The organism is Roseobacter sp. SK209-2-6, assembly GCF_000169455.1.
Classification (GTDB): Bacteria; Pseudomonadota; Alphaproteobacteria; order Rhodobacterales; family Rhodobacteraceae; genus Pseudophaeobacter.
The window spans coordinates 1-114933 of the sequence record NZ_AAYC01000012.1 but is presented as its reverse complement, the minus strand read 5'-3'; the positions used below and the strand labels follow the sequence as shown (position 1 = coordinate 114933).

Genomic DNA, 114933 nt, shown 5'->3' with positions numbered 1-114933 from the left:
CGCAGGGGTGGAAACCGAGCCAGAGACCAAACCGATCCGATAGCGAGACTTTCTCCTCCACTGCCTCTGAGGGGTTGATGGCGCTGGAGCGTTCGTTCTCGATCATGTCGCGCGGCATCAGATGGCGACGGTTGGATGTCGCATAAAAGACCACATTCTCTGGACGTCCCTCAATGCCGCCATCCAAAACCGCTTTCAGGCTTTTGTAGTGCTGGTCATCATGACTGAACGATAGGTCATCGCAGAACAGGATGAAGCGGTGTTCAGACCCGCGCAGGTGATTGAGCAGTCGCGCAACCGAAGGCAGGTCCTCACGTTGCAACTCCACCAGTTTGAGATGCGAATACTCTTCCATCAGGGCGCCATGAATAGCCTTGACCAGGCTGGACTTGCCCATCCCACGCGCGCCCCACAGCAAGGCGTTGTTCGCCGCATAGCCTTGGGCAAATCGGCGCGTATTCTCAAGCAGCGTATCCCGCGAACGGTCAATCCCCAGCAAGAGATCCAGATCCACCCTGTTCACACTCTTGACTGCTTCCAACCGTTCGGGTCCCACATGCCAGACAAAGGCAGCCGCTGCGTCGAAATCAGGTACCTCCAGAGGGGCGGGTGACATCCGCTCTAGCGCCTCGGCAATACGGGTCAATGCAATCTCGTCCATGGGCCACCTCCCTTTGTCATTTACAGGGTTTCAAGCATGTTCCGGCAAAGGCGGCAAGAGGTAGCATGCCCCGCGGTATACTCTGCACCTCTGCCCCTTCTGCAGCGTCAAATTAACATCAAGTGCCAATGACGCGGGAATCCTTGCTATAGTTGTCTTGCCAGACAGAAGGAGAAGACGATGCTTTACCCTCTTGCCGCGCTCGAAGCGGAGAAACTCAGCGCAATTCAGGATCTTGAGAAATCCATTGGCGGCCCGGTCGTGGCGCTGGCCGAGGTTGAGGCCCGCACGGCGGATCTGCCCCAGGAGCAGTTGCAAAGACTCAAGGATCTGGAGGAAGAGCTGGGCATCGTTCTGGTCGCCGTGCGGCCGAACTGACGCCAAAGGCTTTCCGGCTAGGCAGCACGCGCTTAGGCCCGGTGGATCAAGAAGAAGAACTCACTTTCTCTAAAGTGCGGTACATACAGACTGCGTGGATAGGTCCGAAAGCACCTCTGACCAGGTCCGGCCCTGCTGCGCCCACGCAGCAAATGACTGTGGCTTCAAGGCTGTGAGAGAGGAACGTCTCCTCTAATTCCGGGCACTGGTTCTCCGTTAATTTGGCAGTTCGAGAAACATCTCTCCTCACTAGGGAGCCAATTCAGCTGTTTTAAACTGCGTCCACTCTTCGCCGTCGTTTCCTGTTGGGCTAAGCTTTGGGTTGAAGGACATTTGAGAAGGAAAACCATTCATGGCCCGCCGCAATCGAGGGACCAAACTGCCCTCTCCTTTTTTGCAAAACCTGTCCATCCTTCCCGAACGGTTCGCTGAGAAATCGGGATATCCCTTTGATCTGCCCTGGCTGGATGAGGGCCGCTTCGAGCTGCGCTTCACAACCCCGGTGACCGTAATTGTTGGAGAAAACGGAACGGGAAAATCCACTTTGATCGAGGCTATCGCGGCCCTGAGCGGCTATGACGAAGCTGGCGGCGGTAAAGGATACCGGCCGGTGGATCATTCCAACGCCATCGACAAGAGTGGCGCTGAGCTTGCAGAGGTCCTAAGAGGCGGCTGGCTGCCCAAAGTCACCAATGGCTGGTTCTTCCGGGCAGAGTCCTTCTTCTCCGTCGCCCGCTACCTTGACGAGGCCGCAAGAGAAGGTGGCGGCCCAGCACCGGATTTCCTATCCTGGAGCCATGGCGAAGGATTTGTTCGTTTTTTCGAAGAACGCATGTCACGCCAGGGCATCTACTTTATGGATGAACCTGAGAGCGCTCTTTCGCCAAAGCGGCAACTTGAGCTGCTCCGGATTTTGAATCACATTCAGGAAACAGAAGTTTCTCAGGTCATTATGGCGACACATTCGCCAATTCTGATGGCTTTGCCACAGGCTCGCGTGCTGGAAGTCACCCGCCATGGCCTTTCGGAGATCAACTACCGGGACACCCAGCACTTCAAAATGTATCAATCCTTTACTGCTGACCCCGAAGATTTCATTTCTGAGGCTCTGCAGGAGGAAGGCGGCGTCCAATTCTGAAGCGCCTTCCCCTTTTCTGTCTGCAGCGAGACTAGCTAGCCACTGCTTCGAAAAGCGCTCATTCTCAGCCGCAGCAGCTGCCGACAGAAGGGCTTGCAGCGCTGCGCGGCGGTTCACTGCTATTGGCACCCCGGCCCAGGAAGCTGCGCTCCGACAGATAGAAATCCGAAAAGCGCTCGGGAAAATCCTCCGGCACCGAGGCGGAATAGAGCCCGGTCGCGGAGAGGGTCTTTTGCCAGGCCTTCACTTTGGGAAACCCGGCAAGAAGGTCGTATCCGGAGTAGGCCTCAACCAATTCCGCCCGGTGCAGCAGAGGTAGCCAGGCCAAATCGGGATTGCCCAGATCCGCGCCGTTGAAATAGGGCCCGTCACCAAGCTGCGCTTCTGCCTTGGCAAAGGCTTTGCGCAGCTTCGTAATGCGCTCTTCCAGGGTTTCACGGTCCACGCTTTGTATTGCAGAACATTGCACTAGATAGTGCTTGCTGGCCTGGTAGCTCCAGGCGCGGTCCAAGGCACGCTGTTCCGGCGTCAGGCCCGGAACCAGCGGCGCTGTCACCTCGTCGAGATATTCAACGATGGCATCGGATTCAAACAGAGCCTCCCCGTCTTCGGTGATCAGCATCGGCACCTGGCCGGTTGGCGAGAGTTCCAAGAACCACTCCGGCTTGTCGCTGAGGCTGATATATTCGATGTCATAAGGCACTTTCTTTGCTTCCAGCATCGCTGTGACGCGCTGAACAAAGGGGCAGATCTTGAAACTCACGATCTTGATCATCGGTCTTTCCTTTCTTTCTGGACCTGTCTGTAAGACGCTGGCTTCAGGAGAAAGACGAAAGAAATCTCAGCAATCAGAGCAGTTCTTTGATTTTTGGCGAAAATCTCTGATATTGCCGCGGCTGTCCAATGGCAGGTGACAGCAGTTTTCAAAGACCGCGCGCAGCGCCAGGCGCCCGGCCTGCACCCTGGATTTCAAGGTTGAGTAGCTTAGCCCATGCTCTGCGGCGTAGGCCTTCTGCGGCTGTCCTTCCAGATCGATCGCCCGCAGCATAGCGGCGGTCTCTTCCGGCAAAGCCGCCAAAAAAGGCTCAACACAGGCCTCCAGCCCGGCCAAGACCTCCGGCTCTTCCGCCTGGTACCACAGATCCTCTGAGGCCAGCCCCTGCCCCCGTCCCCGGCGGCGGTAGAAATCAATGATACTGTTGCGGGCGATCTCGAACAGCCAGGCCTGCAGCTTGGCCGGGTCTTTCAAACTGTCGCGGCTGGTCACTGTCTTCAGCAAGACCTCTTGCAGCAGATCCTCGACATCAGCCGGGTTGGAAAGCTTGCTGCGCATGAAACCCTGAAGCCGCCCGCGGTATTGCTGCCAGATCTCTTCTGTCGTCATTGATGCCCCTCCGCGCAGGTGAAGATGGCAGCGCCGCAACAGAAATCAAGCGAACGACCGCCGAAAAGAGAAACGTCTGCCGATTTTGAGTGTCGTGCACGCGCTGCTTTACAAGACCTATTTTCGATGCTTCCCAGCGATCGGCTACCAGGTGCTTTTACGGTCTGCCGCCAGAACAGTTATTTCCAAGCTATCAAAGTCAACCGATCCCGCGAAGCTTTTCACTATCTGCTTGATAAGGGCATGGTGCCTTTGCCAAAGGTCCTCTCGAGAAAGAAGGTACAGATAGATACCTTCCATGGCCAAGGCCTCTTCACCGACCTCCAAGAAATGGCGTGAGTTTGGCCAGAAATCGTTTTCACATTCGCAAAGCTCCAATAACAATTGAACCTTTTTGCGCCTTCTTACTTCTTGATGCCGGTACCCTAACATAGCGCGCAGATTAGAATGCGGCAAAAACACTAGCAAGTTGCAAACACCAGCTTCACCTGAGATCGCATTTCTTTTTGAGTTACAAGCAACAGTTGAGAAGAGAAAAGCGCGCCAGAATAGGCGCGCTTCACTATATTTTACTGGAAGGCCGGGGCCTACTTGTCCTTGCCTTCCCCTGCTTCGAACTCAGCCGTCATAGCCTCCTCGGGATGGGCCTCCATCTCGTCCTCATCGTCATAGTAGCCTTCAGCGCGCAGCTTGGCTTCGCGCTTGGCCTCCACCCGGCGGACCAGGAAGATCGAAATCTCATAGAGCCCATATACCACAACAAAAAGAATGATCTGGGTAATCACATCCGGTGGAGTCACCAGTGCTGCCAGCACCAGAATCGCTACAACCGCATATTTGCGCACCGAGCCCAAACCATCCGCACTCACCAGCCCGGCCTTGCCCATTAGGGTCAAAAGCACCGGCAACTGGAAACAGAGGCCAAAGGCCACAATGAACTTGATGGTCAGGTTCAGATACTCCTGAGCAGAGCCCTGGAACACAACGCTGAGCCCCTGATTGACCTCTTCGCCGACAACTGCTTCGCCACCAGTTCCAAACTGTTGGAAGCCAAGGAAGAAATCATAGGCCAGCGGGGTGACCACATAAAAGGCAAAGCTGGCACCCAGCAGGAACATGAAGGGTGACGCCACGAGGAAAGGCAGAAAGGCCCCCTTCTCGCTTTTGTAAAGGCCCGGCGCCACGAAGCGCCACATCTGGTAGCCGATGTAGGGAAAGGCCAGCATAAACCCGCCCAGGAAGGAGATCTTGATAGCAACAAAGAAACCTTCTTGTGGACTGATGAAGATCAGCGCGCAATCCTGGCCGCCTTCAGCCAGAACCTGGCAAAGGGGGGCGGTGAGGAAATTAAAGATCGGTGTTGCCACGGTAAAGCAGATCACCATACCCACGATAAAAGCGAGGACAGAGTGAATGAGCCGCGTCCGAAGCTCCGCCAGATGCTCAATCAGCGGCGCCGTTGAATCTTCGATTTCGTCGGTTTGGCTCATGATTTGGTCTCGCTTCCTTCACCAACCTCTGCCGTAGGAGCGGTTTCAACTGCCGCTTCCGCCGCTTCAGCATGGGCCATCGCCTCTTCTGCCTCACGCGCCTTCCGCTCCGCAGCCGCACGCGCGGTTGCAGCCTGGATCTTTTTGGCATCGGCCGCACGTTCTGCCGCCAGTTTGGCGGTTTCCGAACCGGCGTCATATTTGGTTGGATCAATGGAACGCGCCATATCCTGCGCTGCTTCTTTGACACCATCCATGGCCGTGCCAACCGGGTTTGTCGCGGCCTTCAGCCCCTTTGCCACGTCGCGAACACCGCTTTCGTCAGCGGCATCATTCATGGCCTGGCTGAACTCACGAGCCATACCCTTGGCCTTACCGACCAAACGCCCGACACTGCGGAACAGCACCGGCAGATCCTTTGGGCCGACAACAATCAGCGCAACGACGCCAATAACCAGTAGTTCGGTCCAACCAAGATCGAACATATGTGCTTACGCCTTGTCTTTTTCGGAATCGGGCGTCACGTCCTTGGCTTCATCTGCAGCATCCTGCTCCAGCTCTGCTTGGCCTTCGTTGATACCTTTTTTGAAGGAGGTTATGCCCTTGCCCACTTCGCCCATCAGAGAAGAGATTTTGCCCCGTCCAAAGAGGACCAGAACCACAACGGCGATGAGCAGCAGGCCGGGAAGACCGATATTGTTAAGCATGAGTGTTTCTCCTTCTTGATCCAGCACCGCACAGACCGGCGCCAGTGAATATCCTGCTTCGGGTTTAGCCCGTCCCCTCCTCTTAGCAAAAGCCGTAAGGCGCATTTGGCTGGGTACCTCTTCCAGAATTCCTGCCCAATCGCACAGATCGCGAAGACAACTGACAGGTTTATGTCAGTTGCCCTCAGCTATTCACCCCCCATCAACAAGAAGGAGTTTGATATGACCCAGCAAGTTGCTGAAACCGTGACCTTTCACCTCAACGAAGGTGTCAGCACAGATGATTTTCTCAATGCGATCAAAAGTACGGAGGAATTTGTCGCCAATTATCCGGGGTTTGTCTTTCGCCGCCTCAGCAATGGTGAGGATGGAAAATGGACAGATACAGTGATCTGGCAGGACATGGACACCGCGCAAAAAGTGGCGGAGGAGTTCTCAAAACAGGCCTTTATCCCTGCGCTCATGTCAGCAATCAACAGCGAGAGCCTTGCTATTCGGCACGAGACCATTCGTTGGAGCATGGCGCCGTCTTGACCTTGGGGCGGTCAGTGCGTCAAGGGTAGATCCATGCGCCGCACCGACCGCCTCTTTGAGATCATACAGATCCTGCGCGATGGGAAACTCCATCGCGCAATGGATATCGCCGAGCGGCTCGAGGTCTCTACCCGCACGATCTATCGCGATATGGACACGCTTGTGGCCTCGGGCGTGCCGGTCGAGGGCGAGCGTGGTGTTGGCTATATGGTGCGCGACCAGATCACCCTGCCGCCACTGACGCTGACGCCGGAAGAACTGGAGGCGCTGAACCTGGGCATGGCGATCGTGGCAGAAGCCGCTGACCCGGATCTGAAATCCGCAGCCCTCTCACTTGCGGCAAAGCTGGACGCAGTCCTTCCAGAAGAAACCATTGCCGAGGCGGATGCCTGGAAATTTGCGGTCTACCCCTTCGCCGATGCTGCGCGGGGCTTTGCTCAGATGCCTGTGCTGCGTGCCGCCATCAAGGCACGCCAGAAACTCATGATCGATTACCAACGTATTGATGGCACCAAGAGTGAGAGAGTCATTCGCCCCCTGCATATGGAATATTGGGGGCGTGTCTGGACGCTAACCGCCTGGTGTGAAGCACGAGAGGATTTTCGGGTGTTTCGTGTCGACCTGATCCAGAATGCAACCGCGCTGCCAGAACTCTTTGTCGATGAACCCGGCAAGCGCTTTGTCGATTACGACCCTCATCGCAACAAGGATTAGGGCCTAGGCTCCTGCTGCTCGTTCCAAAGGGAAGACATAGCAACGGTTACGTGGCAGGGTCAGCCACATGACACGATCAATTTCGGGCAAAAACACCTTTGGAACAGTGACCTTAACAACTGATCCATCGTGGTCCATCCGAAACTCCACCAGGCTTTCGTGGCCCAGGTAACGCGCCCGCTGAACAGTACCACGTGCCGCCACCCCATCCGTCGGAGTTGGCAATGGTCCCTTGCCTGCCCGATCAAAATCGATCCTCACATGCTGGGGGCGAAAGATGATTTCGACATCCGTGCCATCCGGAATGCCAGGGGCCAAAAACTCTCCAAATGGGGTCTGAGCCAATGCGCCATTCACCTGCGCCTGCACCACATTGACATCGCTGAAGAACGCTACGGCGGCCCGGTCAACCGGTCGAGTATAGACATTATAGGGGGCGCCCTGCTGCACGATCTTTCCCCGGCGCATCAGAGCAATCTCGTCAGCCATGCGCATGGCTTCTTCTGGTTCATGTGTGACCAGAAGAACCGCGGCATCTTCTTCTTTGAGCAGTGTCAGCGTCTCATCACGGATCCCGTCCCGCAGACGATTATCCAGCCCGGAAAAAGGTTCATCCATCAGCATGATCCGAGGCCGTGGTGCCAGGGCGCGCGCCAGTGCCACCCGCTGTTGCTCGCCACCAGAGAGCTGGTGCGGGAACTCATCAATAAAGCGGGTGAGCGAGACTTTCTGCAAAAGCTCCGCGACGCGCTGACGCTTTTCTTCTTTTGATCCCTTGAGACCAAAAGCCACGTTATCTGCAACACTAAGATGCGGAAACAGGGCGAAGTCCTGAAACATGAGGCCAATCTCACGCCGCTCGGGTGGCACGCGAAAAATGGTATCGCAGATCAGCTTACCATCGACGTAGATTTCACCGCTGTCCTGCATCTCTACGCCCGCGATCATCCGCAGCGTGGTCGATTTTCCGCAGCCGGAAGGACCCAAGAGGCAGGTCACCTGCCCGGCCCTGATCTGCAGAGAGACATCGTCCACAACAGGGCGGCCATCAAAGAATCGGTGAAGATTGCGGATCTCCAGCCTCGGCGGGGCGATGGGTTTGATCGTCTCAGCTGGTGCAGTATTCATGAGGTCGTGGGGCTTTTCCGATGAAAACACTAGGGCTCACGCCGGGATAGCAACCCAGCGCTGCCGCCGCAAGCCAAACGCACCACCCCAGTCTGGCTAGCCGATTGTCGGGCAGATAGAAGAACTCCAACCACCACAACAAACCGAAGGAATAGCCGACAACTAGCAGCAGCCCGGCGTTGCCGCCTGCGCATCCAAACCATTGAATGGTGAGTTGCCGCCACAGCCGGCAAATATCCCGTAGTGCGTGGAAAAATCGCCAATGAAGTCAAAATGCAGGGCAAGCCGCGAGTCCTGCAACATCATCCAAGTATTTCCACAGACCGGAAAGACTTTGCCGGTTTCGATCACGTGGTGATCATCCAGCACCAAAGCATGCGGCACATGCGGAATTGTACCCTTGTAGATCACCGCCTGACCGTAGTCCTCACAGGCGCTCTCCAGAGCTGGCAGCTTGAACAATCGATAGGTAGCCGAAAGGAATTTCAACGGGGCCACTCTCGCCTCGAGAACCGGGTTTTCGACAGTCAGCGGGCGGGCCGTCACCATACGGGGATCAAGGAACCCCGCCTCTTTGGCCAAGGTGAGGAAATCATTCCAATAGAGCGCACCTGACAGGCATTCTCCGTAAAGCACTTCATCCTGCGCCATGGCCTCGGGCACCCGCCGGTCGGCATAGACATCAGAGAAATACATCTCACCGCCCTCTTTCAGCAGGTGATGTGCCCCGCGCAGAACTGCCCCCTTGTCGGTGGCCAGATTGATCACGCAGTTGGAAACGATGATGTCAAAGGAGCCCGGTTCCAGACCGAGGTCCTCCAGCTTTTCGATATAGCCATGGTGGAATTCCACATTGCTGCTGTCATAACCAAAGGCTTCGGCATGATAGTCCTGATGCCTCCGGGCCACCTCCAGCTGCGCCTCTGTCATATCGACACCAACGACCCGCCCTTCTGGTCCGACCATAGCAGACAGCGCATAGACATCGCGCCCAGCACCGCAGCCAAGATCCAGGATATTCGCGCCCTCCAGCGCCTCTGGCGCGATCAGGCCGCACCCGTAGTAGCGTGTCAAAACTTCGTCATGAACCTTGGACAGGACCGCCTTTACATGGGCAGGGATTTCATCCGGAGTGCAGCAGGCATTGGTCTGTAGATCTTCACTGCCCTGAAGCGTTTCACCATAATAGGTCTGTACGGATTCGTGCTTCATTTCAGGTCTTCTCCAGGCAGTCAGAATAGATACCCAAGGGGCTACCCCCCACCTTTCCAACTCGCAACCCGGCTGAACCAAAGCTAACGCAAGCGTGACTGCGCGTGTATTCCCATTGAACCACGGTCTACAAACCCGAGCGTTTCAAATCACCAAAACCGACCAGCCTTAAGGTCCGGCTGGCTCAGCAATCAACCCGACCACTTAGCCCGAAACCTGCTCCTTCTAGATGCGCTAAAGACACTCCTAGGCGAGGAGTTCAAAGGCGCTTTCCGCGCGGACCACACCGTTTACCAGCAACTCTATCTTATGGTGCCCAGGGTGTAGTTTAAAGGTTGTGGCATCACCTTTAAGCAAATGCCGCTTTTCCAATGCGAACATTTTTCTCTGAATTATCGCTTTCTTCAACTTGTAAACCTTTTGTGAACTTTTACCCGCAGACCGCTGAAATTCAATAATATAGTCAACAATAACAGGAGTTCTTTCGCTCGCATTCAACTGAACCTCAAACTCCAGGTATTCACCAATTCGGACATTTTTGGATTTCAGCGTCATCTTGGCTTCGACCTGGGCTGAAGGATCATATCCCAGCAAAAGCAAGGCGCCAGCGTGCCCATCTTTTATCAAGCCGCGACAAGCATGGGCGGTCATCCAATCCAGTTCTTTGCCCTCCTGCCTCCGCTCATCCGCCCAGAGGCGAAGCCGCTTCAAAACCAGATCAGGATCTTTCTTTGAAACGTCGTTCAAATGGTTTGCCACCGAACGAGTCACATAGCGCGTGGGGTCGCCATAAAGCCTATCCAAGAGAGGCAAAGCCTCTGCCACGTCCAGCGGAATTGAGGTCCCCCAGGGCAATCGTGGCCTACTTCCTTCGCTGACCAGACGTCGAACATGATAATTTGGATGCTCGGCCCAGGCCTCCATCCGCTTTAGGGTTTGCGCCTTATCCACATGAAAGAAGGCGCGAATAGCCCATTCCATGGAGAAGCGCTGCGTGATTTCTTCGATCAGGTCCAGGGCCAGCGGCATGTGGTCCGGCAGGCCACGTGCCACAACCAACTCCCCCAAAGGCGCAAAGATAAAATCGCCGAAATCATCGTCACGTTTCCCTGGATCCAATGGTTCGGGCAGAGCCTTCAGGAGTATTGGGGCGAGCTCTGGCAATGTCTCGGGCAGATTTCGCCCCAGAACTTCGGCAATCCAAGCCATACGCTCTTTGAGTTCAAGCCCAAGTAGTTTGGACATGACCTCTTCCTCAAATGCTAATGCATCAAAGCTGGCATCAGCCGAGGAGAAAAGATCCGCCAAATAGCGGATCTTTTCTTGGTTAAACAACTGATCTTTGAGTGAGAACCCGCTGGCCATTTCCGCTTCCTCAGAGGGTCATATTTGTTGCACCGCCATCCAAAAGGATGTTCTGACCCACAATGAAACCTGCATGCTGAGAGCACAAAAAGGCACAGGTTGCACCAAATTCTGCAGCTGTTCCATACCGACGGGCCGGAATAGTAGCGGCACGCTGCGCTTGAGCTTCCTCCATGCTGATCCCCTGCTGGCTAGAGACTGCGCTATCCAGTGAAACGGCCCTATCCGTCGCATGAATTCCTGGCAGCAAGTTGTTGATATTAACGCCTCTTTCCGCAACCTGCCGCGCAGTACCGGCAACATAGCCAGTAAGGCCAGCGCGGGCCGAGTTCGACAAACCCAGGACTGCAATAGGGGCCTTCACTGATTGCGAAGTGATATTGACAACACGTCCCCAACCTCGGTCCATCATGCCAGGCAGATATGCCTTCATCAGTGCAATTGGTGCCAACATATTGGCATCCAGAGCCTGAATGAAATCCTCCCGATCCCAATCGGACCACATCCCCGGAGGCGGGCCACCGGCGTTATTTACAAGAATATCAACTTTCTCCGCAGCATTCAGCAGCTTGGCACGCCCTTCTTCTTTAGAGACATCAGCTGCAACGGCAACAACAGAGACCCCATATTCTTTCCGGATGGTTTGGGCGGTGTTCTCCAACGCTTCAGCGCCGCGCGCGTTCAAAACCAGATCCACGCCCGCCTCGGCCAGAGCCTCGGCACAGCCCCGTCCCAGACCCTTGCTGCTGGCACAAACCAACGCGCGCTTCCCCTTGATGCCAAGATCCATTGCACTCACTCCCGGTTTTTCAATCCTTGCGCGGAGAATGCACAGTCAGGCACGGCTTGGCCAGTCCCATCCAGCGCAAAATGAACAAAATAAGAACATTTCAGTAAGTTTTTCTTAGGACAAGGTCTGAAACCATTGATCATCATCAGGAAGATCTAGCTTCAGGTCAGGAATTCAGCCCGGAATCGCCGGGATTGTGCCATATTCATCAGATAGATCTCACTCATAGAACCAGTGGGGCGTATGAGAACCTGCCCCCAGATCAAGCCGAGGCTCTTTCGTGAACAGGACACAGCGCGCCATCCAATCCATACCCGCCTATCCGGCGGAGCAGTTTCTGGTGGAAATGGGGGCCAATATGGGCGATTCTCTTGGGGTTCTTGAGGATTTGATCCTTGATGACATCTACCAACTGTTGCCTCCTGCCCAGCCACAACGCCTAGGTATTAGTTCCGGACCGGATAGCAGCTATTGCACCAGCTCTGATACAGAGCTTGGCACGCCGGGCGCTGAGCTACATCTCGATTGTGCGATTTCCTTAATGCCTGCCTCCGGAAGCAATATCGATGCGCTGATCATGGTGGAGGTCGACGATGAGGGCCTGATCTCGGGTATTTTCCTGCTGCCGATGGCCCCTCTTGTGCCTGAAACCTCATATTCACTGGTACGCGCGGATAGGGAGGGTGCAAGAGAGAAGCTGGCGCAGATGACTTTCGTAGCTTTTTCGCGCGGCACACGGATCACTCTTGCGACGGGTCAACAAAAGCCAATCGAAGATCTTCACCCAGGCGACCGCATTCTCACCAGAGATGACGGCGTGCAAGAGCTGCGTTGGATTGGCCAAAGCACCTCCCGTGCGGTGGGCCGCATGGCCCCGGTCCTAATCAAAAAAGGCGCTATGAACAATTCCGGCGACTTATTGGTCAGCCCCGATCACCGCCTCTTTGTCTACCAACGCCGAGACGAGCTCGGAACAGGGTGCCCGGAGTTGCTAGTCCGTGCCCGTGATCTGGTGAATGGGGAAACGGTTCTGTTGCAAGACGGCGGTTTCGTGGACTACTTCCAGCTTCTGTTCGACCGCCATCATATCATCTATGCCGAGGGCATCGCAGCGGAATCGCTATACCTGGATCCGATGATCCAACCTGCCCTGCCGGATGAAGTGTTGCAAAAAATCACTGAGATGCCCGCTACCCGCCAGCGCCGAGACAGCCACGGCCTGGATGTGGAAAAATCCCTCCTGGACCTGCCCAATGCGGTAGATCTGCTGAGACGATCCTCGCTTCGGTAGCGGCTTCGCCTCCGCATGATGCCTTTCACTAGAGACGCAAAAGGGGTGCAAACGGGCGAAGCTCTGCCCCTTTCGCTTTGATTTTGGCATCTGTTTTCCTTGCCTCGACCGCCGTTTCTGGCTAGAGGCCTGACCATGTTGGATACCGCTGCAAACCGCCCTGAACTGCCGCCCGAAATCGCGCGGCGCCGCACCTTTGCGATCATCTCGCACCCGGATGCCGGCAAGACCACGCTGACCGAGAAGTTTCTACTCTATGGTGGCGCTATCCAGATGGCGGGTCAGGTCCGTGCCAAGGGCGAAGCGCGGCGAACGCGCTCGGACTTTATGCAGATGGAAAAGGACCGGGGTATCTCGGTCTCGGCCTCGGCGATGTCATTTGATTTCAGCGGTTTCCGCTTTAATCTGGTGGATACCCCTGGCCACTCGGACTTCTCCGAAGACACTTACCGCACCCTGACTGCTGTGGATGCAGCTGTTATGGTGATTGACGGTGCAAAAGGGGTCGAGAGCCAAACCCAGAAGCTGTTCGAGGTCTGCCGGTTGCGCGACCTGCCGATCCTGACCTTCTGTAATAAGATGGACCGCGAAAGCCGGGATACCTTTGAGATCATTGATGAGATCCAGGAAAACCTGGCAATTGATGTGACGCCTGCGGCCTGGCCTATCGGGGTGGGGCGCGACTTCATCGGTTGTTATGACATGCTGCGCGACCGGCTGGAGCTGATGGACCGCGCCGACCGTAACAAGGTCGCCGAAAGCATCGCCATAGAAGGTCTGGATGACCCCAAACTGGCTGAACATATTCCCGAGCATCTGCTAGAAAAACTGCTGGAAGAGGTTGAAATGGCGCGCGAATTGCTGCCAGCGCTCGACCCGCAAGCTGTTCTCGAAGGTCACATGACCCCAATCTGGTTTGGCTCTGCTATCAACTCCTTTGGTGTCAAAGAGCTGATGGACGGCATCGGCGCCTATGGGCCCGAGCCCCAGCCTCAGTCGGCGCACCCCCGTGCGGTAGCACCGGAGGAGAAGAAGGTCGCTGGATTTGTCTTTAAGGTTCAGGCCAACATGGACCCCAAGCACCGCGACCGGGTGGCGTTCGTGCGGATGGCGTCGGGCCATTTCAAACGCGGCATGAAACTCACGCATGTGCGCTCGAAAAAACCTATGGCCATCTCCAATCCCGTATTGTTCCTGGCCTCGGACCGGGAGTTGGCCGAAGAGGCCTGGGCCGGTGACATCATCGGTATCCCGAACCACGGTCAGCTGCGCATCGGCGACACGCTGACCGAGGGTGAGGCGCTGCGAGTGACCGGCATTCCCTCCTTTGCGCCAGAGCTCTTGCAAGGCGTGCGTGCAGGCGACCCGATGAAGGCAAAACACCTGGAAAAGGCGCTGATGCAGTTCGCTGAAGAAGGCGCTGCTAAGGTCTTTAAACCCTCCATCGGGTCAGGCTTTATCGTTGGTGTCGTGGGTGCTCTGCAATTTGAGGTGCTCGCCAGCCGGATTGAAATGGAATACGGACTACCTGTACGGTTTGAGGCCAGCCAGTTCACCTCTGCCCGCTGGGTGAGTGGTGACAAAGCGGCGGTCGACAAATTCGTCAACGCCAACAAACAGCACATTGCCCATGACCACGATGGTGACATTGTCTACCTGACGCGATTGCAATGGGACATTGACCGGGTCGAGCGTGACTATCCAGATCTTAAACTGACGTCCACCAAAGAGATGATGGCTTAGCCCCAAGCCAAACACCTCCTGCGGGGAGTAACCAACCTCCTCCCCGCAGAAATCACTGGCTCTGCCTTGGGCGAAATCATCTTGTCCAACACCCAGATCCAAGGTTAGCTTCAACGCTAGTTTAGGGTCAGAAGTACCGCCCTGTGGTATAGGAAAGCGAGCAATACAATGAACCCCGGTTCCACAAATTGGGGCATTGTCAGCACCATCAAAGCTCCAGCCAGAGAAATCCTAGAATTCGCGGCCTTTCACCTGGAGGCCGGAGCGCATCGATTGTTTCTCTATCTGGATGCGCCCTGCCCAGAGGCCCTTCCTTTTCTGCGGGCACATCCTAAAATTCGTGTCTTCAACTGCAATGATGCCTTCTGGGCCAAGCGGAGTAAGAACGGGCGCCCTCAAAAACACCAAGTGCGCCAAACCAAAAATGCCTCAAGAACTTATAACCGGCAAAGCAAGGACCTAGATTGGCTGGCGCATATCGATGTGGATGAGTTCTTGTGGTCCAGCATGCCCATCGCAGATTTGCTCGAAAAGCAATCTCCTGACTGCTACTCCCTGCGGGTACAGGCCTTGGAGGCTCTGGCCGGAGCGGAAGAAGCCTTTAAGGCGCATCTATCTGCTTCAGCCTCTCAAGACGCCATACTAGCCGAAATCTACCCTCGCTTTGCCAGCTATCTGAATGGTGGTTTCCTAAGCCATACACAGGGCAAATTGTTCGTTCGTTGCGGATTGGAACACCTCACCTTCCGCATTCACAACGCCTATTTCTCTGAGATCGAAAACCCCGGTTTGGCAAACCTGCCGGAAGTCGACCTCTGCCATCTGCATGCATCTGACTGGGAAAAATGGTTCGCTCATTATCGGTATCGACTTGAAAAAGGGTCTTATCGTGCGGAACTTGCACCACCTCGTCGCTGGGAAAAGGGCAGCCCGAATCTTCACATGCTCCTGAAAGCACTGGAAGAGAAAGAGGGACAAGCCGGGCTGCGCGCCTTTTTTGCGGAAACTTGCGAAGCGGGCCCTGCGTTGCGGGAACGGCTACAAGAGGTGGATCTTCTCCGAATCCGCCCTCTGGATCTGGTTGCAAAACGCAAGAAACACTTCCCCGATTTCCCCTAAACTGTCCCTTTGTCCCGAACAATGACGTATATTCCTACGGGAAATCAGCCATTAATTGACCCTCAGCCAAGATTTTGCTATGTCCCGCCAAAAGCTGGAAGCTGCACCACCGCGTGACTCGCGGGCCCGGCTTGCCTCTCACACGCGCGGGCGCTGTCACAGTCCGCTAAAACGGATGCATATGACAAAATTTACCGATCTGAACCTGAATCCGAAGGTCCTCAAAGCTATTTATGAGGCCGGGTACGAAACCCCCACACCGATTCAGGCCGGTGCTATTCCACCAGCGCTTGAAGGGCGCGATGTTCTGGGTATCGCGCAGACCGGCACCGGGAAAACGGCATCCTTCACCCTGCCGATGATAACTCTTTTGGCCCGCGGCCGGGCCCGTGCCCGAATGCCGCGCAGCTTGGTGTTGTGTCCCACCCGCGAACTCGCGGCTCAGGTGGCTGAGAATTTTGACACCTATACAAAACACTTGAAGCTCACCAAGGCGTTGCTGATTGGCGGCGTCAGTTTCAAGGAGCAGGATCAGCTGATCGACAAGGGCGTCGATGTCCTGATCGCCACGCCGGGCCGCCTGCTCGACCATTTTGAACGTGGCAAGCTGTTGCTGACCGGTGTGCAGATCATGGTAGTTGACGAAGCGGACCGGATGCTCGACATGGGCTTTATCCCGGATATTGAGCGGATCTTCTCGCTCACGCCTTTCACCCGTCAGACGCTGTTTTTCTCCGCCACCATGGCGCCCGAGATCGAGAGGATAACAAATACCTTCCTCTCCGCCCCTGAGCGGGTGGAGGTGGCGCGCCAAGCCACCACTTCGGAAAACATCGAGCAATCGGTCGTGATGTTCAAAGCCTCCCGCAAAGACCGGGAAGGTAGCGAAAAGCGCCGGGTGCTGCGCACTCTGATCGAGCAGGAAGGTGACAAGCTGACCAATGGGATCATCTTCTGCAACCGCAAAACGGATGTGGATATCGTTGCCAAATCCCTGAAAAAATATGGCTTTGACGCAGCGCCAATCCATGGCGATCTGGACCAGAGCCAGCGGACCAAAACCCTTGATGGTTTCCGTGACGGCTCGCTGCGAATTCTCGTAGCCTCTGACGTCGCCGCGCGCGGGCTCGACGTGCCGAGCGTAAGCCATGTGTTCAACTTTGATGTGCCTGGCCACGCCGAAGACTATGTGCATCGCATTGGCCGGACGGGTCGCGCGGGCCGCGACGGGAAAGCCATTACAATTTGCGCCCCGCGCGATGAAAAGGCCCTGGCTGCGGTTGAGGATCTGGTGAAAAAGGAAATCGCTCGCCTCGAAAACCCGGTGAAGAAGCCAGAGCCCAAGAAGCGCAAGAGCAACAAAGACCAGAAAGACGCAGCCGAGATCGCTGCCGATGCGGTAACCAAGCCCGAACCAGTCGAAAAGAGCGACACCAAAAAACATGTGTCGAAACATTCCGACGAGGCCCCCCAGCCCAAAGGCAACCGAGGCCGTGGCGGCAAGCAAGGCGGGCGCCGCGACGATCGTGTGGTTGTCGGAATGGGCGATCACATGCCGAGCTTTATCGCTCTCTCCTTTGCAGAGCGACGCGCTGGCTAAGACCAAGACTTGACCCTCTCTATCGCCTTGAGCCCTCCGCTTCGCGGAGGGTTTTTTCTTGTCTGCAATGCAGATGCAGCATGGCGGCATTGTCGATTTGTCCGATGTATCCCATCGACCAAGACCATAGGTTCATGCCAACCGATACAGTGAAATTGAACGAGAATTCCTATGTCCCAGCATCATCAGCCTGTTTCCCTCTCTCTTGACGAAATTCATGCCATCGAGGCACGCGCCCATGCTCTGCGTGCACAAGCAATGGCTGAAGGTCTCCGCGCGCTTGGAGGGTTCCTGCGCAGCCTACCCCATCGATTTGCGGTTGCCCTGCATCTTCCGGGCCAAGCCTAAGCACGGCGTTATAAATGCGCTCACCACCACTCATAGAAAGCAAAAAGGGCCCAGGTATTCTCGCCTGGGCCCTTTGTTTCATCTGACACGATTGTTCAGCGCATTCTGCTGATAACGACAGTCACTTCCGGCTTTTTCCCAATTTCGGCCTGCGAGGTCTGTCTGACAATACGGCGCAGCTCATCTTCAAGCTTGCCATCGTCTTTTAGCGTCTTGGCGCCAGCACGCATCAGGAATTGATTGAGGTCCTCTTCCAGGACTTCGATCAGGGCCGCATTTGATGTGCCCGTTTCCGCAAGACCTTTGACATCGCACCAGGGTTCGCCCAGAGGTTCGTCTTCCTCATCCATGATGAGAGTCACAACCACATGGCCATTCAGCGCCATGCGGATGCGATCCCGCACCACACCGTCCAATGCGCCGATCTTGACGGAACCATCAAGATAGGTGCGTCCTGTTTCGATCCATTCGGTCACGCGCGGTGTATCGCCGGTTAGATCCATCATCATGCCATTGACCACCACAGCGCTTGGGATGCCCTTGGCCTCACCCAGGCGCGCGTGCTGGCGCAGGTGGCGGTGCTCGCCATGCATCGGTATCAGCATCTGCGGTTTCAAAAGGTCATGGAGCTCTTCCAAGTCCGGGCCGTTGGCGTGGCCGGAGACGTGATAGAGGCCAGAACTGTCATCCACCACATCAACACCCTTTTCAGAGAACTGGTTGATGATGCGAATGACACCTTTTTCGTTTCCGGGAATGGTCTTGGAGGAAAACAGGAAGAGATCGCCCTCCTTCAGCTCCAGTCCGCGGTATTTGCCACGCGCCATCTGTGCGGTGGCGGCCCGGCGCTCACCCTGGCTGCCGGTGGTGATCAGCATCAAATTCTCGCGCGGGATATCCCGTGCCTCTTCCGGCTGGATCACCTTGGGAAACTTGGTCAGCACCCCGGTTTCAGTCGCAGCTTCGATCATCCGGCGCATGGCACGGCCCAAAAGGACGATGGAGCGTCCTGCCCTGTCGCCAGCCTCTGCCAGGGTTTTTACGCGCGCCACATTGGAGGCAAATGTGGTCGCCGCCACCATGCCCTTGGCCTCGGAAATCAGCTTGGTGATTTCTTCCGGCAGGTCGGATTCAGAACGCCCCGGATGCTGAGAGAAGACATTGGTGGAATCACAGACCAAGGCCTTGACCCCCGGTTTGGCAATTTCTGTCCACATCTCCGGGTCAAAGGGTTCACCCACCAGCGGATCGCGGTCGAGTTTGAAGTCGCCTGTATGAACCACGCGGCCCGCCGGGCTGTCGATCACCAGGCCGCCGCTTTCGGGGATGGAATGGGCCATGGGTGCGACACCTACGGTGAAGGGTCCCAGCTTGGTCACCTCCGGCCAGGCGCCGACCGTATGCACCTGCATCGGGTCATGGCCGCGCTCTTCCATCTTGCGGCGGGCCAGATTAGCTGTGAAGGCGCGGGCATAGACCGGCACGTTCAGCTGCCCGTAGAGATGCGCAACCGCACCAATATGGTCCTCATGCCCATGGGTGATCAGGATCGCTTCCAACTGATCTGCGCGTTCGCGCAGCCAGGTAATGTCGGGCATGATCAGATCCACGCCTGGCGTGCCGTCCATATCGGGGAAGGCCACGCCTAGATCCACCAGAATCAGCCGTTCCTGGCCTTGTTTGCCATAGCCGTAGACATAGGCGTTCATGCCAATTTCACCTGCCCCACCGAGGGGCAGATAGATCAATCGTTCATCAGTGCTCATATAGGAGTACCGTTTTCCTTGTTGTATTTGTGAATGATCTGAAGCCCATGCATCGTGAGGTCATCCTCAAATGCATCAAACAGATCAGCGGATTGCTGGAAAAGCGGCGCCAGCCCGCCTGTTGAGATTACTTTCATTGGTACGCCACGCTCTGCCTTGATTTGAGAGCAGACCTCACGCACCAGGCCTACATAGCCCCAGAATACGCCGGACTGCATACAGGCAACGGTATTGGTTCCAATGACACTATCCGGTTTGGAAATATCTACATGGGGCAAGGCAGCGGCGGCTTGGTGCAGAGCTTCGAGGCTCAGGTTTACACCCGGCGCAATCACGCCCCCCACATAGGCCCCATCCTCGGCTACCACATCGAAGGTTGTCGCGGTGCCGAAATCTACCACAATCAAATTACCACCATGGGTGTCAAAGCCAGAAACGGTATTGACCAGCCGGTCCGGCCCCACTGCGGTGCCCTCATCAACCCGGACGGCGATCGGCAGCAGACAATCAGGCTTGCCCACCACCAGCGGTCGCGTATTGAAATAGCGGTCTGCCAAAACACGCAGATTGAACACAACGCGCGGCACCGTGGAAGAAATGATCATATCAGTGATATCTGCTTCGATGCCCTGCAGCCGCATCAGCGTGTTGAGCCAGACATAGTACTGATCTGCAGTACGCTGCCACTCGGTTGCGGTGCGCCACATGCCAATAAACTGCTCACCATCATAGATGGAAAAGACCGTATTGGTATTACCGCAATCAACAGCCAGAAGCATGGTCGCTCTCCGCCTTAGAAAAAGATGTCCGCAGCCGGGATAGTGATCCGGCCTTTGGCGCTGTTTAGGACAAGGTTGCCCTCCTCGTCCACCGTCTCAAATGTGCCTTCCGTCTCTGAGGAGGCTGTTCGCGCCGTAATCACCTCTCCCAGTTTTGCGGCCCGTGCCAACCAAGCTTTACGAATGGGCTCGAAGCCATAGGTGGTAAATTGCAACTCATAGCGCGCATAGGCGGCCGCCAGTTCCGTTAGGAACCCTTCGGGGGTTACCTGTACACCGGTTTCAGACAAAAGCGACACAGGCCAAACAGCACCGGGCTCCAACCATTCTTTCATGGGCGTCTCGATGAGATTGACGCCAATGCCAACTGCCAAATGCGTGACCCCGGCGCCCTGGCCTGCGCTTTCCAGAAGAATGCCGGAAAGCTTGCCGCCATTCAGCAGCACGTCATTAGGCCATTTGAGCGAGATCCTCGCACTCTGTCCGGTCAAGGCTTCACAGGCATCAGCCACTGCAAGGGCTGCAACAAAGCTACGCAGCGCGACAACATTTGGCGCTTCGCTTGGTCGAAGAACAAGTGCCGCCGCAAAGTTGCCTTTTGGGTCCTTCCAGTCACGCCCTCGGCGGCCACGCCCTTTAGTTTGCCGCTTGGCAAGGATCCACTCAGGCCCTGCAAGTTCCGGCGCAATCCGTGCGGCTTCATCCAGAGTGCTGTCCACCTCTTCCAGAATGCGTTTCCCGTATCCTTCAGGCCAGTCGCTCATAGTGCTTTCCCTTCAAGGCAAAAAGGCCCGGTCCAATGGACCAGGCCTCTGTTCAGAGATGTTGAGCTGGTCAGCGGACCAGCGCCGCGGCTGCAGCTGCGGCTGCACTGTCGACGCCAAACATATTGATGATACCAAAGACCATCACAGCCGCCGATCCCATCAGGAAGACCCAAAGGATCGGAGAGTTGGACCGATCCAGATCTTCGCCCTCGTCACCAAAGTACATGTAGTAGACGATACGCAGATAGTAGAAGGCACCAATGACCGAAGCGACCACACCAGCAATTGCCAGCCAGGCCAGACCGGCCTCATAGGCGGCGCGCAACACATAAAGTTTACCAAAGAAGCCCAACATCGGCGGCACGCCAGCAAGTGAGAACAGCAAAACCAGCATCGCCAGAGCTTTGCCCGGCTCACGACGGGAATACTGATGCAGCGCATCAATCGAGGTGATGGGTTGACCATCCTTTTGCAGCATCAGGATAAATGCAAAGGTGCCGATATTCATCGAGACGTAAATCGCCATATAGACCAGCATCGCCTCAACCCCCATTTGGGTTCCAGAGGCGAGCCCCATCAGCGCATAACCCATATGGGCAATCGAGGAATAGGCCATCAGGCGTTTGATGTCGCGCTGGCCGATTGCGGCAACGGCGCCGACAAACATCGACAGAAGCGACAGCACCGCGACAACCTGGCTCCAATCGCCAATGGCATTGCCGAAGGCGTCATGCATGACCCGGGCAAAGAGGCCCATGGCCGCCATCTTGGGCGCGGAGGCAAAGAAGGCTGTAACCGGCGTCGGCGCGCCCTGGTAGACATCTGGCGTCCACATATGGAAGGGCACGGCAGAGACCTTGAATGCCAGGCCCGAAATCAGGAAGACCAGACCGAACAGGAGGCCGATGGATACTTCCCCGTGCTGCGCCACTTGGATGATGCCCGCGAATTTTGTGGTTCCGGCAAAGCCATAAACCAACGATGCGCCATAGAGCAGCAGCCCCGAGGACAGCGCGCCCAGCACAAAGTACTTGAGCCCGGCCTCGGTGGATTTCACGCTGTCACGCCGCATGGAAGCAATCACATAGAGCGCCAAGGACTGCAGTTCGAGCCCCATGTAAAGCGCCATCAGGTCTCCGGCAGAGACCATCATCATCATGCCAACCGCAGAAAGAGCGACCAGAAGAGGGAACTCAAACCGCAGCATGTTGCGGCGCGCCATGTATTCCAGCCCCATGAGCAGAACCGCAGCAGCGGAGAGCAGGATTGCGACCTTGGCAAAGCGGGCGAAGCCATCATCGATGAACATGCCGCCAAAGGCTTCCTGGGTGCCGCCACCATTGGTGCCGATCCAGATCCCCAGCGCGGCCATCAGCCCTGCTGTAGACCAGACCAGAACAGCGGCCAGTTTATCCTTGCCCGTATAGACCGCAAGCAGCAGCGCGGCCATGGCGTAAACTGCCAGGATGATTTCCGGCAGAATGACGGAGAGATCAGCTTGGATCATCTATCCACGCTCCCTTAGTGCGATGCGACCTGGGTTGCCGAAGAGGTATCGGCAGAGGCCAGGGAATGGTTGAAGTTTTCGATCAGGGCCGCGGTAGAAGGCCCGATGATATCGGTGACCAGCGAAGGGTAAACACCCAGGAGGATGGTCATACCCACGAGTGGCGCAAAGATGAACCGCTCACGCGCGTCCATGTCCTGAATGGTCTTGAGGCTTCCTTTGATCAGGTCGCCAAAGACTACCCGGCGATATAGCCAAAGCGCATATCCAGCCGAGAAAATCACACCGGAGGCTGCAACTGCAGCAACCCAGGTATTCTTCTGGAAGGTGCCCATCAGGGTCAGGAATTCACCGACAAAGCCAGAGGTACCCGGCAGGCCGACATTGCCCATGGTGAAGAACATGAAAACCAGCGCATAGGCAGGCATCCGGATCACCAAGCCGCCATAAGCATCTATGTCGCGGGTGTGCATGCGGTCATAGATTACGCCCACACAGAGGAAGAGCGCGGCAGAAATAAAGCCGTGGCTCAACATCTGGAAGATCGCGCCATCGATGCCTTGCTGGTTTGCGGCAAAGATACCCATGGTGACAAAGCCCATATGCGCAACAGATGAATAAGCGATCAGCTTTTTCATGTCTTCCTGAACCATGGCCACCAGCGAGGTGTAGACCACGGCGATGGCCGACATCCAGAGGATCAGGTCAGTCATAACGTCAGCCCCTACCGGGAACATCGGCAGTGAGAAGCGGAGGAAGCCGTAGCCGCCCATCTTCAAGAGGATTGCCGCCAGCACCACCGAGCCCGCCGTGGGCGCTTGTACGTGGGCATCCGGCAACCAGGTATGAACAGGCCACATCGGCATCTTTACGGCGAAACTGGCAAAGAAGGCCAGGAACATCAGGGTCTGCATCCCGCCGACAACATGAATACCCAGCACATCGAAGCTTCCAGCAGAGAAGCTGTGCTTCAGCAGTGCTTCGATATCGGTGGTGCCTGCATCTGCATACATGGCTACCATGGCCACCAGCATCAGCACCGAGCCAAGGAAGGTATAAAGGAAGAACTTGAAGGAGGCATAGATGCGCTCCTTGCCGCCCCAGATGCCGATGATCAGGAACATCGGGATGAGGCCCGCCTCGAAGAACAGGTAGAAGAGCACCAGGTCCAGCGCCATGAAGACACCCAGCATCAGGGTCTCCAACATCAGGAAGGCGATCATGTATTCCTTGACGCGGGTGGTGACATTCCAGCTGGCTAGAATGGTAAGCGGCATCACAAATGTGGTGAGCAGCACAAAGAGAACCGAGATGCCATCAACACCCATCTTGTACTGCAGGCCAAAGATCCACTCATAGTTTTCGACAAACTGGAAGCCGGTATCGTTGGGATCAAATTGCGCGTAGATCCCAAGGCTCAGCAAGAAGGTGAATGAGGTCGCGATCAGGGCAAGCCATTTGGCATTGCGCTGAGCTGCCGCATCCTCTCCCCGCATCAGCAGGGCCATTACGGCCGCCGCAAGCGCAGGCACAAAGGTGACAATAGAAAGAAGATTGTCCATCAGTGGGCTCCTCCGCCGATTGTCATCCAGGTGACCAGGGCAGCGATGCCCAGCACCATCCAAAAGGCATAGGTGAAGATGAAACCGGACTGCGCGCGGCCGGCAAGTTTGGTGAAGAAGGGCACGATGCCCATGGCGACGCCATTCAGGAAGCCATCGATGGTATTGCCATCGCCGCGTTTCCAGAAGAAGCGGCCAATTGCCAGCGCAGGCTTCACAAAGATCGCATCATAAAGCTCGTCAAAGTACCATTTGTTCTTGAGGAACAGGTAGAGCGGTTGATGAGCGGCAGCCAGACGCTTGGGAAGGCTTGGGTTCACGATGTAGAACCAGAAAGACAGCGCCAGCCCTAGCAGCATCGCGATGAAGGGGGAAACCTTCACCCATTTGGGAGCAGCATGGGCATCGTCCAGCACATGATTGTCTGGCGCAAAGTAAAGCGCTCCCTCGCCCGGCTTGCCAGCAAAGACATAGTGATGCTCAGCCTCTTTGGCCGCGCCGTGATCTTCACCGTCGCCCTCTTCAGCATCATGCAGCAACCCGCCATGAGAGTCAGTTCCAAGCGTTACTTCGCCCTTGGTTGCGGCTTCGGCCACTGGAATGCCGTAGAACTTGCCGACTTTGTCCGCATGGCCAAAAAAGCTGTTGTACCAGAGCATACCGGAGAAGACCGCGCCGAGAGCCAGAACGCCCAGCGGGATCAGCATGACCATCGGGCTTTCATGCGCGTGATCATGGGTGTGCTTGTCGCCGCGCGGCTTGCCATAGAAGGTCAGGAACATCAGGCGCCAGGAGTAGAAAGAGGTCATGAAGGCGGCAATCACCAGCGCCCAGAAGCCAAACATCGACCCGCCAGCAAAGGCACTTTCGATGATCGCATCCTTGGAGAGGAAGCCGGCAAAACCGATATGTGTCAGCGGAATGCCAACGCCGGTGATCGCCAGCGTGCCGATCATCATCGCCCAGAAGGTATAGGGGATCTTTTTGCGCAAGCCACCATAGTTCATCATGTCCTGCTCATGGTGCATCGCGTGGATCACCGAACCAGCACCAAGGAAGAGCATCGCCTTAAAGAATGCATGGGTGAAGAGGTGGAACATCGCGGCGGAGTACATGCCAACGCCAGCAGCCACGAACATATAGCCGAGCTGCGAACAGGTCGAATAGGCGATTACGCGTTTGATGTCAGTCTGAACCAGTCCAACAGTGGCGGCAAAGAAAGCGGTACAGGCGCCGAGCACAGTGATAAAGGCCGCAGCCTCTGGTGCAAACTCGATCAGCGGCGACATGCGGCAGACCAGGAAGACACCGGCGGTCACCATGGTGGCCGCGTGGATCAGAGCCGACACAGGGGTCGGACCTTCCATCGCGTCCGGCAGCCAAGTGTGCAGGATTAGCTGCGCCGATTTACCCATGGCGCCGATGAACAGCAGAACCGCCAACAGATTGGCCGCGTTCCACTCGCCCCACAGGAAAGTGAGCTGGGTTTCAGCCAGAACCGGTGCTGCTTCGAAGATCTCCGACAGGTTGATGCTGTCGGTCAGGAAGAACAGGCCAAAGATCCCCAGCGCAAAGCCGAAGTCACCCACACGGTTGACGATAAAGGCCTTCATCGCCGCAGCATTGGCGCTTGGCTTGCGGTAGTAAAAACCAATCAGCAGGTAAGAGGCAACGCCTACGCCTTCCCAGCCAAAGAACATCTGCACCAGGTTGTCAGAGGTCACCAGCATCAGCATGGCAAAGGTAAAGAAGGACAGATAGGCAAAGAAGCGCGGCTTGTAGCTCTCGCCATCTTTCCACTGCGGATCGTGATCCATGTAGCCAAAGCTGTAGAGGTGCACCAGTGACGACACCGTGGTGATCACGATCAGCATGATCGCGGTCAGCCGGTCCAGACGGATCGCCCAATCGGTGCTGAGTGCGCCGCTTTCGATCCAGCGGAAGATCGTGATGGTCTCTGTCGTGCCGTCAAAGCCCAGGAAGGTGATCCAGGACAACAGCGCCGAGAGGAATAGCAGACCTGTCGCCGTGACCGTTGCGGCTTTTTCGCCGATGAACCTATGGCCAAAGCCGCAGATCACCGCGCCCGCGAGGGGGGCAAAGAGAAGGATTTGTTCCATGAGTTCCTTACCCCTTCATCATGTTGATGTCTTCCACCGCGATCGTGCCGCGGTTACGGAAGAAGCAGACCAGGATCGCCAGGCCAATGGCGGCCTCAGCCGCAGCCACAGTCAGCACAAACAGTGTAAAGACCTGCCCGACCAGATCCCCAAGGAAGCTGGAGAAGGCCACAAGGTTGATGTTCACTGCGAGCAGCATCAATTCGATGCTCATCAGCAGGATGATCACGTTCTTGCGGTTCAGGAAGAGCCCGAAGATGCCGATGACAAAGAGCGTTGCCGCGACAGTGAGATAGTGTTCAAGTCCAATCATAGCCTTACAGCCCCTGCCCCGGTTTGACGTCCTTCAGCTCCATCGCTTTGGCCGGATCGCGGTACATCTGGGCCAGGACATCCTGGCGTTTGACGTCCTGGCGATGGCGCAGGGTCAGCATGATGGCGCCAATCATGGCGACCAGCAGGATGAGCCCCGAGAGCTGGAACAGAAGGAAATATTGATCATAGATGATGAGGCCCAGGGCCTCGGTGTTGTGTTTGTCGGCTGGTGTCGGCTGCGCGAGCAGCTCGGACGCGCCATGCGCGCTCTCCCAAGAACCATAGGCCATGACGAATTGCATCAGGATAACCAGCCCGATCAGGAGAGCCAGAGGCATGTACTGGGCCATCTCCGCCTTCAAAGCGGCGAAATCCACATCCAGCATCATCACAACAAAGAGGAAGAGCACCGCAACCGCGCCCACGTAGACGATCACCAGCAGCATGGCGACGAATTCCGCCCCCAGAAGTACAAACAGCCCGGCCGAGGAAATAAAGGCCAGGATCAGCCATAGCACCGAATGCACCGGCTGGCGGCTGATCACTGTGAACAGCCCGCCGGTGATGGCGCTGATGGCGAAGAGGTAGAAGGCAAAAACGCTCATGTCTCATCGTCCCTTTTGTCGTCCAGAACCTGTTGCGCCAGCTCAAGCGCCCGGTTCATGGCCGGAATGCCGGCAAAGACCGACATCTGTGTGATCGTTTCCACGATCTCTTGTTTCTTGGCGCCCGCCTCCAGGGCATGGCGCACGGTCTGGCGCAGGGCGGTATCCGCCTGAGCGCCTTGGCACGTTAGCCCGGCCAGCGTCAGCAAAAGCCGGGTTTTGGCATCCAGACCATCCTTGTTGACGGTCTTGCCGAACATCATTTCCATGACCTCTTTGGGCATGGTCGGCCACAGGGCCTCAAACCCTTTCATCGCCTCAGTCGGCGAGAAGCTCTCAAGCGACGGGTTGAAGGCCTTGGCCATTTCCTGCGCTTGGGTTTGCATCTGGGCCATCATGGCCTCAAAAGGGTTCTTTGCGTTGCTCATCGGTACGGCGCGTCGATTTCCAGGTTGCGGGCGATCTCGGCTTCCCAGCGCTCGCCGTTCTCCAAGAGCTTTGCCTTGTCGTAGAACAGTTCTTCGCGGGTTTCCGTGGCGAATTCGAAATTCGGGCCTTCGACAATTGCATCCACCGGGCAGGCTTCCTGGCAGAAACCGCAATAGATGCATTTGGTCATGTCGATGTCATAACGTGTGGTGCGGCGGCTGCCGTCCTCGCGCGGTTCCGCATCGATGGTGATCGCCTGTGCCGGGCAGATTGCCTCGCAAAGCTTGCAGGCAATGCAGCGCTCTTCGCCGTTGGGGTAACGGCGCAGCGCGTGTTCACCCCGGAAACGCGGCGACAGAGGTCCCTTTTCATGCGGGTAGTTCAGCGTGGCTTTGGGCGCAAAGAAGTATTTAAGCCCCAGTTTGAAGCCGACCCAGAAATCCTGCAGCAGGAAGTATTTGGCGGCGCGGGTGTAGTCGATCTGAGTCATGATCAGCCTCCTACGGTCCAGCGGGCGAAGAGGCCCCAGAACCAGTCAAATTTTGCAGCAAAGGAGACAAAGACCACCCAGGCCAGCGAGAAGGGCAGGAAGACTTTCCAGCCCAGGCGCATCAGCTGGTCGTAGCGGTAGCGCGGGGTGATCGCCTTTACCATGGCGAAGAGGAAGAAGAAGAAGGCCATCTTGCCAACCATCCACAAGACGCCATCTGGCAGACCCGGGATCGGGGAGAGCCAACCGCCAAAGAACAACAGCGTGGTCAGGGCGCACATCAGGAAGATGGCGATATATTCACCGGCCATGAACAACAGGAAGGGTGTAGCAGAATATTCAACCTGATAGCCCGCAACCAGCTCCGATTCCGCTTCCGGCAGGTCAAAGGGCGGGCGGTTTGTCTCTGCCAAGGCAGAGATGAAGAACAGGAAGACCATCGGGAAATGCGGGATCCAGTACCAGTTCAACAGACCCAGATCGCCATCCTGTGCACGCACGATGTCGCCAAAGTTCATCGAACCGGTGGAGATGATGATGCCGATGATAATGAGGCCGATGGAAACCTCATAAGAGATCATCTGCGCAGCGGACCGCAAGGACCCCAGGAAGGGATACTTCGAGTTCGAAGCCCAGCCGCCCATGATCACGCCGTAGACCTCAAGAGAGGAGACAGCAAAGACGTAAAGGATGGCAACGTTAATGTCGCTCAGAACCCAGCCGTCGTTGAAAGGGATCACCGCCCAGGCGATCATCGCAAGTACGAAAGAGGTGAGCGGCGCCAGGATAAAGACGGTGCGGTCGGCGCCAGCCGGGATCACTACTTCCTTGACCACATATTTCAGCGCATCTGCCACCGATTGCAGCAGGCCATAGACGCCAACCACGTTGGGGCCCCGGCGCATCTGCACCGCAGCCCAGATCTTCCGGTCCCCATAAACGAGGAACAGAAGCGAGATCATCACAAAGGCAACAACGGCAAGCACCTGCGCCAGTATCAGAATGGCGATGCCGCCTGGGGTGTTAAAGAATTCAGCCATAGGTCCTCACACCGTGGGTATTCCGTTTGCCTCGCAATTTGCCACCACGACTTCAGCGTCGATGGTGCGCAGACCGCGCGGGAGAGAGGGCGAGATGGTATAGACCGCGTCGGCAATCTGCCTTCCGCCCTGATGTTTCATTGTCGTGCGCAGATGGCGCGCAAATCCGTAGCCCCGGATCAGGGCATATTGCGCCGCAGCGCATTCCGCATACTCGTCCAGATCCTGAGGCGATTGTGCCTTGGACATGGTGACGTGAAATTGCACCAGATCGCCCTCCAGCAGGCTGGTCTCCACCCCATGATACTGGGGCGGCAAACGCTCACCGGCGGTACCGGGCGCCTGTGCACAGGCTGCCAGCAACAGGGGCGATATGAGTGCGAGGCGGATCACTCGGCTGCCATCTTCGCACTATTGCGCGTCTTGGCACCGGCGGAAAGCTCAGCCATCAGCTCAGAGGCCCGGGCAATCGGGTTGGTCAGATAGAAATCCTTTACCGCAGGCAGGAAGTCCGCCTTGCCCAGCTTGTCCAGTTCCAGCACCTCGCCAGTCTTCTTGATGACTTCGTCGATCTTGGCGAGATGCGGTACTTCAACAACCAGCGCCTGGCGCAGTTGAGCCAGGCTGTCATAGCCGAGTGTTGCGTCCAATTCAGCGCTAAGCGCGCGCAAGATGGCCCAGTTTTCCTTGGCCTCACCTGGGGCAAAGCCCGCGCGCATTGCCAGTTGCGGACGGCCTTCGGTGTTCACGAAGAGACCGTTTTCCTCGGTATAGGCGGCACCCGGCAGGATCACATCAGCGCGATGCGCACCGCGGTCCCCGTGGGAGCCCTGGTAGATTACAAAGGCGCCCTCATCGATCACGACCTCATCGGCGCCGAGGTTGTAGATCACCTCTGCCCCGTCGATGGCGGCGGCCATGCCGCCCTCAGTCGCGGCACCGATGTCCATGGCACCAACGCGGGAGGCCGCGCTGTGCAGAACCAGCAGTTTCGATTCTGTGTCAGCGGCAAATTTCTGTGCATGGGCGAGAACCGCAAGGCCGTCGGCCTCACGCAGAGCGCCCTGCCCCACGATCACCAGAGTCTCTTTACCGATGGCACCGGAATGATCCGCGTCATGCAACGCTTCTAGTGCTGCGCGGTCGGTGCCCAAGTGTGCATAGTCGTAAGTTAGATCAGCCGCCTGCCCCACCAGACCTATATTGGCACCGTTGGCCCAAGCGCGGCGGATACGGGAGTTTAGCACCGGCGCCTCTTCGCGCGGGTTGGTTCCAATGAGCATGATCGCCTTGGCGCTGTCCACATCCTCAATGGTGGCAGTGCCGACGTAGCCAGCGCGGTTGCCGATGGGCAGGCGCGCATTATCGGTACGGCATTCGACTTTGCCACCCAGGCCTTCGACCAGCTGTTTCAAGGCAAAAGCGGCCTCAATCGGGGCCAGATCCCCGATCAGCCCGGCAAGTTTCTTACCCTTCATGGCGGTGGCCGCAGCGGTAAGCGCTTCCGGCCAGCTGGCGGGCTTCAGCTTGCCTTTGACGCGCACATAGGGGCGGTCAAGACGCTGTCGGCGCAGCCCGTCCCAGACAAAGCGGGTCTTATCGGAGATCCACTCTTCGTTCACACCGTCATTGTTGCGCGGCAGGATTCGCATCACTTCGCGGCCCTTGGTGTCGACGCGGATGTTCGATCCCAGCGCGTCCATGACGTCGATGGTTTCAGTCTTTGTCAGCTCCCAGGGGCGGGCGGTAAAGGCATAGGGTTTGGAGGTCAGCGCGCCAACTGGGCAGAGGTCAATGATATTGCCCTGCATATTGCTGTCCAGCGTCTGGTTCAGATAGCTGGTGATCTCTGCATCTTCGCCGCGTCCGGTTTGACCCATCTGGGTGATACCGGCCACCTCTGAGGTGAAGCGCACGCAGCGGGTGCAGCTGATGCAACGGGTCATCGCGGTTGAGACCAGCGGGCCCAGGTCCAGATCATCCACCGCACGCTTGGCTTCCTTGAAGCGGGTGCCTGAAAGACCATACGCCATGGCCTGGTCCTGCAGATCGCATTCGCCGCCCTGGTCGCAGATCGGACAATCCAGTGGGTGGTTGATCAGCATGAATTCCATCACGCCTTCGCGGGCCTTTTTGACCATCGGCGAATTGGTCTTGACCACCGGTGCCTGACCTTCGGGCCCCGGGCGCAGATCGCGCACCTGCATGGCGCAGGAGGCAGCGGGTTTCGGCGGGCCGCCTACGACCTCAACCAGGCACATGCGGCAATTGCCCGCGATCGACAGACGCTCATGATAACAGAAGCGCGGGATTTCCACGCCGGCCTCTTCACAGGCCTGGATCAGGGTCATGGCCCCATCCACCTCGATCTCGGTTCCGTCAATATTGATCTTGCGGAGGTCAGACATGGTCTATTTCGCCCTCAGTAACACGCCGATCGCGCTGTTTTTCTTGATTTCCGTGTGCCCGAACACACAGAAAGTTTCTGGATTTTTGTAAGATACGCCGCGCTGGGAGAAGAGCACCTTGCCTTTGGCTCGCATGCGCGCTTTTTCCTGATCACTTTCCACATAGGCACGGATCTCGGTATCCGAGTAGCCCAGCTCATTGGCGCGGGCCCGCAGGCGCCGCAGCTCGCCCAGACCTTTGAAAAAACGTGCGCCAATGCTGCTACAGTGATCCGCAATTTCCTTTGCGACGGCCACGGCGAACAAGGGTTCCTCAATTTCCGGAACCTCCCGCAGCGAAGGTTTAGCCGAAAGAGGTTGAGGATGGAGCACAGCCCCAAGAACAAAGATCGCGGCAATCCATAGGTGTTTCATTGATCTCTCCTGTATCATGGAGAAGTCAGAAACACGCGCATCTACGGTGCTATTCAATAGCAATGCCGAAACGCGGCAAGGATATGCCGAAAGAGCACTCACGGAGCGCAGGTCCCATGGAAGACAGCAGTGGTGCCATCCAGCGCAAGCGCTGCCTCGGGATCAAAAGGATCGATATCCCAGTCAATCTTGGACGTGCCATAGCCTGCTTCAGTCAAGCAATAGCTGACACCGGAATGATGCGCTGCAAGCCGTGCCCCCTCAAGCGACAGAGGAGCATCGTAGACTTCGACGCGGAAATGAGCGCGGGAGACTTTTTTGTCGACCACCTTGGCCTTGGCTTTGAAAGGGATGCCGTCAAAGCGCAAGCGGTCTTCCTTAGATGGACCACAGGCCGCCAGCAGCCCCGCACAGAGCATTGAAACCGAAAGTATTTTGACCATTGAAGCCATGTTCCGTCCCATAATCCCGTTCCTAGCGCAGCTTACTTCGCTGCGATTGCGCTTTTGCGGCCCGCCTTTTGCGCTTTGATGCGGTCTTCGATTTCCTCGCGGAAGTTGCGAATGAGGCCCTGGATCGGCCAGGCAGCCGCATCCCCCAAAGCACAGATGGTGTGCCCCTCCACCTGCTTGGTCACATCCCAAAGCATGTCGATCTCTTCAAGATCGGCCTCACCTTTGACCAGGCGATCCATAACCCGCATCATCCAGCCGGTGCCTTCGCGGCAAGGCGTACATTGGCCGCAGCTCTCATGTTTATAGAACTTTGAAAGGCGCCAGATTGCCTTGATGATATCCGTCTGCTTGTCCATGACGATCACAGCCGCAGTACCGAGGCCAGAGCCCAGCTCGCCGCGCAGGTAATCGAAATCCATGATCGCGTCGCGCATATTCTCGCCGCGTACGCAAGGGACTGAGGATCCACCGGGGATAACCGCCAAGAGGTTGTCCCATCCGCCACGGATACCGCCACAATGCTTCTCGATCAGCTCTTCAAATGAAATCGACATCGCCTCTTCAACCACGCAGGGGTTGTTGACGTGGCCCGAGATGGCAAAAAGCTTGGTGCCCGCATTGTTAGGACGTCCGAATCCAGCAAACCAATCGGCGCCACGGCGCAGGATGGTGGGAACAACCGCGATGCTCTCGACGTTGTTCACAGTGGTTGGGCACCCATAAAGACCCGCACCCGCCGGGAATGGCGGCTTCATCCGGGGCATACCCTTCTTGCCTTCAAGGCTTTCGATCAGGGCGGTTTCCTCACCACAGATATAGGCCCCTGCCCCGTGATGCAGGAAAACGTCGAAATCCCAACCCGAGCCAGCGGCATTGCGCCCCAGAAGGCCCTTGTCATAGCATTCGTCGATGGCCGCCTGCAGCGCCTCACGCTCGCGGATATATTCGCCGCGCAGGTAGATATAGCAGGTATGGGCATTCATTGCGAAGCTGGCAATCAGCGCGCCCTCGATCAGCGTATGCGGATCATGGCGCATGATTTCCCGGTCCTTGCAGGTACCTGGCTCGGATTCATCCGCGTTGATGACCAGATAAGACGGGCGGCCATCGCTTTCCTTGGGCATGAAAGACCATTTCAGACCGGTGGGGAAGCCCGCACCGCCGCGGCCGCGCAGGCCGGAGTCTTTCATGGTCTGAATGATCCAGTCGCGGCCCTTTTCGATAAGTCCGGCAGTCCCATCCCAATGGCCCCGCGTCTGGGCGCCTTTCAGCGTGCGCTCATGCATACCGTAAAGGTTGGTAAAGATCCGGTCCTGGTCCTTCAGCATATTTGCCTACCCTTGGCTGTTCTGACGCATGCGCCAGAGTTGATAGATGTTGACCATTGCCCAGACAAAAGCCGCAAGAGCGCCAAAGTAAATCAGCATCTCGTAGCGGGCCGGCAGTCCAAGCACATGCACGATCCAAGGCGCGAGGATGGCTGAAAGCCCGCCCCCTGCGATCACCAGTCCGGTGATGCGGCCCTTACGGGCAAATGCCTGATCCTGCTCTTTGCTCATCTGGTCCAAAATCTCCGTGCTGCGGCCTGCGGGGCCGCAACGAGGTTAATCTTCGTCGTCGTAAAGGCCGTCTTTCTTGGCGCGTTTGGCGAATTCGGTATCGTCACCCACCGCCAGGCGCTTGGCCTGTTCGATCCAGCCGTCACGCTCGATGCGGCCTTTGAATTTGAGGCGGCTGTCAACCCAGGCGACCTCTGCCTCAGTCCAGTCCGCGATCTGGTCAAAGTGGAAAAAGCCAAGTGTGTTCAAGGTCTCTTCCAGCTTGGGGCCAACGCCCTTCAGCAGTTTCAGGTCATCAGGCAGACCGCCGCGCGCTTCCTTCAGCGTCTCAGGCTCTGCTTCAGCTGCTTGTTCCTCAACTGCAGGCTTGGCCTCTGCGGTCTTGGCAGGAGCGGCCTTCTTTGCTTCCTCAGCCTGTTTGGCAGCAGGTTTCGGCGCTTCTGGCGCCTTAGGAGGAGCCTCCGCAGCCGCGCGCCCGGCAACCACGCCATCCTTGCCAACCCAAGGGGTCAGAATTGGGACCTCGTCCCCCTGAATACGCTTCACCCCATCGCCGATATCTGATGCCAGCTGGGCAGAGGCGTTATATTGCGTCTTGCCGCTATCGTATTCGGTCAGTGAGGTCAGGCCGGACTTGGGCTCTGCTGCGTAACGACCGTTCTGCGGACCGGGCACAACCTTTTTGCCAGCAGCCAGATCGTCCAACATATGGGCAAAGCCTTCAGCGGTCAGATCCTCATAATAGTCTTTGCCGATCTGCGCCATGGGAGCATTCGTGCAGGCCCCAAGGCACTCCACCTCTTCCCAGGAAAACTTCCCGTCTGCAGACAGGGTATGTGGTTTTTCCGCAATCTTCTCTTTACAGATCGCCACCAGATCCTCGGCGCCGCAGATCATGCAGGAGGTGGTGCCGCAGATCTGCACATGCGCCACGGAGCCAGTCGGCTGCATCTGGAACATGAAATAGAAAGAGGCCACTTCGAGTACGCGAATATAGGCCATACCCAGCATGTCAGCGACATATTCAAGTGCGGGTTTGGAAACCCAGCCCTCTTGCTCTTGGGCGCGCCACAACAGTGGAATCACCGCCGAGGCCTGGCGGCCTTCGGGGTATTTGGTCAGCTGCGCCTCAGCCCATTTCTGGTTGTCGGCGGTGAAAGCAAAGCTTTCGGGTTGTTCGGAATGAAGGCGACGAAGCATTAGCGGTCAATCTCTCCAAATACGACGTCCATGGTGCCGATGATGGCGGCGACGTCGGCCAGCTGGTGGCCTTTTGCAACGTGGTCCATAGCCTGCAGGTGCAGATAGCCCGGCGCGCGGATCTTGCTGCGGTAGGGTTTGTTTGACCCGTCCGCCACCAGATAGACGCCGAATTCACCCTTCGGCGCTTCAACGGCGGCATAGACCTCACCGGCGGGCACGTGGAAGCCTTCTGTATAGAGCTTGAAGTGGTGGATCAGGCTCTCCATCGAGGTTTTCATCTCGCCGCGCTTTGGCGGGGTCAGCTTGCCGCGGGCCAGCACGTCGCCGGTGGCTTCGCGCAGTTTGGCAATTGCTTGGCGGATGATCGAAGTCGACTGCCGCATCTCTTCCATGCGGCAAAGGTAGCGGTCATAACAGTCGCCGTTCTTGCCAACGGGGACCTGGAAGTCGAATTCGTCATAGCATTCATAGGGCTGCGCGCGGCGCAGGTCCCATGCGAGGCCGGAACCACGGACCATGACACCAGAAAAGCCATATTCCAGGATCTCTTCTTCCGTCACCACGCCGATGTCGCAGTTACGCTGCTTGAAGATGCGGTTTTCGGTCAGGAGACCGTCGATGTCATCCAGCACCTTGGGGAATTCAAGCGCCCAGAGGTCGATATCATCCAACAGATCATCAGGCAGATCCTGATGCACACCACCGGGGCGGAAATAGTTGGAGTGCAGACGGGCACCGCAGGCGCGCTCATAAAAGATCATGAGCTTTTCGCGTTCCTCAAAGCCCCAGAGCGGCGGCGTCAGCGCACCTACGTCCATGGCCTGTGTGGTCACGTTCAACAGATGATTGAGCACCCGGCCAATCTCTGAATAGAGAACTCGGATCAGCTGGCCACGGCGAGGCACTTCCACGCCAGTCAGTTTTTCGATGGCCAGACACCAGGCATGTTCCTGGTTCATCGGTGCCACGTAGTCGAGGCGGTCAAAGTATGGCAGGTTTTGCAGGTAGGTGCGGCTTTCCATCAGCTTTTCGGTGCCGCGATGCAAAAGACCGATGTGGGGGTCGCACCGCTCTACGATTTCACCATCCAGTTCAAGAACCAGACGCAACACCCCATGCGCCGCAGGGTGCTGCGGGCCAAAGTTGATGTTGAAATTGCGGATCTTCTGTTCGCCGGTTTGGGCGTCGTCGAATTTGGAGCCGTCCATCATTTACTCCCCCCACCGCGCTTTCGAAACATTCGAACAACTAAGTACACAATGCCCAACAAAACAGCCACTTGAAGCAAAGCGGCTAGCCCTGCCCCCACGTACTGCCCAGTCTGCGCCCAGCTCTCGGAATTTTCCATTTTGAGGCATCCTTATTCGCCTTTCTCATCACCCGGCAGGATGTATTCGGCACCCTCCCAGGGAGACATAAAGTCAAACTGACGGTATTCCTGCACCAGGTTCACCGGCTCATAGACGACGCGCTTTTCGGCCTCGTCATAGCGCACCTCGGTGTAACCAGTGGTCGGGAAATCCTTGCGCAGCGGGTAGCCGCGGAAGCCATAGTCGGTCAGGATGCGGCGCAAATCCGGGTGGCCAGAGAACAGGATACCGAACATATCAAAGACTTCGCGCTCAAACCAATTGGCCGAGGGATGTACATCAACGATCGAGGGCACCATGTCGTCTTCACGGATGGAGACCCGCAGACGAATACGCTGGTTTCGATACATGGACAGGAAGTGATAGACCACATCAAAACGCTTGGCGCGTTCGGGGTAATCAACCGCAGTCACATCTACCAGGCTAGAGAACTTGCAGCTGCTATCGGTCTTCAGGAATTCTACGAATTCCGCGATGTTGGCCGGGGCGACATCGACATTCAACTCGCCAAAAGAAACATCCCAGGACAAAACGCAATCCGGGCGCTTGGCTTCGATCTGGGCCCCAAGTTCGCGCAGGGGTTCTTGCAGTGATTCAGTCATTTTTTCCTCCCGCAAGACGCTTAGCGAACCAGAGTGCCGGTACGGCGGATCTTACGCTGTAGCTGCATCAGCCCGTAGAGCAGGGCCTCTGCTGTCGGTGGGCAACCTGGGACATAGACATCCACCGGAACAACCCGGTCGCAGCCACGCACCACGGAGTAACTATAGTGATAATAACCACCGCCATTTGCGCAGGACCCCATGGAAATCACATAGCGCGGCTCTGGCATCTGGTCGTAGACTTTACGCAGAGCGGGCGCCATTTTGTTGGTCAGGGTTCCGGCCACGATCATCACATCTGACTGGCGTGGAGAGGCGCGTGGTGCAATGCCAAAACGCTCGGCATCGTAGCGCGGCATCGAAGTATGCATCATCTCCACCGCACAACAGGCCAGACCAAAAGTCATCCAGTGCAGCGAACCCGTGCGCGCCCAGTTGATGATATCTTCAGCAGAGGTGAGCAGAAACCCTTTGTCCTGCAGCTCGGCATTGATGGCCTGGGTGACAACTTCCTTGTCCACACCAGCGGTGTTTGCTCCGGTCATCACTCCCATTCCAGAGCTCCCTTTTTCCACTCATAAGCAAAGCCGATTGTCAGCACGGCCAGGAAGACCATCATCGACCAGAATCCTGTGTCGCTCATGTCCTGAAAACCGACGGCCCAGGGAAAGAGGAAAGCAATTTCAAGGTCAAAGATGATAAAAAGAATCGAGACCAGGTAAAAACGGACATCGAACTTCATGCGGGCATCGTCAAATGCGTTGAACCCGCATTCATAGGCGCTGACTTTTTCTGGGTCTGGATTGCGAACGGCAAGGACAACAGCCGCTAAAATAAGGACAATTCCCAAACCAGCGGCGACTGCCAGAAACACGAGGATCGGGAGGTATTCCCGCAACATCTCTTCCACGAGTGGCTCCTTTCCGAGCGCGCAGATTCTCGCGCGCCGTCAATTGGCGTGTTGACTTGGCCCTGTGTCTACTCTTGCGCCCTCTCAGCGTCAACCAAGCCATTACTCAAGAATGTGGCTTTCTGCAAAAGGCGCGACCAAGCGGCATCACTTCGCGGCATTTGCGCAGTGCAGGATTAATTTCCTATTATTTTCATAAAGAAAGGCACCGCATTTTTTCTGCGGCGCCTCACTAAAGATACAAGTAAAATCTTGGTTAATTCAGCCCTGCCAGGCTGGTTTGCGTTTGGCAAAGAAGGCTTCGATTCCTTCGCGGGCCTCCTCCCCTTCCCAACGGTCAACCAGGGCCTGGATCGTCATATCGATTACCGCATCATCCAGCCTGGGCCCAAGGTCCCGGGTCAGTTTCTTCGCAGCCGCGACAGCGCCCGGCGCGCATGACAGGTAAGGAGCAACCTCAGCCTCAACCGCAGCGGCCAGATCCTCTGCTGGAACCGCTTTGGTCAAGAGCCCCAGCTCCACCGCCTCCGCTGCTCCAAACAATCGCGCGGACATAAAGACACGGCGCGCCTTTGCCTCCCCCATGCGGGCCAACACATAGGGGCCAATTGTGGCCGGTATCAAACCCAGCTTGGTTTCAGTCAGCCCCATCTTCAAATGATCAGCCCCGATTGCCACGTCACAGACCGAGGCCATCCCTACGCCACCTCCAAAGGCATTCCCCTGCAGCGCCCCGACAAGGGGCTTCGGCAGAGTATTGAGTAGCATCAAAGCCTCCGCCAGCACCCGGGCCTCGCGCCCACGGGTTTCCGCGTCCGCCGCCATCTGCTGCTGCATCCAGCCCAGATCGCCGCCAGCGCAGAAACTCTTGCCCGCGCCAGTCAGCACCACCACGCGGATGCCATCATCCGCCGCCAGCTGCTCCGCTGCCTGTTTCAGCTCCAAGAGCATGGCGCCGGACATGGCATTGTGCTTCTCCGGCCGGTTCAGCATCAACGTCGCGATCCCGCGCTCATCTGTGGTTACTTCAATCGTTTCAAACACTCTCAGCCTCCCGAGATTTCTCTTCCTGCACCCGAGCGAGTTCCGAAACGGATCTCCGGACGCTCCATTTTGCCGTGTCTATTTCCAAATCGGCAACCACGAAGGGTTCAAATTCCCGCGACTGCACGTCTTGCCAACCAGGTCCGCTCCAGCCTTCCAGATCCACCCGCCGGCCTTCCAACCGCTGGCGGTGAAGCTCCTTGTCCGAACAGAAGACTTCCACATCCAGATGAGCCGCCCCGGCCTCGTGCGAAACCCTCCGCCAGCTCCGCCGGGTCAGCGCTATGGGATTGACGCAATCAGCGATGACATCATAGCCCTGCCGCAAAGCACCCCCAGCCACGGCCTGTGCCGCCGCATAACCGCCATCAGCCAGATCCTCTGTCTGCATATGCGATTGCCGCATCCTGGCCTCGATCTCATCCAGCCAAAGCCATAGCGCGCCGGTTTCTTCCGCGAGCTTCCGGGCGATCGTGGTCTTCCCTGCGCCCGGGAGACCAGACAGGCAAAGTAAAACCGGCAATCAGCCCTCCCGCATAGCCCGCGCCATGGCCGCTGCTTTGGACAGAACGTCGGTGTCCAACCCAGTTTCATAACCAAGCTCTGTCAAACGAACATGCACTGCTTCGGTCGCAACATTGCCAGCTGCACCCGGCGCATAGGGGCAGCCCCCCAGTCCTCCAACCGCCGCATCAAAAACCCGGAGCCCCATGTCCAGCGATGCCTCGATATTCGCCAAAGCCCGGCCAGCCGTATCGTGATAGTGTCCCGCAAGCCTCTCTGTCGGCACCCGTTCCGTTACGGCAGCAAGCATTTTGGTGATGCTCTCTGGTGTCCCCTGCCCGATAGTGTCGCCCAGCGAGATCTCATAACAGCCCAGCTGGTACAGAGTTTCAGCAACCCGGGCCACCTGTCCGGGATCTGTTGCCCCGTCAAAGGGACAGTCCGTCACGCAAGAAACATAGCCCCGTACCGGCAGGTTGATAACCTTGGCTGCTTCCAGAATTGGTTTGAAACGCTCGATACTCTCGGCAACTGTGGCGTTGATATTGGCCTTGGAAAACCCCTCAGAAGCTGATGCAAAGACCGCAATCTCATCAGCCCTTGCCGCAACCGCATCCTCATAGCCTCGCATATTTGGGGTCAGAGCCGCATAGGACACACCGGGCGCTCGGGTAATTCCGGCCAGTACCTCAGCGCTGCCCGCCATCTGCGGCACCCATTTGGGTGAAACAAAACTCGCGACCTCGATGCGGCGGAACCCGGCGCCAGACAGGCAGTCGACCAGGGCAATCTTCTCTTTGACGGGAATTGCGCGCTTCTCATTCTGAAGCCCGTCACGCGGCCCCATCTCAAAGATCTCAACCCTCTGCGTCATGGCGACTGCCCTCTGTTTCATTTTGCCAGAAATACCCAATTTCTAAACGGCGCCCCAAAAGGGCACCGCCTAGGTGGAGCGCTTCAGTCCTCTTCCAGACGCACTAGAGCCGCGCCTGCTTCGACCTGATCACCATCGACCGCCAAGACCTCAGCCACCACACCATCGCGCGCTGCAAGCAGCGAGTGTTCCATCTTCATGGCTTCCAGAATGGCCAGCCGATCGCCCTCTTTCACAGCCAGCCCTGCCTCGGCAAAGACCGCCTTCACCAGCCCAGGCATCGGTGCCTCAATCAGGTTCTTGTCCCCACCGGCAGTCGCGTCACGGTCCAGCGGATCAACCACCTCGAACTGCAATCCATAGCCGTCATAAACCGTGATGACATTATCTGCCTGAGACATCGGCGGCAAAGACAGGCCGTTGAGCACCCAGGCGCCAGCAATCCTGTTGGCGCAGACCTGCTCCTCAGGGGATGCAGGAAACTCCCAGATCTGACGGTCTGCACCATCCACCTCGACTGTGGCCTCGAAAACTTCGCCCTGATAGCTGAGATGCACCGAACGGCGCAGATCGGACCAGAGCGTGAAGCCCGCATGCCAATCCAGATCAACTAGACCCAACGCCTGCATTCCGGCGGCGGCCCTATGCTCGAAACTGACCTCTGGCGCCTGCGTCAGCCGGTCCAGATCCCGTGCGATAAGCCCCGTGTCCACATCGCCCGCAGCAAAGCCGTCATGTGCAGCCAAAGCGCCCAAGAAGGCCAGGTTGGTAACAGTCCCGCCCACCTCGGTCGCCGCCAAAGCCTGCGAGAGGCGGGACAGCGCGACCTCTCGAGTGGGGCCATGGACAATAACCTTGGAGATCATCGGATCATACCAGGGGCTGATGGTATCGCCCGCGCGAACGCCGCTATCAGCGCGGCAGTTGGGCGGAAACTCCAGATGGGTCAGCGTGCCAGTTGCTGGCAGAAACCCCTTTGGCACGTCTTCCGCATAAAGACGCGCTTCAAAAGCATGGCCGCTGATGGACAGCTCTCCCTGCTGCGCCGGCAGGGTCTCACCCGAAGCCACGCGGAGCTGCCATTCCACCAAATCAATGCCAGTGATGGCTTCGGTGACCGGGTGCTCCACCTGAAGGCGGGTGTTCATTTCCATGAACCAGAACCCGTCGGGGCGCAGACCCTCTGATCCATCGACGATAAACTCAACCGTCCCTGCGCCCTTGTAGCCAATGGCCTCAGCCGCACGCACGCCCGCATGGCCCATGGCTTCGCGCATCTCTGCAGTCATGCCCGGCGCGGGCGCTTCTTCGATCACTTTCTGATGGCGGCGCTGCAACGAACAGTCGCGCTCGAACAGATGCACCGTATGGGTGCCGTCACCAAAGACCTGCACTTCGATGTGGCGTGGCTGTTGAATGTATTTCTCGATCAGCACATCCGGGTTGCCAAAGGCCGTGGTCGCTTCCCCTTGCGCACTTCGCAGCGCATCTTCGAACTCCGCTGACTTTTCGACCAGTCGCATCCCCTTGCCGCCGCCGCCGGCAACTGCCTTGATCAGCACCGGGTAGCCGATTTTTCCGGCTTCCTCCGCCAGAAAACCTGCATCCTGGTTGGCGCCGTGATAGCCCGGCACCACCGGCACCCCGGCCTCCTCCATCAGCGCCTTGGCCGCATCTTTCAGGCCCATTTTGCGGATCGCATCCGCCGAAGGTCCAATAAAGGTAAGGCCCGCCGCCTCTACCGCGTCCACAAATTCAGGGTTTTCCGAAAGAAAGCCATAGCCTGGGTGGATGGCCTGTGCACCGGTCGCCTTGGCCATGGCAATGATCTCGTCTCTCAGCAGATAGCTGTCGGCAGGAGCCGGGCCATGCCCAATGTGGCAAGCTTCATCCGCCATGGCGACGTGTTTTGCCTCGCGGTCCGCATCAGAATAGACCGCAACGGTTTTCACACCCATTGTGCGGGCAGTTTCCATCACACGGCAAGCGATCTCGCCCCGGTTGGCTATCAGGATTTTATCGAACATTTTGGAGAGCCTCCACAAACGTCAAGCCGCTGGGTGCAGCGGTTTCAAGTGACCAGGAAGAGGCCGTGCACTCAAAGGCCTCATCCCTGAAATAAAACAGGAAATTTCGAGCAGGGGTCGCTTCAGCTTGAACCATGGTCCAAGCCGATTGATCTTCAAGTTCTAAAATGTCGCCTGCAACTTCGTACAACTCGCCCCAAACCGGGGCCAATTTGCTGAAACGGCATTGACCCAGGTACCAGCCATGATCGTTTACGGCCGTAAAGCGATACCGCTGACAATCCCCGAAGCAGAGATACAAGTATCCGGAAGCCAATCGGGATGGGTTGGAGAAGGAATTGGGATGAAACCGCAGCCAAAGGCTCCTCCCCTGAACTGTCGCAGCGGGCATCGGTGCATTGGGGTCAGCGTTCCAGCCCGTACTAAGTATTTCAAACGAAGTTGACATTTCGCCCTCACATCCGGAACACGCCAAAGCGTGTGTCTTCGATTGGAGCATTCAGGGCAGCACTGAGCGAGAGCGCCAGAACATCGCGGCTCTTGCGCGGGTCGATGATGCCGTCGTCCCACAGGCGCGCGGATGCATAGAGCGGGTGGCTCTGCTCTTCGAACATATCGATGGTTGGCTGCTTGAAGTCCGTCTCTTCCTCGGCACTCCAGCTGCCGCCCTGACGTTCGATGGCATCCCGTTTCACCGTCGCTAGCACACCTGCCGCCTGCTCTCCGCCCATCACCGAGATGCGCGAGTTCGGCCAGGTCCACAAGAAACGTGGAGAATAGGCCCGGCCCGACATTCCGTAGTTGCCCGCCCCGAAGGAACCGCCAACCAACATGGTTACCTTTGGCACATTGGTGGTGGCCACCGCCGTCACCATCTTGGCGCCGTGGCGGGCAATGCCTTCGTTTTCGTATTTCCGCCCCACCATAAAACCGGTGATATTCTGTAAGAACACCAGCGGAATCTTGCGCTGGCTACACAGTTCCACGAAATGCGCGCCTTTCTGGGCCGCTTCCGAAAACAGTACGCCATTGTTGGCGATGATCCCCACCGGACAGCCTTTCACATGGGCAAAGCCGGTAACCAGCGTCTCGCCAAAGCGTGGCTTGAACTCGTCAAAACGCGAGCCATCTACCAGCCGCGCGATCACTTCGCGGATGTCATAGGGCGTGCGCAGGTCGCCGGGCACCACGCCCAGGATTTCTTCCGGATCATAGGCCGGTTCCTCAGGGCTGGCCCAATTCACCGTCAGCGGCTTGGTGATATTCAGCGACTGCACCGCGCACCGCGCCAGCGCCAGGGCATGGGTGTCATCCTCGGCCAGATAATCCGCCACGCCCGACAGACGGGTATGCACATCGCCCCCGCCCAGATCCTCGGCGCTCACAACCTCGCCCGTGGCGGCCTTGACCAGCGGCGGGCCAGCCAGGAAGATCGTGCCCTGTTCCTTCACGATGATTGTGACATCGGACATCGCGGGCACATAAGCGCCGCCCGCGGTACAGGACCCCATGACAACGGCGATTTGCGCGATCCCCTTAGCCGACATCCGCGCCTGATTGTAGAAGATGCGGCCAAAGTGATCACGGTCAGGGAAGACCTCATCTTGGTTCGGCAAGTTGGCACCGCCGGAGTCGACCAGGTAGATGCATGGGAGGCGGTTTTCCTCAGCAATCTCCTGTGCGCGCAGATGTTTCTTGACCGTCATCGGATAGTAGGTGCCGCCCTTCACGGTGGCGTCGTTGCAGACCACCATGACCTCTTGCCCGTGCACCCGGCCAATGCCCGCAATCACGCCTGCCGAGGGTGCTGCACCCTCATACATCGCATGGGCCGCAGTCGCTCCGATCTCCAGGAACGGAGATCCCGGATCCAAGAGGTTCGCCACCCGCCGACGCGGCAGCATCTTGCCCCGACTCTCGTGACGGGCCCGCGACTTCTCGCCGCCGCCCAAGCGCGCAGCCTCCGCCGCTGCACTGATCTGCGCCAGCGCTTCAATGTGCGCCTCGCGGTTCTGCTTGAAGCCCTCGGAGGAAGGCATTGCCTTAGATTGAAGTTTCATCTGTACGTCCTTCTCACCTGGTGTGGTTTGATTGATTGAGTTCAACCACGCGGAGCTTGAACCATGTCGAAAGCGCCGTTTGATAGCCGCAGATTTCTTTGGGGGTCAGGCCAATATCCTGTGAAGAAGTTTGCGTATCTGAGCAATCTGTCTGCATTGCAGCCCTTGGCAGAAGGTCAGATGCAGCAGAGGAAGCCTTAACCGTGTCGAGAGCCCCAGGATATGCCTGTTCAATGCGCAGGCTGTCTTGTTCCAACCAGACTGTAACATCAGTCAAACAGCCTCCCAGGCCCTGCTCCCCAAGGCTCAAATTGCACAGCTTTGTCGCGGTCGAGACACACAGCTGAAGCATAGGGACTTGCATGGCCACATCAGGAATACGGGTGCTACAGGCCTCCAGGTAACCATGAATATCAAATGCTGGAGATTGGGAAACTTCCGCTGAACCCGAAGTCGGCGCCATGGCGAGCAACAGGACAGAAATCTTAAAACCGTTGGCACTCACGTCTCTCCCTCCTTCGCTGCCCGCGCCTTCAGCCCCTTGCGGATCACCTTTCCGGTCACCGTCATCGGCAGTTCCTTCAAGAACTCCACCTCACGCGGATAGGAGTAATGCGCCAGGCGCTCTTTGACATAGTCCTGCAATTCCCGCTCAGAAGCCTCTACCTCCGGCTTCAACACCACATAGGCCTTGACGATCTCTGTCCGTAAGGCATCCGGCTTCCCAACTACGCCCACAGTCGCCACCGCTGGATGGGTCATCAGACAATCTTCGATTTCCGCCGGTCCGATGCGATAGCCTCCGGAGGTGATCACATCATCCTCGCGGCCCACAAATCGCAGATAGTCACCCTCCCAGATGCCACGATCGCCTGTCACCAGCCAGTTGCCGCGGAACTTGGCTGCCGTCTCTTCCGGCCGGTTCCAATACTCGATCAGCATAGAGGCCGAGCCACGGCGCAGAGCAACATCGCCCTCTTCAGCTGTGGGGTTGCCCGTCGCATCGATCACCGCCAATTCATGCCCCGGCACCGCTTTACCGATGCAGCCTGGACGCGGGTCAAAATCAGCCCCGCAAGAAGAGGCCACCATATTACATTCGGTTTGGCCATAGAACTCGTTGATTGTAACGCCCAGCTCGCGCCGGCCCCAAGCGAGCATCTCTGCGCCCAGGGGCTCTCCGCCAGAGGCAACCGAACGCAAACCCTCGAGCCCCTGCCCCGCTGCCTTCAGCATCCTGAGCGCGGTTGGCGGGAAGAAGACATTACGTACCCCTGCCGCCTTGATCAGATCAGCGCAAGCTTCAGGCGTGAATTTGTCCAGCCTTGCGGCCACGACCGGCACGCCCAGCGCGAGGCCCGGCATGAGCACGTCGAACAGCCCACCGATCCAGGCCCAATCGGCTGGCGTCCAAAGGCAGTCACCCTCCTGCCCCAAGTGGTCATGGCTGATCGCAACGCCCGGCAGATGGCCGGTCAGCACACGATGCGCATGCAGCGCGCCCTTGGGGCTGCCGGTAGTGCCGGAGGTGTAAATCAGCACCGCAGGTGTTTCCGGCGTGGTTTCCGCAAAGGGCACCGCAGCGCCATCACGGCCCGCGGTCTCAACCATCACAGCCTCAGCCAGGTCCCCCAGCAGCTCCGCCCCCTCGGTATCGGTAAAGACAAAGCGCACTTCGGCATCACCCGCGCGGGCGGCCAGAGCGTCGCGCTTGAACAGTTTGAACAGCGGCACCGAAATGCCGCCCGCCTTCCAGACCGCCAGATGTGCTGCCGCGCACCAGGGCGACTGGCTAAGCAGCACTCCCACCCGGTCGCCCGGTGCGATACGGCTGAGAAGATAGCGCGCAAGGCGATCCACCATATCTGCAAGGCCACCAAAGGTGAGGTCTTGGCGCGCAGGGCCGGTCATGTCGATCAGCGCCAGCTTGTCAGCCGGATGAGACAGGCATTGCTCGGCCATGTTCAGCCGCTCTGGCAGGTCCCAAGCGCCATCAGCCCTGAGACCCGGGAGTGTCAGACCATCTGCCATTTTCCTAAGACCTCCTGCTGTGGAAACGCGCCGGATAATGGATCACATCGTGCCCATCAGCTCGCGGCCGATCAGCATCCGCCGGATCTCGCTGGTGCCGGCACCAATCTCCATCAGCTTGGCATCGCGGAATATCCGCCCAACCGGATTGTCAGACAGGTAGCCCGCGCCGCCAAAGGCCTGGACCGCCTGATGCGCCTGGGTCATCGCCACCTCCGAAGCATAGAGACAGCAAGCCGCAGCATCCTGACGCGTGACCGTGCCTTTGTCGCAGGCCTTGGCCACCTCATAGACATAGGCACGCGCGGAGTTCATCGCCGTGTACATATCTGCGATCTTGGCCTGCATCAGCTGGAAGTTCCCGATCGGCTGACCGAACTGCTTGCGCTCTTTCAAATAGGGCATCATTTCGTCCATACAGGCCGCCATAATGCCAGTTCCGATGCCCGCCAGCACCACGCGCTCGTAGTCCAGACCCGACATCAGGACACGCACGCCTCTGCCCTCTTCGCCCAGCACGTTTTCAAAGGGCACTTCGCAGTCTTCAAAGATCAGCTCTGCCGTATTGGAGCCGCGCATGCCCAGCTTATCGAAGTGGGGCGAGGTCGAAAAACCTTTGAAGTCTTTTTCCACGATAAAGGCTGTGATCCCCTTGGAACCCGCCTCCGGGTCGGTCTTTGCATAGACCACCAGGGTATCTGCATCCGGGCCATTGGTGATCCAGTACTTATTGCCATTGAGACGATAGTGATCGTTGCGCTTTTCTGCCCGCAATGACATCGAGACCACATCGGAACCGGCGCCCGCTTCGGACATCGCCAGGGCGCCGACATGTTCGCCGGAAATGAGGCCTGGCAGGAATTTCCTCTTCTGCTCTTCACTGGCGTTAAGCTTGATTTGGTTCACGCAAAGGTTTGAATGCGCGCCATATGACAATGAGACCGAGGCGCTGGCGCGGGCGATTTCCTCAACCGCCACCGTATGCGCCAAATAGGACATTCCTGCCCCGCCGAACTCTTCCGGCACGGTAATGCCCAACAGGCCCAGCTCACCCATTTCCCGCCAGAGATCCGCAGGAAATTCATTTGTCTGGTCGACCTCCTGCGCCAGCGGCTTAACCCGATCCTGGGCCCAGCGGTGGATCATGTCACGCAGGGCATTCACATCTTCGCCGAGATCAAAAGTCATGCTGGCGTTAAACATCGGGGCACCTTCCTGGCATCTGATACAGATTTATTTGAACACTTGTTCATTTACTAATCTCAAATCACGATTCGCGTCAACAGAAGATCCGCGAAAAGAAAATGGGAGGGCAAATGCCCTCCCATGAATACCGGTCTTTTTGGCCAGGTAGATACCGACCTATTTGCCTATCAACCCACTGTCAGTTGGCCTGAAAAACTGCGGCGACCTCGCTGCGGATGATCCGAGCGATGAGATCACAATCCTCAAGGCTGAAGGTCAGCGGCACGCGCATATCGACAATGCCCGCAAGGATGCGGTCACTCTTTGGCAGGCTCTGCGCCTTTGCATAGCGCCAGCTGTCATAGCGGGAGGTAAATCCAGCAGGCTCAGCCCCACCGAACCACTTCAGCTCTACGCCACGTTTACCGCAACGGGTTATCACTTCAGCCACGGCTTCCGCACTCCAATCGAGTAGCAGGAACTGGATGGAAGATCCGACATAGCTCTCCGCCTCCGAGCGCTCCACAATGGTCAGGCCAGGTGTATCGCGCAGTCCTTCTTCGATCCTTTGATAGCGTTCATTCCAGCGCGCCACCTGCTGATCCAGATCCCGCAACTGCGGGCGCAGGATGGCTGCACGCAGATTATCCATCCGGCCGGAAATATTGGGGGTCACATACTTGACCCGCTCAAACACCTCCGGGTCCGGCGAGGCTAGGTGGCGTTCATAGAGCATATAAGAGCCAGACAATATGATGGCCCGCGCGGCGATCTCTTCGTCATCGGTGACAAACAGTCCACCCTCGCCGGAATTCACATGTTTGTAGGTCTGACAGGAGTAGCAGCCGATAGCGCCTTGCCGCCCTGAAGGCACGCCATTCCAGGTCGCCCCCATGGTATGGGCGCAGTCTTCGATCACCGTGATCCCAGCCGCATCACAAATCTGCATCAAGCGGTCCATATCACAAAGGTGGCCGCGCATATGGCTGAGCATCAGCACCTTTGCCTGATCGGCCTTGGTAGCCAGATCCCCTAAATCGATGGTCAGACCCTCGGTGACGCCAACAAAGACAGGCTGTGCGCCTACCGCAGCAATACTGCCCGGCACAGGCGCCAGCGTGAAGGCATTAGTCAGGACCTTGTCGCCAGGCACCACGCCAACCGCACGCAAAGCGGTCGCCATCGCATAGCCGCCAGAGGCTACTGCTAGACAGTATTTTGCCCCCACCTGTGCGGCAAACTCTTGCTCTAGCAGCGCAGTTTCACCTGCCTCGCCCTCTGCCAGGTTGTAGCGGTGCAAACGACCATGGCGCAGAACTGCCATTGCAGCCTCGATGGCCTCTTCAGGCAGTGTTTCCTGCTGGGTGAAGGATCCGGTAAATATCTCGCTCATGCGTCGATTTCTGCGCCTTGGCCAGGTTCGGGTCAAGCGCCAAACGCAACAGTTGGAATTTCCGAAACAAAGATGCGGGTTCAGCCAATCAAACGCGCTACGATGCCAGGCAGGTCCTCGTAGCGATGCAACAGTGCCTCTGGCTTTAGTGCCGCCATGTCACCGCCCGCTGGACCAAAGGTAACAAGAACAGACGGAACCCCTGCCGCCGCCGAAGTATTTCGGTCTGTATCGCTATCTCCGATCAGAATAGTCTTGCCAGGATCGCCTCCAGCCCTGCGCGCAGCTTCAAACAGGGGCTCGGGGTCCGGTTTGCGAACAGGCAGGGTATCTGCCCCAACCAACGAAGCAAAATTATCCCGCACCCCAAGAGCCTGCATCAGCTGTTCGGCCAAGGCTTCGGGCTTGTTCGTGCAGATGCCGACACCATATCCCGCAACCCGAAGGGCCTCTACCGCCTCCATGGCGCCGGGATATAGATAGCTGTGGTGATCGATCGCATTTCGATAGGCTTCAAGCAGCACTGGGTAATATTCATCCACCACTGCGTCCTCAAAACACCCGGCACGCTTTAACCCAGCAGTCAACATCATCCTGCCGCCGCGCAGTGCTGTTGCTGCATCCTCCGGATGGGTCAGCATATCCCCAAGCCCCATCTGGCGAAAACACGCATTGGCAGCAGCCAAAAGATCTCCGGAGGTATCCGCCAATGTTCCATCCAGATCGAAAATCACTGTTCGCATTTTGGCCCTTTCGGCGCTTTCCCGCCCGTTGTTGTTGCAAGTCGCAACCTAGTTTGAAGCTGCAAAGCCTTGCGTCCCCAATGTTAGCGGATAAAACGGGGGCAAAAGAAATCAAAGAGAAAAGTTATTATGGCTACTGCCCTCGTGATCCTTGCCGCAGGCAAAGGCACCAGAATGAATTCGGATCTGCCCAAGGTACTGCATCCGATCGCCCATGCCTCCTTGCTGGAGCACGCTTTGATTGCTGGCCGCGCACTGGATCCGGAACGCGTGATCGTTGTGGCTGGGCACGGGGCTGACGCTGTTCGCGCCGCTGTCAGCGAGATTGACGAGACTGCAGAAGTTGCCTTGCAAGAAGAACAACTGGGTACTGCTCATGCTGTTGACCAGGCCCGTGAAGCACTGCAGGATTTCGCAGGCGACGTTGTCGTTCTTTATGGTGACACCCCCTTTGTCAGCGCAGAAACGCTGGAGCGCATGGTCGCCGCCCGCGAAGGTGCCGATCTCGTCATCCTGGGGTTTGAGGCGGCGGATCCTGCACGCTATGGCAGGCTGGTCATGGATGGCACCAGCTTGGAGCGTATCGTAGAATTCAAAGATGCGTCAGCGCAAGAGCGTGAGATTTCCTTCTGCAACTCTGGTTTGATGGCTTGTGATGCTGGGCAAATGTTCGACCTGATCTCTAAGATCGGCAATGAAAACGCCTCAGGTGAGTATTATCTAACGGATCTCGTCGAGCTTGCCCGTGCGGAAGGCAGATCTGTCACGGCTGTCGCCTGCGATGAAAGCGAAACGCTTGGGGTAAATTCGCGCCTCGACCTTGCTGGCGCAGATGCAACCTTTCAGGCCAAGGCCCGCAAGTCTCTGATGGAATTGGGTGTCACGCTTATGGCGCCGGAAACGGTCTACCTCGCTTTTGATACGGTTATTGGCCGGGATACGGTGATTGAACCTAACGTTGTGTTTGGACCGGGCGTCACTGTTGAAAGCGGCGCGCTGATCCGCGCCTTTTCGCACCTGGAAGGCTGTCATGTCAGCCGCGGTGCCAAGATCGGCCCCTACGCCCGCCTGCGCCCTGGCGCTGAACTCGCTGAAGACACTCACGTAGGCAACTTCGTAGAAATCAAAAACGCTGAGATCGCGGCGGGCGCTAAGGTCAATCATTTGAGCTATATTGGTGATGCCTCGGTCGGGGAGAAAACCAATATTGGTGCGGGTACAATCACCTGCAACTATGATGGCGTAATGAAACACCGCACCGAGATTGGCGCACGTAGCTTCATCGGCTCTAACACGCTTCTGGTGGCTCCGATCTCTGTCGGAGATGAAGCGATGACCGCAACCGGCACTGTAGTGACGCGGACGGTTGAGGACGGAGATCTGGCAATTGGACGCACCCGCCAGGAAAACAAACCTGGTCGCGCACGCAAATTGATGGACATCCTAAGGGCCAAGAAGGTCAAGATTTCAAAAGAGGCGAAGTAAGTTTATGTGCGGAATTGTTGGAGTTTTAGGAAACCATGAAGCGGCCCCACTGCTGGTCGAGGCGCTGAAGCGTCTGGAGTACCGCGGCTATGACAGCGCTGGCATCGCCACTGTCAACAAAGGGGTTCTTGACCGCCGTCGCGCTGTAGGCAAACTGGTCAACCTCAGCGACTTGCTGGTTCATGAGCCTCTGGCTGGCCGGTCAGGAATTGGCCATACACGCTGGGCCACCCATGGCGCACCCTCTGTTGGAAATGCCCACCCACATCGTGCCGGAGCGGTCGCCGTTGTTCACAACGGGATCATCGAGAACTATCGAGAGCTCCGCGCCTCTTTGGCAGAAACAGGAATTGAATTCAAAACTGAAACGGATACTGAAACCATCGCCTTGATGACGCAGAAGTTCCTCCTGGAAGGCGCAACTCCGGTTGAGGCTGCGAACAAGACATTGGACCTCCTGGATGGGGCCTTTGCCCTCGCCTTTCTTTTTGACGGCGAAGAGGATCTCCTGATCGCCGCGCGCAAAGGCTCCCCCCTGGCGATCGGCCACGGCGATGGTGAGATGTTTGTCGGCAGCGATGCCATCGCTCTTGCCCCGATGACCGATCAGATCACCTATCTGGAAGAGGGCGACCGCGCAGTTCTGACCCGCAACAGCCTCGAGATCCGCGATGCCCAGGGTGAGCTGGCCAATCGCAAGGTGAGCACCATCAGGATTGATGTAAGCCAAGTCGATAAAGCGGGCCACAAACACTATATGTCTAAGGAAATCGCGGAACAGCCAACCGTGATTGCTGAGGCGATCCGCCACTATCTTCCCGTGGGTGAGGATCAGGTTATCCTGCCCGGAGAAGGCATAGATTTCTCCAAGATCGAACGCCTGACCATGGTAGCCTGTGGTACTGCCTTTTACGCCTGTCTGACCGCGAAGTACTGGTTTGAGCAGATCGCCCGTCTGCCGGTTGAGGTCGATATCGCCTCTGAGTTCCGCTACCGCGAACCTCCGATCCCAGGAAAAACAGCCGCTCTCTTTGTTTCACAGTCCGGCGAAACCGCAGATACACTTGCTGCCCTTCGCTATTGTGAGGGTAAGGCGGAGAAGATCCTCTCGGTGGTCAACGTTCCGGAAAGCTCCATCGCGCGCGAAAGCGATCTGGCGTTGCCCATTCACGCTGGCGTCGAAATCGGTGTTGCCTCAACCAAAGCCTTCACCTGCCAACTGAGCGTGCTCTTGATGCTTGCGCTCAAAGCCGCCAGTGATCGGGGGGAAATCGTCGCGGATGATCTGCAGGCGCATATTGATGCTCTGCGCGGGTTGCCGAATGTTCTTGCAGCCGGACTTGAGCAGAATGCCGATCTGGAACGGGTCGCAAAAAAGCTGAGCGAGGCAAGAGACGTTCTCTTCCTGGGCCGTGGCTTGATGTATCCGCTCGCACTGGAAGGTGCGCTGAAGCTCAAAGAGATCAGCTATATCCATGCCGAAGCCTATGCCAGCGGCGAGTTGAAACATGGGCCCATCGCCTTGATCGACAAGCAAATGCCGGTGGTTGTCTTTGCACCCTGCGATAGCGTTTTCGACAAGTCAATTTCCAACATGCAAGAGGTCATGGCCCGCGCGGGTAAGGTCATGCTGATCTCTGACAGCGAAGGGCTGGCCACAGCAGGTGAGGAGGTTTGGGACAGCGTGCGGATGCCTCGGATCCACCCCAACCTGGCCCCCATCCTCTATGCCCTGCCCGCACAGATGCTCGCCTATCACACAGCAGTGGCCAAAGGCACCGATGTGGATCAGCCGCGTAACCTGGCTAAATCCGTGACGGTGGAATAGCAACAAGGACAGCAGTAATGGCCAAGCAGTTTAGCAGCATCGAAGCACCGCATCAGAAATTCATCGAAGAACAGCATATGTTCTTCACTGGATCTGCGGCCCCCGAAGGGCGCGTGAATATATCACCCAAGGGGATGGATTCGTTGCGTGTGCTTGGCCCAAACCGCATTGTTTGGATGAACCTCACCGGCAGCGGCAATGAAACTGCGGGGCATTTGAAAGCCGCCAATCGCATGACGTTGATGTGGTGCTCTTTCACAACGCGTCCACTGATCCTGCGGTGCTATGGCCTCGCCCAGACGCTTCACCGCGGCGACACTGGGTGGGACGAACTCTCTGACTTGTTCCCGGCCCATCGCAGCGCCCGACAGATTTTTGATGTCTCTATCGATCTGGTTCAGACCTCTTGCGGATATGCAGTTCCCTTCATGGAATACCAATCCGAGCGGGATACCATGCAAAAATGGGTCGACGGAAAAACCGACGACGATATCCGCGACTACTGGGTCGAGAAGAATCAAAAAACCATCGATGACCTGCCGACTGATGTCCCTTTGACAGCCAGAGAGAGCTGATCTAAATGCGCAATCCCACTCTAGACCAACTGACATCCCTGGCAGAGCCTGGGCGTGCAGAACAGATGGCGGCCTATCACAAGCAAAAGCGCAGCGTGATCGGCATCAGCAATCCTGTGCTGAACGATCTGGCCAAGGAGTGGCGGCAGACTTTATCGTTGGAAGAAAGAGTGACGCTGGCGCGAGAGCTTTGGCAAAGCGATGTTTTTGAGGCTCGCATCGTCGCGAGCAAGGTGCTGACCCAAGCCAGGATAAAGGAAGACGGTACCGTTTGGGATCTTCTGCAATCCTGGGTTCTAGAGTTTGACAGCTGGGCTATTGCGGACCATGCCTGTACCGCCATCCAGAAACGCCTCTTGGCAGAACCTGAGCGCCTGGACCAAGTTGCATCTTGGACGCAATCAGACCACATGTGGACCCGCCGAGCTGCCCTGGTATCCACTTTGCCCTGGGCCAAGATGAACAACCTCAAACCAGCGGATCAAGAGAGGCGCAACCGGATCTTGGGCTGGGCCGCCACCTATGTGCCGGATCGAAATTGGTTCATTCAAAAGGCGATTGCCTGGTGGCTGCGTGATCTGAGCAAACACGACGCACAGGCTACCCAGCGCTTTCTTGAAGAGCACGGCGAAGCAATGAAGCCATTTGCCCGCAAGGAAGCGGGTAAATACTTAAACCGCGGCTGAGCGTTTGTGCCCCTCTGAGGCTCTAGCCAGGAAGAGCATACTGATACTGCGGTCGCGATATGCGTAGTGCATCTTGGGGTTAATCTGGATCCAGCACCTAGCTCAATTGGCGCACAGTCTAACTGGCTGGCAGAACCTGAATCTCCACCAACTCGGTCAAAGGCACACCCAGGACCCGCATGGCGCTGATCGATAGACGACTGCTGCTGGCAGCATCCCCACCCGAAGGTTTCAGCAACACTGTCACCTCAGCACCGGCAGCACTCCGCACCCGCCCCACCAGCTCTTCGCCGACCAGTGGCGTTTCCAACCAGAGACCGGGAACAGTTGGATCCCCAAGTGATGCAACCGTCTGCCCTTGCCCGGTAAAGGCAGGCTTCCCTTCAAGTGAGCCGGTGAAAACCTGCCCATCCAGCCCGGTGCCAACTTCGCTAACAGGAACATCATCTCCCGGAATGGCCGACAAGGGCGCGCCAGGATCGGTTTCGGAGGGCACAGAAGCGTCAGCAGGCGCTGATGGTCCGCTGAGAATCGTGGAATTGAGCTGCGGCAGATTGCAGGCAGAGGTTAAGAGCATGGCGCTCAGACAGGGAACAATCATCTTCATGCCCCAAACCTAGCCCGCAGGCCTTGGCTTTGCCAGTTGGAAATTGCATGCTGGACTTGCTCTAGGCAAATCTGCGCCTTACGTAGGATCCCATGACTGTTTCTCAGACCGCCCCGCTCATCGACCCGTTCGCCCGCGCAATTACATATCTGCGTGTTTCGGTCACTGACCGATGCGATTTTCGCTGTGTCTATTGCATGTCTGAGCATATGACGTTTCTGCCCAAGAAAGAACTTCTGACACTTGAGGAGCTGGACCGGCTCTGTACCGCATTTATCGACATGGGTGTCGAAAAGCTGCGCATCACCGGTGGTGAACCTCTGGTGCGCCGCGACATCATCACCTTTTTCCAGGCGATGAGCCGTCATCTGGACTCCGGCTCTCTAAAGGAACTCACCCTGACCACCAATGGCTCGCAGCTAGAGAAATACGCAGAGGCACTCTATGCGGCGGGTGTTCGGCGGGTGAATATCTCGCTTGATACGCTGAATGAGGAAAAATTCGCTCGCGTCACGCGCTGGGGACGGCTACCGCAGGTGCTGCGTGGCATTGATGCGGCGCAAAAGGCAGGTCTTCGGGTCAAGATCAATGCGGTAGCACTCAAAGGCTTCAATGAGGAAGAATTGCCAGCAATCACCCGCTGGTGCGCGGAACGTAACCTCGACCTCACCTGGATTGAGGTGATGCCCATGGGGGAGGATATCGATCCAGCCAATCGCATCGGCCAGTACTGGTCGCTGAAGGACGTGCGCGCCGAATATGAAAACCACTACACGGTCACCGATCTGGCCGAGCGCAGCGGTGGCCCGGCGCGTTATGTACGCCTGGAGGAGAGCGGCCAGAAGATTGGCTTCATCACCCCGCTCAGCCACAACTTCTGTGAAAGCTGTAATCGCGTTCGGGTGACCTGTACCGGTGAAATCTACACCTGTCTGGGTCAGGAAGGCTCGGCTGATTTGCGGGCTCCGCTACGCGCCAGCAGCGATGGTGCTGGTCTGTTAAAGGATGCAATCCGAGCAGCGATTGGCGACAAACCCAAAGGTCATGACTTTGACTATTCGCGTCAGGAAGTCGGCGGACAAATGACCCGCCATATGAGCCATACCGGAGGCTGAGCGCCAAAAAGATGTCACAAGACCCGTCTGGCGCCAGGCCAACGCTGCTCTATCATACCTATCGTTTGGTGTCGGGGCTGCTGCTTTCCTTTGCCTTTCGAAAGGTAGCAAACAAGCTTGCAGCCCACGGCGTTGAAGAAATTCGCCAGCGAGAGCGTCTTGGCCATGCCACAGCGCAACGACCGGAGCTGCGGGCAAAAGCGCCTATGATCTGGTTCCATGGCGCTTCGGTAGGCGAAAGCCAGGCGGCGCTAACCCTGATTTCCCAGTTGTCGCTAAGGCTGCCCCAGGCCCGTTTTCTCTTGACCTCCGGCACCGCGACCTCTGCCGTGCTGGCTGCAAAGCGCCTGCCGGAGTGTTGCCAACACCAATTTGCACCCTTGGATGCCCCAGCTGCTGTTGATCGTTTTCTGAAACATTGGCGACCGGATGCTGGGATCTTTGTGGATAGTGAGCTCTGGCCTGTCACCTTGGCCACAGCAGCAAAGCACGGGGTAAAGCTGGCTCTGGTCAACGCCCGCTTGTCAGAGCGGTCTTTGGCACGCTGGCGTAGCCGTCTGCCAACCGCGCGTTTCGTATTCAGCCGGTTTTCCCTCATCCTGACACAGAACGATAGAGTGGCTGAGGAGCTCTTATCTCTTGGTGTTGACCCACAGCGCCTTCAGGCTGGTGGGAACCTCAAGGCGGCAGCCCCGCCCCTTCCGGCGGATGAAAATCTGATCCATCGCAGCCAGGCGCTTTTGCAAGGTCGCCCGATCTGGGTGGCCAGTTCGACCCACCTCGGTGAAGAAGAGACCATACTGGATGCCCATGCGCAGCTACGCCAGCGCCACCCTCATCTTAGCCTGATCCTAGTCCCGCGCCACCCAGAGCGTGGCCATGACGTTGAACAATTGATAACAGCCAGGGGGCTGACCTGCGCTAGGCGTTCAAAAGGGGAAGAGCCTAACTCCGAGACCTCTGTCTACCTTGCAGATACATTGGGCGAACTCGGAAGTTGGTATCGCCTCTCCCCAATCGTGTTTTTGGGCGGCTCCCTCAAGCCAATCGGGGGACACAACCCGTTTGAGGTCGCAACTGCAGGGGCTACAGTGCTGACTGGGCCTGAGACATTCAATTTCGCTGAGAGTTTCCCCCCAATGATCGCTGCCGGCGGCGCCAAGCAGGTGACTAATACGCAAGAACTGGCGCAAGCCGTTGATGGCTGGCTCATCCAACCGGATGAATTGGACAAGGCGAAAAACGCCGCGCGTTTATTCGCCACAGAACAGGCGGCCAAGCTCGAACACCTAATGGAGCTACTTATCCAGGGTCTAAACCTGGAGGCGAAAAGTGACTGAGCTGTTTGTGACAAATTTCAATCGCAACTTCACTGGCGTTTCTGCAACCTGTGCCAATGTCCTGCGCCAGCAGGTAAAATCCTATGATCTGCAACTTGTGGGCCAGGCCCTGCCCCATTGTCCCACGCCGATCAGCATCGCCGAGGCCAGGCGCCGCAGCCCCTCCGCTTTGCCAAAGCGACCCTTTGCGATTTGGCACGTCCGTCGCAATACAGAGATGCGCGCGGCAATTTGGGCACGGGATGTGATGCGATTGCCAATCCGCACGGTCTTCACCTCTGCAGCCCAGCGGCGTCATTCCGCGTTTCCGCGTTGGCTCATCTCTCGTATGGACGCCATAGTCGCAACTACAGAGGCGGCCGCTTCATTTGTGCCCAATGTACGGGCTGTCGTGCCCCACGGGGTGGACACCGCGCTGTTTTCACCGGCCGAGGATCCTGCCCGGTCTTGGACTGCGCTTGGCTATGGTGGCACGTTGGGCATTGCAACAATTGGGCGCATTCGTCCGGAAAAGGGCACTGATCTCTTTGTGGATAGCATGCTGCGCCTGCTGCCAAGGCTGCCCGGTGCAACCGCATTGGTCCTGGGCAAGGCAACGCGAGAGCATCAGGCTTTCTTAGATGCCCAAAAGGCTAAGATTACCACCGCCGGTCTTGCGGATCGCATCCTGTTCCCTGGTGAGGTCAAGGCTGCCGAGCTTCCCGCACTGGTGCGAAGCCTTTCGATGATTGTGCAATTGCCGCGCTATGAGGGCTACGGCATGGCTCCCTTGGAGGGCATGGCCAGCGGCGTTCCCTTTGTCGGTAGCAGAACCGGATACTATCAATCTTTTGCCTGCCAGGGCAAAACCGGCGAGATCGTCCCATTGGAAGCCGCAGAACAAGCTGCAGAAATAGCCCATTCCATTCTCACGGATGATCAACGGCATCGCCAGATGTGTCGTGACGCGCGCGAAGTTGCGGTTTCAAGCTTTAGCTCAGCAAGTGAGGCGGAGGGCTACAGCAGGGTCTATGAAGAACTGTGGGCGCAGGGAACATAGGCGCAGGCTTGGCTCGCGCTTCCCTCTTGGCAGAACTTCTATTGCTCCTCAGGTTTTCCGATTTCATCTTGCGGCCTCATGCCAACAAAAAGGGGTGGCAGAAGCTGCCACCCCCAGGTCTTTCCAGTCAGGCCAGTTTTAGTTTGCAGTCGGCATGCGCTGCTCAACAATCTCTGCCCACCAGCTGCAACCAGCCGGGATCGCTTCATCGTTGAAATTATACTCTGGGTGATGCACCGACGCGCTGTCACCGTTGCCAACGAGAATATAGGCGCCTGGACGTTCCTCTAGCATATAGGCGAAATCTTCGCCGCCCATGACCAGTGGCGCCTCATCGCATGAGCCAGAGACCTTCTTGGCTACATCTGCCGCAAACTCGGTTTGGGCGTCATGGTTCGCCATCACCGGATACCCACGATTATAGGTCACATCTGCGGTGCCGCCAAAGGTTGCTGAGATCCCGTTGCAGATCTCTTTGATCCGTGTCTCAGCCAGATCGCGCATCTCTTTCGACATTGTGCGCACGGTGCCTTTGATCTGCACCCGCTGCGGGATCACATTGAAGGCCTTGGAAGAGGTCTCAAATGAAGTAACGGAGACGACGATCTGCTGGACAGGGTCTGCGTTACGGGCTGCAATGGTCTGTAGCGCCAGAACCGCCTGCGCAGCCATGACTGTGGTATCCACGGTTTCTTGTGGCTTGGCTGCATGGCCGCCACGGCCCTCAAAAGTGATGTCAAAGGTGTCAGTTGCCGCAAAGAAGGCGCCAGAACGGATGGCAAAAGAGCCGATTGGCCGACCAGGCCAATTGTGCATGCCATAGACTTCCTGGATACCCCAACGCTCCATCATTCCGTCGTCGCACATTTCCTTACCGCCGCCGCCGCCTTCTTCGGCGGGCTGGAAGATCACCACAACGGTGCCATCAAAGTTACGCGTCTCAGAGAGAAACTTAGCCGCACCGAGCAGCATAGCCGTGTGGCCGTCGTGACCACAGGCATGCATGGCATTGGGCGTCTTGGAGGCATAGTCCAGCCCGGTGGCCTCATGAATGGGCAGCGCGTCCATATCAGCCCGTAGCCCGATCACTTTACCAGAAGCGCTGCTTTTGCCTTTGATCACGCCTACAACGCCGGTGCGACCAATTCCGGTCACGATCTCGTCGCAGCCAAATTCCTGCAACTTTTCCGCCACCATTGCACTGGTGCGATGGGTCTCAAAAAGGATTTCTGGGTTTTCGTGGATATCCCGGCGCCATGCGGTGATTTCATCCTGCAGTTCTGCGAAACGGTTCTTGACCGGCATTGATACACTCCTTGTTTGAAAACTGCCGATCAGCAACCGACCAGCAAATCTATCTGTTCTCAGCCTATGGCAGTCACTCTGCTGGCATACGCTGTTCAATCATCTCGGCGAACCAGCTGATGCCGGCCGGAATTGCTTCATCGTTGAAATCATATTCCGGATGATGCAGCCCCGCCGATGGGCCATTGCCCAACCGGATCATGGCTCCTGGACGTTCCTCCAGCATGAACGAGAAATCTTCTCCTCCCATCGCCAAAGGCACCTCGACGCAGCCCGCTTCACCTGCAACGCTTTCAGCTGCACGGCGTGCATGCTCAGTTGCCACTGCATCATTGATGGTAACAGGAACGCCGAGATGAAAGGACAGATCTGCGCTGCCACCAAAGGTGCTGGTGATCCCTTCCACAATTTCTTGCAGACGTTCCGGGATCATCTTGCGCACTTCTGGGCTATGGGTACGGATGGTGCCGCGCACCTCTGCCCTGTCGGGGATTACATTGAAGGCCTTAGAGGAAGTCTCTGCCGAGGTTATAGACAAAACCCCTTGCAGCACCGGATCCATGTTGCGCGCAACAACGGTTTGCAGCGCACAGATGAGATGCGCCATCAAGACAGTTGTATCCACTGTCTCCTGCGGCTTGGCCGCATGCCCGCCACGTCCCTGTAGCTGAATGGTGAACTCATCCACCGAAGCCAGGATCGGGCCAGGGCGCAGGGCAAACTTTCCAATTTCCAACCCCGGAGAGTTGTGAATGGCATAGACCTCATCAATGCCAAATCGCTCCATCATGCCATCTTTGCACATGGCCTCAGCGCCATTTCCACCTTCTTCTGCCGGCTGAAAGATCACTACAGCGGTGCCATCAAAGTTTCGGGTCTCGGCCAGGTATTTTGCAGCCCCCAAGAGCATCGCCGTGTGCCCGTCGTGGCCACAGGCATGCATTGCACCAGGGATCTTTGAGGCATGGGGGATATCCCCCTGCTCCTGCATCGGCAGAGCATCCATGTCGGCGCGCAATCCAATTGCCTTGCCTCGCGTGTCACTCTTGCCGCGAATGACCGCCACCACACCGGTGCGACCGATGCCCGTCACCACCTCATCGCAGCCAAAGCCCTTCAGTTTGTCGGCAACCAGGGCACTGGTGCGATGGGTCTCATAAAGGATTTCTGGGTTTTCGTGGATGTCGCGGCGCCAGGCGGCCACTTCCTCGTGCAGATCAGCAATTCTGTTTTTGACTGGCATCGCGCGTTTCCTCGTTTACTTGGCTGGCATTCGTCGTTCCACCAGCTCTGCAAACCAGCTGCAGCCTAGTGGAATGGCTTCGTCATCAAAGACATAAGCCGGATGATGGCACATGGCGGTATCGCCATTGCCCAGGAAGATATAGGCGCCAGGGCGCTCTTCCAGCATGTAGGAGAAGTCCTCGGAGGGCATGATTGGCGGGGTGTCCGCATCAACTGAGATGCCAACGGCCTCTGCCGCTTCGACGGCATAACCAGTTTCAGTCTCGGAATTGATAGTAACCGGATAGCTTGATGACCAGTTGACCTCAGCACTCGCGCCAAAGGCTTCGGCGGTGTTTTCCACCACGCGGCGCACCCAGGTTTCGGCCTGGGTCCGGTACTCTGGGTCCAGCGTCCGGACAGTGCCTTGCAGACGTGCTTGATGCGCAATCACATTCGATGCGGTACTATCGGTTTCAAAGGTTCCAACGGTCAGCACCACCCGCTTGATGGGGTCCACATTGCGCGACACGATTGAATGCAACGAGACCACAATCTGTGAGGCCACTAGGGTGGTGTCGATGGAATCATGCGGTGCTGCCGCATGGCCGCCCTTACCAGTGACAATGATTTCAAACTCATCGGAGGAGGCCATCAGAGGGCCCGGCCGGATTGCAAACTCTCCAACCGGCAGACCTGGCATGTTGTGCAAACCATAGACCTCTTGGATGCCCCAACGCTCCATCATTCCATCGTCGCACATGGCCTTGCCACCGGCGCCGCCCTCTTCTGCGGGCTGGAAGATCAGAACCGCTTTGCCGTCAAAGTTCCGTGTCTCCGCCAAGTATTTGGCCGCCCCCAAGAGGATTGCAGTATGGCCATCGTGGCCACAAGCATGCATGACACCGGGTGTTTTTGAGGCATAGTCAACGCCAGAAGCTTCGTGGATCGGCAAGGCATCCATATCCGCGCGCAGCCCGATGACCCGACCAGATGTATTGGTCTTGCCTTCAATCACGGCAACAACACCGGTTTTGCCAATACCCGGTGTTACATCAGTCACACCAAAGCTCTTGAGCTGCTCTTGCACAAATGCGGCGGTCTGATGGACTTCGTACATGAGCTCCGGATTTTCATGCAGATGACGCCGCCAGGCGGTGACCTCGCCCTGCATTTCAGCAAATCGGTTTTTGATCGGCATAACCGAAACTCCTCTCATTTGAGATGATTGGTACAAAAGTTAAATATGCTTGTCCATGCCCGTGCTCAGCTTTCCTCTGCTATCGGACTTTCTGCGGACAAAAACGTGATGAGATTGCTTTGCAATTGTTCTACCTGGCCGTGGGTCAACCTGCCCTGCACTTCTTTACGCAGTTCTGCCAAGCGTGCTTTGACTTCCAGAATATAGCCTGTACCAGCCTCGGTGAGGCTAAGATGCACGGTGCGCCGATCCTTTTCACTACGCTGGCGCAGAACAAGGCCCCGTTCTTCCAGCTTATCCACATAGCGCCCCAGGGTGGCATCATTGATCGCCAAAATGGAGCCATAGACATTCTGTATCAGGTTCGGCTTACGGTAGATCATGCCCAAAAGACTCAAATGCCCTGCTGACAATCGCTCTTCCTTACCAATGGCTTCGACATACTGCGCAATCATCCGGCCCGCGATCTGAATAAGTACGGCAAAGTCCAGATCCTCGTAGACACCTGCTGGCAATGATCGCGGGGTGCCATTTGAGTGCTGTGATGCAGCCTGATCCGGGGCAATGGTTTCCGACATGGGCACATTCCTTTAAGTAACATACCCTTCGACCCTTAGCTGAGACGTGCCACCAGTTCCATCATGAAGCGATGTCCAGCCTCAAATTGCGCCTTTGAAATGAATTCATTGGGCTGATGTGCCTGAGCAATATCACCAGGGCCGCAGATCACGGCAGAATAACCCGCCTCCTGAAATTGTCCTGCTTCCGTGCCGTAACTCACCACATGTGTGCCATTGTCACCGGTCAGGGCACGCACCAGCATCTCTGCTTCGCCGTCCTCTTCCGGGACCAAGCCTGGTACATTGAAACCCTTACCCACCTCGATCCGGGCCTCGGGGTGGATGGCCTGCATCTCGACCTCAATCTCTTTGACCTTGGCCAGATAGGCAGCTTCCCAATCTTTGGCCTGTTCACCCGGCACCACCCGAAAGTCCATCATGAACTCACAATCCTTGGCAGTGATGTTATGGGCAGTACCACCAGAGATCATACCAACATGGCAGGTGGTAAAGGGCGGATCAAAGAGCGCCTGCATCGAGCCTGGCTCTCGCGCCATATTCTCGATGTTCTTTTGATTGGCCCAGTCGATCAGTTTAGCACCCTGCATGATGGCATTGACGCCGGTATGCATGATCGAACTATGCACTTCAAAACCAATCAGATGGGTGGCATAGCCAATGCCCCCCTTGTGGCCAGTCACCGCTTGCATCATCGAGGGTTCGCCCACGATCACGGCAGTTCCCTTGGGCAGCACGGGTTGCATGGCTTCAATCATCGGTGGCGCGCCAGTACAGCCGATCTCTTCGTCAAAGCTCAGCGCCAGTTGCAAAGGACGGGAAACGCCTTTGTGATGCGCTTCGACCAGGGCCCAGATTGCCAGGGCATCAAAACCCTTCATATCGCAGGTTCCACGGCCAAAATACTTGCCGTCTCGCTCTGTCACTGTAAAGGGATCACTATCCCAGGGCTGACCGTCAACCGGCACCACATCTGTGTGCCCAGATAGTACAACTGCCCCCTCTTCCATAGGCCCTACATGAGCAAAAACAGCCGCCTTATGCGGTTGCTCCGGATCCACCCAACGGTGGCTCTCTATCCCATGGGAACTAAGGTAGTCTTGAACCCAATCGACCAAAGGCAGATTGGTATCGCGGCTGACCGTTGGGAAAGAGATCAGCTTGGTCATGATCTCTAGCGGGGACAGGATTTGTGCCATTTTCGCCCTCAGTATCCGCTATCAGTCGTCAGAACAAAATGCCCTGGTTCCACCTCAAGATACTCCGAGGGCTGCGGATTGTAGTCCAGCCCGTGAATCGGTGATGGGATCGGTTTGAAGTTCAGATCCTTCTCGCTCTTGCGCTTATGCGGATCGGCGATGGGCACCGCTTTCATCAAGGCCTGGGTATAGGCATGCTGCGGGTTTTCGAATACCCGATCGCGCGGCCCCAGCTCAACAATGCGACCCAGATACATGACGCCAACCTGATGGCTGACCCGTTCCACAACTGCCATGTCATGGCTAATAAAGAGGAAAGACAGCCCAAGGTCCGCCTGCAACTCCATCATCAGGTTCAGGACCTGCGCCTGTACCGACACATCCAGAGCAGAGACGGCCTCATCCGCGACAATGAGTTTCGGGTTCAGAGCCAACGCGCGGGCGATCGCAATCCGCTGACGCTGCCCACCGGACATCTCATGGGGATAGCGGCGCATGAAGCTGCGCGGCAGCTGCACCCGGTCAAAGAGGTTGGCGACACGATCCTGCAACTCGCTGCCCGAGGCCAAACCATAGTTGCGCAGCGGTTCCGCAACTTGATCCATCAGCTGCATCTGCGGGTTGAGCGAGGCAAAAGGGTCCTGGAAAATCATTTGCATATCCAGGCGCGCCTTGTGCATTTCCGAGGCATTTAGATCCAACAGGTTATTTCCCTCGAACATCACCTTGCCGGACATTGGCTCAACCAAGCGCAGGATAGAACGCCCTGCGCTGGATTTACCGCAACCGGATTCGCCCACCAAGGACAGGGTCTGACCCTTGTAGACCTTAAAAGAGACATCCTCGACCGCGTGCACATTGGAAATGGTACGCCGCAGCAAACCACCTTTGACTGGGAAGCGCGTTGTCAGATTCTGCACGTCCAGCAAGACTTCATCGGTCCCAACAATCGGTTCGATGCGTTGATTTTCGACACCCATCAGCTTCATCGGCTCTGGATAGGCCTTGCCGCGCATCTCACCAAGCTTGGGCACTGCTGCCAGCAGCGCCTTCGTGTAATCATGCTGCGGGTTTTCAAAGATCTCCTGGACCGTGCCCTCTTCAACCTTGTTGCCACGGAACATGACAACCACACGATCCGCCATCTGCGCCACAACCGCCATGTCATGTGTAATAAACATAACGGCTGTTCCGGTCTCCCGCTTCAGGCGATCCATCAAAGCAAGGATCTCTGCCTGGATGGTCACATCCAGTGCTGTAGTGGGTTCATCGGCGATAAGGAGGCGCGGTTCGCAGGCCATGGCCATAGCGATCACCACGCGCTGCCGCATACCACCAGACAATTCGTGCGGGTATTGCTTCAAGCGTCGTTCCGGTTCGGGGATTCGCACCTGACGCAGCAATTCCAAAGCACGTTCTTCTGCTTCACCTTTATTCATGTTCTTGTGGATCCGCAGACCTTCGGTCAGTTGGCGACCCACGGTAAAGACAGGATTGAGGGCGGTCATCGGCTCTTGAAAAATCATGCCGATTTCGTTTCCGCGAATCTGTTTCATCAGATCCCCGGGTGCTTTTGCCAGGTCTTGGTCGCCACCATCCTTGCGGTCAAAAACCAACTGTCCCCCGGCAATTTCGCCGCCACCGAACTCCACCAGTCGCATCAAAGACAGCGAAGAAACAGACTTGCCTGAGCCAGATTCTCCAACAATACAAACGGTTTCGCCCGGATGCACATCAAAGGAGACATCCTCGACACCGACAACTGGCCCGTCCTTGGTTTGAAACTCCACGCGCAAGTTCTTAATGGACGCAATCGCGTTGTCCAACATGGCCGCTCCCCTGCTTTCAGCACAACAAAGCCCTCTGGATGAGGGCACATTGAGCAGGAGGTTAAACGCATTTCTCTCAAAAATGCTCATGCAAATATTGCATAGGCAAATCCGAAATAGGAATTTGCAATTTGTTGAAAACTGGTTTTCGATTGCCATGATCGTGGGAGAAAACCTGCGGCCTGTGCTTCGCGAGCAACGCCTCATGGGGAACAGACCGCCAAAAACCCTTCTCTCTCGAGGGCCATTTGACGCCAAAAAGATCAATAATTGCGCGCCCTATGCGTGCACAACAAGGAGAGTGTAATGAAATTGAAGACGCTTTTGCTGGGGGCAATTGCTTCTACAGCTCTGGCACCTGCAGCCTTCGCCGAGCGCGGCTCGGATGGCCAGGTGAACATCATCTATTGGCAAGCGCCATCGATCCTTAACCCCTTCCTGTCCGGCGGTACCAAAGACATCGATGCCTCCGCACTCGTAATTGAGCCACTTGCGCGCTACGACCCAAATGGGAAAATGATTCCTTATCTGGCGTCCGAAATCCCTACCGTTGAAAACGGCGGCGTCTCGGCAGATCTGACCTCCATCACCTGGAAAATCGCACCGGGAATCAAATGGTCCGATGGCAGCGCATTCACTGCAAAGGATGTTAAGTTCACTGCCGACTACTGCATGCATCCTGAAGGCGGCTGCGCACAGCTGACCAAATTCGAAGGCGTGACCGCTGTTGAAGCGCTGGATGACATGACCATCAAGGTGACTTTCGACAAGCCCACCCCATTCCCGTATGGCCCCTTTGTTGGTGGTGAGAGCCCCATCATTCAGGCTGCTCAGTTCGCCAACTGCATGGGCGCCAAGGCACCTGAGTGCACCGAGGCAAACTTTGGCCCAATCGGCACCGGTCCGTTTGTTGTGGAAGAGTTCAAGCCCAACGACGTGATCACCATGTCCGCGAACCAGAACTATCGCGATCCGGCTAAGCCTGCCTTTGCCAAGGTTCTTTTCAAAGGTGGCGGCGACGCAACTGCTGCGGGTCGTGCGGTTATGGAAACCGGTGAATTCGACTATGCTTGGAATCTGCAGTTGGCACCTGATGTCATCGCTCAGATGGAAGCAGGCGGCAAGGGCACTCCGGTGGCAGGCTTCGGCCCGCTGGTTGAACGCATCATGCTGAACAACACCGACCCGACCCCTTCTTTGGGCGCGGATGAGCGTTCGGTCAAGCGTGGTCACCCCTTCCTGAATGACCCAGCCGTCTACAAGGCGATGTCGCTGGCCATCGACCGTCCTCTGCTGGTTGAAATCGGCTACGGTAAAGCGGGTAAAGTAACCTGTAACTGGGTTCCTGCTCCTGCGGCCTTCAACTCCGACAGCTTCCAGTGCGACAAGCAGGATATTGCTGCTGCAAATGCAATGCTGGATGAAGCAGGCTACAAGGACACCAATGGCGACGGCATCCGCGAAACCGCAGATGGTACGCCTATGAAGATCCTGTACCAGACCTCAACCAACGCCGTGCGTCAGGATTTCCAGGCTCTGATCAAACAGTGGTGGAGCGAAATCGGTATCGAAACCGAGCTGCGTAACATCAACGCATCTGTCTTCTTCGGTGGTGACCCAGGTTCGCCTGACACCTTCCAGAAGTTCTATGCGGACGTTGAAATGTACGCCAATACCTTCAACGGTACCGACCCGCAGTCTTATCTGGCTGCAGGCCTCTGCGACAAGGCTCCAAGCCCCGCGTCCCAGTGGCAGGGTGAGAACATCTCCCGCTTCTGTGACTCCGAGTATGACGCCCTGCACGCAGAGCTGACCAAAACCGCAGGAATTGAGGCCCGCGCCGAAATCGGCAAACGCCTGAATGACATCATGGTTTCCAAAGGCGGTATGATCCCGCTTGTACACCGTGGCCGTCTCTCCGCGCATGCCAATACCCTGGGTGGTGTTGAGCTGAACGTTTGGGATAGCGAAATGTGGAATGCCGCCAACTGGCACCGCACCAAGTAAGAGGCACTAGCCCTAAGGAGGCTCCGGCAAACTGCCGGGGCCTCTCACCATGAGTGAAGCGCAGGTATACTCCCTTTTACTCTGGTTCTGCGGCGGCCCTGTTTGACCGATACTTACCCTCACATTGCAAAAGGCCACACCTTATGCTGACCTTTACGATCAGGCGGCTGATCCTGTCAGTCCCGACTTTGCTGTTTATCAGCCTGATGATCTTCCTGCTGCTAGAGCTGGCACCTGGCGACCCTATGGCGCAGGTCCCGCTCACCGTTCCACCTGAAGTCAAAGAAAAGATGCGCGAGGCCCTGGGCCTTGGCGAACCGATGCACATCCGTTTCTGGAAATGGATTGTACAGTTCTTCTGGATCGAACCACAGGTTCTGATCGACCATTACTTTGGAACAACCTTCTCTGAAGGCTCGCTGCGCGTCATTTCCTGGCAGACCCGTTCGCCGGTTATGGATATCGTGATCCAGCGTATGCCGCAGACCCTCTGGGTTGTTGGCACTGCCTATGTGGTTGCCATCCTGATCGCCCTGCCGATCGGCATCTACTCCGCCTACCGCCAGTACAGCTGGTTCGACCAGCTCGGGACTTTTGTTTCCATGGTTGGCTTCTCGGTTCCCCCCTTCTTCTCCGGTGTCTTGGTCATTGTGATTTTCTCGGTGCAGCTCGGCTGGTTCCCCTCGATTTATGACACCACCCATGTGGTCGACAGCTGGGAGAGCTTTGTGAAGCAGCTGCAGCAGATGATCATGCCGGTCATGGTGCTGGCGCTTCAGATCACCGCCCAGCTGAGCCGCTTCATGCGCGCCTCGATGCTGGACAACCTCAACCAGGATTACGTCCGCACCGCCCGCGCCAAGGGCCTCAGCGAATATGTTGTGGTCATGGTGCATGTGCTGCGGAACTCCATGATCCCGGTTGTCACCGTAATCGCTCTGGGTATCCCATCGATCTTCGGCGGCGCCATCATCACCGAGCAGGTCTTCAAGGTGAACGGCATCGGCCAGCTCCTGATTGGCGCGATCCAGGCGAATGACCTTCCGATGGTGCAGACCCTGACCTTTATCTTTGCCGTCCTGATCGTGCTCTTCAATCTGATTGCAGACGTGCTCTATGGCATTCTTGACCCGAGGATCCGCTATGACTGAGTTGAGCAATCCTATCCCGACCCAGCCACCGCGGAGCCAATGGCTGGATGTCTGGGACCAGTTCAAATCCCACCGTGGCGCCCTGATGGGCGGAATCCTCTTCTTGCTCATCGTTGCCACAGTTTATCTTGGCCCGTTTGTCTGGGACATTGAGGCGACCCATATCGATATCCGGTCGCGCAATCAGGGGCCCAGCTGGGCACACCCCTTCGGCACGGACCAGCTGGGACGCGATATGCTTGCCCGGATGATGGCAGGCGGAGCAACCTCGGTTTCAGTGGGTCTCACAGCGATGCTGCTGGCCCTGTTCCTGGGCAGTTTCATTGGGGTCCTCGCAGGTTTCTTCAAACGCCTGGACGGGCCGCTGATGCGCCTTACTGATCTGTTCCTCGCACTGCCGCTGCTGCCTTTGTTGCTGGTGATGATGCTCCTGTTCCGCGAACCACTGAACGCAACATTTGGACCCGAGCAGGGCATCTTTATCCTGATTGTGGCCTCCATCGGCATCACCTCTTGGATGCCAACCGCGCGGATCGTGCGGGGGGATGTGCTGGCGATCAAAGAGCGGGAATTCGTTATGGCTGCCCGTTCCATCGGCACGCCCGACAGTAAGCTGATCTCCCGGCATATCCTGCCCAATGTGCTGTCACCAATCATGGTCTCGGCAACGCTTGGCATTGCAACAGCGATCATCACCGAAAGCTCGCTCTCTTTCCTGGGTCTCGGCTTCCCGCCGGATTTCCCGACCTGGGGCCGCCTGCTCTTTGATGCGACCGACTACCTGCAACAGTACCCCGAACGTGTCTTCTGGCCCGGTATGGCGATTTCTCTGACTGTGCTCAGCGTCAACTATCTGGGTGATGGATTGCGCGACGCGCTTGATCCCCGCATCCGGGGACGCTGATCAGAACCCAGAAACCAAACAAAGCCGCGCCCTCAATAGCGCGGCTTTTCCTTTCCCGCCCGTCTTCATCTTTCCCAAAAATACTCCGGGGGAGGCGCAGGCCGGGGGCAGCGCCCCTCCCCGCCCTGACCAATCAATGCAGCTTGCGCTTCACCCGCCGCAGCCCCAGCCAGACTAGCCCGACAACGGGCAGGGTCAGCATGGAAATCATCATGCCCTTGCTCAGCCCCAGTGCAGCGGCCAGCGGGTAGAACAGATAGCCCGCTAGCGAGACCGCATAGTAGCTGATCGCCACCACTGAAAGCCCCTCGACCGTGTGCTGCAGCCGCAGCGCCAGGTCGGCGCGCCGGTCCATGCTGGCCAAAAGCGCCTGATTATGGGCGCTGCGTTCCACATCCACCCGGGTTCGAAGCAGCTCCCCGCCGCGCCGCGCCCTGTTCGCCAGGGTCGCCACCCGTTTCTCGGTGGATTTAACCGTTCGCATAGCCGGTTCATAGCGGCGCAGCATAAATTCGGAAAAAGTCTGATAGCCCGCATGGCGCTCCTCCCGCAAAAGCTTGATTCGCTGATTGACTAGAGCTTCATAGGCACCGGTGGCGCCAAAACGAAAAGCGGACTGTGCGGCCATGGCCTCCAACTGCGCCGAAACAGACAGCAGCCGCGTCAGGGTCTGATCCGCCGGGATGGTATCCGAAGTCATCTCGGCCATCATCTCGCTCAGCTGCGTATCCAGCGAGCCAATAATGGGCGAAAGTTCCCGGGCGCGCGAAAATCCCAGCATCGACATGGCGCGGTATGTTTCGACCTCACAGAGGCGCTGCACGATGCGGCCAATACGCTGGGTGCCGGTGCTCTCATTGGCAAAGAGTGCAAACCGCATGTGGCCGGCCGGATCGATCCGAAAGTCCCCCGCGACCACGGCACTGTCATCCAAGACCTGGGCCACCGCCAGGCTTTCGGGCACGAAACACTCGCTGAGCTGGGCCTTGATCTTGCTGTCCTTGGGCCTGGGCAGAATTCGTATCATCAGCGAGGTCACCCGCTGTCCCGGCGCTTCTGCCAGCCAATCTGCCGGGAAGACATCAAAATCGGCAGGATCAAAGGCTCTTTCAGCAACCCCATCGCAATAGAGAGTATAGCTGACAAACTCTGTATGCTGCTCCCATTTCAGCGTGTGACGCCCCAGCTGCGCTGAATGGTGCGTCGCGCCTGGCTGAGGGTGCACCGCACCATGGCGGTCGAGCAGCGCCATGAGGTGCCGCAGATCCAGGCTGCGATCACGGTGCGCCGCTTCCCTCGGCTGCTTTACCGCCAGATAAACCACCGTGCTGGGGCTCACCATTGCCGGGAACGGACGGGCATGCAGCTCATTGGCTAACTGATAGCGGAGCGGGTGATCTTCGATCGGCGGCATCTCTTTGGTCTCCACAGAAGTACGCCGGACCATATCCCCCTAGGGGAAACCTGTACAGAAGTGTTTTTTTTCAACAAGTTACATGAATACATAGGTATACAATGGGTGAAATCCGAGCCTTAGGGGTCGAACTCGCCACTCGCTAGAAAATTGCTGAGCGCTTTCACGCCTCCTAGCGGACTTGTTTCACGTGCTGAAAGGCGCGGATCGGAAACAAAGCCCCAGCTGGATCACATATGGCACAACGAAAAAACGCGCCGGAAATCCGGCGCGTTTTCAAACCTTAATGAGGGAGCCTTTACTGGATCAGCGTCAGCAGCTGATCAAGAGAGGCCTTGGCGTCACCATAGAACATGCGGGTGTTCTCCTTGAAGAACAGCGGGTTCTCGATGCCGGAATAGCCGGTGCCCTGGCCGCGTTTTGAGACGAAGACCTGCTTGGCTTTCCAGCATTCCAGAACTGGCATCCCGGCGATGGGCGAGTTCGGGTCTTCCTGGGCCGCCGGGTTGACGATGTCATTGGAGCCAATGACAATCGCCACATCCGTTTCCGGGAAATCCTCGTTGATTTCATCCATCTCCATGACGATATCATAGGGCACCTTGGCCTCAGCCAGGAGCACATTCATGTGGCCTGGCAGGCGGCCTGCGACCGGGTGGATCGCAAAGCGCACCTCTTTGCCCTTGGCCCGCAGCCGGCGTGTCAACTCTGCCACATTCTGCTGCGCCTGGGCCACCGCCATGCCGTAGCCGGGGATGATGATGACGCTGTCCGCTTCTTCCAGCGCAGTAGCAACGCCATCGGCATCGATGGCCACCTGCTCGCCCTCGACCTCCATCGCAGGCCCGGTGCTGCCACCAAAGCCGCCCAAGATCACGCTGACGAACGAGCGGTTCATTGCCTTACACATGATGTAACTGAGGATCGCCCCCGAGGAGCCCACCAGGGCGCCCACCACGATCAGGAGATCATTGCCCAGGGAGAAGCCGATCGCCGCCGCCGCCCAGCCGGAATAGCTGTTCAGCATCGAAACAACCACTGGCATGTCAGCTCCGCCGATACCCATGATCAGATGATAGCCGATAAACAGCGCTGCCAGTGTCATCAGGAACAGCGGGAAGAAGCCGCCGGTGTTAAAGTACCAGATCAGCGTGATCAACGAGAGACCCGCCGCACCAGCATTCAGCATATGGCCGCCCGGCAGCTTGGTCGCCGCCGAAGTCACTTTGCCTGCCAGCTTGCCATAGGCAATGACCGAGCCTGTGAAGGTCACAGCACCGATAAAGATGCCGAGGAACAGCTCAACCCGCAGGATTGAGACCTCGGTCGCGGTTTTCTTGGCCAGAAGCTTGGCAAAACCGTCGAGCGCCTGCTTCTCCTCTGCCCCCATGGCGAGTACCCGGCCCAGTTCCACATGGGCGATCAGGCCGACAAAGACCGCAGCCAGCCCGACCAGCGAGTGCATGGCAGCCACCAGCTCTGGCATCTGCGTCATCTGCACCCGATTGGCCAGCTGATAGCCGATGGCACCGCCACCCGCGATCAGAAGGAGCGACAGGAGCCAAAGGCCGGAACCCGGTCCGATCAGAGTGGCAAAGACCGCAATGCCCATGCCAACGATCCCGTACCAGACGGCGCGTTTTGCGCTTTCCTGTCCCGAAAGTCCGCCCAGCGACAGAATGAAGAGAACAGCCGCAACTACATAGGCGGCAGTGGTAAATCCGTATTCCATTGTTTCCGCCTCGCTTTAGGATTTCTGGAACATGGCGAGCATGCGCCGGGTGACGAGGAATCCGCCAAATATATTGATCCCCGCCATAAAGACGCTCAGCGCCGCGAGGAGGATCACAAGGAAGCTGCCTGATCCGATTTGCATCAACGCCCCCAGGATGATGATCGAGGAGATCGCATTGGTCACCGCCATCAAGGGTGTGTGCAGCGAATGGGCCACATTCCAGATCACCTGGAAGCCGACAAAACACGCCAGAACAAAGACGATGAAGTGCTGCATGAAACTGACCGGCGCAAAAAGGCCGACCAACAGCATCAAGGCACCACCTACCCCAAGCAGGGTCACCTGCTGCTTGGTGGCAGCTTTGAAGTCTGCAACTTCCTTGGCGCGGATCTCTTCCGGGGTGAGTTCTTTCACTTCCGGCTTCTTCTGCGCCGCAATGGCCTGCACTTTGGGAGGTGGCGGTGGGAAAGTAATCTCACCCGCATGAGTAACGGTGGAGCCGCGAATGACGTCATCTTCCATGTCATGCACCACCTGACCGTCCTTTTCAGGCGTCAGGTCCGTCATCATGTGGCGGATATTGGTGGCATAAAGGCTGGAGGACTGCGCTGCCATCCGGCTGGGGAAATCGGTATAGCCGATAATAGTGACACCGTTTTCCGTGACGACCTTTTCATCCGCAACAGTGAGCTTACAATTGCCGCCCTTCTCCGCTGCCAAATCGACGATAACAGAGCCCGGCTTCATAGCCGCAACCATGTCCTCGGTCCAAAGCTCTGGCGCTTCGCGGTTCGGGATAAGCGCTGTAGTGATGACGATATCCACCTCAGGCGCCAGCTCGCGGAACTTGGCCAGCTGGGCCTCACGGAACTCTGGTGACGAGACGGAAGCGTAGCCACCAGAAGAAGCACCGTCCGCCTGTTCTTCCTCGAAATCGAGGTAAACAAACTCTGCGCCCATCGACTCGACCTGTTCTGCCACTTCTGGGCGCACGTCAAAGGCCAATGTAATTGCACCAAGGCTGGTCGAGGTGCCAATCGCCGCCAGACCGGCCACACCAGCGCCCACCACCAGAACCTTAGCCGGCGGTACCTTGCCCGCCGCTGTGATCTGTCCGGTGAAGAAGCGGCCAAAGTTGTTGCCAGCCTCAATCACAGCGCGATAGCCCGCGATATTGGCCATGGAGGACAGCGCGTCCATCTTTTGCGCGCGAGAGATCCGCGGCACCATTTCCATCGCAACGACGCTGGCACCTTTGGATTTCGCCAGTTCCATGCCCTCTTCGTTGCCTGCCGGGTTGAAGAAGGAGATCAACGTCTTCTTCGAGTTCAACCGCTTCAGCTCTGTCTCATTGGGCTGGCGTACCTTGGCAATGATGTCAGAGGCCTTCCAGAGCGCAGCTGCTGTTTTGATAATCTCAACACCAGCTTCTTCATAGAGCGCGTCCGAAAAGCCGGCCGCTTCGCCTGCGCCAGTTTCAATGGCACATTCATGTCCCAGTTTCTGCAGTTGACGCGCGGAATCCGGCGTCATCGCCACCCGCGCTTCACCCGTTGTCACCTCTTTGGGTGTTCCGATTTTCACCTTCTTGGTCCCCCTCGTCTTGCCCATGCCAGCAATGGCAAGGTACAGATCGCAAATATTTCCACTACCTCACGCAAGATACTTGCGCAAGCATTTCGCCGCGTCGCCGCATTCTCTTGCCGCGATGCCGCATTTGCGCATCACTCAACGAAAATACGCTGAGATTTGCAACCACGACCGCCGTATCACCGCAAAAACTACGGTCTTTTGGTCACAGCCACCGACGCACCTTTTTCTCGTATCGCGCCCAGTCCTGGCGGAATGTGAAGCGCAATCGTTTTTCTTCGACCTCGATAAATCGCTTCTCTAGGATCCAAGCGAAAACGGGAATCAAGGGGAGCGAAAGCACCGCATCAAACCTAAGGATCAGGCCCGCAAGCAGCAGCAGGTCCCCCAAATAGATCGGATTGCGGCTACGCGAGAAGATGCCAGACTGTACCAATTGGCTTGGCTGCCCATGAGGGTGAATGCTGGTGCGAAAGCGCCGCATTTCAATGAGGGCAAGCACCATCAGTAGGATCCCCCCGCCCACCAGCAAGCCGCCCAGCAGCCCCCCTACCACGGCACCAAAACCCAACCCAAGGGGGAGATAGTAGCTCTGTGCCCAAGCCAAGAGAACTGCACCCAGCAGCCAAATGGGCGGTACATTGATGTGCTTCATAGCCTCGATCACCTCTCTCAGGCGCTCTTTCCACTCAGGTCTGAAAGGCCTCATGCCGCGAAACAAACCCCTATCCCGCAGCAAGGTCCAGCCCCGTTTGAACGCTGAAAAAAGAAAAGGACAGGATACCTCTTTAGCCGAGAAGAAACACATTCGCGTTCTCACTTGCAACGGCAAATCAGGACACTGCGACAAAAGGGGCAGCACTTCAAGAACAGCTGCAAAGCCCTATTTTTGTGCACTATTGTACGCAACAACTGCCTGGTCAAAACTGAGAGAAGCCGATCCCCCTGTCAATTTGCGGCATGGCAAGGAACCAAAGGTCAGCGCGACAATCGCCCTGCCTCTTGCCATGGGGTAGAGTGACGGAACGGCGCGCTTGCCCCTCCCCCGCTCAAGACTAGTCTGAAACCAGACAGGAGGAACGAGCGATGGAACACACTAAAGATCTTGCAGGGAAGCACGCCTTAGTCACCGGCGGTGGCACGGGGATTGGCCTTGCGATTGCACAGGCCTTGGCTGGCCGGGGGGCTCAGGTCACCATTACCGGCCGCAGGCTGGAAGTTCTGGAAGAGGTCGCAGGTACAGACCTCACTGCGATGGCTATGGACGTTCGGGACGAAGCAGATGTAATCCGAAAAACTGAAGCCGCTGTTGCCGCACATGGCCCAATCCAGATCTGCGTCGCCAATGCGGGCATCGCTGAGGGCAAAACCCTACATAAAACTTCGATGGAATTCTGGCGCAATATGATGGCCACCAATCTTGATGGGGCCTTCTTGACCCTGCGTGAGAGCCTCAAATCCATGCAGGGCACAGATTGGGGACGGGTAATTACTGTGGCTTCCATCGCGGGGCTGCGAGGCCTCAAGGGTGGCGCCTGCTACAGTGCAACCAAACATGGCATGATCGGCCTGACCCGCGCCCTGAGTGAGGATTTCATGGGGTCACAGATCACAGTGAACGCTCTCTGCCCTGGCTATGTAGACACGCCCATTGTGGATCGAAACATCACTTCCATCGCGCAGCGCGCCGGGATCAGCGAGGACGAAGCCCTAAAGGTGATGATCAATGCAAACCGCCATCAACGCCTGATCGAACCCGAAGAGGTGGCAGCTGCCGCCCTATGGCTGTGCGGGCCAGGATCGCAATCTATCAATGGTCAATGCATTGAAATCGCGGGTGGCCAAACCTGAAGTCCCCTTGGCGTAGCAGCTTCAAGTTTGGCTGCTACATCAAACCTAAAAGCTGCGCCTCAGCGCAAACTCAAGATCAAATAGGCCCCGCGGCTGCCCCCGACACCAATGGGCTGTGCGTTACCCTCGGCAAAACTTCTGGACAGGTTTGACATGATCGGATACGAAATACGAAAAGCTTTAAGCTTGAAATATTATGCCGCTCAATGAGGACACCATGTCAGATTTTTCCGCAACCAAAGCGATGTTCGATCTCCCAGAGGGGATGATCTATCTGGATGGCAACTCTCTTGGCCCCCTCCCCAAAACCGCAGCAAACCATGTTGAAAACATGATCCGCAAGGAATGGGGCGAGATGCTAATTACCGGCTGGAACAAGGCTGGCTGGATGCAGAAACCCACTGCAATCGGCGATCGCATTGGACGGCTTATCGGCGCCGAGCCAGGTCATGTGGTCATGGGCGACACCCTGTCGATCAAAGTTTACCAGGCCGTGGCCTCAGCTCTGGAGCTGAACCCGGACCGCAAGGTTGTGCTTTCGGACAGTGGCAACTTCCCCTCCGATCTTTATATCGTGCAGGGCCTGCTGAAATCGCTGGGCCCGGGTTATGAGCTGCGCGTGGTGGATCCCGAAGAGGTGGAGGCCAATATCACCGAGGACCTGGCGGTCCTGATGCTGACCGAAGTGGATTACCGTTCCGGTCGCATGCACGACATGAAGACGCTGACCGCACGCGCCCATGAAAAGGGCGTCGTGACAGTCTGGGATCTGGCGCATTCGGCGGGTGCAGTACCGGTGGATCTGGCGGGCTGCAATGCTGATTTTGCCGTTGGCTGCAGCTATAAATACCTCAACAGCGGCCCTGGCGGCCCGGCATTCATCTATGTCGCACCGCGTCACGCGGAGACTGCCCGCCCCGCCCTGTCCGGCTGGCTGGGTCATGAGGCGCCTTTTGCCTTTGATTTGGACTACCGGCCCGGACGCGGCATCGAACGCATGCGGGTTGGCACGCCGCCGGTGATCCAGCTCACAGCGCTGGAAGCCTCGATGGATATCTGGGATATGGTGGAGATGGCGGATGTGCGCGCCAAATCCATTGCGCTCTGTGATCGTTTCATTGCCGGGGTTGAAGCTAGCTGCCCGCAATTGACTCTGGCCTCGCCACGGGATGGCACTGCGCGCGGCAGCCAGGTTTCCTTTGCTTTTGAGGAAGGTTATGCGGCGATGCAGGCACTGATCGCGCGTGGTGTTATCGGCGACTTCCGCGCCCCCAACATCATGCGCTTTGGCTTTACCCCGCTCTATATCGACGAAGGCGACGTGGACGGCGCCGTTGAGATCCTCGCAGAGATCATGAAAAAGCGCATCTGGGACCAGCCGGAATATAAAGTCCGCGCCGCTGTGACCTGATGCATTTCCGCCGCTCCATATCCCTACCTCTATGCAGACCAGCGGGCTGGGTGGCGCTTTGGCGCCGCCTGGCGCAATGCGGCACATTGAACAGGAGGACCCCGGCCTTTCCCTGAGCTATAACTATGACTAGGAAAAGGAGGGATCCCATGAGCGGCCCCGAAACCAAACCCCAAACCTGCCCCTTTGACCCCGCCGAGGATGGCGCCCAGATGGATTTCGACGGGCGCATGTCCTATGGCGACTACCTGTCGCTGGACGTGCTGCTGAATGCCCAGAAAACCTGGAGCGATACCCATGATGAGATGCTTTTCATCATCCAGCATCAGACTTCAGAGCTATGGATGCGCCTGGCCATCCATGAGCTACAGGCGGCCCGAAGCCGCCTGCTGAACGGCGAAGCGCGGCAGGCCTTCAAGATGCTGGCGCGGGTGGCGCGTATTTTTGAGCAGCTTAATTCCGCCTGGGATGTGCTGCGCACCATGACGCCCTCGGATTATACCGCCTTCCGGGATGCCCTGGGGCAGAGCTCTGGTTTTCAGTCGCATCAGTACCGGCTGATCGAATTCATGCTGGGCAACCGTAACAAGGCGATGCTGCGGCCCCATGCCCACCGGCCTGACACGCTGAAACTGCTGGAAGAGGAACTGGCGCAGCCCTCACTCTATGATGTGGCGCTACGCGCCCTGCATCAGAGTTTTGCCTTGCCGGATGAGGTGGTGAATCGCGAGCTTTCTGCAGCCTATCAGCCCAGCGAAGCGGTGGAGAAGGCCTGGAGCGAAGTCTACCGCGCGCCGGAAGTGCATTGGGAGCTTTACGAGTTGGCGGAAAAGCTGGTGGATTTTGAAGATTACTTCCGCCGCTGGCGTTTCAACCACGTAACCACGGTGGAACGGGTCATCGGCTTCAAGCGCGGCACCGGCGGCACCGGCGGCGTGAATTACCTTAAACGCATGCTGGAGGTGGAGCTGTTCCCGGAGCTCTGGCACCTGCGCACTACGCTCTGAGGCCAGGCCCTCAGCATAGTCCATAAGGCAGGCGAGGGCTCCCGCCCGTCTCGGGCCAATCAAAGATTGCCCCTCCCCCGTTGGGCCCGGCGCCGCGCTGCCGCGCGGCGTGCACCGCCTTGTCAGGGCCTCAGCGCCTCTGCGCAGAGGATAGCATAGTTGGAGACCCCTTGCCGGTACTCCGGATAGCTGCCGGAGGTATGTTTGATCCCTTTCAGTCCGGCACAAAAAAGCTGCGCCAAGTCTTCGGGAGCAGCGGAGGGCCTGACATTGCCCTCCTCAGCCGCCTTCGCTAGCCAATCCGTATAGATCCGGCGCAGCCCGGCCTCGCCGGCCTCGATCACTTCGCCCGCATGACTCATGCTCGCCTCCAAAAGCTCCATGCCATGGGCGGAGGCCATCATCGCCTCCATGGTTTCGCCGCCATGGGCCGCGAAGGCTGTTGAGAGCTTCTGCTTCAGCCCGCCTTCTGCCTGCAGGGCAGCCGTGATCTCTGAACTGGCCCGCAGGTAAAAGGCCTCAACAAGAGCGCGGAAGATCGCCTCCTTGTTCTTGAACCGTAAATAGAGCGCCGGGCGGGACATCCCGGCGCCGCGCGCTATGTCGTCCATCGAGGTCTTGCGGAACCCGTAGGCGGAAAAACCGTCCCAGGCGGCCTGCAGAATGCTTTGGGTTTTATCATCGGGCATCGGAATGTTCATGTTTTCGCTTCTGACATTCCTTGTAAAAAATGTCAATTGACACCCTGACACAATGAGTGCATTTTGTCAGAAACTCACGAAGCCAGCTAGAGAGGCCAGTCCTATGTCACGAACTCTGCGCATCAATGGAAAAGCTCATGAGGTTGATCTGCCTGGCGATGTGCCACTGCTGTGGGTTTTGCGCGATGAAGTGGGCCTGACCGGCACCAAATTCGGCTGCGGTGTCGCTGCCTGCGGCGCCTGCACGGTTCATGTGGATGGGGTTGCCCAGCGCTCCTGCCAGCTTGCTCTGGAAGATGTCGAGGGCGAGGTGACCACTATCGAAGGCATCGGCACCCCAGACAACATGGCCAAGATCCAGGCCGCCTGGGTTGAGCATCAAGTGGCGCAATGCGGCTATTGCCAGTCAGGCCAGATCATGCAGGCCGCCAGCCTGCTGGCCGAAAACCCAAAGCCAAGCGATGCAGAGATAGACGAGGCCATGCAGGGCAACCTCTGCCGCTGCGGCACCTACCCGCGGATCCGCGCCGCCATCCATACCGCAGCCAAGATGATCGAGGAGGCCTGAGCCATGGCAAGCATCGGTAAAATCGCCCGCCGCACCTTCCTCATCGGCTCTGCCGCCATCGTGGGCGGGGTTGCATTTGGCGCCTATTACGTCTCGCGCCCCGCACCCAACCCGCTGAAGCCCGGCGAGGGAGAGGCAGCGCTCAACCCCTTTGTGCTGATCGACGGGAATGGCATCACACTATTTGCGCCGCGCGCTGAGATGGGCCAGGGGGTCAAAACCAGCTGGGCCGCGCTGATCGCCGAAGAACTGGACGTGGAGCTGGACCAGGTCCGGGTGCTGCATGGCCCTGCCGCCAAGGCCTATTACAATTCAGCCTTCATGCTCGATGCACTGCCCGGCAAGGGCTATGACAGCGGCAACTTCAAACACTCCATCGGCGAGGCTCTGGGCCATCTGGGCAAGGTGCTGAACCTGCATGGAACCGGCGGCTCCACCTCCATGAAAGACGGCTATGAGCGTATGCGTCTTGCCGGCGCTTCGGCGCGCGAAACCTTGAAAGAGGCCGCTGCCGGGAAACTTGGCCTGAAGCGTAGCCAGCTCTCTACCGCCAAAGGCATGGTCATCGCTCCAGACGGGCGCGAAGTCTCCTATGTCGATCTGGCACAAGATGCGGCCAAGCTGAGCGCCATCGAGGCGGGTCTACGCCCCAGCAGCACCTGGCGTTTGATCGGAAAACCGCAGCCGCGTATCGACATGGCGGAAAAAGCCACCGGCACCGCGGAATTCGGCATCGACGTGCGCCTGCCGGGCATGAAGTTCGCCTCTGTCCGGATGAACCCGCGCCAGGGCGGCAGCATGAAGAGCTTTGATGCCTCTGCTGCACAAAACATGCCCGGCGTTGAAAAAGTCATCAACATGGGCGCAGGCGTGGCCGTTGTTGCTAGCAATACCTGGCTGGCGATGCAGGCGCTGGAAGCAATTGAGGTGGACTGGGAGGAAGCTCCCTACCCGTCTGAAACCGATCAGGTCTTTGCCAAGATCGCTGAGGCATTCGATGATGCGCCGAACTCCGTCATGCGGGACGACGGCGATGCAGATGCCCTGCCCACAGGCGCCACAGAATTGAGCGCGGAGTATCAGGTGCCCTATCTGGCCCATGCCACCATGGAGCCGATGAATGCCACTGCGCTGCTGGAAGAGGGCAAACTTACCGTCTGGAGCGGCAATCAGATGCCCACATTTGTTCAATCCAAATGCGCTGCGGAAGCGGGCCTTGAAAGCGAGCAGGTGGATGTGCGCACCACCTATCTAGGCGGTGGATTCGGGCGCCGGGTAGAATTTGACTATGCGGTTCAGGCTACCCGCATTGCAAAGGAGATGCCCGGAATTCCGGTGCAGCTGACCTGGAGCCGCGAGGAGGACATGCGTCACGATATGTACCGTCCCGGTGCGATTGCCAGGATGCGGGGGGCCGTGAAGGACGGCGCCGCTGTGCTGATGGACGGGCAGCTCGCAGCAGCCTCCCCCACCCATCAGGCCATGATGCGGCTGGCGGATTTCCAGCCAGCTGGGCCGGACAAGGTGCATGTGGAGGGCTTCTTCAATTCCCCCTATGCCATTCCGAACTACCGCATGGCCGGGCATATCTCGGATATCAAGATCCCGGTGGGCTTCTGGCGCTCGGTCGGCAACAGCTTCAACGGCTTCTTTATTGAGAGCTTCATCGACGAGATGGCGCATGCCGCCGGAGCCGATCCGATGGAATTCCGGCTGAGCCTGGCGCGGCCCGAATGGGCACCTGCTGCTGGCGTCTTGGAGGCAGTCAAGGAAATGGCTGGCTGGACCGGAAACACACCCGCAGGCGTGGGGCGCGGTGTGGCCATGTGCTACAGCTTTGGCACCCCGGTCGCGGAAGTCATCGAGGTGATCGAAGAGGATGGCAGCATCCGCATCGCCAATGCTTGGATCGCCTGCGATATGGGCCGCGCCATTGATCCGGAAACCGTGAAGGCGCAGATGTTCGGCGGCATGGCCTATGGCCTCTCTGCCGCCTGTTTTGGTGAGATTACATTTGCAGATGGCGCCGCGGAGCAAGGGAACTTCCCAGACTACGACGCTATGCGCATGCATACCATGCCGCGCACCGAGGTGCGGGTGCTGGAAACCCAGGCTCATCTCGGCGGCGCCGGGGAGCCTGGCACGCCGCCCGCCGCCCCTGCCCTGGCCAATGCGATCTTTGACCTCACCGGCAAGCGGCCCCGCCGCCTGCCCCTGATGCATGATTTTGATCTGCTGATCTGACCTGAAGGAGGGCGGTGCTCCGCCCTTTCCCCATACATATTTGCCTGCTGCATCCCCCGTCTCCATGGCGTTTTTGGGACTCAGGGAATTTTACCGAAGAGGACCACAAACAATGTCAAAAACGGTGCTGATCACCGGTACCTCTTCGGGCCTGGGGTTGGAGACTGCCCTTGCGGCCTCTCATGCCGGGCACCGGGTCTACGCCACCATGCGCGATCCAGGCAAAAGCTCTGCTTTGCGCGCCGCAGCTGAGGCCAGCGGCCTGGGGCTGGAGATCCTGCAACTTGACGTGCAGGACCCGGAAAGCATCAAAACTACCGTGGCGGAGGTACTGCGCCGTGAGGGGCATATCGACACTCTGATCAACAACGCGGGCGCCGGTTACCTGCGCAATATCGAGCAGGCCAGCGACGAGGACATCAACCAGGTGATGGACGTGAACTTCATGGGCGTGCTGCGCTGCACCCGCGCGGTGCTGCCGCATATGCGGGCGCGCAAATCCGGCCATATCATCAATATCTCTTCAGTTGGCGGATTGGTCGGCCAGCCCTTCAACGAGGTCTATTGCGCTGCAAAATTTGCTGTGGAAGGCCTGACCGAAAGCCTGGCGAGCTATGTTACCCCTGGCTTCGGCGTACATTTTACCAGCATCCAGCCCGGCGGCATCACCTCCGAATTCGCCAATAGCGTCCTGAAACAGGTTGAGGCCACAGGCGGCATGCTGGAGGATGATTATCTGCCGCTGCTGCAGCGCTATATCGGCAATGCTCGCGCCCGCATGGGCGGCGATGCCTATCAGAGCAGTGCTGAAGCAGCCGCAGTTGTCCTCGCTTGCCTGGAACAGGAGGATCCGCCGCTGCGGCTGCGCACCTCCGCCTGGTCAGAGGGCTTCTGCGCCTTCAAGACCGCAGCGGATCCGGACGGGCGCAAACAGAATGAGGCCACCATTGCGGCCACCCTGGGGTTATAGAGAAATCGAAGACTGCTTGGTCCTAGGCGGGCTGTGCCTGGTGTACCCCCGCCGCCCAGTCATGCACCGCCTTGCCAAAGGCCTGGAACAGCGGGCGGCTGACCGGATCATTGGCGGCATCCCATTCCGGATGCCATTGTACTGAAAGGGTGAAACCGGGCGCGTCCTTCACATAGATCGCTTCTGGAGTGCCATCAGGAGCCGCACCATCAATGACGATGCGCTGCCCCGGCGTCTTGATCCCCTGCCCGTGCAGGGTATTGGTCATGACCTCCTCAGCCCCGAAGAGCTGATTGAACACGCCCCCGGCCGACATTTTCACCAGGTGACGCAGGGCAAATTTCTCTTCCAGCGTCCCATCGGGCGGCATCCGGTGGTTCATCCGCCCCGGCAGGTCGCGGATCTCCGGATAAAGCGTGCCACCCATGGCCACATTCACCTCCTGAAAGCCGCGGCAAATGCCCAGAAAAGGTTGACCGCGCTCTACGCAGGCCCGCACCAGCGGCAATACAATTGCGTCCCTCGCGCGGTCAAATGCACCATGGGCAGCGGTCTCTGCTTCACCATATTCATTTGGGTGCACATTGGGGCGCCCACCGGTCAACAGGAACCCATCAAAGGTCTCCAGCAGTTCCTCAACCGAAAGAAAACGCGGATCCGACGGGATCAGGAGCGGCATACAGCCGGCAACCTCGGCTATGGCCTCGGAGTTCATCGTACCTCCGGCGTGGGCAGGATATTGATCATTGAGCAGATAGGAGTTGCCGATAATGCCTACTTTTGGACGCGCCATGAGAACTCCGTTTGGAACTGAATGCAACAAAACTAAGCTGTTGCGACCATAGCCGCAACAGCTCCGCTCTTGTATCAGGGCGCATTCAGCTGTTCAAAGACGCACAAATGCAAAGCCAGCCCAAAGACTAAGCAGCTTCACTCATCCAGGAGGCCTAGATCTCACCCTCTAAGCCTGCTGCCTTGATCCCGGCAAGCCCCGCAAGCGCATCATTGTCAGAGATATCGCCCGTCACTCCTATAGCACCAATCACAGCACCGGTTTCATCACGGATAAGAACACCACCTGGAACCGGAATGACCTGCCCGCCATAGACGCCGTTGACCGCAGCCATAAAGTAAGCCTGATTTTCCGCCCTCGCCATCTGGGCCGTGCCCGCCATGCCAAGCATCACGGCGCCATAGGCTTTGCCGTGGGCGATTGCAAAACGCCCAGGAGCGGCCTGGTCCTCACGCTCAAAGGCCTGCACATGCCCACCCGCATCCAGCACCACAACCGAAAGCGGCTTGAGCCCCATCTCTCGGCCAGTTTCGAGCGTCACGCGGATGATCTTGCGCGCTTGGTCCAGAGTAACTGCTGTCATTGGGTTTTCCTCCTGTTCGCCAATTGAAAACGGCATCAGAGAAGGCAATTCTACCTTCTCTGACTATCTGCCATTTTGGCGAAACTGCTTCAGGTGGTCAGTTTGCCGCAGTCAGTGCCTTTAGTTCCAACCTGCGCGCATGCAGAACCGGCTCAGTATAACCAGAGGGCTGGATCCGCCCCTTGAAGACCAGATCACAAGCTGCCTGGAACGCGATACCATCAAAACCCGGCGCCATCGGCGAATAGCTGGGGTCAGCGGCATTCTGTCCATCAACCACCTGCGCCATCTTCTGCAAAGAGGCCATGACCTCTTGCTCGCTCACCACCTCGTGATGCAACCAGTTGGCGATATGCTGGGCTGAAATCCGGCAGGTCGCGCGATCTTCCATTAGGCCCACATCATTGATGTCTGGCACTTTTGAACAGCCAACACCCTGATCAACCCAACGCACCACATAGCCAAGAATCCCCTGGGCATTGTTGTCCACCTCACGCGCGATCTGCTCGGGTGACCATTTGCGGTAGGTGGCCAGCGGAATCTCTAGGATTCCATCCACATGGGCACGGCGGCCACCGGATTTGAGTCTTGACTGAACCGCCAGAACATCCACCCTATGGTAGTGCAGCGCATGCAATGTGGCAGCGGTTGGGCTTGGTACCCAGGCGCAATTGGCGCCGGATTTGGGGTGCTCAACCTTCTGCTCCAGCATCGCCGCCATCATGTCGGGCATCGCCCACATGCCCTTGCCGATCTGGGCTTTGCCGCTCAGCCCGCACTCCAAGCCGATGTCTACATTCAGGTTCTCATAGGCACCAATCCAACCCTTGCGCTTGATGAAATCCTTGCGGGAGAATGGCCCGGCCTCCATCGAGGTATGGATCTCATCACCGGTGCGATCCAGGAAACCGGTATTGATAAAGGCCACCCGATGCTTGGCCGCTCGGATACATTCCTTGAGGTTCACCGAAGTGCGGCGCTCTTCATCCATGATGCCAATCTTGACCGTATGACGCGGCAGGCCCAGGATATCTTCGACCTTGTCAAAAATCCGGTTGGTAAAACTGACCTCTTCGGGTCCGTGCATCTTGGGCTTCACCACATAGACCGACCCATGGGCTGAGTTTCCGCCCTCACGCGCGAGGTCATGCATGGCGATCATAACCGTGATCATCGCATCCAGAAGACCCTCAAAGGCTTCACCACCCTCGCGGTCCAGCACCGCCGGGTTGGTCATCAGATGTCCTACGTTGCGCACCCAAAGCAACGCCCGCCCTTTAAGGGAGAGTGCCGTGCCGTCCGGACCGGTATAGCCACGATCCGGGTTCAGACGACGGATGAAGCTCTTGCCCTCTTTGGAGACCTTTTCCTCCAGATCGCCCTTCATCAGACCCAGCCAGTTGGAATAGGCCTGCACCTTGTCCGTAGCATCGACACATGCGACCGAGTCCTCACAGTCCATGATGGCGGACATTGCACTCTCCAGCCGAACATCGGCCAGACCGGCCTGATCGCGCGCACCAATGGCATGGGCGCGATCAAAGACCAGTTCTACATGCAGGCCGTTATTGCGCAACAGCACCGCTTCTGGTGCTTTGGGGTTGCCGCGATAGCCCGCGAATTTCTCTGGCTGCGCCAAAGGTAGATCGTCAATCAGCAATTGACCTTCCTGCACATGATAGCGACGCACATCCGCATGACTGGCTCCGGCAATTGGAAAGGCCTCATCCAGGAACACGCGTGCGCGCGCCACAACCCGTGCACCATGACCTTTGTCATATCCGCCCTTGGGTGCCGGGCTACCCATTGCATCGGTGCCGTAAAAGCCATCATATAGGCTACCCCAGCGAGCATTCGCCGCGTTCAGTGCATAGCGCGCATTGGTGATTGGAACCACCAGCTGCGGCCCCGGAACTGTTGCGATTTCCGGATCCACATTCTGGGTTTCAATTTCAAAGGTCTCCCCCTCGGGCAGAAGATAGCCGATCTCACCCAGGAACGTTTTGTAGCCTTCGTGGTCATGCGGCTTGTTACGGTTGGCAATATGCCAGGCGTCGATCCTGCCCTGGATCTCGTCGCGTTTTTCCAGCAGGGTCCGGTTTTCAGGGCCCAAGTCGTGGACCAGGTCGGACAGTCCCGCCCAGAAGGCATCAGCCTCAACCCCGGTGCCCGGCAGGGCCTGGTTTTCGATAAAATCTGCAAGCTCGGCTGCCACTTGCAGCCCTTGTTTCTCGACCCGAATTGTCATGGCTCTCTCCGCCGGTACACGATGGTATGCTAACCTTACCCCTAAGAGAAATGTTTCTTGTCGGCAACACAACAGCCCCCCTGCGAAACAAAATTCAACTTCTTGTTTTTCAAGAAAGTGCTGCAAGAGTAGCAAAAAAGAGGATTTTACAGGAACTCTCTTTTAAAGATGCTTGCTTTGCCAATATTTCGCCCGCTCGCCATAGGAATAGTCCTGCTGTTCCTTCCAATCCAAGCCGCAGCGTTTGAATGCATTTGCTACCTTTGCTTGTTTGGCAATCACCATATGTGGAAGATGACAGGCGAAGCTATGGCTCCAGCCCTGGACAGCAATGCCTGTAAGGCAGCACGCCTTCTAGACCCGAAAGCAGAACCGCCTGTTCACGGCGATGTCGTTGTTTTCAAACACCCCGTGAAACTGGATACGCCTATGGTATTCCGGGTCATCGCTCTCGGAGGAGACACGGTTCAGATGGTCCAGGGAAAAATCCTACTGAATGGCCAGGCACTTCCGCAGTCACCTATTGCCCCGCTTCACCGCAATGTCCTTGCCAACCCGCACCACCGTTGCGGACGGACTGCCGATCGAGACGGCTCTTGCCTGGTTGACCGCTACGTCGAAACACTTCCCAATGGCCGGGCATACGAGATCCTGGATCTTGGCTGGGAGAGCTTGGACAATACCGCCTCCCTCGAAGTGCCTATGAACCACTTGTTCGTATTGGGTGATCACCGTGACAATTCGGCCGACAGTCGGCTTCCTCATAGTTCTGGCGGTCTTGGCTTCGTTCCTATCGGGAACGTGACTGCCATCTTCGATGATCTTTAAACTTGCCGCCACAACAGAGCTTGCAGTCGCGCCTGGTTCCTCTACATCTGAGGGAAACTGAGCAGAGGAGCGCCCGATGGCCGAAGAGACAGCCCAGACCTTTTACCTGAAAGACTATACGCCTTTTGGATTTGATGTGGAAAATGTCGCGCTGACCTTTCGCCTCGCGCCCAGCGCCACCCGCGTTCTAAGCAAGATTCACTTTGCACCCAAACCGGATGCCGCAGACCAGAGGTTCTTTCTTCATGGAGAACAGCTAAAGCTGATCTCAGCAAAGATAGACGGCGTCGAAATCACCCCAGAACTCAGCGATGCAGGTCTCAGCTGCACTGTCCCGAACAAGCCATTTGTGTGGGAAGCCGAGGTTGAGATTGATCCGGCAGGCAACACTGCATTGGAAGGGCTATATATGTCCAATGGCATGTATTGCACCCAATGTGAGGCTGAGGGCTTTCGCAAGATCACCTATTACCCGGATCGTCCCGATGTCATGAGCACCTTTTCGGTGCGTATCGAGGGCGATGAAGAAGTGCTCTTGTCCAATGGGAACCCCAAGTCACAGGGCGAAGGTTGGGCCGAATGGCATGATCCCTGGCCCAAACCGGCTTATCTCTTTGCGCTGGTTGCCGGTGATTTGGTCAACTACCCGGACAAATTCACCACCCAATCCGGCAAGGAGGTCGAGCTCAACATTTGGGTCCGCCCCGGCGACGAGGGCAAGTGTTTCTTTGGCATGGAGGCGCTGAAGCAATCGATGAAATGGGACGAGGATGTCTATGGTCTGGAATATGACCTCGATATCTTCAACATTGTCGCGGTTGATGACTTCAACATGGGTGCGATGGAGAACAAGGGGTTGAATATCTTCAACTCCTCCTGCGTTCTGGCCTCGCCCGAAACCTCGACAGATGCCAATTTCGAACGTATCGAGGCGATCATCGCCCATGAGTATTTCCACAACTGGACCGGCAACCGCATAACCTGCCGCGACTGGTTCCAGCTTTGCCTAAAAGAGGGGCTGACGGTGTTCCGCGACGCCCAGTTCACCTCGGATATGCGGTCGGAGCCGGTAAAACGTATCGAGGATGTGATTGCCCTGCGTGCGCGTCAGTTCTCCGAGGATATGGGACCACTCTCCCATCCGGTACGACCTGAAGAATTCCAGGAGATCAACAACTTCTATACCGCCACGGTCTATGAGAAGGGCGCCGAAGTCATTGGTATGCTCAAACGCTTGGTTGGGGATGCAGACTACTACAAGGCGCTAAAACTCTATTTTGAACGCCATGACGGCCAGGCCTGCACCATTGAGGATTGGCTAAAGGTGTTTGAGGATACAACTGACCGTGACCTGTCGCAGTTCAAACGTTGGTATTCACAGGCGGGAACGCCACGGCTCACGATGGATGAAGCCTATGCGGATGGCACCTATACGCTGACCTTTTCCCAGAAGACCGCGCCAACGCCAGGTCAGGACCAGAAAGATCCGCGCGTCATTCCGATCGCAGTTGGCCTGTTGAATGACAATGGCGACGAGCTCTTGCCAACCCAGGTTCTGGAAATGACTGAGGCCAAACAGAGTTTCAGTTTCGATGGCCTCTCGGGTAGGCCAACGGCCTCTGTGCTGCGTGAGTTTTCAGCCCCTGTGATCCTGGAACGTGAAAGTAGCAAAGCGGAACGGGCCTTCCTGCTGGCCCATGACACAGACCCATTCAATCGCTGGGAGGCAGGCAACAGCCTAGCCCGGGAAGCCCGCATCGCTATGGTCACCGAGGGCAGTGCGCCCGACCCCGCCTATCTGGATGCCTTACAGAAACTGCTGCGCGACGACAGCCAGGATCCGGCCTTTCGCGCATTGGTCCTGCAACCACCCAGCCAGTCCGACATCGCCCAGGCCCTGTTTGAACAAGGTATCACCCCGGATCCACAGAGAATCTATGACGCTGCAGAGACCTTTGCCCAGACCCTGGCCGAACAGCTGACGGACAGCCTACCGCGTCTCTATGCTGATACAACGCTGGAATACGGCTACCGCCCGGATGCCGACAGCTGCGGCAAACGCGCCCTTAATTTCCGCATCCTCTCTCTGTTGTCACGCCTTGATGGCGGAGAGCAGGCGTCCCGCCAGTATTATGCGGCTGACAATATGACCCAGCAAAGTGCTGCCCTCACCTGCCTGCTATCCATCGACAAAGGAGAAAAGCAATCCAAGGCCTTTTTTACGCAGTGGAAAGAAGACCGTCTGGTCATGGACAAGTGGTTTGCCCTGCAGGTCGCCTGTGCCGCTCCTGACAAGGCCGCTGGCGTGGCCAAGGATCTGACCCGGCATGAGCTGTTCACCCTGAAGAACCCAAACCGGTTCCGCGCCGTTATGGGTGCGCTCAGCGGTAATCACGCGGGCTTCCATCACGAAAGCGGTGCGGGCTACCGCCTGTTGGCTGACAATCTGATCGCGCTTGACCGGCTGAACCCGCAGACCACCGCGCGCATGTGCACCGCCTTCCAGAGTTTGAAACGCTATGACGCAGCACGACAGAACCAGATCAGGCAGGAGCTACAGCGTATCGCGGCGCAAGAAGGTCTAAGCCGTGACACCAATGAGATGATCAGCCGCATCTTGGAAGCCTGATGTCAGAGAGCGCCCACCCCGCCCCATATCACTTTGAGCGTCAGGCCCGCAGCCTGGCGCTCTTTGTTGTTCTTTTGGCATGGGGCCTTGGGCTGTGCCTGATGTGGATCATTTTTCAAGCCGCCTGGTTCTTTCTTGTGCTTTTCGCCCTTCCTCTGGGTCCTGCACTCTGGGATCTCTGGCGCAATCCACATTCCGGGCTGTCCATCGCAGATGGCAATTTCCAATGGCACCATGGCGGATCAGAAAACCAGCTACCACTTTCAGAAATTGAAAAGCTACGCCTGGACCGACGTTGGGATTTCTCCTTTCGCGCCACGCTTATCCTTCGCAATGGTCAAAAATTGCGACTCCCCCAGCCTGCCCTGCCGAAAGCAGAAGAACTAGAAAACGCGCTGTCTTTGATTGGGATTCCAAGCGAAAGGCACCATTTCTCTGTCTTTTAGCCCCTGATCGCACGACTATCAGCCGGTTTTCTAAAATTCAAATTACTTCAGGCGACCTGCCCTTTCATTTCCTCAATACCGACGGCAATCTCCCTGAGCCTGCCACGATTGCGCCGCATTGACCCGCCAATTTGCTCTCATCGGTCAAGCTGCCAAACCGCAGGAAATGTGAATGCCAAAATCACCCCGACAGGCGATCCGTCTGTTCTCCCAAATTCGCGCAGATCTCACCTCTCGCTTCCTTTTCAAGGATACGAATGTGACAGCTGATGCGCCTAGGGAAGTTGCTTCTGCCACAGCAACACCCCCAACGAAGGAGGCGAACTGCCAGCCTCTCGAGGAGCAGTTGCAAATCCCTGTGAGGACAGATTCACCAGAAGGAGATTTGAGGCAATCCCTTCAAAACCAGGGACAATTTCTGGCGCGGCAGGAACGTTGGGGCGAACTGTCAGAGACTTTGCTTCAGGCAGACAGCGCCCAAAATCAATGGCCAGGAAGCGCCAATCGGGCCGAAGACCTCGCATTTGGCGCACGGGCGGATGTTGTCTTTGCGGTTGAACATGCCTTGAACGAACAAAGTCAGGCAGAGAATGAGTTTCCCGAAAACAAGGTTCTGACATCAGGGGTGATGGCGCTTGAGGCCCTCCGCAAAGAACACGCGGACGATCCCTATCTGACGGCTGTTATCGCCCTCGCTCATATCGACATTGCTTGGCTTTGGCGAAGCAGCATGGGTGCAGTCCAGGCATCTGAGGGTGCTCTTCGTCGAGCTGCGGCACATTTTGACCGCGCTTCAACCCTTCTGCTGCCTCTGCAAGAGAAACAGAAAAACAGCCCCTTTTTGTCAGCGGCAATCTGCGCACTCTATGCAGGGCGGAGCAGCGACACTATGCAAGTGGCAGATGCCTATGCAGAGCTGATCGATCTGTCCCCCTTCAACTATCGCCACATGCGTGCCTTGGGCCTACAGATGTTGCCCCGCGCAAATGGCTCTTACGCGGCATTGGAACTCGAAGCACGTCGCACAGCTGCGCGCACCCAGGAGCACTGGGGCGCTGGGGGGTATACTTGGACATATTTTGATGCCATCGCTGCTGATGAGCAGGCCTGTGCCAGGGTCGATCCGCAGTATTTCCTCGACGGGATCGAGGATATCCTTTGCACCGATCCAAGCCAGGAAATGATCAACCTTCTGACCGCTTATTGTACAGTGACCCTGCAAGCTGGCCTGGGGCAGAGTGCGCCAGCAGACAAAACCCGTCTGGAAATCGCCAAGACTGCGCGCTGGCTTGCCCGTAACCATCTACATGAACTTCACCCATTGATCTGGGCACATGCGGCCAAGGGGTTTGACAATAATGCCCGCGTATCGTCTCTGAGCCGCTTTGCCGCGCATGGCAAGGCCCAGGGACTTGAAACACTGGCAAGTATTTTCCGTGAGGAAATTGCCAGCGGCCATCGGATTTCCTTTTCTGAAAAGGGCTTTGACCTGATGTCGGTGTGAGGAGCACCGGGTGGTGTGCCAGTCAGGAACCAGCACCTAGAGAGTTTACTCTTTCTTCCCCTAGAAAGAAAAAGAACGGGCCGGAAAACCGGCCCGTTCTTTTTTAGTTTTTCTTGAAGGCATCCATCAGCGCGGCTCCCAGCGCCCCGTTTTCCTGGGGTTTCGCGCCCTTACCCCCTTTGGGACCTGCCGACATTTTCCCCTTCTTTGGTTGCGTGCCTCGACCACTCGGTTGGCGACCAGTGCGGCCGGTGCCTGGTTTGCCACGAAAGTCTCGCTCCTCACGGGCGGAAGCGCCACCATCCTTGCGCATCGTCAGCCCAATCCGCTTACGCGCAACGTCTACCTCAGTGACCGTTACCTTCACCACCTGGCCGGTTTTGACCACTTCATGCGGATCTTTGACAAAGCGATCTGCAAGCTGGCTCACATGAACCAAGCCGTCCTGATGCACGCCAATGTCGACGAAAGCCCCAAAAGCCGCGACATTGGTTACGGTCCCTTCCAGCACCATGCCTGGTTTGAGGTCGGTAATCGCCTCTACCCCTTCGGTGAAGGACGCGGTCACAAAGGAAGGTCGCGGGTCACGACCTGGTTTCTCCAGCTCTGCAAAGATATCCCGGACGGTTGGCAAGCCAACGCCACCCGCGACAAATTCCTCCGCCCGCAGATGCTTCAATGCACCATCATCGCCCATGATTTGGCGAATCTCTCTACCGCAAGCCGCAACAATTTTACGCGCGACATCATAGCTTTCAGGGTGCACGGATGAGGCATCCAGAGGTTCTTTACCCTCGCGGATCCGCAAAAAACCCGCGCATTGTTCAAACGCTTTTGGTCCTAGGCGCGCGACTTTCAGCAATTCCTTGCGACTGGTGAATGCCCCATTTGCATCACGGTGGGCGACGATGGCTTCTGCCAATCCAGGCCCCAAGCCAGAGACATGCGCCAGCAAGGGTGCCGAGGCCATGTTGAGGTCCACACCCACCGCGTTCACTACATCCTCGATCACCGCTTCCAGCGATTTAGAGAGTTTATGCTGGTCCACATCATGCTGATACTGTCCCACGCCGATACTCTTGGGCTCGATCTTCACCAGTTCGGCCAGCGGGTCCTGCAGACGGCGCGCGATCGAAACTGCGCCCCGCAACGACACATCCAGCTCCGGGAACTCCCGCGCCGCCAGTTCGGAAGCGGAATAGACAGAAGCGCCTGCCTCGGAAACCACAACCTTGGTTGGCTTTTTCACTTTAGCGGGCAGGTTCTGGATCACCTCTGCCACCATGCGTTCGGTTTCGCGACTGGCGGTGCCATTGCCAATAGCGATCAGTTCCACCCCGTGTTCTGCTACCAGTTTCAGGATCGAAATCTGCGCGCCCCGCAGGTCATTTTTCGGCTGAAATGGGTACAGGGTTTCTGTTGCCACCAATTTCCCGGTCGCATCAACCACTGCCGCCTTTACGCCGGTGCGAATGCCCGGGTCCAACCCTAGGGTCGGTCGCGCACCGGCCGGAGCCGCAAACAAGAGGTCCTTCAGATTGCGGGCAAAGACATTGATCGCCTCATCCTGAGAGCGTCCGCGCAGATCGCTCATCAGCTCAAGCATCATCGAAAGTGACAGTTTCACCCGCCAGCACCAGCCCGCGACCTTGCGTAGCCACTTGTCACCCGGCCCTTGCCCCGCCGCCCCCAATTCCGCAGCCACCATGCTTTCGGCGCGGGCGACACCTTCTTCCGGTTCCGGACCAATATCCAGGGTCAAGATCCCTTCGTTTGATCCGCGCAGCATCGCCAGCGCCCGATGCGAGGGCACATCGGCCCAGCGCTCTACGTGCTCGAAGTAGTCGGAGAACTTCGCCCCTTCCTGCTCCTTGCCCTCAACAACCTTGGCGGTCAGCCGCGCCTCGGCCTGCAAAAACGTCCGCAGCCGACCCAGAAGAGCTGCATTCTCGGTCATCCGCTCGACCAGAATATCGCGAGCTCCATTAAGCGCATCCTTGGTAGTGGCAACCACCTCGCTCAGATAGGCCCCAGCCAGGGTTTCCGGCTCTGCGCCCCGATCGGACAAAATAGCATCCGCCAAAGGCTCCAGCCCGTTTTCTCGCGCAATCATCGCCTTGGTGCGACGCTTGGGCTTATAGGGCAGATAGATATCCTCTAGCTGTGCCTTGGTTTCTGCCCTAGCAATAGAGGCCGCAAGATCGTCGGTGAGCTTGTCCTGCGATTTGATCGTGTCGAAAATCGTTGCACGCCGCGCTTCCAGCTCTCGCAGATACTCCAACCTTTCGGCCAGGGTCCGCAATTGGCTGTCATCCAGTCCCCCTGTGACCTCTTTGCGGTAACGCGCCACAAAAGGCACGGTTGCGCCTTCGTCCAGCAGCGTCACCGCGGCTGCTACCTGTTTTGCACTGGCGCTAATTTCATCTGCGATTGTTATGCTGATACGGGTGGTTACGTCCACAAGCGGCGTCCTTCTAGGCGGATTCTCGGGCGCTCAATTTCACACATCCGAACAAGCGCGCCAAGATCTCAATTCCTATTGGTTTTTGGCTCCACCCCCGACGGCATGAACAATGCCAGAGGATTGTTTCCAGGCTTTTTTGTTACAATTTGCAATTGTCTGTATTTGATTTAGTGTATTTTCTCGGAAGTTTTTTCTTGGGGAACCACATGTTTAATCTTGTACACAAACTTTCCGAAGCAACCCGACGTCTATCGGTTGGCTTTGCGACACTCGCCATTCTGGCCTTCAGCACATCGACTGCGTCTTCAACGACACTTTCCACCGGACTGACACCAAATAACAATCATAATGGGGTTATGTTTGATATTCAGGTTGGGTCAAGCGACCTGTCCCTTACGGATATTGCCGCCAACTTTATGTCGTCCAGCGCAGACTATGAGCTTTATTATATCGCTGGCGGTATAGGCAGCAATTTGAACAACCCGGGCAGTTGGACTTTGCACGACTCCATTAGCTCTCTTGCTGGTGGCAGCGGCTTGTCTGTTTGGAACATTGCTGACCTCCTCTTGTCTGCAAATACCATGTATGGCTTGTACCTCACTTCAACGGGCGGCTCAGACTACATTGGATATAGGAATGGCTCTAGCGTCGGCGACGTCATAGCTTCCGATAGCAATCTATCGATCCTCTCCGGATATGGCCGTTCGCACCCCTTCGGCGGTACTTTTTCTCCCCGCTCTTTCGCTGGATCCCTTAGCTACGATATTGCAGCAGTACCTCTGCCTGCTGCAGGATTTCTGCTGCTCGGCGCTCTCGGTGGAGCCGCAGCATTACGCCGCCGCAAAAAAATCAACTAAGCCCACCTTTAGTTCTACCCGACAGCCAGTAAGATCTCCTTGCGGGCTGTTCGTATTTCAAAGCACGGCCTGGCGCAGGCCTGGCTTTATCTGAACAGGAATTTTGATACAGCCTTTCCCCCTTGCCCCTCTGTCCACAGCTGCCTAAAACACCTACCAACATCAGACATTCGGATACGGCGGAAAACAATGCTCGACCTGACATATGAACTCCCCAAGCCCAAGGTGATCGCGGGCGCCAAACATGACTGGGAACTGGTCATCGGCATGGAGGTGCATGCCCAGGTCAGCTCCAAAGCCAAGCTGTTCTCCGGCGCCTCGACCAAATTCGGCAATGAGCCCAACTCCAACGTCTCCTTCGTGGATGCGGCCATGCCCGGCATGCTGCCGGTGATCAACGAGTACTGCGTTGAGCAGGCGGTGCGCACCGGACTTGGCCTCAAGGCCGAAATCAATCTCTGGTCCGCTTTTGACAGAAAGAACTACTTCTACCCGGATCTGCCGCAGGGCTATCAGATCTCGCAGCTTTACCACCCTATCGTGGGCGAAGGTGAGGTGCTGGTGGAACTGGGCGACGGCACTGCGCGCAATGTGCGTGTTGAGCGCATCCACATGGAGCAGGACGCAGGCAAATCGATCCATGACATGGACCCCAACATGTCCTTTGTCGACCTCAACCGCACCGGCGTCTGCCTGATGGAGATCGTCTCCCGCCCTGACATTCGTGGCCCCGAAGAGGCCGCCGCCTATATCGCCAAACTGCGCCAGATCATGCGCTATCTGGGCACTTGCGATGGCAATATGCAAAACGGCAACCTGCGCGCCGACGTCAACGTCTCGATCTGCCTGCCCGGCGCCTATGAGAAATACCAGGAAACCCAGGATTTCTCCCATCTCGGCACCCGCTGCGAGATCAAGAACATGAACTCTATGCGCTTTATCCAGCAGGCCATCGAGGTTGAGGCACGGCGCCAGATCGCCATCGTCGAAGGTGGCGGCAAGGTCGATCAGGAAACCCGCCTCTACGACCCCGACAAGGGCGAAACGCGCTCCATGCGTTCCAAGGAAGAGGCGCATGATTACCGTTACTTCCCAGATCCCGACCTCCTGCCGCTGGAGATCGAGCAGGACTGGGTCGATGGCATTGCTGCCTCCCTGCCCGAGCTGCCGGACGAAAAGAAAGCCCGTTTTATCGGCGATTTTGGCCTCTCCGACTATGACGCCTCGGTGTTGACCGCCGATGTGGAATCGGCCGCTTACTTCGAGGCCGTGGCCGAGGGCCGCAACGGCAAGCTGGCGGCAAACTGGGTGATCAACGAGCTCTTTGGCCGCCTGAAGAAGGACGAGGACAAGACCATCACCGACAGCCCGGTCTCGCCCGTGCAGCTGGGCGGCATTATTGACCTGATTTCCTCCGACGCCATTTCCGGCAAGATCGCCAAAGACCTGTTTGAGATCGTCTACACCGAAGGTGGCGACCCGGCAGAGATCGTCGAAGCGCGCGGCATGAAGCAGGTGACGGATACCGGCGCCATCGAGACCGCCCTGGACGAAATCATCGCCGCTAACCCGGCGCAGGTGGAGAAGGCCAAGGTGAATCCGAAGCTGGCAGGCTGGTTTGTCGGCCAAGTGATGAAAGCCACCGGCGGCAAGGCCAACCCCAAAGCAGTGAACGAGCTGGTCGCCAAGAAACTGGGCGGCTGATCTTACCCGGACAACGGATACCAAAAGGGCGCCCCATGCGGCGCCTTTTTTTTGCGCCTGAAACGAGGGTGCCCTGCGTGCACCCGCTGTCCCCTCCTGAGCACCGGGCACCCCCATTGGCGGGGCCTATGCCCCAACCCGCAGCCGGATGCTGCCTTTATTCACCTTCAGCGGATTCACCGGAAACAATTCTGGTGGCCTTCACCGCTTTGGCCCCTTGCTCTAGATACTTCGCGCCAAAGACCATTCCGCCAACGGCTGTGCCCGCCAGTGCCGGAGCTCCAAAGAGCGCAAATACCCCAGCAGAAACGCCAATCAAACCGAGCCGCCAAGTCGCATCGGAAAGTTCATCTTCCTTCCCGTCAGGCCAGGACCTCAAACTTCGCCAATACTTGGACAGGAGGCCCTTGGCCTGCTCTGCATCCTCTTGGGCTGGCTCCTCGGCCAGGGCTTCCGTCTGTTTCTTCAAAGTCTGAATAGCTTCGGCCATGGCCAAAAGACGCCGGACCAAGTCACGTGCTTCGTCTTGCGCTTCAGGAGACGGCCAGTGATTGATCCCCTGCAAGCGGCGAATCTCCAACTCCAGATGCCCATAAACGGCTTCAAGCGTGGGCGGCAAGGTGAGGCGATTGACCTTTAGTGCTGCCTGGACCTTAGTGGTGTCGATTTGGAGTGGCTCAAGCTTGGCAACAGGCTGCGGTTTTGCCGGCTGGTACTTCGCTTCAATCTCCGCAATCAACTCGGCGATATGCTCCGCCCCTTTCTCCCAGTCTTCATCGGGAAGCAGAGCGATTTCTTCCAGCATTTTCCTGTGGCTGAGCCAGTCCCCTGTCAGCGGTTTGCCGACAAGGATAGCCGAGTACCATCGCAGCCAGAACTCATGATAGGGTTCGGCCTCCAGCCAGGCGCGTGCCCGCTGCCAGAACTCATAAGCAGCATCCGGCATTCCATCTAGCCATAGCGGAAGTTGCTGAAGCTCTTCCTCATGCTCAAGCGCCGATGCATCAATCTGCAACGCAAACCAGATATCTGAAGCGATTGATTGAGGGACGGCCCTATTTGCGTAATCTATTGCATACGAAGAGCGTAGTGCCGCTTTTCGGCCCGAACGGGCCACTGCAACTGCGGTTGAAGCGACCGCTTCAACCGAATAGGCTAAAGCGCGAAAGTCACTCCCCTGAGAAGAAAAAACCATTGAAGCAAGTTTAGTTGCCGCGCTTGATGCAAAACTCGCATTCGTCTTCGTCGCCATTTCCGGATGAGCACTTGTAATTTCTGAAACTAGCGAGCACCTAAGAACTGGCAACGTTGCGAAATCACGCCCTAGTCCCCCTCTTGCCAGGGCTTCAAACCAGACCAAAACCGTTCTCAGGGCAGAGCGAGATGCCAATGCTATCGAACTTTGATATACTTGATCATCTGAAAGCTCGCTTATCCGATCAAAGTAACTCTCCCGATCAACAATCTTTTCTACCGCTACCACGCGCGAAACCCTTCAAACCCAATGGCAGAACTGTGCCGCAGGCTCCCCGCTTGAACAACCCCGCGCTTGACCCCCGGCCCTTATCCGCTAAACCTGCCGGTTAAGTCAGGAGACCGCGATGCAAGCGTTTGAGTATAAAGTTGTTCCCGCCCCCCATAAGGGCACTAAGGCCAAGGGTGTCAAAGGGCCAGAGGGGCGTTTTGCCAATTCGATTGAGATCATCCTCAATGAGATGGCCGCCGAGGGCTGGGAATATCAGCGCGCGGAGCTGCTCCCCTCGGACGAACGTACCGGCCTCACGGGAACCACCACGAATTGGCGCAATGTCCTGATCTTTCGCCGGATCTTACCCCCAGAAGAACCCCATCTGACAGAGGAGCAGGTCGAGGAAGCGCTGGCCCCTGCATCCTTTGACGAAGAGCCGACATCAAATCCAGCGGCGGTCGCGGTCAACGTACCTGCCCCACAGCAGGCGCCTGAACCCGTTCCGCTAACCGCAACAGCTGGCGACCCCGAGGCCCCTGCTGGTGCGCAGCCCATACCAGGTCCGGGTGCGGCCAAGATGGTCTCTGACGACGGGGTCGAAGAACTGAGCCCGGTCTCTGGCATAACTGCCGCCTTGAAAACACGGGCCAAACAAAAGAGTGAAAGCGGGGAGTAGGACGCCCCGCTTTCACTCTTTGCGGTGCGCGCTCAGGCGCCAATATCCAAGCCAAGCGCATGAATACGCGGCACAATGTCGCCCAATGCCTTGTGCAAGGTGCGATGCTGCTGCACCCGGTTCAACCCTTCAAAAGCCTCTGCCCGGATGCGAATGGCAAAATGACTCTCGCCTGAACCATCATCCCCTGCATGGCCTGCGTGCTTGTAGCTCTCATTCTCAACTTCCAGCTCGCGTGGCTGAAAGGTGGCCTCCAGCCGAGTAATCATCTCATCACGAATGCTCATTTTCCGCTCATCCTCATATTTTTTCGTCTCGCCCTCTTCAATCTGGCGCTCCTTAGACTAAACTGCTGCCTCCGAGTCGAATAGATGCGTCGAGAAGGTGCACACCATGAGCAAATCAGATCCTTTCGGTTTCGATATGTCCGTCAGCTCTGCTAAAAAGAAAAATCCACGCGGTCGCAGGGCCGCGTCAGGCGCCTCCGAGACCTCGGTGCGCCAATGTGACAAGGAAGGCTGCCAGGAAGCAGGCAAATTTCGCGCACCCAAAGCGCCAGATGTGCTGGATGATTTCTACTGGTTTTGCCAGGAGCACGTGCGCGAATACAACAATGAGTGGAACTTCTTCCAGGGCACTACAGAGGCTGAGCTGAATGCGCAGCGCTCCAAGGACAAGGTCTGGGAGCGTGAGACAAAGCCCATGGGCGACCCCGAGGCTCGCGCCTGGGCGCGCTTGGGCATTGAGGATCCGCATCAGGTTCTGGGTGCCAATGCCACCCAAAATCCGGGCCGTGCCGCCAAGGCCGGTCGTCGCCTGCCCCCGACTGAGCGCCGCGCCATTGAGATCCTGGAAGCCAAGGATGATTGGTCCAAGGCTGAAATTCGCAAATCCTATAAGAAGCTGATCAAGGTTCTGCACCCCGATATGAATGGTGGCGACCGCAGTCAGGAAGATCAGCTGCAGGAAGTCCGCTGGGCCTGGGATCAGATCAAGGACAGCCGCAGTTTTAAGTAGATCGGTTCGCCATGGCGAAATCGAGGGAGGTGACCAGGAATGGCCGCCTCCCTCTTTGCGTATTGGATGTAGAAACTGACGCAATTGGCAGTACTGCTCCACAAAATAAGTCCAGTTCCTGCAGCAACATCACGTTATTTGGTTTCGACCTTATCGCCCCCCTTGCCCTTACTCAGAAGATCGGGCACCAATCCCCGGATTGACCCGCGCGCGCGGCAGAGGAAGAAGGATCGACGAAGATGAGCGACGGTATGCTGGACATGAATGCAAAACCGATGGAGGCCGTTTCGGTCCGCGATGTATTCGGGATCGATACGGACATGACCGTCAAAGGCTTTGCTGAAGCCTCGAACCGGGTGCCTGCGATGGACCCGACCTACAAGTTCGACCCGGACACCACGCTAGCCATTCTGGCAGGTTTCTCTCACAACCGCCGGGTGATGATCCAGGGTTATCACGGCACCGGGAAATCGACCCATATCGAACAGGTCGCAGCGCGTCTGAACTGGCCTTCGGTGCGGGTGAACCTCGACAGCCATATCAGCCGGATCGACCTCATCGGTAAGGATGCTATCAAACTGCTTGACGGTAAGCAGGTCACCGAATTCCACGAGGGCATTCTGCCTTGGGCCCTGCGCAACCCGGTTGCCATCGTCTTTGACGAATATGACGCGGGCCGCGCCGATGTGATGTTCGTGATCCAGCGCGTGCTTGAACATGACGGCAAACTGACCCTCTTGGATCAGAACGAGATCATCACCCCGAATCCGAACTTCCGCCTCTTTGCCACCGCCAACACCGTTGGTCTGGGTGACACCACCGGGCTGTACCATGGCACCCAGCAGATCAACCAGGCGCAGATGGACCGCTGGTCCCTGGTCGCGACGCTGAACTACCTCAGCCATGATGCGGAGACTGCGATCGTCCTGTCCAAGGCGCCGCATTACAACACTGCCGAGGGCCGCAAGAACATCAGCCAGATGGTGACTGTTGCGGATCTGACCCGGACCGCCTTCATGAATGGTGATCTGTCGACCGTGATGTCCCCCCGGACCGTGATCAACTGGGCGCAAAACGCTGAGATCTTCCGCGATGTGGGCTATGCCTTCCGCCTCAGCTTCCTGAACAAATGCGACGAGCTGGAGCGCCAGACCGTTGCCGAGTTCTACCAGCGCTGCTTTGACGAAGAGCTGCCGGAAAGTGCTGCCAGCGTGAGCTTGGGGTAATGTCTAAGGCTTCCGCCCCAATCAGTGGGTCGATCGCGAGTAAACTGCTCTCGACCTTTTCTGTTGACGGAAGCCTTCGCGATATTCTTGTTCCGGATACCATACTGACGGATTGGAAAGTGTTATTGTCCAGCCTCAAACAGGCTGGGTACAAGCTGAAAATTTCGGAACCGTTTGACCTAACGCAAAACCTAAACATCGCAGAAGTCTTTCGACACTCAAATGAGAATTCGCCGGTCAAACTAGAAGTGGCGTTGTCGCCTACAAATCTCGTCCACTGTCACTTTTTCACATTGGACGAAATAGAATGCGACGTTGACCCACGTGCTATTGACGACGAATCTGAAGTCGAACGAATTCTCGGATTCATGAAATTTGTCGGTGACGCATTGAACAAGAATGTGCTTCTGACAGAGGAAGACACCCGAGAGGTTTGCCTCGCGACATATAGGCCCGATACCGGGGAGTTTTTGACGATATGAAAAAGCCAAACGACAATCCAGCGGATCCGTTCAAAAAGGCCTTGGCCGAGGCCACCAAGGTCATGGCCGATGATCCGGAGCTGAGCGTTTCCTATACTGTCGACCCTTCGGGAGTCTCCGGCGACAATATGCGCCTGCCGCAGGTCTCGCGCCGGATGACCCGCGAAGAGGTTCTGCTGGCACGCGGCACCGCGGATGCTCTGGCGCTGCGCCGCAAGTTCCACAATGAAGCTACCCATGCGCGATATGCGCCCCCGGGCGATCTTGCACGTGATCTCTATGAGGCGATGGAAACTGCCCGCTGCGAGGCCATGGGCGCGCGGCATATGCCAGGTACCGCCTCCAACATCGACGTCAAGATCCGCAACGAGTCGATCCGGCGCGGCTATGACCAAATGAAAAGCTCTTCCGAGGCACCGCTGGCGGCCTCGGCTGGCTATCTGATCCGTCACCTTGCCACCGGTCGCCCCCTGCCTGAGGGCGCTGCCAATGTGATGGAGCTCTGGCGCGGGTTTATTGAATCCCAAGCCGGCGGCACATTGGAAGGCCTGCAAGAGAAGCTGGAAGATCAGGCGGAATTTGCCAAATTCACCCGCCAGATCATCACCGACCTGGGCTACGGCGACCAGCTGGGCGATGACCCGGATGAGTTGGATGACCAGCAGGACGACGAGGCCGAGGAGAACGCAGAAGAGCAACCGGATCCCGACAGCTCTGGTCAGGACGATTCCGAAGACGAGCAGGCCGAAGCGGACGCCGAACAAGCGCAGGAACAGCAGCAGGACGAGAGTCAGGCCCAGATCTCCATGGATGAGATGGCCGATGAAGAGCTGGCAGAAGATGTGGAAATGCCCGATGGCGAGGCGCCGCTGGAGCCCCCCGCTCCACCGCCCGCCTCTGAGGCCGATCCGGATTACAAGGTCTTCCTGGATACGCATGACGAGGAAATCGCCGCTGAAGAACTGGCCGAGCCGGCAGAGCTGGAACGCCTGCGCGCCTATCTCGACCAGCAGCTGGAGCCCCTGAAAGGCGCGGTCTCACGCCTGGCCAACAAGCTGCAGCGCCGCCTACAGGCGCAGCAGAACCGCTCTTGGGAGTTTGACCTGGAAGAAGGCACGCTGGATGCCGGCCGTCTGGCCCGCGTAGTTGCCAATCCCACGACGCCGCTCTCCTTCAAGCGGGAAAAGGACACCGAATTCCGCGACACCGTGGTGACGCTCTTGCTGGATAACTCTGGCTCGATGCGGGGGCGTCCGATTTCGATCGCTGCAATCTGCGCCGATGTTCTGGCCCGCACCTTGGAGCGCTGCAACGTGAAGGTTGAGATCCTCGGCTTTACCACCCGCGCCTGGAAGGGCGGGCTGGCGCGCGAGGCCTGGCTCAACGACGGGCGCCCGCAGATGCCCGGACGTCTGAACGACCTACGCCACATCGTCTATAAATCAGCTGACGCCCCCTGGCGCCGTGTGCGCCCCAACCTGGGGCTGATGATGAAAGAGGGCCTCTTGAAGGAAAACATCGACGGTGAAGCGCTGGAATGGGCGCACCGCCGCATGATCGGCCGCCAGGAAGCGCGCAAGATCCTGATGGTGATTTCCGATGGCGCCCCGGTGGATGACAGCACTCTTTCGGTGAACCCGGCCAACTATCTGGAAAAGCACCTGCGCGATGTCATCGCCATGGTCGAGCGCCGCAAGATGGTGGAGCTTTTGGCCATTGGCATTGGCCATGATGTGACCCGTTACTACGACCGCGCCGTCACCATTACCGATGTGGAGCAGCTGGCCGGCGCCATGACTGAGCAATTGGCTGCCCTTTTCGACAGCGACCCGCGTGCGCGCGCGCGCGTTATGGGTATGAAGAAAGTCGGATAAACTTCTGAGGTCATAGCATGCCGCATAAGATCGAGTATTTCTACTCCACCCATTCTGCCTATGCCTACCTTGGCTCCAAGCGGTTGATGGAGATCTGCGCGGCCCATGATTGCCAACTTGTTCACCGGCCTTTCAATCTGTCCCCCGTGGTCGAACATTCCGGGGGGCAACCCTTTGCGGGTCGTTCACAAGCCCATGTGGACTATTTCTTTGGGCGGGAGATCGAACGCTGGGCCGCCTTTCGGGACGTCCCCATCATCGACTACCGCCCAACCTATCACGACAATCCCTTGCAGCTTTCAAGCGGCGTGGTGATAGCCGCAGACCATCTGGGACTAGACACGAATCGCATCGCGCAGGCATTGCTACAGGCTCATTGGCGCGATGATATTGACCTGGCTGACAGTGCACATCTCTCCAAAACGATCCGCGAGATCGGCTTTGATCCAGCCCCCTTGCTACAGGCCGCTTTGACCCCAGAGGTTCAGGCTGTCTTTGCCAAAAACACCAAGACCGCGCTCGACCTTAACCTCTTTGGCTCCCCCACCTATATTTTGAATGGTGACCCCTATTATGGGCAGGACCATCTGGAATTGCTAGAATACGCCCTGCAAAAGCCCTTTCCCCTATACCAGTTCAAAAACCCAGCGGTTGATAGCGCCTAAATCTCCGCTTGCACCTTCCTGCGCTTCGCGTTTCTCTGGCGCGGCTGAATTCAGCCAAAGCAGGAGAGGCACATGTATCAAACCTTTGACGTCACCGCGCGCCCTGAGCAAGGCCCACCCCGCTTGGCCGCCCTGCGGGCAGAGATCAATTCCGCCGGTCTGGATGGGTTTCTGGTTCCCCGCGCCGATGCACATCAAGGTGAATATGTTGCCCCAAGGGATGAGCGCCTCTCCTGGCTTACGGGCTTTACCGGTTCTGCCGGTTTCTGTGCGGTGCTAAAAGACAAGGCCGGTATCTTTATTGATGGACGCTATCGCACCCAGGTCAAACGCCAGGTAGCCGAGGAATTTACCCCCGTCCCCTGGCCCGAGGTCCAACTTGGAGCCTGGCTCAAAGCGCAGCTCCCCTCTGGCGGACGCATCGGCTTTGATCCCTGGCTGCACTCACTGTCCCAAATCGAAGAGCTGAGCCGCGCGCTTGAAGGGTCCGGAATCGAATTGCAGCAAACCAGCAACCTGGTTGATGCAATCTGGCCAGATCAACCGGAACCTCCGATGGAGCGAGTACAACTTCATTCGCTGGAATATGCAGGCGAGACTGCGGACGAGAAAGCAGAACGACTGGCGGCAGAACTGCGCGACGCTTCACGATCCGCTGCAGTCATCACCCTACCCGATAGCATCATGTGGCTGCTGAACATCCGAGGTGGCGACATTCCCCGCAATCCTGTTGCGCACGGATTTGCTATTCTCCACGATGACGCCCGCATCGACCTTTTCATGGCAGGAGAGAAACTGGCCGAGGTCGAGGGTTCTCTGCCCTCGATAGTCACACGACGCGAGCCAGAGGGCTTCTTGCAGGCGATTTCCGCAATCAAGGGTAAGGTGTCCGTTGATGCAGGCAGTCTGCCGCAAATCCTCTCAGATGCGCTGGGGGACCGTCTGGTCAAATCGGGGGACCCCTGCGCCCTGCCCAAGGCCCGAAAAAACACAGCTGAGATCGAAGGCTCTGCCGCGGCGCATCTGCGAGACGGTGCCGCCGTCATCGAATTGCTAGCATGGCTCGATCAGCAAGCCCCAGGTTCGGTGACTGAAATCCAGGTTGCTCAGCGCCTGGAGGAGCTACGCCGACGTGACCCCGCGCTACGCGACATCAGTTTTGAAACCATTGCAGGGACCGGGGAAAACGGTGCGGTCATGCATTACCGTGTGACCGAAGAAACCGACACCATGCTTGAGGACGGGCATCTCCTGGTGCTGGATAGCGGCGGGCAATATCTGGACGGTACCACCGATATCACCCGCACCATCGCTATTGGCAGCCCAGGGCAAGAAGAATGCGAGGCCTTTACACGGGTTTTGCAGGGCATGATTGCCATGTCCCGTCTGCGCTGGCCAAAGGGTCTCGCTGGTCGCGATATCGAAGCGATAGGCCGTATGCCTCTTTGGCTTGCGGGGCAGGATTTCAATCATGGGCTGGGCCACGGGGTTGGCGCCTTTCTCAGCGTGCATGAGGGGCCGCAACGCCTAAGTCGCGTTTCAACCGTACCGCTTGAAGAAGGTATGATTCTATCAAATGAACCCGGTTACTATCGAGAAGGCGCCTTTGGCATTCGGATCGAAAACCTATTGGTGGTGCAGCAAGCCCCTGCTTTGAACAGCAGCGATCCGGAGCGAGAGATGCTAGATTGGCGCACTCTTACCTTTGCACCCATCGACAGGCGGCTTATAGTCACCGCAATGCTGAGCGCAGATGAACGCGCATGGCTGAATAACTATCATGCCCAGATAGCCCAGAAACTGCGCGACCGCGTCAGTTCTGCCGCTCAGGCTTGGCTTAATGACGCAACCAGGCCGATCTGATAGGAAATCGTTACATAAGCTAGGCATATGAAATGCCGATGATCACCGAGGGGGAAGAAGATGAGCAGTATCCGTATTCGCAAAGCACCTGGCACCTGGAGCGTACGTTCTGGTGGTGCGGTCCTAGGCGAAAGCAGCAATGCGCTTGAACTGGAAGAAAGCGGACATGAGCCTGTCGTTTACTTCCCCCGTTCTGATATCGCTATGGCTTTCTTGGACCCAAGCGAAAAAACCAGCCATTGCCCGTTAAAAGGCACCGCCACATATTACTCCATCGTGAATAAATCCTCGGTCACCAAGGATGCGGTCTGGAGCTACGAAGACCCTGTAGAAGGTGCTTCTGCGATTGAGGGATACCTTGCATTCGTTCTGAGTGACTCTGTCAAAGTGGAACAAATTTGATAGGGGATATACACGCCCCGATAGCAAAATCGACAGAAATATACCTGAGATAGAAAAGAATTTTCTTTTTTCTGATAGTTTCACGAAACTCTTTTCGCGGCGCAATCTCTATTAGCGGCAGCTTCTGCTGCCGTTTTTTTTGATCAAAACACCATTGTTTTCATCGCTACCATGGGCTCGTTTCAACATTTCACCGCGATAGCTGTGCCATAAAGATCGCGAGCCGATCAGCACGCTTTCATTAGCAAGGTATTAAAATGAACGCGGAGTAGAGATCAAAGCGCCGCTGCACAGCAAGATGACTTGACCAGTCTTGCAGAAGGCCCAGTTAGCGGAAGCGGGTTCGGATTTGGTCTGTGATCAGGTCTTTCAGAACCTGCGATCACATAAGCCCGACACCGGGGCCACGCACTGCAAAACCGGAAATGGCGTGCACATCCAGTTGTCACAAAAACAAAATTCCAGGGGAAAACAAAAGAGATTACAAGGAAACCCCTCAGATCCATGGACCCAAGCGATGGTTCAAAACTACTGTGTAAGAAGAGGTTTTCTTCTTACAACACTGCCTTGCAAAGATGCTGGCGTGCGTTTTCCAAACGTTCGTCAGCGGCAAAAAGCTTACCATCCATTGCGCATTCGATAGCGTAATCGATCAAGGCTTCCAAGGCCGCTTTCTCATTGTCCTGCTCACTCAACTTTTCATTTACCTCAGCCTCTGATGGGCCGAATTCAAAAGTACGCATATTCATCCTTCCGCACTTTAGTAACTATGGTTACTGTAAGTGTATCTTTCACCATCTTGTGACCAGGAATCAATAGAAAGAAAAAATTAACCTATGCGTGATGTCGATACATCGCAAATCAGTGGTCGCCTTTTAAAGGTGTTCATTACTGTGTTTGATGAAATGTCAGTGAGTAAGGCCGCTGAACAGCTAGAAAGTAGCCAATCTACTATCAGCCACAATATCGAACGACTGCGTAGTATTCTGGGTGATCCGCTTTTTCTACAAGCTGGACGAGGGATTGTTCCTAGCGAAAGAGCGGAATTCCTGGCACCGAAAATCAGGCACCTTCTGACAGATCTCGAAAGTCTGGCTGACAATGATGGATATGATCCACTGGTTGACACTACCCCGGTCAGGATCGCCTCAAATGGCAGCACGGTTGCACCGCAACTTGATAGGCTTCGCACGCAACTCTGGTCCAAGGTCCCTGGTCGTCAGCTAATTTTTCGCGAACTGGGCTCCAGGGACAACCTAGAGAGCGTGTTACATCGAGGGGCTGCAGACCTGGCTATTGCCGCGCGCCCCATAAGATACCCCGAGTTGCTTCAATGTCGCCCCTTGTTCGCAACCCATTCTGTCATTTTCTACGACCCCGCTGAGCGGGGCCCAATTGAGAGCATTGAGGATTACTGCACCGCACCACATGCCACATTGGATTTTGGCGGGTCGATCAAGAGTGTTGTTGAAACCGCCCTGGAATCATTGGGACTTTCGCGCAACATTGCTATCTCAGTGCCAAATGTCTGGTTTCTTGCCCAGGTGCTGAAGGGAACTAATCTAATCACCACGCTCCCTGGATTGCTAGCAAACACGGCCTTTTCCGAGTTCAGCCAATGCAAATTCCCGATAAGTCTTCCGCCTATCGATTTTGATCTGGTCTGGCATCGCCGAAACCAGAATTCCCCCAGGCATATCTGGCTCCGAAGGGAGGCCGCATCAGCCCTTCAGCAATCCATAGCTGATCCGGAGCCCCTACCAGAGACGCCGAAGGCGATACGGAAGCCTGTGACGGATAGTGCAGTCTAGCTGTGTTCTTCGGCGGCAACCGCCACCAGAGCGCGGTTATAGGCCTTCAGAACATCCACATGGTAGATCGCTCCGATCACACGTTCTTCATCCTCTTCTTGGGCCACAACCGACAGAAAGGGAGTATCCGCACGGTCGAACACTGGAAGCAATGCCTCCAGTGAGGCGCCGCTGCGCACAAACAATCCTTCGGCACGTTTAGCCTCACATTCCTCAATGGAAGCACAGCGTGCGTTTCCAATATGGCGAATGATTGCGTCGGCCTTCAACAGAGCCAAGAGATAGGCCTGTGGCCCGGCCGCGCAGCGAATGTTCCGTCTCTCAAGCTGTGTAAGGAAGAAGGAGCGATCAACCAGGCGGGAGGCCAGAGCCGTAGAAATTGAGACGGAAACCATGACCGCCAAACCAATCTGCCAATCTCCGGTGAGCTCGAAAACAATCAAGGTCGTCGAAATGGGCGCCCCCAACACAGCAGCAGCCACTGCCCCCATGCCAGCAAAGGCATAAAGTGTATGCGTTCCAGAGACATCAGGCAAAATGGAGGTCGCAACCAAACCAAAGGCCAAGCCAGTCATGGCGCCGATCATCAGGGAAGGCGAAAAGACCCCCCCACCCATGCGGCCCCCAACGGTGATCGCCACTGCTGCTGTTTTCACCGCAACGAACAGCACAGCCTGCGAAAGTACCAGCCCACCTGTCAGGGCCAGTTCCGTGGTCTCATAACCTACACCGATGATATGCGGATACCAAATCGCAATAACGCCCAAAATCGCGCCTGAGACGGTGGGACGTAGCCAACGTGGCATGGAGAATTTATTTTGAACGGTTTCGCTGACCTGCTCTGCAAGGAAAATACTGCGCATCATCGCAACTGCGACCAGACCACAAATCAAGCCAAGCATAAGGAAGGCTGGTAGCTCGACATAAAACTGCAAGGCACCGGGCGTGTTCAACGCAAACTCGGTGACGTCACCATATTCCAGCCGGTTGATTACAGTTCCTGCGACAGCGGCAATAACAATTGGCGCAAAGGCGTGAACGGCAAAATGGCGAAGAACAACCTCCATCGCAAAGAGCGCCCCAGCAATCGGAGCGTTGAAACTCGCCGAAACCGCAGCGGCCACCGCACACCCCAACAGATCGCGACCGGTAATACCATCAGCTTTTATGCGATCACTTACCCAGCTTGAGATGACACTAGCCAAATGCACCACAGGCCCCTCACGGCCTGAGGATCCACCTGTCGAAAGAGTGATAAAAGACGCCAAAGCCGAGGCTATCCCGGCTTTGATCTCAACACGCCCCTCCTTGAGAGCTGCCCCTTCGATCACATCCGCGACCGAACGCACCCGCGCATCAGGAGTGAAACGATCCAGGATCAAACCCACGATGAGTCCACCCAAAGTGGCGATCAAGATCAACATGTACCAGGGCAGCGTCTCGGCAAAACTATGCAGGTAATTTGCGTCCTCTGCCCCGTAAACCCAGGCCTGCAACGCAGAGATGCCTTTACGGAAGAAAAGTGCTGCAAATCCCGCTGCGACACCGATCACAAGCGCGAGCAGCCAATAGCTCAGTTGCCCTGGCGCACGGTGCATCAAAATCCGACCAGTATCCCGTCCGGCAGAGCTCATCTGAGCCAACCGGGCTGAAAGAAGCGTGCGCATGGAATGCAGCATAGTTTTCTCTTTGGTTTTCAAGTCTCTCGTCAATCAGCCAGAGAAATTAGAACAGAAGGTAAATTACCTCCCTAAAACTGGGCGAAAGGTGCAGAAAAGGTAGAACTTTCCAACCTAAGCCAGCAAGAGCGCTTTCGCCGCAGCGCGAGCTTCTTGTGTGATCGTGTCTCCAGCGACCATGCGCGCAATCTCGTCTACGCGTTCGCTTTGATCCAAGGGCACCACTTCCGAGAGCGTCAAACCTTCGCTAACCCGCTTTTGGACACGCCAATGGTGACCGCCTTGGGCCGCAACCTGGGGCGAATGTGTCACGACCAAAACCTGACCGCTCCCTGCGAGGGTTTTCAGCCGTCGTCCAACCGCGTCCGCTGTTGCACCGCCGACACCGCGGTCGATTTCGTCAAAGATCAGTGTCTTGGATTGATCGCTGCCACGCAGACAAACCTTCAAAGCGAGCAAAAAGCGGCTAAGTTCACCGCCAGAGGCGATCTTGTTCAGAGGTCCTGAAGGCGCGCCTGGGTTGGTTGCTACGGTGAATGCCACCTCGTCATGCCCTTCAGGGCCCGCAGCTGTCGGTCCAAACCGGGTTTCAAAGACTGCGCGTTCCATTTTCAAAGGTGCCAACTCAGCCATAACGGCCTGATCCAGAAGGGCCGCCTGCTCCTTGCGCGCGGCACTCAATTGTTCAGCCGCCTTCTGATAGGTTGTTTCTGCGGCCTTCAATGCAGTTTCCTGCTCTAGCAAATTGCCCTCACCTGCGTCGAGCGTCGCAAGCTTTTCGCGTAGGCTATCCGCATGGGTAGCCAGATCGTCTGGCAGGACACCGTATTTGCGTGCCAAGGCCCGGATCTCGAAAAGGCGCGCCTCGCACTCTTCCAGCTCACCCGGGTCAAAATCCAAACCATCGAGGATTCTGGAAACCCCATCCTGCGCATCGCCCAGTTCGATCATCGCGCGTCCCAGAGCCGAGAGGGGCTCGTTCAAGCCAGCCTCCTCAGCGCCATTTGCAACACCTTCAAGCCAACGCTGCGCCTCACCCAGTGCGGTTTCCGCGCCTTCGCTCAACAGGGTATGTGCTCGTAGAATATCACCACGGATCCGTTCAGCAGACTGCATCTGGCGGCGGCGTTGATCCAGCGCCTCATCTTCACCCGTTTCCGGGTTCAGACGATCAAGTTCTGAAACCGAATGACGCAGGAACTCCTCCTCAGACCGAACAGATTCCAGTGCATTGCGCGTTGCCTCAACCGCTTTTCGGGCAAGGCTCATATTTGACCAGGCGCTGCGTGTTGCGCTCAACAGCTCCGAAAGGTTGGCAAAACTATCTAGCAATGTCCGGTGTCCACGCGGATTTAGCAATCCACGATCATCATGCTGGCCATGTAGCTCGACCAGTGTTTCCGACAGTCTCCGCAGAACTTCACCAGAGCAGCGCCGGTCGTTCACCCATGCGGTTTTACGACCCTCTGCCGTATTGACCCGGCGCAGGATCAGTTCCTCCCCGCCAGGCAATCCTGCCTCTTCCAGGACAGCATGCGCAGGATGATCGGAGGCAAGGCTGAACTCTGCAATGACTTCCCCCTGGGCAGCCCCTTGGCGCACCAGTTCTGCCCGGCCACGCCAGCCCAGAACAAAACCAAGCGAATCCAAGAGAATGGATTTCCCGGCCCCGGTCTCACCGGTCAGGACATTCAACCCAGGCTGAAAGTTCAGCTCCAGATGATCAATGATCAGCAGATCTCGAATATCAAGTGCGCGCAGCATAGTTCCGTTCCAGAGCCCCTGGTACCAAGAGGGTTACAGCCAGCGCCCTTTGATCGACTGGCGGTAGATCTGGCTGAGCCAGTTGTTGCCCCGGTCTCTCAGCTTCAACCCTTTCGAGGTCAGCAGACGATAGCTGTCCTCGTACCATTCGCTTGACTGGTAGTTGTGACCAAGGATAGCGCCAGCTGTTTGCGCTTCATCCGTTAGACCAAGGGAAAGATAGGCTTCGACCAAGCGATGCAGCGCTTCTGGTGTATGGGTGGTGGTCTGATACTCCTCCACCACGACGCGGAAACGGTTGATCGCGGAAGTGAAATGCCCCCGGCGCAGGTAATAGCGACCGATTTCCATTTCCTTGCCCGCAAGGTGATCAAAGGCCAGATCAAATTTGAGAATCGCCGCATTGGCATATTCACTGTCTGGATAGACCTCAATCACAGTCAGCAGCGATTGTAGTGCCTGAAAGGTCAGTCCCTGATCGCGACCGACCTCATCGATCTGATCATAATAGCTCAGCGCAAGCAGATACTGCGCATAGGCGGCGTCTTCATCCGTCGGATAGAAATCGATAAACCGTTGAGCGGCGCCACGGCTGTTCTCGTAGTCCTTGGACTGATGATAAGCAAAGGCCTGCATGATCAGGGCTTGCTTTGCATATTCAGAATAGGGGTAAAGGCGTTCAATCTCAGAGAAGTAATAGGCCGCGTCCTTGGTACGCGAACGCGCCAGCTCAAACTCTCCACGCTCGAAGATCTGTTCGGGCGTATATGTTTCTAGCGGAATAGAGCGTTCCTTGCCGGCTCCGCCATCTCCACCGCATCCGGACAGCGCTGCCACCAGAATAGCCGCGCCAACAAATTTGGCCCCTGCCTTGATGCCGATCATTTTCGCCTAACCTCACCGTCTTTGACTTTCGGGTGTCGCCCCCCCGGGTTCAGCCCGGTTTAGCACATTCGTTTGACATGCAAAACGTCTTATCCCCGTTTCTGTGCACTTGGCAGACATTGTGAAGCAGGGTCAAGTCAACCCCAATTAAGGGCAGCTGACCGGCAGGGCTTAGCCGATCACAACATCGCCCGCATTGCCTTGCTAAAGCAGCACAAAGCTCTCGCAGTGCTCCTCCGTTGCGGGTGAGTTTTTACAAAGGAACTAAGGAAGCTTTAGGCGACGCGGCGATGTTCTGCAGGCACCTCTGCCCAGACCAAGCCTTGACCGGGCAGTCGCGCGGTCATTGCAGCATCGCAACGCACGCGGCGCACAGCACCAGGGGTCGCAAAAAGTTCACGCAGCAGGGTATTTGTCAGGGAATGGCCGGCACGATCACCGACATAGCGGCCCAGCAGCGGCCCACCAGCCAGCGCCAGATCGCCCAGAGCATCCAGCATCTTATGACGCACGGGTTCATCACTGTGGCGAAGCCCTTCACCGCTTTCGATGCGAGCGCCATCAAAAACGATCGCATTCTTCCCAGGTACACCACCCAGCGCCAGTCCGTTGGCTTGCATGTTCTCTACATCGATACGACGACAGAAGGTGCGGCTATCACAAAGCTCCCGCACAAATGCACCATTGCGCAGATCCAGAACCCGGCTCTGGCGTCCGATCCCCTTCTCGGCAAAATCGATATGGAATTCGATCATCAAACGATCACAGGGAAGCAAGGTGGCACTGGCACCATCTTTTGTCACGGTAACCGGGCGGAGAACCTCCCAGGCTTCGACCGGGCTGGACAGGCGCTGCACGCCGCGCGCCATGATACCACGCACAAAAGGTGCGGAAGAGCCATCCAGAATAGGGACTTCCGGCCCATCGATTTCGACCAGTGCATTATGAACACCGCAGCCAGCCAAGGCTGCCATAATATGTTCAACAGTAGAAACAGAAACACCCGCCTCATTGACCAGGCGGGTGCAAAGTGCTGTGCGCTCAACACGATCCCATAGAGCAGGTACAATCGTGTTACCCAAAGAAATATCAGTGCGTTTGAAAGTGATCCCATGTCCCGCATCAGCAGGTTTCAGAACCATTTTCGCGGATTTCCCAGAATGAAGGCCGCGCCCTTCAAATGCCACCGATGCTTTGAGCGTATTCTGCACCTTGTGCTCCTGTAGTCCATGTCCGGCGTCATGCGCCGTGTTGGGAGAAACTCGTAATGTTTTCGCTCACAGGCCTCAACTCAATCTTTGTAACGGAATGAAACATCCCGGAAACATATAGGCAAAAGGCTGCTCAGAAAGGCACAATCGTATGAATTTAAAAAGAAAAAGGCCGCCCAAAGGCGGCCTCTTTTAGGGAATTAGTGAGGGCTCAATTGGCCTGACGACGCAAGAATGCAGGAATTTCGATACGATCCTGATCCGCATCCGCCTGGGTCTGTGCCGCAGGTTGCTGCTGTGGAACGGCCGCTTGCTGTTGAACCGGAGGCTGTTGACGCAGCTGCTGAGGCTTTGGCTGTTGCTGCCCTTCTGCTGCGCTGCCGGTCATACGGTGGATCAGCGAGTTCAGCCCAAAGCGACGCTGTTCAGCCTGAGGCTCTACAGCCTCCTGCTGAGCGACATTGCTTGGCTGCTGCTGTGGCATAGCTTGTTGCGGCTGCTGCATTGGTTGTTGCCCTTGCGCACG

Annotated in this window: 106 protein-coding genes and 1 pseudogene (1 of these 107 only partly in view); 40 read left to right on the top strand and 67 right to left on the bottom strand. The window is 57.1% G+C overall.

Going from position 1 to position 114933, the window contains the following annotated elements; genetic code table 11:
* Window positions 1–661 carry the 5' portion of an ATP-binding protein gene (locus tag RSK20926_RS17185; RefSeq protein ID WP_008208661.1) on the bottom strand. It extends 188 nt beyond the left edge of the window, so only the first 661 of its 849 coding nucleotides appear in the window; its start codon is at window positions 659–661; its stop codon lies beyond the left edge, outside the window.
* 180 nt (window positions 662–841) lie between these two features.
* Between RSK20926_RS17185 and RSK20926_RS17180 the strand changes: the two genes are divergently transcribed.
* Together RSK20926_RS17180 and RSK20926_RS17175 are read left to right on the top strand one after the other, a co-directional pair.
* Window positions 842–1039 carry a lipocalin/fatty-acid binding family protein gene (locus RSK20926_RS17180; protein ID WP_008208660.1) on the top strand — a complete coding sequence of 66 codons (198 nt, stop codon included), beginning with the start codon at window positions 842–844 and terminating at the stop codon, window positions 1037–1039.
* Between the two features lie 352 nt (window positions 1040–1391).
* A complete protein-coding gene (locus RSK20926_RS17175; protein ID WP_008208658.1) occupies window positions 1392–2177 on the top strand; it encodes an AAA family ATPase in 786 nt (261 codons plus the stop codon).
* A gap of 64 nt (window positions 2178–2241) precedes the next feature.
* Here the strand turns inward: RSK20926_RS17175 and RSK20926_RS17170 are convergent, their stop codons facing one another.
* A complete protein-coding gene (locus RSK20926_RS17170) occupies window positions 2242–2952 on the bottom strand; it encodes a glutathione S-transferase family protein (RefSeq protein ID WP_008208657.1) in 711 nt (236 codons plus the stop codon).
* A gap of 66 nt (window positions 2953–3018) precedes the next feature.
* Window positions 3019–3561, bottom strand: coding sequence for an RNA polymerase sigma factor SigZ (gene sigZ, locus RSK20926_RS17165; RefSeq protein WP_008208656.1), 543 nt, complete (start codon window positions 3559–3561; stop codon window positions 3019–3021).
* 24 nt (window positions 3562–3585) lie between these two features.
* Here sigZ and RSK20926_RS22910 point away from each other — a divergent pair, with 24 nt between their 5' ends.
* Window positions 3586–3900, top strand: a complete 315-nt coding sequence (locus tag RSK20926_RS22910) for a hypothetical protein (protein ID WP_157133166.1) — start codon at window positions 3586–3588, stop codon at window positions 3898–3900.
* 248 nt (window positions 3901–4148) lie between these two features.
* On the opposite strand, the gene tatC is transcribed toward RSK20926_RS22910, so the two are convergent.
* The 3 genes from tatC to RSK20926_RS17145 are packed head-to-tail and all read right to left on the bottom strand — an operon-like array spanning window position 4149 to window position 5758.
* Complete coding sequence (gene tatC / locus RSK20926_RS17155) at window positions 4149–5051, bottom strand: twin-arginine translocase subunit TatC (RefSeq protein WP_008208654.1); 903 nt, start codon at window positions 5049–5051, stop codon at window positions 4149–4151.
* On the bottom strand, window positions 5048–5536 hold the full coding sequence (gene tatB, locus RSK20926_RS17150) for a Sec-independent protein translocase protein TatB (protein ID WP_008208653.1): 489 nt from the start codon (window positions 5534–5536) through the stop codon (window positions 5048–5050). Before tatB ends, tatC begins: the two co-directional genes overlap by 4 nt.
* A gap of 6 nt (window positions 5537–5542) precedes the next feature.
* Window positions 5543–5758 carry a twin-arginine translocase TatA/TatE family subunit gene (locus tag RSK20926_RS17145; protein ID WP_037255556.1) on the bottom strand — a complete coding sequence of 72 codons (216 nt, stop codon included), beginning with the start codon at window positions 5756–5758 and terminating at the stop codon, window positions 5543–5545.
* A gap of 222 nt (window positions 5759–5980) precedes the next feature.
* On the opposite strand from RSK20926_RS17145, the gene RSK20926_RS17140 reads away from it, so the two are divergent.
* On the top strand, window positions 5981–6292 hold the full coding sequence (locus RSK20926_RS17140) for a hypothetical protein (protein ID WP_037255602.1): 312 nt from the start codon (window positions 5981–5983) through the stop codon (window positions 6290–6292).
* 33 nt (window positions 6293–6325) lie between these two features.
* Window positions 6326–7006: a helix-turn-helix transcriptional regulator gene (locus RSK20926_RS17135; protein ID WP_008208649.1), complete on the top strand. Its 681-nt coding sequence runs from the start codon at window positions 6326–6328 to the stop codon at window positions 7004–7006.
* Window positions 7007–7009: 3 nt separating this feature from the next.
* On the opposite strand, the gene RSK20926_RS17130 is transcribed toward RSK20926_RS17135, so the two are convergent.
* From RSK20926_RS17130 to RSK20926_RS17115, 4 genes are all read right to left on the bottom strand, one after another.
* The gene (locus RSK20926_RS17130; RefSeq protein ID WP_008208648.1) at window positions 7010–8134 is read right to left on the bottom strand and encodes an ABC transporter ATP-binding protein; all 1125 of its coding nucleotides are present in this window, start codon (window positions 8132–8134) and stop codon (window positions 7010–7012) included.
* 162 nt (window positions 8135–8296) lie between these two features.
* Window positions 8297–9346 (bottom strand): methyltransferase domain-containing protein, encoded by a 1050-nt coding sequence (locus RSK20926_RS17125; protein WP_008208647.1) that lies wholly within the window; start codon window positions 9344–9346, stop codon window positions 8297–8299.
* Window positions 9347–9592: 246 nt separating this feature from the next.
* The gene (locus RSK20926_RS17120) at window positions 9593–10711 is read right to left on the bottom strand and encodes a DNA alkylation repair protein (RefSeq protein WP_008208646.1); all 1119 of its coding nucleotides are present in this window, start codon (window positions 10709–10711) and stop codon (window positions 9593–9595) included.
* A 10-nt stretch (window positions 10712–10721) separates the two neighbouring features.
* Window positions 10722–11501 (bottom strand): SDR family oxidoreductase, encoded by a 780-nt coding sequence (locus RSK20926_RS17115; RefSeq protein WP_008208645.1) that lies wholly within the window; start codon window positions 11499–11501, stop codon window positions 10722–10724.
* Window positions 11502–11781: 280 nt separating this feature from the next.
* Here RSK20926_RS17115 and RSK20926_RS17110 point away from each other — a divergent pair, with 280 nt between their 5' ends.
* From RSK20926_RS17110 to RSK20926_RS23050, 5 genes are all read left to right on the top strand, one after another.
* The gene (locus RSK20926_RS17110; protein WP_008208644.1) at window positions 11782–12792 is read left to right on the top strand and encodes a Hint domain-containing protein; all 1011 of its coding nucleotides are present in this window, start codon (window positions 11782–11784) and stop codon (window positions 12790–12792) included.
* Window positions 12793–12927: 135 nt separating this feature from the next.
* Window positions 12928–14535, top strand: coding sequence for a peptide chain release factor 3 (locus RSK20926_RS17105; protein WP_008208643.1), 1608 nt, complete (start codon window positions 12928–12930; stop codon window positions 14533–14535).
* A gap of 168 nt (window positions 14536–14703) precedes the next feature.
* Window positions 14704–15654: a glycosyltransferase family 2 protein gene (locus RSK20926_RS17100; protein ID WP_008208642.1), complete on the top strand. Its 951-nt coding sequence runs from the start codon at window positions 14704–14706 to the stop codon at window positions 15652–15654.
* A 181-nt stretch (window positions 15655–15835) separates the two neighbouring features.
* Window positions 15836–17254, top strand: a complete 1419-nt coding sequence (locus RSK20926_RS17095) for a DEAD/DEAH box helicase (RefSeq protein ID WP_037255600.1) — start codon at window positions 15836–15838, stop codon at window positions 17252–17254.
* Between the two features lie 171 nt (window positions 17255–17425).
* Window positions 17426–17602: an RSP_7527 family protein gene (locus tag RSK20926_RS23050; RefSeq protein WP_008208639.1), complete on the top strand. Its 177-nt coding sequence runs from the start codon at window positions 17426–17428 to the stop codon at window positions 17600–17602.
* A 95-nt stretch (window positions 17603–17697) separates the two neighbouring features.
* Here RSK20926_RS23050 and RSK20926_RS17090 read toward each other — a convergent pair whose 3' ends face one another.
* From RSK20926_RS17090 to RSK20926_RS16930, 32 genes are all read right to left on the bottom strand, one after another.
* A complete protein-coding gene (locus tag RSK20926_RS17090; RefSeq protein ID WP_008208638.1) occupies window positions 17698–19368 on the bottom strand; it encodes a ribonuclease J in 1671 nt (556 codons plus the stop codon).
* A complete protein-coding gene (locus RSK20926_RS17085) occupies window positions 19365–20147 on the bottom strand; it encodes a type III pantothenate kinase (RefSeq protein WP_008208637.1) in 783 nt (260 codons plus the stop codon). The genes RSK20926_RS17090 and RSK20926_RS17085 overlap by 4 nt, the downstream gene beginning before the upstream one ends.
* A gap of 14 nt (window positions 20148–20161) precedes the next feature.
* The gene (locus RSK20926_RS17080; protein WP_008208636.1) at window positions 20162–20911 is read right to left on the bottom strand and encodes a biotin--[acetyl-CoA-carboxylase] ligase; all 750 of its coding nucleotides are present in this window, start codon (window positions 20909–20911) and stop codon (window positions 20162–20164) included.
* A 70-nt stretch (window positions 20912–20981) separates the two neighbouring features.
* Complete coding sequence (gene nuoN, locus RSK20926_RS17075; RefSeq protein WP_008208635.1) at window positions 20982–22421, bottom strand: NADH-quinone oxidoreductase subunit NuoN; 1440 nt, start codon at window positions 22419–22421, stop codon at window positions 20982–20984.
* Window positions 22422–22435: 14 nt separating this feature from the next.
* Window positions 22436–23983, bottom strand: coding sequence for an NADH-quinone oxidoreductase subunit M (locus RSK20926_RS17070; RefSeq protein ID WP_008208634.1), 1548 nt, complete (start codon window positions 23981–23983; stop codon window positions 22436–22438).
* Window positions 23983–26103 (bottom strand): NADH-quinone oxidoreductase subunit L, encoded by a 2121-nt coding sequence (nuoL, locus tag RSK20926_RS17065; RefSeq protein WP_008208632.1) that lies wholly within the window; start codon window positions 26101–26103, stop codon window positions 23983–23985. The genes RSK20926_RS17070 and nuoL overlap by 1 nt, the downstream gene beginning before the upstream one ends.
* Before the next feature lie 7 nt (window positions 26104–26110).
* Window positions 26111–26416 carry an NADH-quinone oxidoreductase subunit NuoK gene (gene nuoK, locus RSK20926_RS17060; protein ID WP_008208630.1) on the bottom strand — a complete coding sequence of 102 codons (306 nt, stop codon included), beginning with the start codon at window positions 26414–26416 and terminating at the stop codon, window positions 26111–26113.
* A 4-nt stretch (window positions 26417–26420) separates the two neighbouring features.
* Window positions 26421–27023, bottom strand: coding sequence for an NADH-quinone oxidoreductase subunit J (locus tag RSK20926_RS17055; RefSeq protein WP_008208628.1), 603 nt, complete (start codon window positions 27021–27023; stop codon window positions 26421–26423).
* Window positions 27020–27451, bottom strand: a complete 432-nt coding sequence (locus tag RSK20926_RS17050; RefSeq protein WP_008208627.1) for a carboxymuconolactone decarboxylase family protein — start codon at window positions 27449–27451, stop codon at window positions 27020–27022. The genes RSK20926_RS17055 and RSK20926_RS17050 overlap by 4 nt, the downstream gene beginning before the upstream one ends.
* Entirely contained in the window at window positions 27448–27942 is a 495-nt protein-coding gene (gene nuoI, locus RSK20926_RS17045; RefSeq protein WP_008208626.1) for an NADH-quinone oxidoreductase subunit NuoI, read from the bottom strand. The genes RSK20926_RS17050 and nuoI overlap by 4 nt, the downstream gene beginning before the upstream one ends.
* A 2-nt stretch (window positions 27943–27944) precedes the next feature.
* The gene (gene nuoH / locus RSK20926_RS17040; protein ID WP_008208625.1) at window positions 27945–28982 is read right to left on the bottom strand and encodes an NADH-quinone oxidoreductase subunit NuoH; all 1038 of its coding nucleotides are present in this window, start codon (window positions 28980–28982) and stop codon (window positions 27945–27947) included.
* A 6-nt stretch (window positions 28983–28988) separates the two neighbouring features.
* On the bottom strand, window positions 28989–29375 hold the full coding sequence (locus RSK20926_RS17035) for a hypothetical protein (protein ID WP_008208624.1): 387 nt from the start codon (window positions 29373–29375) through the stop codon (window positions 28989–28991).
* The gene (gene nuoG / locus RSK20926_RS17030; RefSeq protein ID WP_008208623.1) at window positions 29372–31390 is read right to left on the bottom strand and encodes an NADH-quinone oxidoreductase subunit NuoG; all 2019 of its coding nucleotides are present in this window, start codon (window positions 31388–31390) and stop codon (window positions 29372–29374) included. Before nuoG ends, RSK20926_RS17035 begins: the two co-directional genes overlap by 4 nt.
* 3 nt (window positions 31391–31393) lie before the next feature.
* Window positions 31394–31804: a DUF5333 domain-containing protein gene (locus RSK20926_RS17025; protein WP_008208622.1), complete on the bottom strand. Its 411-nt coding sequence runs from the start codon at window positions 31802–31804 to the stop codon at window positions 31394–31396.
* A 98-nt stretch (window positions 31805–31902) separates the two neighbouring features.
* On the bottom strand, window positions 31903–32268 hold the full coding sequence (locus tag RSK20926_RS17020; RefSeq protein WP_232281922.1) for a hypothetical protein: 366 nt from the start codon (window positions 32266–32268) through the stop codon (window positions 31903–31905).
* A gap of 20 nt (window positions 32269–32288) precedes the next feature.
* A complete protein-coding gene (gene nuoF, locus RSK20926_RS17015) occupies window positions 32289–33587 on the bottom strand; it encodes an NADH-quinone oxidoreductase subunit NuoF (RefSeq protein WP_008208620.1) in 1299 nt (432 codons plus the stop codon).
* Between the two features lie 6 nt (window positions 33588–33593).
* Complete coding sequence (locus RSK20926_RS17010) at window positions 33594–33818, bottom strand: DUF5337 domain-containing protein (protein WP_008208618.1); 225 nt, start codon at window positions 33816–33818, stop codon at window positions 33594–33596.
* Window positions 33819–33863: 45 nt separating this feature from the next.
* Window positions 33864–35018: an NADH-quinone oxidoreductase subunit E gene (locus RSK20926_RS17005; RefSeq protein WP_008208616.1), complete on the bottom strand. Its 1155-nt coding sequence runs from the start codon at window positions 35016–35018 to the stop codon at window positions 33864–33866.
* Window positions 35018–36229 carry an NADH-quinone oxidoreductase subunit D gene (locus tag RSK20926_RS17000; protein WP_198136594.1) on the bottom strand — a complete coding sequence of 404 codons (1212 nt, stop codon included), beginning with the start codon at window positions 36227–36229 and terminating at the stop codon, window positions 35018–35020. Before RSK20926_RS17000 ends, RSK20926_RS17005 begins: the two co-directional genes overlap by 1 nt.
* 152 nt (window positions 36230–36381) lie before the next feature.
* Window positions 36382–36981 carry an NADH-quinone oxidoreductase subunit C gene (locus tag RSK20926_RS16995; protein ID WP_037255593.1) on the bottom strand — a complete coding sequence of 200 codons (600 nt, stop codon included), beginning with the start codon at window positions 36979–36981 and terminating at the stop codon, window positions 36382–36384.
* A gap of 32 nt (window positions 36982–37013) precedes the next feature.
* A complete protein-coding gene (locus RSK20926_RS16990; protein ID WP_037255550.1) occupies window positions 37014–37547 on the bottom strand; it encodes a NuoB/complex I 20 kDa subunit family protein in 534 nt (177 codons plus the stop codon).
* Window positions 37538–37903, bottom strand: a complete 366-nt coding sequence (locus RSK20926_RS16985) for an NADH-quinone oxidoreductase subunit A (RefSeq protein WP_037255548.1) — start codon at window positions 37901–37903, stop codon at window positions 37538–37540. The genes RSK20926_RS16990 and RSK20926_RS16985 overlap by 10 nt, the downstream gene beginning before the upstream one ends.
* A gap of 261 nt (window positions 37904–38164) precedes the next feature.
* A complete protein-coding gene (locus RSK20926_RS16980) occupies window positions 38165–38947 on the bottom strand; it encodes a crotonase/enoyl-CoA hydratase family protein (protein WP_008208609.1) in 783 nt (260 codons plus the stop codon).
* Window positions 38940–39470 (bottom strand): AAA family ATPase, encoded by a 531-nt coding sequence (locus RSK20926_RS16975; protein ID WP_008208608.1) that lies wholly within the window; start codon window positions 39468–39470, stop codon window positions 38940–38942. The genes RSK20926_RS16980 and RSK20926_RS16975 overlap by 8 nt, the downstream gene beginning before the upstream one ends.
* Window positions 39471–40325, bottom strand: a complete 855-nt coding sequence (locus tag RSK20926_RS16970) for a hydroxymethylglutaryl-CoA lyase (RefSeq protein ID WP_037255544.1) — start codon at window positions 40323–40325, stop codon at window positions 39471–39473.
* Between the two features lie 83 nt (window positions 40326–40408).
* Window positions 40409–42352 (bottom strand): acetyl/propionyl/methylcrotonyl-CoA carboxylase subunit alpha, encoded by a 1944-nt coding sequence (locus tag RSK20926_RS16965; protein WP_008208606.1) that lies wholly within the window; start codon window positions 42350–42352, stop codon window positions 40409–40411.
* A gap of 455 nt (window positions 42353–42807) precedes the next feature.
* A complete protein-coding gene (locus RSK20926_RS16955) occupies window positions 42808–44412 on the bottom strand; it encodes a carboxyl transferase domain-containing protein (protein WP_037255540.1) in 1605 nt (534 codons plus the stop codon).
* A gap of 13 nt (window positions 44413–44425) precedes the next feature.
* On the bottom strand, window positions 44426–44917 hold the full coding sequence (locus tag RSK20926_RS16950; protein ID WP_037255537.1) for a hypothetical protein: 492 nt from the start codon (window positions 44915–44917) through the stop codon (window positions 44426–44428).
* Window positions 44914–46443 (bottom strand): AMP-binding protein, encoded by a 1530-nt coding sequence (locus tag RSK20926_RS16945; protein ID WP_008208602.1) that lies wholly within the window; start codon window positions 46441–46443, stop codon window positions 44914–44916. Before RSK20926_RS16945 ends, RSK20926_RS16950 begins: the two co-directional genes overlap by 4 nt.
* A 42-nt stretch (window positions 46444–46485) precedes the next feature.
* Window positions 46486–47646: an isovaleryl-CoA dehydrogenase gene (locus RSK20926_RS16940; protein WP_008208601.1), complete on the bottom strand. Its 1161-nt coding sequence runs from the start codon at window positions 47644–47646 to the stop codon at window positions 46486–46488.
* A gap of 181 nt (window positions 47647–47827) precedes the next feature.
* Window positions 47828–49021, bottom strand: coding sequence for a DegT/DnrJ/EryC1/StrS family aminotransferase (locus RSK20926_RS16935; RefSeq protein ID WP_008208599.1), 1194 nt, complete (start codon window positions 49019–49021; stop codon window positions 47828–47830).
* Window positions 49022–49101: 80 nt separating this feature from the next.
* Window positions 49102–49764 (bottom strand): HAD-IA family hydrolase, encoded by a 663-nt coding sequence (locus RSK20926_RS16930; protein WP_008208597.1) that lies wholly within the window; start codon window positions 49762–49764, stop codon window positions 49102–49104.
* Between the two features lie 129 nt (window positions 49765–49893).
* Between RSK20926_RS16930 and glmU the strand changes: the two genes are divergently transcribed.
* Genes glmU through RSK20926_RS16910 form a run of 4 tightly spaced genes read left to right on the top strand, consistent with a single transcriptional unit; the run spans window position 49894 to window position 54338 of the window.
* On the top strand, window positions 49894–51249 hold the full coding sequence (glmU, locus tag RSK20926_RS16925) for a bifunctional UDP-N-acetylglucosamine diphosphorylase/glucosamine-1-phosphate N-acetyltransferase GlmU (RefSeq protein WP_008208596.1): 1356 nt from the start codon (window positions 49894–49896) through the stop codon (window positions 51247–51249).
* A gap of 4 nt (window positions 51250–51253) precedes the next feature.
* Window positions 51254–53077, top strand: a complete 1824-nt coding sequence (gene glmS, locus RSK20926_RS16920) for a glutamine--fructose-6-phosphate transaminase (isomerizing) (protein WP_008208595.1) — start codon at window positions 51254–51256, stop codon at window positions 53075–53077.
* A 17-nt stretch (window positions 53078–53094) separates the two neighbouring features.
* Window positions 53095–53652, top strand: coding sequence for a pyridoxamine 5'-phosphate oxidase family protein (locus tag RSK20926_RS16915; protein WP_008208593.1), 558 nt, complete (start codon window positions 53095–53097; stop codon window positions 53650–53652).
* 5 nt (window positions 53653–53657) lie between these two features.
* Window positions 53658–54338, top strand: coding sequence for a DNA alkylation repair protein (locus RSK20926_RS16910; RefSeq protein ID WP_008208592.1), 681 nt, complete (start codon window positions 53658–53660; stop codon window positions 54336–54338).
* Window positions 54339–54456: 118 nt separating this feature from the next.
* Here RSK20926_RS16910 and RSK20926_RS16905 read toward each other — a convergent pair whose 3' ends face one another.
* Complete coding sequence (locus tag RSK20926_RS16905; RefSeq protein ID WP_008208591.1) at window positions 54457–54945, bottom strand: hypothetical protein; 489 nt, start codon at window positions 54943–54945, stop codon at window positions 54457–54459.
* 92 nt (window positions 54946–55037) lie between these two features.
* On the opposite strand from RSK20926_RS16905, the gene moaA reads away from it, so the two are divergent.
* Genes moaA through RSK20926_RS16890 form a run of 3 tightly spaced genes read left to right on the top strand, consistent with a single transcriptional unit; the run spans window position 55038 to window position 58439 of the window.
* Window positions 55038–56060 carry a GTP 3',8-cyclase MoaA gene (gene moaA / locus RSK20926_RS16900; protein ID WP_008208590.1) on the top strand — a complete coding sequence of 341 codons (1023 nt, stop codon included), beginning with the start codon at window positions 55038–55040 and terminating at the stop codon, window positions 56058–56060.
* An 11-nt stretch (window positions 56061–56071) separates the two neighbouring features.
* A complete protein-coding gene (locus RSK20926_RS16895; protein WP_008208588.1) occupies window positions 56072–57400 on the top strand; it encodes a 3-deoxy-D-manno-octulosonic acid transferase in 1329 nt (442 codons plus the stop codon).
* On the top strand, window positions 57393–58439 hold the full coding sequence (locus tag RSK20926_RS16890) for a glycosyltransferase family 4 protein (RefSeq protein ID WP_008208586.1): 1047 nt from the start codon (window positions 57393–57395) through the stop codon (window positions 58437–58439). Before RSK20926_RS16895 ends, RSK20926_RS16890 begins: the two co-directional genes overlap by 8 nt.
* Window positions 58440–58577: 138 nt before the next feature.
* Here RSK20926_RS16890 and RSK20926_RS16885 read toward each other — a convergent pair whose 3' ends face one another.
* The 6 genes from RSK20926_RS16885 to RSK20926_RS16860 all read right to left on the bottom strand — a co-directional run bounded on the left by RSK20926_RS16885 (window position 58578) and on the right by RSK20926_RS16860 (window position 65775).
* Window positions 58578–59744 carry a M20 aminoacylase family protein gene (locus tag RSK20926_RS16885; RefSeq protein WP_008208584.1) on the bottom strand — a complete coding sequence of 389 codons (1167 nt, stop codon included), beginning with the start codon at window positions 59742–59744 and terminating at the stop codon, window positions 58578–58580.
* Window positions 59745–59817: 73 nt separating this feature from the next.
* Window positions 59818–60987 carry a M20 aminoacylase family protein gene (locus RSK20926_RS16880; RefSeq protein ID WP_008208583.1) on the bottom strand — a complete coding sequence of 390 codons (1170 nt, stop codon included), beginning with the start codon at window positions 60985–60987 and terminating at the stop codon, window positions 59818–59820.
* A gap of 15 nt (window positions 60988–61002) precedes the next feature.
* Window positions 61003–62169, bottom strand: coding sequence for a M20 aminoacylase family protein (locus tag RSK20926_RS16875; protein ID WP_008208582.1), 1167 nt, complete (start codon window positions 62167–62169; stop codon window positions 61003–61005).
* Between the two features lie 65 nt (window positions 62170–62234).
* Entirely contained in the window at window positions 62235–62747 is a 513-nt protein-coding gene (locus tag RSK20926_RS16870) for a MarR family winged helix-turn-helix transcriptional regulator (RefSeq protein ID WP_008208581.1), read from the bottom strand.
* Between the two features lie 35 nt (window positions 62748–62782).
* Window positions 62783–63946, bottom strand: a complete 1164-nt coding sequence (gene argE, locus RSK20926_RS16865) for an acetylornithine deacetylase (RefSeq protein WP_008208580.1) — start codon at window positions 63944–63946, stop codon at window positions 62783–62785.
* A gap of 8 nt (window positions 63947–63954) precedes the next feature.
* Window positions 63955–65775, bottom strand: a complete 1821-nt coding sequence (locus RSK20926_RS16860; protein ID WP_008208579.1) for an ABC transporter ATP-binding protein — start codon at window positions 65773–65775, stop codon at window positions 63955–63957.
* A gap of 306 nt (window positions 65776–66081) precedes the next feature.
* On the opposite strand from RSK20926_RS16860, the gene RSK20926_RS16850 reads away from it, so the two are divergent.
* The 3 genes from RSK20926_RS16850 to RSK20926_RS16840 all read left to right on the top strand — a co-directional run bounded on the left by RSK20926_RS16850 (window position 66082) and on the right by RSK20926_RS16840 (window position 69837).
* Window positions 66082–67782, top strand: a complete 1701-nt coding sequence (locus RSK20926_RS16850; protein ID WP_008208577.1) for a peptide ABC transporter substrate-binding protein — start codon at window positions 66082–66084, stop codon at window positions 67780–67782.
* Window positions 67783–67925: 143 nt separating this feature from the next.
* A complete protein-coding gene (locus tag RSK20926_RS16845; protein ID WP_008208576.1) occupies window positions 67926–68933 on the top strand; it encodes an ABC transporter permease in 1008 nt (335 codons plus the stop codon).
* Window positions 68926–69837, top strand: a complete 912-nt coding sequence (locus RSK20926_RS16840; RefSeq protein WP_008208575.1) for an ABC transporter permease — start codon at window positions 68926–68928, stop codon at window positions 69835–69837. The genes RSK20926_RS16845 and RSK20926_RS16840 overlap by 8 nt, the downstream gene beginning before the upstream one ends.
* A gap of 133 nt (window positions 69838–69970) precedes the next feature.
* On the opposite strand, the gene RSK20926_RS16835 is transcribed toward RSK20926_RS16840, so the two are convergent.
* The 4 genes from RSK20926_RS16835 to RSK20926_RS16820 form a co-directional block, all read right to left on the bottom strand.
* Window positions 69971–71251, bottom strand: a complete 1281-nt coding sequence (locus tag RSK20926_RS16835) for a DUF3422 family protein (RefSeq protein WP_037255529.1) — start codon at window positions 71249–71251, stop codon at window positions 69971–69973.
* 298 nt (window positions 71252–71549) lie between these two features.
* The gene (locus RSK20926_RS16830; RefSeq protein ID WP_008208573.1) at window positions 71550–72983 is read right to left on the bottom strand and encodes an NAD(P)(+) transhydrogenase (Re/Si-specific) subunit beta; all 1434 of its coding nucleotides are present in this window, start codon (window positions 72981–72983) and stop codon (window positions 71550–71552) included.
* Window positions 72984–72998: 15 nt separating this feature from the next.
* The gene (locus tag RSK20926_RS16825; protein ID WP_008208572.1) at window positions 72999–74570 is read right to left on the bottom strand and encodes a Re/Si-specific NAD(P)(+) transhydrogenase subunit alpha; all 1572 of its coding nucleotides are present in this window, start codon (window positions 74568–74570) and stop codon (window positions 72999–73001) included.
* A gap of 211 nt (window positions 74571–74781) precedes the next feature.
* Window positions 74782–75231 carry a methyltransferase family protein gene (locus tag RSK20926_RS16820; protein ID WP_037255586.1) on the bottom strand — a complete coding sequence of 150 codons (450 nt, stop codon included), beginning with the start codon at window positions 75229–75231 and terminating at the stop codon, window positions 74782–74784.
* Window positions 75232–75662: 431 nt separating this feature from the next.
* Here RSK20926_RS16820 and RSK20926_RS16815 point away from each other — a divergent pair, with 431 nt between their 5' ends.
* From RSK20926_RS16815 to kynA, 3 genes are all read left to right on the top strand, one after another.
* A complete protein-coding gene (locus RSK20926_RS16815; RefSeq protein ID WP_008208568.1) occupies window positions 75663–76427 on the top strand; it encodes an SDR family NAD(P)-dependent oxidoreductase in 765 nt (254 codons plus the stop codon).
* A 217-nt stretch (window positions 76428–76644) separates the two neighbouring features.
* Window positions 76645–77838, top strand: coding sequence for a kynureninase (gene kynU / locus RSK20926_RS16810; RefSeq protein ID WP_037255584.1), 1194 nt, complete (start codon window positions 76645–76647; stop codon window positions 77836–77838).
* Window positions 77839–77987: 149 nt separating this feature from the next.
* Complete coding sequence (gene kynA / locus RSK20926_RS16805) at window positions 77988–78845, top strand: tryptophan 2,3-dioxygenase (RefSeq protein WP_008208562.1); 858 nt, start codon at window positions 77988–77990, stop codon at window positions 78843–78845.
* Between the two features lie 122 nt (window positions 78846–78967).
* On the opposite strand, the gene RSK20926_RS16800 is transcribed toward kynA, so the two are convergent.
* Window positions 78968–79546, bottom strand: coding sequence for a TetR/AcrR family transcriptional regulator (locus RSK20926_RS16800; protein ID WP_008208559.1), 579 nt, complete (start codon window positions 79544–79546; stop codon window positions 78968–78970).
* A gap of 103 nt (window positions 79547–79649) precedes the next feature.
* On the opposite strand from RSK20926_RS16800, the gene RSK20926_RS16795 reads away from it, so the two are divergent.
* The 3 genes from RSK20926_RS16795 to RSK20926_RS16785 all read left to right on the top strand — a co-directional run bounded on the left by RSK20926_RS16795 (window position 79650) and on the right by RSK20926_RS16785 (window position 83328).
* The gene (locus RSK20926_RS16795; RefSeq protein WP_008208557.1) at window positions 79650–80114 is read left to right on the top strand and encodes a (2Fe-2S)-binding protein; all 465 of its coding nucleotides are present in this window, start codon (window positions 79650–79652) and stop codon (window positions 80112–80114) included.
* A gap of 3 nt (window positions 80115–80117) precedes the next feature.
* Entirely contained in the window at window positions 80118–82358 is a 2241-nt protein-coding gene (locus RSK20926_RS16790) for a xanthine dehydrogenase family protein molybdopterin-binding subunit (protein WP_008208555.1), read from the top strand.
* Between the two features lie 112 nt (window positions 82359–82470).
* Window positions 82471–83328, top strand: coding sequence for an SDR family oxidoreductase (locus RSK20926_RS16785; protein ID WP_008208554.1), 858 nt, complete (start codon window positions 82471–82473; stop codon window positions 83326–83328).
* Window positions 83329–83350: 22 nt separating this feature from the next.
* Here RSK20926_RS16785 and RSK20926_RS16780 read toward each other — a convergent pair whose 3' ends face one another.
* The 4 genes from RSK20926_RS16780 to RSK20926_RS23370 all read right to left on the bottom strand — a co-directional run bounded on the left by RSK20926_RS16780 (window position 83351) and on the right by RSK20926_RS23370 (window position 87237).
* A complete protein-coding gene (locus tag RSK20926_RS16780; protein WP_008208552.1) occupies window positions 83351–84121 on the bottom strand; it encodes a gamma-glutamyl-gamma-aminobutyrate hydrolase family protein in 771 nt (256 codons plus the stop codon).
* 154 nt (window positions 84122–84275) lie between these two features.
* Window positions 84276–84704 (bottom strand): GlcG/HbpS family heme-binding protein, encoded by a 429-nt coding sequence (locus tag RSK20926_RS16775; protein WP_037255581.1) that lies wholly within the window; start codon window positions 84702–84704, stop codon window positions 84276–84278.
* A 97-nt stretch (window positions 84705–84801) separates the two neighbouring features.
* Window positions 84802–86952, bottom strand: a complete 2151-nt coding sequence (locus RSK20926_RS16770; protein WP_008208549.1) for a malate synthase G — start codon at window positions 86950–86952, stop codon at window positions 84802–84804.
* A gap of 162 nt (window positions 86953–87114) precedes the next feature.
* On the bottom strand, window positions 87115–87237 hold the full coding sequence (locus RSK20926_RS23370) for a hypothetical protein (protein ID WP_008208548.1): 123 nt from the start codon (window positions 87235–87237) through the stop codon (window positions 87115–87117).
* Here RSK20926_RS23370 and lepB point away from each other — a divergent pair, their 5' ends adjacent.
* From lepB to RSK20926_RS16750, 4 genes are all read left to right on the top strand, one after another.
* Window positions 87238–87780 carry a signal peptidase I gene (lepB, locus tag RSK20926_RS16765; protein ID WP_008208546.1) on the top strand — a complete coding sequence of 181 codons (543 nt, stop codon included), beginning with the start codon at window positions 87238–87240 and terminating at the stop codon, window positions 87778–87780. It begins immediately after the preceding gene.
* A gap of 76 nt (window positions 87781–87856) precedes the next feature.
* Window positions 87857–90409, top strand: coding sequence for an aminopeptidase N (pepN, locus tag RSK20926_RS16760; protein WP_008208544.1), 2553 nt, complete (start codon window positions 87857–87859; stop codon window positions 90407–90409).
* Window positions 90409–90855, top strand: a complete 447-nt coding sequence (locus RSK20926_RS16755) for a hypothetical protein (RefSeq protein WP_008208542.1) — start codon at window positions 90409–90411, stop codon at window positions 90853–90855. The genes pepN and RSK20926_RS16755 overlap by 1 nt, the downstream gene beginning before the upstream one ends.
* Window positions 90856–91240: 385 nt before the next feature.
* The gene (locus RSK20926_RS16750; RefSeq protein ID WP_232281921.1) at window positions 91241–92359 is read left to right on the top strand and encodes a hypothetical protein; all 1119 of its coding nucleotides are present in this window, start codon (window positions 91241–91243) and stop codon (window positions 92357–92359) included.
* Between the two features lie 103 nt (window positions 92360–92462).
* Here the strand turns inward: RSK20926_RS16750 and RSK20926_RS16745 are convergent, their stop codons facing one another.
* Complete coding sequence (locus RSK20926_RS16745) at window positions 92463–94820, bottom strand: Tex family protein (protein WP_008208537.1); 2358 nt, start codon at window positions 94818–94820, stop codon at window positions 92463–92465.
* A gap of 209 nt (window positions 94821–95029) precedes the next feature.
* Between RSK20926_RS16745 and RSK20926_RS16740 the strand changes: the two genes are divergently transcribed.
* Together RSK20926_RS16740 and gatB are read left to right on the top strand one after the other, a co-directional pair.
* Window positions 95030–95680, top strand: a complete 651-nt coding sequence (locus RSK20926_RS16740) for a VPLPA-CTERM sorting domain-containing protein (RefSeq protein WP_083805813.1) — start codon at window positions 95030–95032, stop codon at window positions 95678–95680.
* Window positions 95681–95869: 189 nt separating this feature from the next.
* Window positions 95870–97384 (top strand): Asp-tRNA(Asn)/Glu-tRNA(Gln) amidotransferase subunit GatB, encoded by a 1515-nt coding sequence (gene gatB, locus RSK20926_RS16735; protein ID WP_008208533.1) that lies wholly within the window; start codon window positions 95870–95872, stop codon window positions 97382–97384.
* A gap of 157 nt (window positions 97385–97541) precedes the next feature.
* Here gatB and RSK20926_RS16730 read toward each other — a convergent pair whose 3' ends face one another.
* Window positions 97542–98330 carry a hypothetical protein gene (locus RSK20926_RS16730; protein ID WP_232281920.1) on the bottom strand — a complete coding sequence of 263 codons (789 nt, stop codon included), beginning with the start codon at window positions 98328–98330 and terminating at the stop codon, window positions 97542–97544.
* 655 nt (window positions 98331–98985) lie between these two features.
* Here RSK20926_RS16730 and RSK20926_RS16725 point away from each other — a divergent pair.
* On the top strand, window positions 98986–99528 hold the full coding sequence (locus tag RSK20926_RS16725; protein WP_008208528.1) for a DUF4177 domain-containing protein: 543 nt from the start codon (window positions 98986–98988) through the stop codon (window positions 99526–99528).
* Between the two features lie 32 nt (window positions 99529–99560).
* On the opposite strand, the gene RSK20926_RS16720 is transcribed toward RSK20926_RS16725, so the two are convergent.
* Window positions 99561–99815: a BolA family protein gene (locus RSK20926_RS16720; protein WP_008208526.1), complete on the bottom strand. Its 255-nt coding sequence runs from the start codon at window positions 99813–99815 to the stop codon at window positions 99561–99563.
* A 106-nt stretch (window positions 99816–99921) separates the two neighbouring features.
* On the opposite strand from RSK20926_RS16720, the gene RSK20926_RS16715 reads away from it, so the two are divergent.
* The 6 genes from RSK20926_RS16715 to RSK20926_RS16685 all read left to right on the top strand — a co-directional run bounded on the left by RSK20926_RS16715 (window position 99922) and on the right by RSK20926_RS16685 (window position 107057).
* Window positions 99922–100545: a DnaJ domain-containing protein gene (locus tag RSK20926_RS16715; protein ID WP_008208524.1), complete on the top strand. Its 624-nt coding sequence runs from the start codon at window positions 99922–99924 to the stop codon at window positions 100543–100545.
* A gap of 239 nt (window positions 100546–100784) precedes the next feature.
* Window positions 100785–101771, top strand: coding sequence for a cobaltochelatase subunit CobS (gene cobS, locus RSK20926_RS16710; protein WP_008208523.1), 987 nt, complete (start codon window positions 100785–100787; stop codon window positions 101769–101771).
* 478 nt (window positions 101772–102249) lie between these two features.
* On the top strand, window positions 102250–104127 hold the full coding sequence (gene cobT / locus RSK20926_RS16700; RefSeq protein WP_008208518.1) for a cobaltochelatase subunit CobT: 1878 nt from the start codon (window positions 102250–102252) through the stop codon (window positions 104125–104127).
* A gap of 17 nt (window positions 104128–104144) precedes the next feature.
* Entirely contained in the window at window positions 104145–104792 is a 648-nt protein-coding gene (locus RSK20926_RS16695) for a 2-hydroxychromene-2-carboxylate isomerase (protein ID WP_008208514.1), read from the top strand.
* A 72-nt stretch (window positions 104793–104864) separates the two neighbouring features.
* The gene (locus tag RSK20926_RS16690; protein WP_008208512.1) at window positions 104865–106655 is read left to right on the top strand and encodes an aminopeptidase P family protein; all 1791 of its coding nucleotides are present in this window, start codon (window positions 104865–104867) and stop codon (window positions 106653–106655) included.
* A 60-nt stretch (window positions 106656–106715) separates the two neighbouring features.
* Window positions 106716–107057, top strand: coding sequence for a DUF427 domain-containing protein (locus RSK20926_RS16685; protein ID WP_008208505.1), 342 nt, complete (start codon window positions 106716–106718; stop codon window positions 107055–107057).
* Between the two features lie 554 nt (window positions 107058–107611).
* Here RSK20926_RS16685 and RSK20926_RS16680 read toward each other — a convergent pair.
* A complete protein-coding gene (locus tag RSK20926_RS16680) occupies window positions 107612–107806 on the bottom strand; it encodes a hypothetical protein (protein ID WP_008208504.1) in 195 nt (64 codons plus the stop codon).
* A gap of 87 nt (window positions 107807–107893) precedes the next feature.
* Here RSK20926_RS16680 and RSK20926_RS16675 point away from each other — a divergent pair, with 87 nt between their 5' ends.
* Window positions 107894–108868: a LysR family transcriptional regulator gene (locus RSK20926_RS16675; RefSeq protein WP_008208503.1), complete on the top strand. Its 975-nt coding sequence runs from the start codon at window positions 107894–107896 to the stop codon at window positions 108866–108868.
* Here the strand turns inward: RSK20926_RS16675 and RSK20926_RS16670 are convergent.
* The 5 genes and pseudogenes from RSK20926_RS16670 to RSK20926_RS16650 form a co-directional block, all read right to left on the bottom strand.
* Complete coding sequence (locus tag RSK20926_RS16670) at window positions 108865–110547, bottom strand: chloride channel protein (RefSeq protein WP_037255524.1); 1683 nt, start codon at window positions 110545–110547, stop codon at window positions 108865–108867. The two genes, RSK20926_RS16675 and RSK20926_RS16670, sit on opposite strands and share 4 nt — an antisense overlap.
* Window positions 110548–110661: 114 nt before the next feature.
* The gene (recN, locus tag RSK20926_RS16665) at window positions 110662–112311 is read right to left on the bottom strand and encodes a DNA repair protein RecN (protein WP_008208500.1); all 1650 of its coding nucleotides are present in this window, start codon (window positions 112309–112311) and stop codon (window positions 110662–110664) included.
* 33 nt (window positions 112312–112344) lie between these two features.
* The gene (locus RSK20926_RS16660) at window positions 112345–113196 is read right to left on the bottom strand and encodes an outer membrane protein assembly factor BamD (RefSeq protein ID WP_008208498.1); all 852 of its coding nucleotides are present in this window, start codon (window positions 113194–113196) and stop codon (window positions 112345–112347) included.
* A gap of 275 nt (window positions 113197–113471) precedes the next feature.
* Window positions 113472–114407 carry a UDP-3-O-acyl-N-acetylglucosamine deacetylase gene (gene lpxC / locus RSK20926_RS16655; protein ID WP_037255521.1) on the bottom strand — a complete coding sequence of 312 codons (936 nt, stop codon included), beginning with the start codon at window positions 114405–114407 and terminating at the stop codon, window positions 113472–113474.
* A gap of 211 nt (window positions 114408–114618) precedes the next feature.
* Window positions 114619–114933: pseudogene (locus RSK20926_RS16650) on the bottom strand (cell division protein FtsZ); the annotation flags it as partial.

What these genes read in the sequence shown, in the direction of transcription:
- RSK20926_RS17020 (WP_232281922.1), bottom strand. Translation starts at nt 32,268, where the DNA reads ATGGGACGGAACATGGCTTCAATGGTCAAAATACTTTCGGTTTCAATG.
- RSK20926_RS23370 (WP_008208548.1), bottom strand. Translation starts at nt 87,237, where the DNA reads ATGGTGATTGCCAAACAAGCAAAGGTAGCAAATGCATTCAAACGCTGC.
- RSK20926_RS16675 (WP_008208503.1), top strand. Translation starts at nt 107,894, where the DNA reads ATGCGTGATGTCGATACATCGCAAATCAGTGGTCGCCTTTTAAAGGTG.
- RSK20926_RS16730 (WP_232281920.1), bottom strand. Translation starts at nt 98,330, where the DNA reads ATGCCGGATGCTGCTTATGAGTTCTGGCAGCGGGCACGCGCCTGGCTG.
- RSK20926_RS16885 (WP_008208584.1), bottom strand. Translation starts at nt 59,744, where the DNA reads ATGCCGGTCAAGAACCGTTTCGCAGAACTGCAGGATGAAATCACCGCA.
- nuoH (WP_008208625.1), bottom strand. Translation starts at nt 28,982, where the DNA reads ATGGCTGAATTCTTTAACACCCCAGGCGGCATCGCCATTCTGATACTG.
- RSK20926_RS16930 (WP_008208597.1), bottom strand. Translation starts at nt 49,764, where the DNA reads ATGCGAACAGTGATTTTCGATCTGGATGGAACATTGGCGGATACCTCC.
- lepB (WP_008208546.1), top strand. Translation starts at nt 87,238, where the DNA reads ATGTGGAAGATGACAGGCGAAGCTATGGCTCCAGCCCTGGACAGCAAT.
- RSK20926_RS16940 (WP_008208601.1), bottom strand. Translation starts at nt 47,646, where the DNA reads ATGTTTAACGCCAGCATGACTTTTGATCTCGGCGAAGATGTGAATGCC.
- RSK20926_RS17175 (WP_008208658.1), top strand. Translation starts at nt 1,392, where the DNA reads ATGGCCCGCCGCAATCGAGGGACCAAACTGCCCTCTCCTTTTTTGCAA.
- RSK20926_RS17050 (WP_008208627.1), bottom strand. Translation starts at nt 27,451, where the DNA reads ATGAGCAACGCAAAGAACCCTTTTGAGGCCATGATGGCCCAGATGCAA.
- RSK20926_RS17180 (WP_008208660.1), top strand. Translation starts at nt 842, where the DNA reads ATGCTTTACCCTCTTGCCGCGCTCGAAGCGGAGAAACTCAGCGCAATT.
- RSK20926_RS17130 (WP_008208648.1), bottom strand. Translation starts at nt 8,134, where the DNA reads ATGAATACTGCACCAGCTGAGACGATCAAACCCATCGCCCCGCCGAGG.
- RSK20926_RS16990 (WP_037255550.1), bottom strand. Translation starts at nt 37,547, where the DNA reads ATGGGAGTGATGACCGGAGCAAACACCGCTGGTGTGGACAAGGAAGTT.
- RSK20926_RS17140 (WP_037255602.1), top strand. Translation starts at nt 5,981, where the DNA reads ATGACCCAGCAAGTTGCTGAAACCGTGACCTTTCACCTCAACGAAGGT.
- RSK20926_RS17115 (WP_008208645.1), bottom strand. Translation starts at nt 11,501, where the DNA reads ATGGATCTTGGCATCAAGGGGAAGCGCGCGTTGGTTTGTGCCAGCAGC.
- kynA (WP_008208562.1), top strand. Translation starts at nt 77,988, where the DNA reads ATGAGCGGCCCCGAAACCAAACCCCAAACCTGCCCCTTTGACCCCGCC.
- RSK20926_RS16660 (WP_008208498.1), bottom strand. Translation starts at nt 113,196, where the DNA reads ATGATCGGCATCAAGGCAGGGGCCAAATTTGTTGGCGCGGCTATTCTG.
- RSK20926_RS16860 (WP_008208579.1), bottom strand. Translation starts at nt 65,775, where the DNA reads ATGTTGGACAACGCGATTGCGTCCATTAAGAACTTGCGCGTGGAGTTT.
- tatC (WP_008208654.1), bottom strand. Translation starts at nt 5,051, where the DNA reads ATGAGCCAAACCGACGAAATCGAAGATTCAACGGCGCCGCTGATTGAG.
- tatB (WP_008208653.1), bottom strand. Translation starts at nt 5,536, where the DNA reads ATGTTCGATCTTGGTTGGACCGAACTACTGGTTATTGGCGTCGTTGCG.
- RSK20926_RS16755 (WP_008208542.1), top strand. Translation starts at nt 90,409, where the DNA reads ATGTCAGAGAGCGCCCACCCCGCCCCATATCACTTTGAGCGTCAGGCC.
- RSK20926_RS17090 (WP_008208638.1), bottom strand. Translation starts at nt 19,368, where the DNA reads ATGAGCACTGATGAACGATTGATCTATCTGCCCCTCGGTGGGGCAGGT.
- RSK20926_RS16915 (WP_008208593.1), top strand. Translation starts at nt 53,095, where the DNA reads ATGGCCAAGCAGTTTAGCAGCATCGAAGCACCGCATCAGAAATTCATC.
- RSK20926_RS16880 (WP_008208583.1), bottom strand. Translation starts at nt 60,987, where the DNA reads ATGCCAGTCAAAAACAGAATTGCTGATCTGCACGAGGAAGTGGCCGCC.
- cobT (WP_008208518.1), top strand. Translation starts at nt 102,250, where the DNA reads ATGAAAAAGCCAAACGACAATCCAGCGGATCCGTTCAAAAAGGCCTTG.
- RSK20926_RS16785 (WP_008208554.1), top strand. Translation starts at nt 82,471, where the DNA reads ATGTCAAAAACGGTGCTGATCACCGGTACCTCTTCGGGCCTGGGGTTG.
- kynU (WP_037255584.1), top strand. Translation starts at nt 76,645, where the DNA reads ATGTCAGATTTTTCCGCAACCAAAGCGATGTTCGATCTCCCAGAGGGG.
- RSK20926_RS17170 (WP_008208657.1), bottom strand. Translation starts at nt 2,952, where the DNA reads ATGATCAAGATCGTGAGTTTCAAGATCTGCCCCTTTGTTCAGCGCGTC.
- RSK20926_RS16955 (WP_037255540.1), bottom strand. Translation starts at nt 44,412, where the DNA reads ATGAAACTTCAATCTAAGGCAATGCCTTCCTCCGAGGGCTTCAAGCAG.
- RSK20926_RS16790 (WP_008208555.1), top strand. Translation starts at nt 80,118, where the DNA reads ATGGCAAGCATCGGTAAAATCGCCCGCCGCACCTTCCTCATCGGCTCT.
- RSK20926_RS16695 (WP_008208514.1), top strand. Translation starts at nt 104,145, where the DNA reads ATGCCGCATAAGATCGAGTATTTCTACTCCACCCATTCTGCCTATGCC.
- nuoL (WP_008208632.1), bottom strand. Translation starts at nt 26,103, where the DNA reads ATGGAACAAATCCTTCTCTTTGCCCCCCTCGCGGGCGCGGTGATCTGC.
- RSK20926_RS17095 (WP_037255600.1), top strand. Translation starts at nt 15,836, where the DNA reads ATGACAAAATTTACCGATCTGAACCTGAATCCGAAGGTCCTCAAAGCT.
- RSK20926_RS16945 (WP_008208602.1), bottom strand. Translation starts at nt 46,443, where the DNA reads ATGGCAGATGGTCTGACACTCCCGGGTCTCAGGGCTGATGGCGCTTGG.
- RSK20926_RS22910 (WP_157133166.1), top strand. Translation starts at nt 3,586, where the DNA reads ATGGCAGCGCCGCAACAGAAATCAAGCGAACGACCGCCGAAAAGAGAA.
- cobS (WP_008208523.1), top strand. Translation starts at nt 100,785, where the DNA reads ATGAGCGACGGTATGCTGGACATGAATGCAAAACCGATGGAGGCCGTT.
- nuoI (WP_008208626.1), bottom strand. Translation starts at nt 27,942, where the DNA reads ATGACTCAGATCGACTACACCCGCGCCGCCAAATACTTCCTGCTGCAG.
- RSK20926_RS17080 (WP_008208636.1), bottom strand. Translation starts at nt 20,911, where the DNA reads ATGAGCGACTGGCCTGAAGGATACGGGAAACGCATTCTGGAAGAGGTG.
- RSK20926_RS16970 (WP_037255544.1), bottom strand. Translation starts at nt 40,325, where the DNA reads ATGACGCAGAGGGTTGAGATCTTTGAGATGGGGCCGCGTGACGGGCTT.
- RSK20926_RS16870 (WP_008208581.1), bottom strand. Translation starts at nt 62,747, where the DNA reads ATGTCGGAAACCATTGCCCCGGATCAGGCTGCATCACAGCACTCAAAT.
- RSK20926_RS16935 (WP_008208599.1), bottom strand. Translation starts at nt 49,021, where the DNA reads ATGAGCGAGATATTTACCGGATCCTTCACCCAGCAGGAAACACTGCCT.
- pepN (WP_008208544.1), top strand. Translation starts at nt 87,857, where the DNA reads ATGGCCGAAGAGACAGCCCAGACCTTTTACCTGAAAGACTATACGCCT.
- RSK20926_RS17085 (WP_008208637.1), bottom strand. Translation starts at nt 20,147, where the DNA reads ATGCTTCTGGCTGTTGATTGCGGTAATACCAATACGGTCTTTTCCATC.
- RSK20926_RS16835 (WP_037255529.1), bottom strand. Translation starts at nt 71,251, where the DNA reads ATGCCGCCGATCGAAGATCACCCGCTCCGCTATCAGTTAGCCAATGAG.
- RSK20926_RS16910 (WP_008208592.1), top strand. Translation starts at nt 53,658, where the DNA reads ATGCGCAATCCCACTCTAGACCAACTGACATCCCTGGCAGAGCCTGGG.
- RSK20926_RS16795 (WP_008208557.1), top strand. Translation starts at nt 79,650, where the DNA reads ATGTCACGAACTCTGCGCATCAATGGAAAAGCTCATGAGGTTGATCTG.
- gatB (WP_008208533.1), top strand. Translation starts at nt 95,870, where the DNA reads ATGCTCGACCTGACATATGAACTCCCCAAGCCCAAGGTGATCGCGGGC.
- RSK20926_RS17125 (WP_008208647.1), bottom strand. Translation starts at nt 9,346, where the DNA reads ATGAAGCACGAATCCGTACAGACCTATTATGGTGAAACGCTTCAGGGC.
- RSK20926_RS17010 (WP_008208618.1), bottom strand. Translation starts at nt 33,818, where the DNA reads ATGAGCAAAGAGCAGGATCAGGCATTTGCCCGTAAGGGCCGCATCACC.
- RSK20926_RS17135 (WP_008208649.1), top strand. Translation starts at nt 6,326, where the DNA reads ATGCGCCGCACCGACCGCCTCTTTGAGATCATACAGATCCTGCGCGAT.
- RSK20926_RS17070 (WP_008208634.1), bottom strand. Translation starts at nt 23,983, where the DNA reads ATGGACAATCTTCTTTCTATTGTCACCTTTGTGCCTGCGCTTGCGGCG.
- RSK20926_RS23050 (WP_008208639.1), top strand. Translation starts at nt 17,426, where the DNA reads ATGTCCCAGCATCATCAGCCTGTTTCCCTCTCTCTTGACGAAATTCAT.
- RSK20926_RS16775 (WP_037255581.1), bottom strand. Translation starts at nt 84,704, where the DNA reads ATGACAGCAGTTACTCTGGACCAAGCGCGCAAGATCATCCGCGTGACG.
- RSK20926_RS16800 (WP_008208559.1), bottom strand. Translation starts at nt 79,546, where the DNA reads ATGAACATTCCGATGCCCGATGATAAAACCCAAAGCATTCTGCAGGCC.
- RSK20926_RS16770 (WP_008208549.1), bottom strand. Translation starts at nt 86,952, where the DNA reads ATGACAATTCGGGTCGAGAAACAAGGGCTGCAAGTGGCAGCCGAGCTT.
- RSK20926_RS17145 (WP_037255556.1), bottom strand. Translation starts at nt 5,758, where the DNA reads ATGCTTAACAATATCGGTCTTCCCGGCCTGCTGCTCATCGCCGTTGTG.
- moaA (WP_008208590.1), top strand. Translation starts at nt 55,038, where the DNA reads ATGACTGTTTCTCAGACCGCCCCGCTCATCGACCCGTTCGCCCGCGCA.
- RSK20926_RS16845 (WP_008208576.1), top strand. Translation starts at nt 67,926, where the DNA reads ATGCTGACCTTTACGATCAGGCGGCTGATCCTGTCAGTCCCGACTTTG.
- argE (WP_008208580.1), bottom strand. Translation starts at nt 63,946, where the DNA reads ATGGCACAAATCCTGTCCCCGCTAGAGATCATGACCAAGCTGATCTCT.
- RSK20926_RS17000 (WP_198136594.1), bottom strand. Translation starts at nt 36,229, where the DNA reads ATGGACGGCTCCAAATTCGACGACGCCCAAACCGGCGAACAGAAGATC.
- RSK20926_RS16740 (WP_083805813.1), top strand. Translation starts at nt 95,030, where the DNA reads ATGTTTAATCTTGTACACAAACTTTCCGAAGCAACCCGACGTCTATCG.
- RSK20926_RS16840 (WP_008208575.1), top strand. Translation starts at nt 68,926, where the DNA reads ATGACTGAGTTGAGCAATCCTATCCCGACCCAGCCACCGCGGAGCCAA.
- RSK20926_RS16780 (WP_008208552.1), bottom strand. Translation starts at nt 84,121, where the DNA reads ATGGCGCGTCCAAAAGTAGGCATTATCGGCAACTCCTATCTGCTCAAT.
- RSK20926_RS17105 (WP_008208643.1), top strand. Translation starts at nt 12,928, where the DNA reads ATGTTGGATACCGCTGCAAACCGCCCTGAACTGCCGCCCGAAATCGCG.
- RSK20926_RS16815 (WP_008208568.1), top strand. Translation starts at nt 75,663, where the DNA reads ATGGAACACACTAAAGATCTTGCAGGGAAGCACGCCTTAGTCACCGGC.
- nuoF (WP_008208620.1), bottom strand. Translation starts at nt 33,587, where the DNA reads ATGCTGAAGGACCAGGACCGGATCTTTACCAACCTTTACGGTATGCAT.
- RSK20926_RS16685 (WP_008208505.1), top strand. Translation starts at nt 106,716, where the DNA reads ATGAGCAGTATCCGTATTCGCAAAGCACCTGGCACCTGGAGCGTACGT.
- RSK20926_RS16670 (WP_037255524.1), bottom strand. Translation starts at nt 110,547, where the DNA reads ATGCTGCATTCCATGCGCACGCTTCTTTCAGCCCGGTTGGCTCAGATG.
- RSK20926_RS16905 (WP_008208591.1), bottom strand. Translation starts at nt 54,945, where the DNA reads ATGAAGATGATTGTTCCCTGTCTGAGCGCCATGCTCTTAACCTCTGCC.
- RSK20926_RS17055 (WP_008208628.1), bottom strand. Translation starts at nt 27,023, where the DNA reads ATGAGCGTTTTTGCCTTCTACCTCTTCGCCATCAGCGCCATCACCGGC.
- glmS (WP_008208595.1), top strand. Translation starts at nt 51,254, where the DNA reads ATGTGCGGAATTGTTGGAGTTTTAGGAAACCATGAAGCGGCCCCACTG.
- nuoG (WP_008208623.1), bottom strand. Translation starts at nt 31,390, where the DNA reads ATGTCTGACCTCCGCAAGATCAATATTGACGGAACCGAGATCGAGGTG.
- RSK20926_RS17005 (WP_008208616.1), bottom strand. Translation starts at nt 35,018, where the DNA reads ATGCTTCGTCGCCTTCATTCCGAACAACCCGAAAGCTTTGCTTTCACC.
- RSK20926_RS16725 (WP_008208528.1), top strand. Translation starts at nt 98,986, where the DNA reads ATGCAAGCGTTTGAGTATAAAGTTGTTCCCGCCCCCCATAAGGGCACT.
- RSK20926_RS17100 (WP_008208642.1), top strand. Translation starts at nt 14,704, where the DNA reads ATGAACCCCGGTTCCACAAATTGGGGCATTGTCAGCACCATCAAAGCT.
- RSK20926_RS16850 (WP_008208577.1), top strand. Translation starts at nt 66,082, where the DNA reads ATGAAATTGAAGACGCTTTTGCTGGGGGCAATTGCTTCTACAGCTCTG.
- RSK20926_RS17025 (WP_008208622.1), bottom strand. Translation starts at nt 31,804, where the DNA reads ATGAAACACCTATGGATTGCCGCGATCTTTGTTCTTGGGGCTGTGCTC.
- RSK20926_RS16895 (WP_008208588.1), top strand. Translation starts at nt 56,072, where the DNA reads ATGTCACAAGACCCGTCTGGCGCCAGGCCAACGCTGCTCTATCATACC.
- RSK20926_RS16965 (WP_008208606.1), bottom strand. Translation starts at nt 42,352, where the DNA reads ATGTTCGATAAAATCCTGATAGCCAACCGGGGCGAGATCGCTTGCCGT.
- RSK20926_RS16875 (WP_008208582.1), bottom strand. Translation starts at nt 62,169, where the DNA reads ATGCCGATCAAAAACCGATTTGCTGAAATGCAGGGCGAGGTCACCGCC.
- recN (WP_008208500.1), bottom strand. Translation starts at nt 112,311, where the DNA reads ATGCTGCGCGCACTTGATATTCGAGATCTGCTGATCATTGATCATCTG.
- RSK20926_RS16715 (WP_008208524.1), top strand. Translation starts at nt 99,922, where the DNA reads ATGAGCAAATCAGATCCTTTCGGTTTCGATATGTCCGTCAGCTCTGCT.
- RSK20926_RS16830 (WP_008208573.1), bottom strand. Translation starts at nt 72,983, where the DNA reads ATGGAATACGGATTTACCACTGCCGCCTATGTAGTTGCGGCTGTTCTC.
- glmU (WP_008208596.1), top strand. Translation starts at nt 49,894, where the DNA reads ATGGCTACTGCCCTCGTGATCCTTGCCGCAGGCAAAGGCACCAGAATG.
- sigZ (WP_008208656.1), bottom strand. Translation starts at nt 3,561, where the DNA reads ATGACGACAGAAGAGATCTGGCAGCAATACCGCGGGCGGCTTCAGGGT.
- RSK20926_RS16690 (WP_008208512.1), top strand. Translation starts at nt 104,865, where the DNA reads ATGTATCAAACCTTTGACGTCACCGCGCGCCCTGAGCAAGGCCCACCC.
- RSK20926_RS16820 (WP_037255586.1), bottom strand. Translation starts at nt 75,231, where the DNA reads ATGAAGCACATCAATGTACCGCCCATTTGGCTGCTGGGTGCAGTTCTC.
- nuoK (WP_008208630.1), bottom strand. Translation starts at nt 26,416, where the DNA reads ATGATTGGACTTGAACACTATCTCACTGTCGCGGCAACGCTCTTTGTC.
- nuoN (WP_008208635.1), bottom strand. Translation starts at nt 22,421, where the DNA reads ATGATCCAAGCTGATCTCTCCGTCATTCTGCCGGAAATCATCCTGGCA.
- RSK20926_RS16720 (WP_008208526.1), bottom strand. Translation starts at nt 99,815, where the DNA reads ATGAGCATTCGTGATGAGATGATTACTCGGCTGGAGGCCACCTTTCAG.
- RSK20926_RS16680 (WP_008208504.1), bottom strand. Translation starts at nt 107,806, where the DNA reads ATGAATATGCGTACTTTTGAATTCGGCCCATCAGAGGCTGAGGTAAAT.
- RSK20926_RS17120 (WP_008208646.1), bottom strand. Translation starts at nt 10,711, where the DNA reads ATGGCCAGCGGGTTCTCACTCAAAGATCAGTTGTTTAACCAAGAAAAG.